Raw genomic sequence first — 112,982 nt, 5'->3', positions numbered from 1 at the left:
CTGGAAGTCTTTCTCGGTCTCGCCGGGGAAGCCGACGATAAAGTCCGAACTGATGCAGATACCCGGCACCGCCGCACGCAATTTGCGCAGTTTGGATTTGTACTCCAGCGCGGTGTGGTTGCGTTTCATCGCCGCGAGAATGCGGTCCGAGCCCGATTGCACCGGCAAATGCAGGTGTTTGACCAGCTCCGGCACTTCGGCGTGGGCCTGGATCAGGCTGTCGGAAAACTCCAGCGGGTGCGAGGTGGTGTAGCGAATGCGCTCGATACCGTCCACGGCGGCGACCACGCGGATCAACTCCGCCAGGTCCGCCAGGCGGCCGTCGTCGGTCAGGCCGCGATAGCCGTTGACGTTCTGGCCGAGCAGGGTCACTTCACGCACGCCGTTTTCGGCGAGGTGGATGATTTCCGACAGCACATCGTCAAACGGCCGGCTGACTTCTTCACCACGGGTGTAAGGCACCACGCAGAAGGTGCAGTACTTGCTGCAACCTTCCATCACCGACACATAGGCGCTCGGCCCGTCGATACGCGGCTCGGGCAAGTGGTCGAATTTTTCGATTTCAGGGAACGACACGTCCACCTGCGGCAGCTTGGTGAAGCGCGCGGCGTCGATCATTTCCGGCAGGCGGTGCAGGGTTTGCGGGCCGAAGACCACATCGACATAGGGCGCGCGATCGCGAATCGCCGCGCCTTCCTGGCTGGCCACGCAACCGCCGACGGCGATCACCATGTCCGGGTTGGCCAGTTTCAATTCGCGCCAGCGGCCCAGCTGGGAGTACACGCGGTCCTGGGCCCGCTCACGGATCGAGCAGGTATTGAGCAGGATCACGTCGGCATCTTCGGCGCGGGCGGTGACTTCCAGGGCCTGGTGTTCGCCCAGCAGATCGACCATGCGCGAGCTGTCGTACTCGTTCATCTGGCAACCGTGGGTTTCGATGTAAAGCTTCTTGGCCATGGGAATCGTCAACTGGTGGTAAAGAACCGCGCATTATAGGGGGCATGCCCATTGGTTCCTAGCGTTGTGCATCGGGTGCCATGCTATAGTTCGCGCCCTCTTTTATATCCCCGATGTGTTGTTCGCCCACCATGACCAAACGTGAAGCTCCAATCTATAAGGTGATTTTCCTCAATCAGGGCCAGGTGTTCGAAATGTACGCCAAGCAGATCTATCAGAGCGATCTGTGGGGATTCCTGGAGGTGGAAGAGTTCGTCTTTGGCGAGCGCACCCAGTTGGTCGTCGATCCGGGCGAAGAGAAGCTCAAGGCGCAATTCGAAGGTGTGGTGCGCAGCTTTGTGCCGATGCATTCGATTGTGCGCATCGATGAAGTCGAGCGTTTGGGTACGCCGAAGATCAGTGAGGCGCGGGGGATGGGCAATGTGATGCCGTTTCCGATGCCGATGCCTGAGAAGTAGGGCGTTAGACCGCGTCGCTCCCTTCGCGAGCAAGCCCGCTCCCACATTCGACCGAGTTCCAAATTTGGAATGCAATTAAATGTGGGAGCGGGCTTGCTCGCGAAGAGGCCTTCAAAAGCACTGAAGATTCAGGGGAGGGGTGAGAAAGGCGAACGCCCGTCTGCACTCTGCAATTCCTGCAGATAATTGCGGAAGATCTGCCCCAGCACCTGGGTCGCCACTTCCAATTCATCACGCTGCATGTGCTCGGCCACTTCGTCGGCCGTGTCCAGCGCATCTTCGGCACCGTTGACCGCGGCCATCTTCAGCACGATATACGCCTGGACGTTGTTGGCCGGTACGCCTTCGCCGTGGAAGAACATGGTGCCCAGCTTGAATTGGGCTTCGGCATGGCCCTGCAACGAGGCTTTCTCGAAGTAGCTCAAGGCTTTGTTGAGGTCGCGGGCGGGGTTCTTGCTGTCATGGTAATACTCGCCCAACTCGTATTGCGCCTGCGCATCCCCGCCGTCGGCCTGTTTCTGACACGCGCTCAGGGCTTCGGCCTGGCTGTCTGGCTGGGTATTGAGGGTGCAACGACCCATCGCTGGGATTAACAACGAGTTGCCGCCTGCTTGTGCATGTGCCAGCAGCGGCTGAAGGAGCAACAGGCAGCCCAGAACCAGGGTGCGGCCGGTGCGTTTCATGGGAATCGACTTACCTCTGACGGGGCACGCGGACCCTCGCGGGATCCAATAAGCGCGCATTATGAAATAAGCAGGCCTCTGCTTACAAAGTCTTTACTCGTTTTTCTGCTGGTTGGGCAAGTTATCTGCCGGATTGCAGGTGATTTCTCGAAAAAACAAGGAAATGTCTGTAAGCAAAGTAGCAAATCTGACGCCACCGGGGGCGGCGTCAGGCGATGCATCGGCTTATTTCAAGGCAGCGAAGGCACGCTCGGCGGCATCCAGGGTCAGTTTCAGCTCGGCTTCGCCATGGGCGATCGAAGTGAAGCCGGCTTCGAATGCACTCGGCGCCAGGTATACGCCGCCTTCCAGCATCAGGTGGAAGAAGCGCTTGAACAGGCCGGCGTCGCTGCCCATCACATCGTCAAAGGTGACGATGTCGTCGGCACCGCTGAAGTACAGGCCGAACATGCCGCCTGCCTGTGTGGTAACGAACGGGATACCGGCAGCGTCGGCGCGTTGTTGCAGGCCGTCGAGCAGGCGGGTGGTGTAGTCGGTCAGCTCGGCGTGGAAGCCCGGGCGGCTGATCAGGCGCAAGGTGGTCAGGCCGGCCGCCATCGCCAGCGGGTTACCGGACAACGTGCCCGCCTGGTACACCGGACCCAGCGGTGCGATGTGCTGCATGATTTCGCGCTTGCCACCGAAGCAGCCGACAGGCATGCCGCCACCAATGATCTTGCCGAAGGTGCTCAGGTCTGGTGTGACGCCGTAGTACGCCTGTGCGCCGCCGAGGGCCACGCGGAAGCCGGTCATCACTTCGTCGAAGATCAGCACGACGCCGTGCTTGTCGCACTGCTCGCGCAGGCCTTCGAGGAAGCCCGGCGCCGGCGGTACGCAGTTCATGTTGCCGGCGACCGGCTCAACGATGATGCACGCCACGTCCTGGCCCACTTCACTGAGCATCTGCTCGACCGCAGCGATGTCGTTGAACGGCAGGGTCAGGGTGTGTTTGGCGAACGCCGCCGGCACGCCGGCCGAGCTTGGCACGCCTTGGGTCAGCAGGCCGGAACCGGCCTTGACCAGCAGGCTGTCGGAGTGGCCGTGGTAGCAGCCTTCGAACTTGATGATGCTGTCGCGGCCGGTGAAACCACGGGCCAGGCGGATTGCGCTCATGGTCGCTTCGGTGCCGGAGCTGACCATACGCACCATTTCCATCGACGGCACGATCGAGCAGACCAGGTCGGCCATCTCGGTTTCCATCGCCGTCGGCGCGCCGTAGGACAGGCCGTGTTGCAGTTGCTGGCGCACTGCGTCGAGCACGTCCGGGTGGCTGTGGCCGAGGATCATCGGCCCCCAGGAACCGACGTAGTCCACATAGCGCTTGTCATCTTCGTCGGTGACGTAGGCGCCTTCGGCATGCTTGAAGAACAACGGCGTGCCGCCCACGCTCTTGAACGCACGCACGGGGGAGTTCACACCGCCGGGGATGTGCTTCTGGGCATTGGCAAACAGCGTTTCGGAACGGGACATGATGGGCTCTCTGAAGTCAGAATTGCTTTCTATTTAAGGCGCAGAAGGGTGTTGAAGGCGCGGGCGCGGCGTGTCACTTCCTGGGTGCTGTCGGCACCGAACAGGCCGTGGACCACCGCCAGCAGGTCGGCACCGTGGGCCACCAGCGGTTCGGCGTTCTCCAGGGTAATGCCGCCGATCACGCAGATCGGCACCTGCAACCGCGCGCGGGCCTGGGCCAGCATTTCAACGGTGGCCGCCGGGGCGCCGGGCTTGGTGTTGGAATTGAAGAAGCGGCCGAAGGCGACATAACTCGCGCCTTCTTTGGCGGCCTGCTCGGCCAGTTCGATCTGGCCGTGGCAGGTGGCGCCGATGATCGCCTTGGAACCGAGCAGCGCACGGGCCGGAGTCAGCGGGCCGTCGGTCTGGCCCAGGTGCACGCCGACGCCCAGGCGCGCGGCCAGTTCGGCGTCGTCGTTGATGATCAACTGGGTCTTGTAGCGCGAGCACAGTTCGCGCAGCTTTTCCGCTTCACGCAGGCGGCGGGCTTCGTCGCTGCTTTTGTCGCGGTACTGCAGCAGGGTCACGCCACCGTCCAACGCCGCTTCGACGTAGGCGAGGAATTTGCCGGCCAACAGTTGGCTGTCGGTAATGGCATAAAGGCCACGTAGTTTCATCGGGCAGGTTCCTTGGTCTTACGAGCAGAAATCCAGCGGCAATCGGCGCGGTACGAACTGGCCCTGGCCGAGTTGTTCGGCGTCACGCAGGGTGCGCCAAGTGTAGTTGAGGGCCGATTGCACGGCGCTGACCAAACCTTCGCCCTGGGCAATCCGCCCACTCAGTGCACTCGCAAGCGTACAGCCCGAACCGTGATAACTGCCCGGCAGACGCTGGCAGGTAAAGGTCTGCTGCGTGCCATCACGGCTATATAGGCGGTTGTGTACTTCATGCTCATCGCCATGGCCGCCGGTGATCAGCAGGTGCTTGATAAACGGCAATAGCTTCGCGGCGCATTCATCCGCCGTACCTTCGGGCAACTCGGCGAGGATGCGGGCTTCAGGCAGGTTCGGCGTGGCGATCAGCGACAGCGGGAACAAACGCTCGCGCATCGCATAACCGACCTCGTCCTTGCCCAGGCTGCCGCCGCCACCGGCGCGCAGCACCGGGTCGCACACCACTGGCAGGTGCGGGTGCGCCTGGAGCAGCTCGACCACGGTGTCGACCATCGCGGTGGAGCCGAGCATGCCCAGCTTGACCGCCGCGACTTCGGAATCGCCAAGCACGGCATTGGCCTGGGCCAACACCCACTCGCGGTCGAGTACGCGGAAATCGCTGACATTGACCGTGTTCTGCACGGTCAAGGCGGTGACGGCCGGAGCCGCATGGCAACCCTGGGCGAGCAGGGCTTCGATATCTGCCTGCAGGCCGGCGCCACCACTGGGGTCATGGCCGGAGAGACAGAGGACAACGGGGCGAGAGCTGTAGATATTCATGGTGCGCGAGCTTACCACCAAACGCTTTTTGCGTGGCTGTCTGGCGATGGCTGAATTTTGCTGCGCTAATGACGCTTTTCTGGCGCTGGCCTTGCCGGATAAAACGCGCCGAAAGGCCCGTGCTAGAGCCTCCGTAAAAATTAATTACATGGTGTCCAATGGCCTTTAGCGGCTATGCTAGAGTGGATCCAAATTACTAACAGTATCGCCGGTATACGTCTTCTCAAAAGGAATGGGGGGCTTTTGACTAACCGGACAGGCCACGCTGGGGCTCTATGCGCTATTTTTTCATTCTACTGTTGTGCGGGCTGCCGCTGTTCGCCAACGCCATCGAGTTCAACCAGGACACGCGAAGCCTGCCCCTGGGCCGAGTGATGCAAGTCCTTGAAGACCCCACCGATGCCCTCACTATCGCCGAGGTCAGCTCCCCCGCCTACGCCGCACAGTTCAAGCCCCATGACAAAGCCACCCTGAATGCCGGTTACTCGCGCTCGGTGTTCTGGCTCAAGGTCGACCTGCATTATCAAGCCAAGGACCCGCGCGCGCCGCGTACGTGGTTTCTGGAGTTGGCCTACCCGCCGCTCAACCACCTGGACCTGTACCAGCGCGACAGCACCGGCGCCTACCGCCTGAGCACCCGCACCGGCAGTGCGCTGCCGTTTTCCAGCCGTGAAGTGCGCCAGAGCAACTACCTGTTCAAGCTCAACTTCGTGCCCGACCAGCAGGAAACCCTCTACCTGCGCCTGCAAAGTGAAGGTTCGATCCAGGCCCCCCTGACCCTCTGGGCCGGCACCGCCTACCTGGAAGAACAACCGCTGCGCCTCTATGTCCTCGGCGCGATCTACGGCGTGCTGCTGGGGATGCTGATCTACAACCTGTTCATCTACCTGAGCGTGCGCGACACCAGCTACCTCTATTACATCCTCTATATCGCCTCGTTCGGCCTGTACCAGTTGTCGGTCAATGGCGTGGCCGTGGAGTACTTCTGGCCGGACAGCCCGTGGTGGACGAATGCCGCGGTGCCGTTTCTGATCGGGTCGGCCGCGCTGTTCGGCAGCTTGTTTGCGCGCAGCTTCCTGCACACCGCCCAGCACAGTCGCTGGCTTGACCGGATCTTGCTGGCGCTGGCCGCCTGTGGCGCGCTGGTGATGGCGCTGGCCCTGCTGACCAGCTACGCCGTGGCCCTGCGCCTGGCCACCGGCTTGGCGCTGGTGTTCACCGTGACCATCTTTATTGCCGCGATCAAGGCCTGGCTGTGTGGCCAACGCATGGCGCGCTATTTCATCATCGCCTGGTCGGCGTTCCTGCTCGGCGGGGTGGTCAACACGATGATGGTGCTGGGTTACCTGCCCAACATCTTCCTGACCATGTACGCCAGCCAGATCGGCTCGGCCATCGAAGTGGCGCTGCTGTCCCTGGCCTTGGCGGATCGCATCAACGGCATGCGTGAGCAGCAAGCGCAGATCCTGTTCGATGCCAGCCAGAAACTCGAAGTGCTCAACCAGCAACTGGCCCGCAGCAACCGGCTCAAGGACGAGTTCCTCGCCACCCTGACCCACGAATTGCGCACCCCCATGAATGGGGTGATCGGCTCCCTCGAACTGATGCAGACCGTGCCCCTGGGCGACGACCTCGCGCATTACCAGCAAACCGCCGCCGGTTCTGCGCGGGACATGATGCGCATGGTCAACGGCATCCTCACCCTCACCGAACTGCAAGCCGGGCGCCTGAGCGCCCAGCCGCAGGTGTTCAGCCTGCGCGGTGTACTCGACACCCTGCGTCAGCAATTCAACGCCAGCGCCCAGGGCAAGGGCCTGGAGTTTTCGATTGATGTGGCCGATGAACTGCCGGACCGAGTGCTCGGCGATGCCGACAAACTGACCCAGTGCCTGGGTTGCCTGCTGGACAACGCCTTCAAGTTCACCCACCAGGGCGCCGTGCGTCTGCGCGTGGTCGGCGTGCCGGATAGCAGCGGCGCGTTGCGCTTGAGCTTTATCGTCACCGACACCGGCATCGGTTTTGCCTTTCTTGACGAGGCCACGCTGTACCAGCGCTTCTTCCAGCTCGACGGTTCGACCACCCGTGAGTACGGCGGCCTGGGCATTGGCCTGGCGATCTGCCGACAGTTGACTGAGTTGCTGGGCGGACGCCTGACCCATCATTCCGAGCCGCGCAAGGGTAGCCGCTTCCAGTTGGAGGTGGAGGTCAGCCCGGTGCCGTCCGAACCGAAAAAAGCGCCCGACCGCCAGCGCTGCCCGCAGGACTGCACGGTACTGCTGGTGGACGACAACAGCGTCGGCCAACTGGCGGTGCGTGGCATGCTGCTCAAGCTCGGCTACCGGGTCAAAACCGTGGACACCGGCGCGGCGGCATTGGCGGCCTTGCAGGCGGACAGCTTCGATGCGGTATTGTTGGATGTGCCTGAAGGCGGTTTCTCGTTGTGCTGTCAGATTCGTGCACTGCCCGGTTGCGGTGAATTGCCGGTGATTGCGCTGAGCACGTCGTTGAATGTGTCGGACCGCGAGCGTTGCCATGGCATCGGCATCACCGACCAGCTGGGCAAGCCGGTGCGTTTCGACGCGTTGCAAGCGGTGCTGGAGCGTCGTGTGCTGTGCCAGGTCGAGGGCGAAAGCGCCGGACATTAGGCGCCTATGCCACTTTTTTAAGCGCAGAGCCGGTGCTTAACTGAAATTCAGGCCGCTGATGACCGTGGCCTTTTTTCCAGGAGGCCCGTCATGAACCTGCATCAATTCGCCGAAACCCACGACGTCACCAACCAGCCGCCCTCCCTGGACGGCACCAACCTGTATCGCATCGACCTGCCCCTGCAAGACTGGTCGCGCCGTTTCGGCGCCGGCTGGGCAGAGACGCGCCTGGATGCCTACGGCGCGCTGGCCGGTGGACCACTGATGGCGGCCGGTTTCCTGGCGAATCAGCACAAGCCGGAGTTCAGCAGCCATGACCGTTATGGCCATCGCATCGACACTGTGGCGTTTCATCCGGCGTACCACGAACTGATGCGCACCGCCGTCGAGCATGGCCTGCCGTCGCTGCCGTGGGCACACCCGCAGCCCGGCGCCCATGTGGCCCGCGCTGGCTTGACCTACCTGCATAGCCAGGCCGAAGCGGGCACCGGTTGCCCGCTGACCATGACCTTCGCCTGTGTCCCGGCCCTGCGCTTGCAGCCGGACTTGGCTGACATCTGGTTACCGAAAATCCTCAACACCGAATACGACCCGCGCAACGTCGGTATCGCCCACAAAGGCGGTGCCACCATCGGCATGGCCATGACCGAGAAACAGGGGGGCACCGATGTGCGCGCCAACACCACCCGCGCCTACCCGTTGGGCGCCGGTGGTCCTGGCCAGGCGTATGAACTGGTGGGTCATAAGTGGTTCTGCTCCGCGCCGATGTGCGATGGGTTCCTGACCTTGGCCCAGACCGACAAGGGGCTTACCTGTTTCCTACTGCCCCGGCACCGTCCGGATGACACGCGCAACGAGTTTTACATCCAACGCCTGAAGAACAAACTTGGCAACTGCTCCAACGCCTCCAGCGAAGTGGAGTTTCGCGGCGCCCTGGCCTGGATGGTCGGCGAAGAAGGTCGTGGCGTACCGACCATCATCGAAATGGTCGCCATGACCCGTTTCGATTGCATGGTCGGTTCCAGCGCGCTGATGCGCCAGGCGCTGACCCAGGCCAGCCATCATTGCGCCCATCGTACGGTGGGTGGCCGCCTGCTCAGCGAGCAACCGCTGATGCAAAACGTGCTCGCCGACCTGGCCCTGGAAAGCGAAGCCGCGCTGGCGTTGAGCATGCGCATGGGCGGCGCGCTGGATCATCTGGATGATGCGCGGGAAGCCAAGTTCGCCCGGCTGGTGACGGCGGTGGGCAAGTATTGGATCTGCAAGCGTGCGCCGGCGATGATCAACGAAGCAGCCGAATGCATGGGCGGTGCCGGGTATGTCGAGGACAGTATCCTGCCGCGTCTGTACCGTGAGGCGCCGGTGAATTCAACGTGGGAAGGTTCCGGCAACGTGCAGTGCCTGGACGTGTTGCGTGCGTTGTCGAAGGAGCCGGGAGTGCTGGAGGCGCTGTTCGTAGAACTGGGGGATGGGCATGGCGATAAATTGCTGGCGCGGCATGTTGAACAATTGAAAGCGGCGTTCATGGACACCCAGGACATTCAGTACCGTGCGCGGCAACTGACCGAGGACATCGCCGTGGCGTTGCAGGCCAAGTTGTTGCTGGAGGCGGGGAATGCGGCGGTCAGTGACGGGTTTATTGCCAGCCGGTTGGGTGAGTCGTCCGGGCGGGTGTATGGCACCTTGCCGCGTGGGGTGGATGTGGCAACCATCGTCGCGAGGTCCACGCCCCAACCTCTCTGACAGCACTCGGTCAAAATTGTGGGAGCGGGCTTGCTCGCGAATGCGGTGTATCAGTCACCTATTCAGTAGCTGATCCACTGCATTCGCGAGCAAGCCCGCTCCCACATTATTAATCACATTCCAATTGCGCTGTTTCAGTAGGGCTGGGATACAGGCAAGATAAAGGCCTGCACGTCAGAACACAGGATGCTTACCGTGACCGAAGCTTTTGTTGTCGTTCAATCCGCCGAAGAAGCCGTGGACCGGCTGGCGGCCCTGCATGAGCGTGCTACCGGCGCACTCAACAGAGCCCTCAAGCAATACCTCAAGGACCGCGTCGAACCCGACGCCGAACAACGCGCGCTGTTTCGCTACCCGGAACTGCGCCTGACCTACCACTGCCACGGCGAAGTCCCACAGACGACCCGGGCGTACGCCAAGGTCCAGTTGCCTGGAACCTACAGCGTCACCGTGACCCATCCCGCCGCGTTCCGTAAGTACCTGCTGGAGCAACTGGTGCCGCTGATGCACGACTTCACCGTGACGGTGGAAGTGGGCGTCAGCGAGCAGAACATCCCGTACCCGTACGTGGTGGAGCAGGGCGACGAATTGGCCGGCTCCGGCGTGACTGCCGCGACCCTGGCCCGCGTGTTCCCGAGCACCGACCTGTCGGCCGCCACCGATGGCATCGCCGATGGCCTCTACGACTGGGAAAACACCGACCCGCTGCCGTTGGCACTGTTCGATGCGGCCCGCGTGGACTTCTCCCTGCGCCGGCTGGTGCACTACACCGGCAGCGACTGGCGCCATGTGCAGCCGTGGATCCTGCTGACCAACTACCACCGCTACGTTGACCAGTTCATCCTGCATGGCCTGGAACAATTGCGCAGCGACCCGCGTTTTATCCGCATGGTACTGCCGGGCAACGTGGTGATCGACAAGGCCATGGACCATGGCGAAGCGTCGGCGATTGCCGCAGGCGTGGTCTGGCACCGCTATCAGATGCCGGCCTATCACCTGCAGGCCAGCGACGGCCACGGGGTGACCCTGGTGAACATCGGCGTCGGCCCGTCCAACGCCAAGAACATCACCGACCACCTTGCCGTGCTGCGTCCGCATTGCTGGCTAATGATCGGCCACTGCGGCGGCCTGCGCCAATCCCAGACCATCGGCGACTACGTATTGGCCCACGCCTATATGCGCCGCGACGGGATTCTCGATCGTGTGGTGCCGCCGAACATTCCGATCCCGGCCCTGGCCGAGGTGCAAATGGCGCTGCAACAAGCGGCGGCCAATGTCACTGGCGAAAAAGGCGAAGAGCTGAAAAAACGCCTGCGCACCGGCACCGTACTGACCTACGACGACCGCAACTGGGAACTGCGCTGGGCCCAGGAACGGCCGCTGATCAACCTGTCCCGCGCCGTTGCCGTGGACATGGAAAGCGGCACCATTGCCGCCCAGGGTTATCGCTTGCGGGTTCCGTACGGCACCCTGCTGTGCGTATCGGACAAACCGCTACACAGCGAAATCAAGCTGCCGGGTTCGGCCAACGCGTTTTATGAGCGTGCAGTCAGCCAGCACTTGAAGATCGGCATCGCCGCGGTGGATTTGCTGCGCACCGAACTCAACTCACTGCACTCGCGCAAACTGCGCAGCTTTGACGAGCCGCCGTTCCGCTAAGCGGTTGGGATGGTCATTTAACGGTCAGGCCACTAGCATTGTCGGTCCTGACCGTTAGATGTTCCTTGCCATGTCCCGTCCCACCCGTCCCGATTCGCGTCGCCCAGGCGTGAAACCCCCGTATTGCGCCGCACGGCGTGTCGCCAAGGCGCCACCGGCCGAGCCGAAGCTGATCCTGTTCAATAAACCCTTCGACGTGCTGACCCAGTTCAGCGACGAAGGCGGGCGCGCGACCCTCAAGGATTTTATCGACATCCCTGGCATTTACCCGGCGGGTCGCCTCGACCGTGACAGTGAAGGTTTGCTGCTGCTGACCAATGACGGCCAGTTGCAGGCGCGCATTGCCGACCCCAAGCACAAACTGGCGAAAACCTATTGGGTGCAAGTGGAAGGCGAGCCGACCACCGAGCAACTGCAACGCTTGCGCGACGGCGTGGAACTCAATGACGGCATGACCTTGCCTGCCCAAGCCCGGCAGTTGGACGAGCCCGAATTATGGCCGCGCAACCCGCCGGTACGCTTTCGCAAAAGCGTGCCCACGACGTGGCTGGAATTGGTGATTCGTGAAGGGAGAAATCGTCAGGTTCGACGTATGACCGCAGCGGTGGGCTTGCCCACGTTGCGTCTGGTGCGTGTACGAATTGGCGATTGGTCGATCGACGGCCTGGATCAAGGCCAATGGAAGGCAGTGCCGGCGCGCCTATAGGGCGCCGGACTCGATCAGGCCTATCACCACGCTCTTGATGACGAACGCGGCCACGCCCAGGCCCAGTACGAAAAACAGGATGAACGAGCCAAAGCGTCCGGCCTTGGATTTCTTCGCCAGGTCCCAGACGATAAAACCCATGAAAATGATCAGGATCGTGACCAGGCCGGTCATCATCCATTCTTCAAACAGGGCGGGGTCGATGTTGTTCATGGGGGCATTTCCGACAAAGGCAGGCGCGGAGTATAAGGCAGGGGCGCAGGCACTACATTGATCTGCGTCGAGCACGGTCAAAATGTGGGAGCTGGCTTGCCTGCGATAGCATCACCTCGGTTTTGCTGACACACCAAGTTGCCTGCATCGCAGGCAAGCCAGCTCCCACATTTGTTTAGTGGTGATCTCAGGTTCTCAGGTGAGTCAGCGGCAACTCAGTGCTATTGAGCACTTGGTTCAGCACAAAGCTGGAACGCACGCTGGTCACGCCGTCGATGCGGGTGAGATGCCCCAGCAGCAGTTTCTGATAGTGATCCATGTCCGGCACCACCACCTTCAACTGATAGTCGGCATCCATCCCGGTGACCAAGCTGCATTCCAGCACCTGGGGCAGGGTGCGGATCGCCGCCTCGAAGTTCTCGAAACGCTCCGGTGTGTGTCGGTCCATGCCGATCAGAACGTAGGCCGTAAGGCTAAGGCCAAGCATCTTGCGGTCGAGCAGGGCGACCTGGCGGGCGATGTAGCCGTCGTCTTCCAACTGCTTGACCCGGCGCGAGCACGGCGAAGGCGACAAGCCGATGCGTTCGGCCAACTCCTGGTTGGAGATCCTCGCGTCGCGCTGCAATTCCGCCAAAATACTCAGGTCGTATCGGTCAAGCTTGCTCATTGGGTTGGCCTTTGTCGTAACTATTGCGGTGAATTATCCATGAAGGGTTAAAAATTGCGCAAGCACTGTTTATTGACGCAATCTTCGCAATCATCTGCCGGGCGCTAGCAGGTATCTTTATCAACAGAATCACCGCCTGGACAACAGTCCAAAGCAGCTCGCCCAATCAGGCCCGCTGCGGCCGCCACCCCAGCAGGGTTGAGTTGGCCTCCAGGCTGCACACTGTCCACAAGACGGCGTGAGGTGAGCCAACGTCAAAAGCGTTGAGCACGGACGAAATTCTCAAGGGGTGGCCGACGGGTCACCCCTTTTCTTTTGCCCACGAAAATAGTTCTCGTGACTGATAACCTGTCTCAGAACCGGGCCGCGCTTTTCCAGTCTCATGGACAGGCCCCAATCCGCAGTGAGGAATAGCATGAAGCGCATCTGGCGTTTGACAGGTGTAGGTTTGCTGATGGTCGCCGTGGGCGCCAACGTGATGGCCGACGAGCGTGATAACACACCGCGCCCTGAAGGCGGTGGCCAGCATGAGCGCGGCCAGGGTGGCGGCCGACAGCCGGGCAATGAACCGCCACGCCCGCAGAACAATGCGCCACGGCCGGAGAATAACCAGCCACGGCCAGAGAACAATCAGCCGCGCCAACAGAATCCGCATTTTGAACAGCACAGTGGCCAGAACGACCACTGGCAAGGTCGTCAGCCGGGCAATGAACCGAGCCGGCCGGTGCAACAGCCGCAGCCACAGCCGTCGAACAACCTGCCGATCCAGAGCCGCCCCGATACCGTGCGCCAGACCCAGGAACCGCGTCAGGGCAATTACCGCGACATCCCTCGCCGCAACGACGGCAACCCACACTGGGAGGCCGGCGGCCCCGGGTCGCGTCCGGGTTACAACGGCGGTGGTTACAACAATAACCGGCCTGGCGATAACCATTGGCCCGGCCGTCCCGATGGCCACGGCAATGGCTGGGGCCCAGGCCCGCAGCATCGCCCGGGGTATGTCATCGACCGCTTTCCCGACCGCCACTACCGCGTGCCTTACCGTGGCCAGGACTATTTCTTCTCCGGGGGTTACTGGTATCGCCCGCAAGGCCCGCGCTACGTGGTGGTGACGCCGCCTTACGGCATCCGCGTGCAATATCTGCCGGACTATGCGCGGGAAGTGTGGGTGGGCAGCGCGTTGTTCTTCCTCGCGGCCGGTGCCTACTACACCTATGAAAGCAGCACCCAGCAGTATGTGGTGGTGCAACCGCCGACCGAAGTCCCGGTCGCCCAGCCGGCGCCCCAGGGCAACGGGTATGACGTGGTGGCGTATCCCGCCAACGGCCAGTCACCGGCCCAGGTGCAGCAGGACGGCTATGACTGTTACCGCTGGGCCGTGCAGCAAAGCGGCTTTGATCCACAGCAAGTCACCTATGCCCCCGACCCGGCGGTGGTGCAAACCTACCGCCAGGCCCAGGGCAACTGCCTGAGCAGTCGCGGCTATCAGGTGCAGTACTAGGCCTTGGTGCCGGTGACCACTTCCCGCGGGTCGGCGTGCACCAGCACTTCGGCACGCGGGTAGGCGTCGTGAATGGCATCGGCGGCCCTGTCGCTGATGGCGTGGGCCACGGACAAGGTCAACTCCCCCGGCAACTCCAGGTGCAACTGCACAAACCAGTGGTTGCCCGAAATGCGCGTGCGCAAGTCATGCGCGCCCAACACCCCCGGCACGCCACGGGCCAGCTCCAGCATGTGCTGGCTGACGTCCGGCGGCAGCTCTTCATCCATCAACACCGCAAAACTTTCCCGGGCGATATGGATGGCGCTCCACAGGATATAAACAGCGATGCCCAAGCCAAACCAGGCATCCACCTGGTGGTAGCCAAACGCCGCGAGCCCCAGGGCCACCAGGATGCTGCCATTGAGCAACAAGTCCGAGCGATAGTGCAGCGAGTCGGCGCGCACCGCGTTGGAGCCGGTTTCGCGCACGACCCGGTGTTGCAGCATCAGCAAGGCCACGGTCAGCAGCAGGGAAAAGATGATCACCCCAATGCTCAACCACGGCGCACCGACCGGTTCCGGGTGCTGCAAGCGTTCGTACGCCTGCAGCGCAATCAACACCGCACTGCCGCCGATAAACAGCGCCTGGGCCATGCCTGCCAGTGATTCGGCCTTGCCATGGCCGTAACGGTGATCGTCATCGGCCGGGCGCAGGGCGTAATGCACCGCGAGCAGGTTCAGCAGTGAGGTCACCCCGTCCAGCAACGAATCGGTCAACCCGGCGAGCATGCTCACCGAGCCGCTGAGCCACCAGGCGATGGCCTTGGTGATAATCAACGCACACGCCACGCCCACCGAGGCGCGGGTAGCCAGGCGCAGAAGCCTGGCGTGTTCGGGACTGCTGGTCATAGGCGGATCGAACCTCAGGCGGCGGGTTTTAGGCCGAGGGAGGCGAGTTGCTGCACGCTACCCTTGAACTGGATCAGGCGCGGGTCGTCCAGCGGCAGGTTGCGGCCGGTTTCTTTCTGGATGATGGATTGCAGCTTGGCGTTGTCGACCTTGCCGTCGGCGCCGATGGCTTCGTGCAGCTTCTCGGGGGCCGCCTGGGCGGTCTTGCCCGGTTCGAAGTAGATCGCGCCGGTGGCGAAGTCCACACCGAAGGCGATCAGGCCGGGGATCACATAGAACAACAGGCCCACGGCATCGAGTACGGCAATCGCCGGGTCGATCTTGCCGTCGATCTGGCCACGGCGGTCCGGGTAGAAGATCGAACCGCAGGCCGTCAATTGGCTCAGCAGGGTGACGGCGAGGACACCGCCGATGACACGGGAAGCGATACGCATGGGGAATCTCCTGAATACGATTGATACGGGACTATAAGCGACGAAGATCCAGTGTGGGAGCGGGCGTGCTCGCGAATGCGGAGTATCAGTCGCATATCCATCAACTGACAGACCGCATTTGCGAGCAAGTCCGCTCCCACATTTAACCGTTTCTGTGACCATCACCGGTACTCGGCAGTTCGCCGTTATACTCGCCGCTCTGCTTTGGAGCCAGTATGAATTCGTTGCCCATCGATGATGTTTTACCCGCCCTGCGTGACGCCTTGGCGAATCGCCATGAAGCCGTGCTGGAAGCACCGCCCGGCGCCGGTAAAACCACCCGTGTGCCCTTGGCCCTGTTGAACGAACCGTGGCTGGCCGGGCAAACCATCCTGATGCTCGAACCACGCCGCCTCGCCGCCCGCGCGGCAGCCGAGCGGCTGGCCAGCGAGTTGGGCGAAAAAGTCGGCGAGACGGTCGGCTATCGCATCCGCCTCGACAGCAAGGTCGGCCCCAACACCCGTATCGAAGTGGTCACCGAAGGCATCCTCACGCGCCGCCTGCAGGACGACCCGGCGCTCGACGGCGTGGGCCTGCTGATCTTCGACGAGTTCCACGAGCGCAGCCTCGACGCCGACCTCGCCCTGGCCCTGAGCCTCAACGGTCGCGAACTGTTTCGCGATGAGCAGCCGCTGAAAATCCTGCTGATGTCCGCCACCCTTGAAGGCGAACGCTTGTCTGTGCTGTTGGACAACGCGCCGATCCTGCGCAGCGAAGGGCGCATGTTCCCGGTACAGATGCGCTGGGGCCGGCCGTATCAGGCCGGGGAGTTCATCGAGCCGCGCGTGGTGCAGACGATCCTTGACGCGCTGCACGATGAAAGCGGCAGTGTGCTGGTGTTCCTGCCCGGTCAGGCGGAGATTCGGCGGGTCAACCAGCAACTGGCTGACGCCCTCGCTGAACGCAGCGATGTGCTGTTATGCCCGCTGCACGGCGAACTCGACCTCAACGCGCAGCGCGCGGCCATCGACCCGGCGCCCGCCGGCAAACGCAAAGTGGTACTGGCCACCAACATCGCCGAGACCAGCCTGACCATCAACGGCGTGCGCGTGGTGATCGACGCCGGGCTGGCGCGGGTGCCACGTTTCGACCCGGGCAGCGGCATGACCCGTCTCGACACCCAGCGCATTTCCCGCGCCAGTGCCACCCAGCGCGCCGGTCGGGCGGGGCGCCTGGAACCGGGGGTGTGTTACCGCTTGTGGTCCGAAGACCAGCACGAGGGCCTCGCCGCCTACGGCAGTGCAGAAATCCTCGCCGCCGACCTCGCCGGCCTCGCCTTGCAACTGGCGCGTTGGGGTGTCACGCCTACGCAACTGGTCTGGCTGGATGTGCCGCCCACCGCTGCGTACGCCCAGGCCCAGGATTTGCTCGAACGTCTCGGCGCCTTGAATGACGACACGCTCACCGCCCACGGCCAGAAAATGGCCGAGCTGCCGGCCCACCCGCGCATCGCCCATTTGCTACTGCGCGGCCAGGACCTGGGGCTGGCGGCGACCGCGTGTGATGTCGCCGCGCTGTTGGGCGAGCGCGACATTTTGCGCGGTGGCGGCGCGGATCTGCACAGCCGCCTGGCGCTGCTGTCCGGTGAAGAACGCGCACGCGGCGGCCAGGGCGGCGTGCAACGGGCCAGGCAACTGGCGCGCCAATACCGTGGCTACCTGAGGGGCCAGGCCACGCAGGCAGTGGCCGACCCCGACCACCCGCGCTGGCTCGGCGCCTTGCTGGCGCTGGCCTACCCGGACCGCGTCGCCCAGCAACGTCGCCCCGGTGGCGCCGAATACCGCCTGGCCAACGGCCGCGCCGCGTTGTTTGCCGAGGCTGACAGCCTGATGAAACAGGCCTGGCTGGTGATCGCTGACCTCGGCAGCCGCCAGGGCCAGCGCGAAGAACGTATCTACCTCGCGGCGGATTTTGATCCGACGCTGTTCGACACGGTGCTCGCCGAGCAAGTGCGCAATGTCGACCAACTCGACTGGGATGAACGCGAAGGCGTGCTGCGCGCCGAGCGCCAGCGCAAAGTCGGCGAACTGGTGCTGAGCCGCGAGCCGCTCACCGGCCTCGACGAATCCGCGCGCAGCCAGGCGCTGGTCAACCTGGTGCGACGCAAAGGCCTTGAGTTGCTGCCGTGGACCCCCGAGCTGCGCCAATGGCAAGCCCGCGTCATGCTGCTGCGCCACCTCGACGCCGGCAAACCCAGCGAATGGCCAGACATCAGCGACAGCGCCTTGCTCGCCAGCCTGGAACACTGGCTGATGCCGTACCTGGGCAAGGTGTCGCGCTTGAGCCACTTCGCCAACCTGGATATTTCCAGCTTCCTGCACAACCTGCTGCCCTGGCCGCTGCCCCAGCGCCTGGACGAATTGGCACCGCAGCATGTGAAAGTGCCGTCGGGCTCGTCGGTGCGTCTGGACTACAGCGAGCAGCCGCCGATTCTGGCGGTGCGCTTGCAGGAACTGTTTGGTCTGGCGGATACGCCGCGCATCGCCGGCGGGCGTCAGGTGGTCAAGCTGCACCTGCTGTCCCCGGCGCGACGGCCGGTGCAGGTGACGCAAGATCTGGCGAACTTCTGGCGCAGTACCTACGCCGAAGTGAAGAAGGATCTGAAGGGCCGCTATCCGAAACACTACTGGCCGGATGACCCGTTGGTAGCCGAAGCCACCGCCCGCATCAAACCGCGCAAATAAAACCTGTAGTGAGCGGGCTTGCCCCGCGCTGGAGTGCGCAGCGCTCCCAAAATCGTGGGGCGGCTTCGCCACCCAGCGCGGGGCAAGCCCGCTCACTACAGGACGGTGTTTGGATCAGTTGAGGTGGGCTTTCAGTTCACCTGCGGCTTGACGCATCGCGGCTTTGACTTGCGGGACAGTGCTCAGTGGGTTGAGCAAGCCGTAGTCATGGATCATCCCGTTGTAGCGCACCGCCGTCACATCCACACCCGCCGCGTCCAGCTTGCGGGCGTAGGCCTCGCCTTCATCGCGCAACACGTCCAGCCCGGCGGTTTGGATCAGCGCCGGTGGCAGGCCCGTCAGCTGTGCCGGGGTGGCGCGCAACGGCGAAGCGTAGATCTCGGCGCGTTGCTTGGCGTCGGTGGTGTAGCTGTCCCAGAACCAATTCATCATGTTCTTGGTGAGGAAGTGGCCTTCGGCGTACTGCTGGTATGACGCTGTGTCGAAGCTGGCGTCGGTCACTGGCCACAGCAGCAGCTGGAAGCGCAGTGTCGGCGAGTGCTGTTCCTTGGCCTTGAGCGCCACCACCGCCGCCATGTTGCCGCCGACGCTGTTGCCGGCCACCGCCAGGCGCGTGCCATCGACGTTGATCTCTTTGCCGTGCTCGGCGACCCAGCGGGTCGCGGCGTAGGCCTGGTTGATCGCGGTCGGGTAGTGCGCTTCCGGCGACGGCGTGTAGTCCACATACACCGCGACGGCGCCGGAGCCCACCACCAGGTCACGAATCAGGCGGGCGTGGGTCGGGTAGTCGCCCAGCACCCAGCCGCCGCCGTGGAAGTACATGAACACCGGCAACTCACCCTTGACGTTGGCAGGGCGCACGATGGTCAGCTTGATGCGCTGGCCGTCGGCCTGGATGGTCTTGTCGCTGACCTGAATGCCCGACATGTCGACCTTCACCGAGTTCTGTGCACCCGTCAGCACGGCCCGTGCATCCTTGGGGCTCAGTTGCTCCAACGGGCGACCGCCGCCGGCGGCGAGGGCGTTGAGGAACGCCTGGGTCTGGTGCTCGGGCACCGCGGTTTCGGCGGCAAAAGCGCTGCCGATGGACAGGGCGAGGAGGGTGGCGGTCAGGGCTTTGTTGAGGGTGTTCATGTCGTTTGGGCTCACTTGAAGTATTGGAATTGGAAGGCCGCTTCAGCGCCTCTGGCTGTCTGCGTGCTGGCTTGGGAGGAAATTTACGGCCTAGTCGAGTGAGAGACAATTAGGCTGATTCGAGATTTATTGTCCCCTTAAAAAGGACAATGTAGTGAGCGGGCTCGCCCCGCGCTGGGTGGCGCAGCCGACTAAATGGTCCGCCGCGGTGTTTCAGGGAGACCGAGGTGCATGGGATTGGGGCGGCTGCGCCACCCGGCGCGGGGCGAGCCCGCTCACTACAAGGCGGGGAGCAGGAAGCGGGCAATCACGGGCAGGTGGTTGGAGATGCGCAGGGTGTCGTCCTGGCGCACCCGGGCTTCTACACGCTTGAGGCGCGGGCTGTAGAACAGGTAGTCGAGGGTGCGATCCGGGCCGTCGAGGCTGGGGTCGTTGGGGAAGTGCGTTAGCCATTTCTCACGGTCGATGCCGCTGGATTGGCTGTTGCTTGGGATCATCGGGTATTTGTCCCACAGCAGGTGCAGCTCACTGTCCGGCGAATACTGCCCGCGTTTGCTGGCGTCCAGGCGTAGGAATTGGCCCAGGGGCAGCAGGTTGAAATCCCCGCCAATCAGCCAGGGCGTGCCACGGCCTTCGAATTTATCCAGCAGTTTGACCGTGGCCTGGACCTGCTCTTGCACCGCACTGCGCCCAGGTGCATCGCCGTCCAGGCGGGTATTGAGCACCGCCAGTTGGCCGCCGTCGCTCAGGGGCAGGTAGGTCAGCAGCAGGGCCGGTTTGGGTTGGAACTGGCGGCTGAAGATATTCGCCTCGGGCGCGGGTAATTGCAGGCGCTCGGCGTGTTCGATCTGGTAGCGGCTCAGGGTCGCCAGCTTGCGGCCGACGCTGCCGAAGATGTGCAGGTCCGGGACAAAATCGGCTTTCCAGTCGAAGGCCTGGGCGCTGCACGGGTAGAGGTCGACCAGACGCTCTTGCAACAGGGCCAGTTGGTCCTGGTAGTGGGAAGGCTTGGCGTTTTCGTCGAGTTCCTGCAACAGCAGCAGGTCGGGCTGCTCGTCGCGGATCACCCGCGCCACTTCGTCCAGGCTGAAGGCCATGTCTTCGACGGTCGGGCGCTCATCGGGGCCGCTGCCGTCGGCGGTGTCGTACCAGAACACGTAGTTCTTGCCGGCCAGGTATTGCACGTTCCAGGTCATGACCTTGAGCGCCTGCCCCGGCAACAGGGTCGGCGCACGCGGCGCCACGCAGCTGACAGGCAGGATTTCCTTGTCGGCGGGGCGCCAGGTCAGGCTGTAGATCAGGGCGGTGAGCAAGCCTGCGAGAATCAGCAGGCCCAGTAAGGTGATGCGCAATAAACGGGTCATCGGCTCGGCTTATGGCGTTTCAGAGGTGCCAGGAGCATATCACCGCGCGTCGGCATCGCCACCGATCAGCATGAATAAACGGAACAGCACCACGCTGGTGAACAGTTGCAGGAAGCTGTGGGCGCTGTCCATCACCAGCCCCAGCAACGGCGCGGGCTCTGGATAGGCCGCGACACTGGCGCCCTTGAGCAGCCACAGCGGCGTCATCACGCACAGCAGGCACACGAGGATGCGCCAGAAGTGCCCGCGGGTCAGGCGAAAACTCTCCTTGATCGCTTCCAGCGCCGTCATGCCGCGCAGCACCAGCAGGTATTCGGCAAAGGCCAGCACCACCATCAGCCACAGGCCCGGCAGGAAGTACAACGACAACCCGAGCAGGATCAGCAAGGTGCTGATGGCCGTCAGCAGCGCGAAACGTGGCCACAGGGTCAGGGCCATGGCCCACACATCCTTGGTGCGCGGCGACTCGCCCCGGGTGCGGGCGTCGAGAAACAGGATCAACGCGCCGGTGTACAGCGGGTACACCAACAACCCCACCACCACGCTGAAACCGGGGAAGGCATCGGGGCCCACCACGTGGTTGAGCACTTGTTGCAGCAAGGCTTCGAGAATCACCAACGGCAGGCACAGCTGGACGATGGCGCCCAGGTTGCGTTGAGTGAAGCGGAGGGAGTCGCGCAATACATCTAACGGATTCATCAAGTTCATCGCAGGCCTGAAAGCAAGGGCAACACTTTAACCGATCGTGACCGGACGTAAGCAAACGTAAACCTTGAGTAAAGACCATTGAAACAACTCGTAACATCCCCATAACTAGCATGTACCTCAGCCTGACTCCAGGCGGGACCACGATTTCTACCGGCAATCTAACGAGGTCGCCATGAACAGCGAAGAGCAAACCCTGATCGATGGACTGTTTTCACGGTTGCAACAAGCCGAAACGGACTCAGCCCCCCGCGACGCCCTGGCCGAAGCGCGGATCAAGGAGCATATGACGCGCCAACCGGCGGCCGGGTACTACATGACCCAGTCGATCCTGGTGCAGGAACACGCGCTCAAGAGCCTCGACGCGCAGAACAAGCAACAGGCGCAACAGATCCAGCAGTTGCAGGAAGAGTTGCAACAAGCCAAATCCCAATCGGCCCAGCCAGCGCCGAGCAGCGGTGGTTTTCTGTCGAGCATCTTTGGCGGTGGCGGTTCCCGTGAGCAGCAACCGGCCCAGAGCGCTCCGGCGTCTACGGGTGGTTGGCGTGAACCGGCGCGGCCGTCGTTCAACCAGGCGCCTGCGCCGCAACAAAGTTATCAACAGCCTCCCGCTGCCGCCGCCCCGATTGGCAGCGGCTTCCTCGGCGGTGCGATGAAAACCGCCGCTGGCGTGGCCGGCGGTGTGTTGCTGGCGGAAGGCATCAGCAGCCTGTTCCATCACAACCAGCAGCCGCAGGTGGTGGAAGAAATCATCGAGCAACCGGCACCGGCCAGCGATCAAGGTGGCTGGGGCAATGACGACCAGAAGTTTGCCGGCAACGACAACTGGGGCAGCAACAACTCGGACAGCTTTGCCGACAGCGATTATTCCGACGATTCCTCCTCCTTCGGCGACGACGATTCCTTCGTCTGATGCTCCCAAGCCCGGTGCGCTTTGTCGCGCCGGGCTGATTTTTCTCGGAAACTTCCCCATGGCTGGCATACTGGCGCCTTTGCGGACGTGCGCGTCCGGCATCCAAGTGGCTGTCATGGGGAAGTGCGGTGAAGAAAATTGCAGTGTTCGCCGATGTACAAAACCTCTACTACACCGTGCGCCAAGCGTATGGCTGCCACTTCAACTACGCCGCCCTGTGGGCTGACATCAGCGCCCGCGGGCAGATCGTCGAGGCGTACGCCTATGCCATCGACCGTGGCGACAGCAAGCAGCAACAGTTCCAGCAGATCCTGCGCAACCTGGGCTTTACGGTAAAACTCAAGCCGTACATCCAGCGCAGCGACGGCTCGGCCAAAGGCGACTGGGACGTGGGCATCACCCTCGACATCATGGACGCCGCGGACCACGTCGACGAAATCGTGCTGGCTTCCGGTGACGGGGACTTCGACATGCTGCTCGAACGCATCATCAACAAGCATGGCGTCGAAGCCGTGGCCTACGGCGTGCCGGGGCTGACCGCCAACTCGTTGATACGTGCGGCCAGCCGCTACGTGCCGATCGAAGGCGCGCTGCTGCTCAAATAAATTGTGGAACGGAGTTGGAACAGGTTTGGAACGTATAGCGGTCATCGACTTTGAAACCACCGGCATCAGCCCGAGCAGCCAGTGCCGCGCCACGGAAATCGCCGTGGTCATCCTTGAGCGTGGTCAGATCGTGGACCGCTACCAGAGCCTGATGAAAACCGGCGTGCACGTGCCCGCGTTCATCGAACAACTCACCGGCATCAGCAACGCCATGCTGCGCGGCGCGCCGCCGGCCGAGCGCGTGATGAACGAGGTCAACGAGTTCGTCGGCACCACCCCGCTGCTGGCGCACAACGCCGCGTTCGACCAGAAGTTCTGGGACTTCGAGCTGGGCCTGATCCGCCGCACCCGCCTGCAGAAGTTTGCCTGCTCGCTGCTGCTGGCGCGGCGCTTGATGCCCTCGGCGCCGAACCACAAACTCGGCACCCTGAATGCGTTCGCCCAGTTGCCCCACACCGGCAAGGCTCACCGGGCGATGGCGGACGCGGAAATGGCGGCCAACCTTACGGCGCACCTGGCGCAGGAACTGCGCGGTACCCATGGTTTGCGCGAACTGTCCCACGACCTGCTGTGCAGCTTGCAGAAAGTCCCGGCGGCAAAAATCACCGAACACCTCAAAAAACATCGCGGCTTCTGAGCCACCACAACCCCAAGAACCCCAAAGATCAAAAATGTGGGAGCGGGCTTGTGTGGGAGCGGGCTTGCTCGCGAAAGCGGTGGATCAGTCGCCGGAAATATTGACTGACACACCGCCTTCGCGGGCAAGCCCGCTCCCACAGGGGTTATGTGTCGTTCATCGAGACTGTGTGCAGTTCAGCGTCTGATCCACGACCACCTTCGCCATCTCCACCAGATGCATCACTGCCCGCTGCTGCACATTCATTGATTCTGCCGATGAGTGTGCTGTCTCTACCGCGCAATGCAGCAAATCCGCCGCATGGGCGAGGGCGTCTTCGAAACTCAGGTTGTCGTTCAGAATGAAATTGGGCGCATCCGGGGCGGACGCTTTGAGGTAGTAGTCGATGGCTCGGCGGTGGAGTAGGGCGTCTTCGCTGAGAAAGCTGGGTGGGTCGGGGGTTACTTTGACCATGGTGAAACTCCTTTTGTGTTGTAAGGAGCTGCATCATTCGCTTGCACGCAAATGAGGGTGGCAGCAGTACGCGGGTGTGCAAGACCGGGACAAAAGGTAAACCCAGCAGATCCGAGGATCTCCCGCGCACGGCTGCCATAAAAATATCGATGCTGCGTATCAAAAACTGAGCAACGAAGAAGTAAGGCATCTGAGCGGCTTTTGTTTGGTCGGACTTGCACGTCCCATCATCAAGTGTTCGATGACTGAGCGAGACTAGCTACCTGATCCGACGGAAACAAGGCCGTGGAATTCTCTAGGAAACATCCCTCAAATGAAAGAGATCGGTCTTGCTGGCCATTGAAATTGAACAGCGCTCAAGTCCTCTGTGAGGCAACTGACGTCATCGCAGGCAAGCCAGCTCCCACAGTTGAATGCATTCCAACTGTGGGAGCTGGCCTGTTCATCGTTCCCACGCAGAGCGTGGGAACGATCGGAGTCAGCCACCATTTTTCCCATTGCTCTCCAACTGCGCCAACGGCACCCGCCGCTCTATCGCGCTGGACAAAATAATCGACGTCTTGCTGAACCCGAACTTCGCGACCCGGTTGATCAGGTTCTCCAACTCCGGCATCGAGCCCACCGCCGCCTGCATGATCACGCACGGATCACCTGTCACCCGGTGGCATTCGGTCAGCTCGGGAATTTCCGCCAGGGCGTCGTAAACCTTCTGGCTGCCGTGGTTGGTCAAGCGCAACTCAATGACGCACTGGATCGGCAAGCCGACTTTGGACAGGTCGACCTTGGCCTGATAACCCGTGATCACCCCGCTGGCCTCCAGCTTGGCCACGCGTTCGGCCACGGCCGGGGCCGAGAGGTTTACTGTGCGCGCCAGTTGCGCGTAGGACGCACGGCCGTCGGCGAGCAGGGCGCTGAGGAGCATGCGGTCGTATTTGTCCATGATAAGGCTCCAATGCTGGGTGGCTTTCGAAAGCGTGGGTTATAGCCCTCACAACCATGCTTTGAAAAGTGTATGGGCGGTTTAAACAGGTTTTGTAACTTAAGTTTAAAGGCCTGCCTTTTTAGAATAAGCATCCCATCTCCTGCCATAGAGCCACCCAATGCCTGGCCCACGTCGCTTTCCCTTACCGTTGATCGCCGCCTTTTTTGCCTTGTATGTGATTTGGGGGTCCACCTACCTGGTGATCCGCATCGGCGTGGAGTACTGGCCGCCACTGATGCTCGGCGGGATTCGCTTTTTGGCGGCGGGGGCGGTGATGTATGGCTTCCTGCGCTGGCGCGGGGTGCCGGCGCCGACGTGGGAGCAGTGGAAGGCGTGCGCGAAGATCGGCATTTTGCTGCTGACCTTCGGCAACGGCGCGGTGACGCTGGCCGAGCACTCCGGGGTGTCGTCCGGGGTGGCCGCGCTGGCGGTGGCGACGGTGCCGTTGTTCACGTTGTTGTGTGGCTATTTCTGGGGCGCACGTAATACCCGTCTGGAATGGGCAGGTGTGATCCTGGGGATCGCTGGCATCGCCATGCTCAACATGGGCAGCACCTTGCAATCGAGCCCGATGGGCGCCGCGTTGCTGCTGTTTGCGGCCGCTTCGTGGGCGTTCGGTTCGGTGTGGAGCCGACGTCTGCCGTTGCCCCAGGGGGCGATGGCCAGTGCCGCGGAGATGCTGGTGGCGGGCGTAACGCTGCTGATCGGCAGCGCACTCACCGGCGAACGCCTGCACGGCATGCCTCCCGTCGAAGGCTGGCTGGCCCTGGCGTACCTGGCCGTGTTCGGTTCGATCATCGCCTTCAACGCCTATATGTACCTGCTCAAGCACGTGCGCCCGGCGGCGGCGACCAGCTATGCCTACGTCAACCCGGCGGTGGCGGTGTTGCTCGGGATTGTGTTTGTCGGTGAGACCATCGGCATGGAAGAGGCCCTGGCGATGTTGGTGATCATCAGCGCGGTCCTGCTGATCAGCCTGCCCCAGTGGCGCAAGCCCAAGCCGGAAATAAGGTAAACTGCGGCGCATTGCGTGCTTGCGCTGAATTTTCCTACGGTAACTACATGACTTTCGCCTCCCTTGGCCTGATCGAACCCTTGCTGCGCGCCCTTGACACGCTTGGCTACCAGACCCCGACGCCGGTGCAGGCGCAAGCCATTCCAGCGGTGCTGGCCGGTCGCGACTTGATGGCTGCGGCCCAGACCGGCACCGGCAAGACCGCCGGTTTTGCTCTGCCATTGCTGCAACTGCTGACCATGGAAGGGCCGAAAGTTGCCGCCAACTCGGCGCGTGCACTGATCCTGTGCCCGACCCGTGAGCTGGCCGAGCAGGTGCACGCCAGCGTCGCCGAATACGCGCAAAACCTGCCGCTGACCACTTACGCGGTATACGGTGGCGTAAGCATCAACCCGCAGATGATGAAGCTGCGCAAGGGCGTCGACATTCTGGTCGCCACCCCTGGCCGCCTGATCGACCTGTTCCGCCAGAACGCGCTGAAACTCAATCAGCTGCAAACCCTGGTGCTGGACGAGGCCGACCGCATGCTCGACCTGGGCTTCTCGGAAGAGCTGGCGAACATCTACCGCATGCTGCCGAAAAAGCGCCAGACGCTGCTGTTCTCCGCGACGTTCTCCGATGACATCCGCCTGCTCGCCGGGCAGATGCTCAACGACCCGCTGAGCATCGAAGTCAGCCCGCGCAACGTTGCCGCCAACACCGTGAAGCAGTGGGTTGTGCCGGTGGACAAGAAGCGCAAGCCGGAGTTGTTTGTGCACTTGATGCGCAAGGGGCGCTGGAAACAGGTGCTGGTGTTCGCCAAGACCCGTAACGGCGTGGACGCGCTGGTGGACAAATTGCAGGGCCTGGGCATCAACGCCGATGGCATCCACGGCGACAAGCCGCAGGCGACCCGCCAGCGTGCGCTGGACCGCTTCAAGGCCAGCGAAGTGCAGATCCTGGTGGCCACCGACGTGGCAGCCCGTGGCCTGGACATCGAAGACCTGCCGCTGGTGGTCAATTTCGACCTGCCGATCGTGGCCGAGGACTACATCCACCGCATCGGCCGCACCGGGCGTGCGGGCAACACCGGCGAGGCGATTTCCCTGGTGTGTGCCGATGAAGTGAACATGCTGTCGGCCATCGAGATGCTCACGCGTCAGACGTTGACCCGCAAGATGGAGCCGGACTTTGAACCGGAGCACCGTGTGCCGGACACCGATGCCAGCGGCCAGGTGGTGAAGAAACCGAAAAAGCCGAAGAAACCTAAAACTTCCGGTGGTGGCGGCAAGCGCAACCTGGGCAAGTGGGTGGACAGTGGTGACGCGGCGCCGGCCGAGCCTTCGATCAAGCCGGTGCGCAAGGTGCCGGTGTTTAATACCGGGCCGCGTAAGAAGAAGTGATTTTGCGCTGTGGCTGATGGCCCCTTCGCGAGCAAGCCCGCTCCCACACTCGACCGAGTTTCGACATGAAAATGCGGTCAAAATGTGGGAGCGGGCTTGCTCGCGAAGGGGGCTTTGAATCCAAACCTCAGCGTTTAAGCCACTCCACCATCCCCCGCCCAGCCGCTCGCCCGCTGGCAAAACACCCCGTCAGCAAATACCCGCCCGTCGGCGCTTCCCAGTCCAGCATCTCTCCGGCACAAAATACGCCTGGCAATTGCTTGAGCATCAAGCGCTCATCCAGCGCTTCGAACGGCACGCCGCCGGCGGTGCTGATCGCTTCGTCCATCGGCCGGGTTTTCACCAGGGTCAGCGGCAGGGCCTTGATGGCGGCGGCCAGCTGCGCCGGATCGTTGAAGTGTTCGGCGGGCGCCAACTCGCGTAATAACGCCGCTTTCACGCCATCCAGCCCCAACTGGCTGTGCAAATGTTTGCTCATCGAGCGCGAACCACGGGGCTTGGTCAATGCAGCTTGAACCTTATCCACAGGCTTGCTCGGCAACAGGTCGATATTCACGGTGGCCGAACCGGTTGTGTTGATCGCCTCGCGAATCGGCGCCGACAACGCGTAGATCAAACTGCCTTCGATACCGGCGGCGGTGATCACACATTCCCCCAGCCGGGGTTTGTCGTCGCCCAAGCCGATGGCGACGTTTTTCAACGGCGCACCGGCGAATTTGCTGACCATCAACTCGCTCCAGGCCGACACCTCGAAGCCGCAGTTGCTCGCTTGCAGCGGGGCACAGGGCACGCCTTTGCCTTCCAGCAGCTTGAGCCACGTACCGTCGGAACCCAGGCGCGACCAACTGCCACCGCCGAGGGCCAACAGTACCGCATCGCCGCGCACGGTTTTTTCGCCGTCGGGACTGTGGATAAGTAAATCGCCGTGGGCATTCCAGCCGGTCCAACGGTGCCGGGTGTGGATAACCACGCCCTGGTCGCGCAGGCGCTTGAGCCAGGCGCGCAGTAGTGGGGCGGCTTTCATGTCGGTAGGAAACACCCGGCCGGAGGTGCCGACAAAGGTTTCGATACCCAACCCATGTATCCATTCGCACAATGCTTCGGCGCCAAACCCACGCAGCAGCGGGGCGATGTACGGCGCTCGTTCGGCGTAGCGCGACAGAAACGTCGGGTAGGCTTCGGAGTGGGTGATGTTCATGCCGCCAACACCGGCCAGCAGGAATTTGCGCCCCACCGACGGCATCCCGTCGTACAGGTCCACGTGCAGCCCCGCCTGGCTCAAGACTTCGGCGGCCATCAGCCCGGCGGGGCCGCCGCCGATGATGGTGACGTGTTGGGGTGCGGTCTGGGGCATGGCGAGGGCTACGGTCGGATAAACAGGCCGAGCATTCTACCCGAGGACAGCGCAAACGCCTGATCAAAAAATGTACAGCTTCCTACAGGCCTTACAGATATTGACTCTTAGGTGCTTACGCTCAAGTTATCCACAGGCCGTTCCACAGGCATTGTGGGTAACGCGCATAACTCAATGACAACCTGATGACGTCCACACCCGTTGTGCGCTGTGGTGCAGGATGCCGTGGCGGCGGGCCAGGGCAGGGCGGTCCTTGCTGTAGCCGCCGCCGATCACGCCCATCACCGGGATGTCGCGGCCCAGGCAGTGGCGCATCACGCTTTCATCGCGGGCGGCGACGCCTTGGTCTGTCAGCTTGAGGTAGCCGAGGGCGTCGTCCTTGTGCACGTCGACGCCGGCGTCGTACAGCACCAGGTCCGGCTGGTAGAGCGGCAGCAGGTAATTGAGCGCGTCGTCCACCACCTTGAGGTAGTCGCCGTCGCCCATGCCCATGGGCAGCGGGATGTCCCAGTCGCTCTGGGCTTTGCGTGCGGGGAAGTTCTTTTCGCAGTGCAGCGACACGGTGATGGCCTCCGGTGTGTCATGGAGGATGCGTGCGGTGCCGTCGCCCTGGTGCACGTCGCAGTCGAAGATCAGCACGCGATTGACCCGGCCGCTGGCGAGCAGGTAATGGCTGATCACCGCCAGGTCGTTGAAGATGCAAAAGCCCGCCGGGTAATCGTAGTGGGCGTGGTGCGTGCCGCCCGCCAGGTGGCAGGCGAGGCCGTGTTCCAGCGCCTGTTCGGCAGCGAGGATCGAGCCGCCCACCGCCCGCACGGTACGCCGCGCCAGGGCTTCGTTCCACGGCAGGCCGAGGCGGCGCTGGTCTTCGCGGGACAGTTCACCGCCCATGTAGCGTTCGATGTAGCCGGGGTCATGGGCCAGCGCCAGGATCTCGGGTGGGCACAGTTGCGGGCGCAGCAGTTGGCGGTCCTCGGTCAACCCGTTGGACACCAAGTGGTCACGCAACAGGCGGAACTTGTCCATGGGGAAGCGGTGCTCCGCCGGGAACGCGGGGCTGTAATCATCGTGGTAGATCAGTGGTAAAGGCATGGGATTATCTGACGGGAACCTGCGACGGATCTTACCCGCGTTGTACACTCACGCACATGGCAAGGGAGGGGACCCATGGAGCCGATACTCGAACTGGAAAGTGCGCGCCTGGTGCTGCGCCAATGGCGCGACAGCGACCTGCCGGAGTTTGCGCGCATGTGCGCCGACCCACAGGTGATGCGCTATTTCCCGGCCAGGCTGAGCCACCTGGAAAGCGCCGCATTGATCGGCCGCATTCGTGGCCACTTCGCCGAATATGGCTTCGGCCTGTGGGCCTTGCAGCGCAAGGACAGCGGCGAGTTCATCGGCTTGACCGGCTTGCAGCATGTCAGCTTTGACGCCGCCTTCACCCCGGCGGTGGAAATCGGCTGGCGCCTGGCCCGCGAACATTGGGGCCTGGGCTACGCCAGCGAAGCGGCGTGGACGGCGTTGCGCTGCGGCTTCGATCGCTTGCAGCTGGATGAAGTCGTCGCCTTTACCACCGAAGCCAACATGCCATCACAAAAAGTCATGCAGGCCATCGGTATGCATTACGATCCCCTGGCAGATTTTGCACACCCCAAGGTCGCAGCCGATGACCCGCTGCGCCATCATGTGTTGTACCGCATCACCCGCGCCCAATGGTTGGACACGCTGCACGGATAAGCAGACCGGAATGCCCCATAGATTGTAGGAGTTGCTCTATGAGCCAAGTATTGGAAGATCTGGTGGACTTGCTGACCCTGGAGCCGATCGAGGAAAACCTCTTTCGCGGCCGCAGCCAGGACCTGGGTTTTCGTCAACTGTTCGGCGGCCAGGTGCTCGGCCAGTCGCTGTCGGCGGCCAGCCAGACCGTAGAAGAAGCGCGGCATGTGCACTCATTGCACGGCTATTTCCTGCGTCCCGGTGATGCGGCATTGCCGGTTGTGTATTCGGTCGACCGTGTGCGCGATGGCGGCAGTTTCAGCACGCGCCGGGTCACCGCGATCCAGAAGGGCAACCCGATCTTCACCTGCAGCGCTTCGTTCCAGTACGACGAAGAGGGCTTCGCACACCAGAGCACCATGCCCGTGGTGGTCGGCCCGGAAAACCTGCCGTCGGAGCTGGAGTTGACCCAGCAACGCGCGCACCTGATCCCCGAGCATATGCGCGACAAGCTGCTGTGCCCCAAGCCGATCGAAGTGCGCCCGGTCACCGAAAAAGACCCGTTCAACCCGCAGCCGTCCGACCCGGTCAAGTACGTGTGGTTTCGTGCCGACGGCGCGTTGGCCGACACGCCTGCGCTGCACAAATACCTGCTGGCCTACGCCTCGGACTTCGGCTTGCTGACCACCTCGTTGCTGCCCCATGGCAAGACCGTGTGGCAGAAAGATATGCAGGTCGCCAGCCTCGACCACGCGCTGTGGTTCCACGCCGACCTGCGCGCCGATGACTGGTTGCTCTACGCCATGGACAGCCCGTGGGCCGGCAATTCCCGTGGGTTCTCCCGTGGCAGCGTGTACAACCGCGCGGGGCAATTGGTGGCTTCGGTAACGCAGGAAGGCTTGATCCGCCATCGCAAGGATTGGACGTGAGCCTGTCGCACATCAAGCACTGGGTGTTCGACATGGACGGCACCCTGACGGTGGCCGTGCATGACTTTGCGGCGATCCGCCAGGCGCTGGAGATTCCTGCGCAGGACGACATCCTCACGCACCTGGCCGCCCTGCCCCAGGACCTCGCAGCGGCCAAGCATGGGTGGTTGCTGGAACATGAGCGCGAGCTGGCCCTGGGCTCGGTCGCGGCCGAGGGCGCAGTGGAACTGGTGCGTGAACTGGCCGGGCGCGGTTATCGCCTGGGCATCCTGACCCGCAATGCGCGGGAACTGGCGCACATCACCCTGGAGGCAATTGGTTTGGCAGACTGCTTTGCCGTCGAGGACGTGTTGGGGCGTGATGATGCGCAGCCCAAGCCGGACCCGGATGGCTTGTTGAAACTGGCGGCGGCGTGGGATGTGGCGCCGAGCACAATGGTGATGGTCGGGGATTATCGCTTTGACCTGGAGTGCGGTCGGGCGGCGGGGGCGCGGACGGTGTTGGTCAACCTGGCGCAGAACCCGTGGCCGGAACTTGCCGATTGGCATGCCGAGGACTGCGCGGCCTTGCGCCGGATGATCTAACACTGATAATGAAGATCAACTGTGGGAACTGGCTTGTGTGGGAGCGGGCTTGCTCGCGAATGCGGTGTGTCAGCTATACATCGATCGACTGACCCACCGCTTTCGCGGGCAAGCCCGCTCCCACAGTTTTATTGCGTGAACAACACCTTCTGCCCCTGCGGCGACGTAAACATCCCATCGCCGTTATGCCCGACACCGGGCACTTCCACCAGCGTATGACGCAACTGCGGATGCCGCTGCTTGAGGTAGTCGAAATAATTGTGCCCACGAATCAACCGATACGCGCCCTGGGTTTGTGCCTCGCAGCCTATATCCAGCGCGTGATGCTTCGGGTCGATGTCCTGCTGGCCCAGCAGGTACGTGATGTCACGTGACACGTAAGCCTGCTCCAGTTGTTCGACGCTGCGGCCTTTGGCATAGGCCGGCAGGTTCTGCATGCCGTATTTCCAGTCGTTGAAGCCTGGGCAACTGGCGGCATCGAACGGCACCGGCCGCTGTGGGCTGAAGTAGGCGTAGGACGAAGGATTCGCCACCACATACCGCAGGCCGATGCCTTCGCTTTGCAGCTTGGGATGATCGTGGCTGGTGAGGGCAAAACGCTGTATCACCTGGCCACCGCCGGAGTGCCCGGCCACCACGATTTCCTTGAGCGCCGGGAACAGCTTGCGGTTGCCCAGGTGCTTGATGATCTGGTCGAGGGCGCCATAGGAACTGATCGGGCCCGGGCCGGTGGACGCTTCGCCGGCCATCCAGCCGTTGTCGGTCCAGCGCAGTATCCGCTTGTCCAGATGCTCGTGCCGCGCATCCGCCTCCGTCAGAAAGCGCGGTGCAATCACCAGGGTGTGGGTGGCTTGCCCGGCATTCTCGGCGGCCTGTTCGCCACTTTGCAGATAGGCCGCGGCATCGCGCAGGCGGCCATGCACGATGATCAGCGCGCGGGTGACGTCTGGCAGCGGCTGGCGCCAGTCCTGGCTCAAGCCCAGGCTGAGATCCCCGGCCTTGAGTGGGAAACGATCGAGGTCGCTGTCCTTGATGTCGTGCCCAGCGGCGAACGTAGAACAGCTGACGAACAGACCCAGCAGCAATGCCAGTCGTTTATTCATTTAGAGACTCTTGGCGGAAAAGGTATCGCACTGAGTGATCTGGCCCTGGGCGAAGCCGGTCTTGAACCAGCGTACGCGTTGCGCCGAGGTGCCGTGGGTGAACGAGTCCGGCACCACGCGGCCTTGGCCCTGTTGCTGCAAACGGTCGTCGCCGATGGCGTTGGCGGCGTTCAGGGCTTCGTCGATGTCGCCGGGCTCCAGCCAGTTCAAGCGTTTTTGCGCATGGTTGGCCCACACGCCGGCGAAGCAGTCGGCTTGCAGTTCCTGGCGCACCAGCAGGCCGCCGTCGCCCTGCATCTGCCGGCCTTGTTGGCGGGCCGTCTGGAGCTTGGCCGAGATGCCGAGCAACGTCTGCACGTGGTGCCCGACTTCGTGGGCGATCACGTAGGCCTGGGCGAAGTCGCCGGCGGCCTGGAAGCGTTGCGACATTTCGCGGAAGAAATCCAGGTCCAGGTAGACCTGCTGGTCGGCCGGGCAATAGAACGGGCCGCTGGCCGAGGTGGCGCCACCGCAGGCCGAATTCACCCGGCCACGGAACAGGATCAGTTTCGGGTTCTTGTAGGTCAGGCCGTTTTCCTGGAACACCTGGGCCCAGGTGTCTTCGGTATCGCCGAGCACGGCGCGGACAAAGTCGGCCTGTTCGTCATTGGCCGCTGGCGCCTGGCGCGTCTGGGTGCTGACCGACGGCGCCTGCTCCATCTGCCCGGTGAGTTGGCCGAGGATCTGCAACGGGTCCTGGCCGGTCAGCCAGCCGATGCCGACGATCAGCACAATCGCGGTCAGGCTCAGGCCCTTGCCGCCACCAAAGCGCATGCCGCCACCGCCGCCGCCACTGTCATCGCGGGCGTCCACCACGTTGTCGCTGCGTCGGCCTTTTTTCCATAGCATGGGGGCAATCCTCTCGATAAGCCTTTTATAAGTTGAAACTTAACTGTGGCAAGTTCGTTGGAGTATGGACGTTATTGGCGGCAGTAGCCTTCGCCACTCGCCACGACCAGGCAGTCCTTTTTATCTGCCAGCCACTTGAGGCCAGTGGCGGCACCGTCGCCGGCGCGTAGCAATTGCGGGCCGTCCGGGCGGGTGAAGGCGATGCCGTCTTCGGCGGCTTCACCTTTGAAGGTGCCGGAGTCGCCGGCGTCGAGGCCGTATTGCATGGTGATGATGTAATGCCCGCGGCCGACGCTGTCGTCCTTGGCGATGGTCAGGTACAGGCCTTCGACGCCGACCCACTTGCCGACCCACTGGTCGGTGGGCGGGGTGGCCGGCACCAGGGTCGCTTGCACGGAGGCGGGCGCCGGTTTGGGCGCGTCCTTGGCTTCCTGGCCGCAAGCGGCGAGCAGGGCGATGGCAGAGAGAACAAACAGGGCTTTTTTCATAGTGGCAGGCCTTGGATAAAAAGTGTGCAATGCGTGGGCGATCGTGCGAGGTTGGACTCGAATCCCATGATTTAGTGCGCTGTTCGCACAGTGTTTGGTTATGCTCTTGGGGCAGACGCAAGCCCGGCTGCTAGATTACCGGGTTGAGCAGCCCGCGTTCAGCCCGTCATGCAAGAGAACTCAATGACCGTCAGCACTCCCCTCTCCGGCGTCAACCATCCTTTCAAAGGCATCTTGCTGATTGTGGTGGCGACTTTCCTGTTTTCCAGCCACGACGCCTTGTCCAAATACCTGGCCGGGTTCTACCCGATCGTGATGGTGGTCTGGGCGCGCTATCTGGTGCATACCCTGTTGATGGCCGGGATTTTCCTGCCGCAATCGGGCTTGCGCGTACTGCGCAGCAAACGGCCGGGAATGCAGGTGGTGCGGGCGTTGTGCCTGCTGGGTACCAGCCTGTTCTTTACCACGGCGCTGCATTACATCCCCCTGGCGGAAGCCACGGCAGTGAACTTCCTTGCACCGATCCTGGTGACAGCGCTGTCGGTGCCGCTGCTCGGTGAGCACGTTACGCGCGGCCAGTGGCTGGCGGTGATCTGCGGGTTTGTCGGCGTGCTGATCATCATCCACCCCGGTGGCGAACTGTTCACCCCGGCGGTGCTGCTGCCGCTGTGTTCGGCGTTGTTCTTCTGCTTCTACCAACTGCTCACGCGCATCCTGAGCCAATACGACAGCCCGACCACCAGCAACTTCTTCGCCGGCCTGTGCAACACCCTGGTGATGAGCGCGATGGTGCCGTTCTTCTGGCAGGTCCCGACGCTGTGGCATGGCGTGTTGATGCTGGCGCTGGGCACCTGCGGGATGACTGCGCACTTGATGTTGACCCAGGCGTTCCGCTTCGCGGCACCGGCGTTGCTGGCACCGTTCGGCTATTGCCAGATCGTGTTTGCGGGGTTGTTGGGCTGGCTGGTATTCAACCATACCCCCGACTTGACCACGGTGGTCGGCATCGGGGTGATCTGCATGAGCGGGTTGGCCGCTGCCTGGCAGCAGCGGCGCAGGTAGATCAGACGTCTACGGTAGGGATCTTGCGCGGCGCCATGAAGTACATCCAGGTCAGCGCAATGAAGTACATCGCCGGGATCAGGGTGAACAACACGGTGTAGTTGTTGTTGGTCACGGTGAGGATATGGCCGACGATCTGGGTCATGAACATGCCGCCGATGGCCGCACACATCCCGCCGAAGCCGAACACCGTGCTCATCATGTGCTTGGGCGTGTAGTCCATCACCAGGCTCCAGATGTTGGCGGTCCAGGCCTGGTGCGCACCGATGGCCAGGGAGATGGCAAACACTGCGACCCACAGCTGGCTGGAACCGGCCGCCATGATCACGCCGACGATGCAGCAGGCGAATAGCAACATCGACAGCAAGCGCGCCTTGATCGAGTTCATGCCACGGCCGATCAGGAACGACGACAGAATCCCCCCACCCACACTGCCGAAGTCGGCTGTCAGGTAGATGATGATCAGCGGGATACCCATCTGGGTCACGTTGATGCCCAGGTTGTATTGCTGGTTCAGGAACGGCGGCAACCAATACAGGTAGAACCAGAACACCGGCGCGGTCAGCGCGTAGGCAATGGCGAAGGCCCAGGTGCCGCGCATGCGCAGAATGCGGCTGAACGGCACACCCGGTTGTTCGGGTTCGACTTCCCGTTGCACGTAGTCCAGTTCGGATTGTTTGACGCTCGGATGGTCTTCCGGGTTGTAGTACTTCAAGCCCCAGAACACCAGCCAGATCGCGCCGAGCGAGGCCATGCACAGGAATGCCGCCTGCCAGCCCCACACGTGCAGGATCAGCGGCAGCAGCATCGGCGTCATCATCGCACCGACGTTGGTGCCGGCGTTGAAGATGCCGGTGGCCACCGCACGTTCGCCGGCGGGGAACCACAAGCGTGTGGTCTTGACGCAGGCCGGGTAGTTGGCGGCTTCGGTCAGCCCGAGGATAAAGCGGCAGACCATGAAACCCACCGCCGAGGTGGCCAGGCCGTGGGCACCAGTCGCCAGGCTCCACAGCAGCACGGCGAAGAAGAACACGCGTTTCACACCGACGCGGTCGATCAGGCGGCCTTGCAGCACAAAGCCGACGGCGTAGCCAACCTGGAACCAGAAGTTGATGTTGGCGTAGTCCATCGCCGTCCAGCTCATTTCCTTGGCGAGGATCGGTTGCATCACGCCCAGGGCGGCGCGGTCGATGTAGTTTAGGGTGGTGGCAAAGAACACCAGGGCCAACATGCCCCAGCGAGTTTTACCCACGGCCAGGGCGCCGCGGATCTTGTCGCCGATGCCGGCGTGCGGGGTGCCGGAGCGCGAGGCCAGGGCGGAGTTTTGCAGAGGCATGAGGTCGTACCCGTTTTTTGAAATTTTTATGGTGTGTTCTGGGTCAGGTTGCGTCGTTGATGGTGCGCAGCGGCTAAAAAATCGTCAATTCGGTAAACGGGCATAGTGTTCGATAATCGCACCAAAAACTAACTGGTTCGTACATTTTAATTGCTGTGGGTAGACTGGGGGCGAATAATTTGGCGCAAACAATAATTGCCGGGAGTCGCCCCATGCAACGTTCCATTGCCACCGTTTCCTTGAGCGGCACCCTGCCGGAAAAACTCGAAGCGATTGCCGCCGCCGGGTTTGATGGCGTCGAGATCTTCGAAAACGACTTGTTGTATTACGACGGCAGCCCCCGCGAAGTCAGGCAGATGTGTGCCGACCTCGGTATCGCCATCACCCTGTTCCAGCCGTTCCGCGACTTTGAGGGCTGCCGCCGCGACCGTCTGGCCCGCAACCTGGAGCGTGCCGAGCGCAAGTTCGACCTGATGCAGGAACTGGGCACTGACCTGGTGCTGGTGTGCAGCAACGCCTCCGCCGATTGCGTCGGCGATGAACGCATTTTGCTCGACGATCTGCACCTGTTGGCCGAACATGCCGGCCGCCGTGGCTTGCGCATCGGTTATGAAGCGCTGGCCTGGGGCAAGCATGTGAACACCTGGCAGCAGGTGTGGAACCTGGTGCGCCAGGTCGATCACCCGGCCCTCGGCGTGCTGCTCGACAGCTTCCACACCCTGTCACTCAAGGGCGACCCGAGCGCCATCGCGCAGATCCCCGGCGACAAGATCTTCTTCGTGCAAATGGCCGACGCGCCGATCCTGGCCATGGACGTGCTGGAGTGGAGCCGGCATTTCCGCTGCTTCCCGGGGCAAGGCGAATTTGACCTGGCGGGCTTTCTTGCGCCGATCATCAAGAGTGGCTACACCGGGCCGCTGTCCCTGGAAATTTTCAACGACGGTTTCCGCGCCGCGCCGACCCGCGCCAATGCAGCGGATGGCCTGCGCTCCTTGCTGTACCTGGAGGAGAAAACCCGCGAGCGCCTGAAGCAGCAAGCACCGGCGCAACCCGTGCAGATTCTGTTCGATACCCCGGCTGCCAGCGAGTACGACGGCATCGAATTCCTCGAATTTGCCGTGGATGAAAGCCTTGGCGCCAAGCTGACTCACTGGCTGGAGCGCCTCGGCTTCGTCAAGGCCGGCCAGCACCGCTCCAAGAGCGTGAGCCTGTTGCGCCAGGGCGACATCAACCTGATCCTCAACTGCGAACCCTACTCCTTCGCCCACAACTTTTTCGAGGCCCATGGCCCGTCGTTGTGCGCCACCGCGCTGCGGGTCAAGGACAGCGCCAAGGCCCTGGAGCGGGCGGTGGCCTACAAGGGCCAGCCCTATCGCGGGCTGGTCGGGCCCAACGAGCTTGAGCTGGCCGCCGTGCGTGCGCCGGATGGCAGCCTGATCTACCTGGTGGACCCCAGCGAAGGCACGCTGTACGACACCGATTTCAACCTGCAAGCCGCGCCGGCTGCCAGTGGTGGCCTGTTGCGTATCGACCATATGGCCATGGCGCTGCCGGCCGACAGCCTCGACAGTTGGGTGCTGTTCTACAAGAGCCTGCTGGATTTCGAGGCCGACGACGAAGTGGTGCTGCCCGACCCCTATGGCCTGGTGAAGAGCCGCGCCCTGCGCAGCCGCTGCAGTTCGATTCGTTTGCCGCTGAACATTTCCGAGAACCGCAATACCGCAATTTCCCACGCGCTATCGAGCTATCGCGGCTCGGGTGTGCACCACATTGCCTTCGACTGCGCGGACATTTTCGCCGAGGTGCGCCGGGCCAAAGACGCGGGCGTGCCGCTGCTGGACATCCCGCTCAACTATTACGACGACCTCGCGGCACGGTTTGATTTTGACGATGAGTTCCTCAGCGAGCTGGCGTACTACAACGTGTTGTACGACCGCGACGCCAACGGCGGTGAGCTGTTTCACGTGTACACCGAACCGTTCGAAGGGCGGTTTTTCTTCGAGATCATCCAGCGCAAGAACGGCTATGCCGGTTACGGCGCGGCCAACGTGGCGGTGCGTCTGGCGGCCATGGCCAAGTCCCGCAGCGGTGCGGTACGCCAAGCACGGTTGTGAGCGGTGGTGCGGTGCTTCCTTCGGGGAGCGCCGCAGCCCATAATCGGCGCCTGCACAATAAAAACGGCCGTGAGCGCACCATGACCCTGACTCCCGACCTCTCCGCTGCGTCCGAAGCGCCGCGCAAGAGTCGTAAGAACAACCCGGAAAAGACCCGCGAAAACATCCTGCAGGAAGCGATCGTCGAGTTTGTCCAGCAAGGCCTGTCCGGCGCGCGCGTGGACGCCATCGCCGAGCGCATCCACACCTCCAAGCGCATGATCTATTACTACTTCGGCAGCAAGGAGCAGCTGTACGTCGAGGTACTGGAGAAGCTCTACGGCGACATCCGCAACACCGAAACCCGCATGAACCTCACCGCCCTGGAACCGCGCGAAGCGATCCGCCGGCTGGTGGAATTCACCTTTGATCACCACGATCAGAACGTGGATTTCGTGCGCATCGTCAGCATCGAAAATATCCACAATGCCGAATACGTGAAGCGCTCGGAGTCGATCAAGGCGATGAACAGCAACATCCTCGAAGCGCTGGGCACGACCTTGCGCCGGGGCGCGGAGCTGGGTTTGTTTCGTGAGGGGCTGGAGCCGTTGGATGTGCATCTGCTGATCAACTCATTCAGCTTTTACCGGGTGTCCAACCGCCATACATTCAGTGAGATTTTTCAAATTGAGCTGTCGGATGAGGCCATCAAGCAGCGACATCGGGAGATGATCTGTGAGTCGGTGATGCGCTACCTGCAAGCCTGACGCTTACGCGACTCTTCGAGTGGAATGCAACCTGAATGTGGGAGCGAGCAAGCCCGCTCCCACAAAAGCTGCTCCCATATTTGAATTTGTTTCGCCTGTTAGATATTCATGGCCTGAAAGTGCGCCAGCATCCGCTGCGCATCCGGCACTTCGCCACTGAACAACTCAAACGCCTTCACCGCCTGGAACACCGCCATATTGCCGCCATCCAGCGTGCGGCAACCCAAGGCGCGGGCGTCGCGCAGCAGTTCGGTTTCCAGCGGGAAATACACAATCTCGGCCACCCACAGTTCGGCCCGCAGCAGGGCCGCCGGAACCGGAGTGCCAGGCAGCTTGGCCATGCCCATCGGCGTGGTGTTCACCACCCCATCCGCCTCGGCCATGGCGCTTTCCAGGTGGCTGCCGACCTGGGCGCGACCGCTGCCGAAACGCAGGGCGAGGTTGTCCACCAAGTCCTGGGCGCGGCTGCTGTCCAGGTCAAAGATGCTCAGGCGTTCAACGCCTTCGGCCAATAGCGCGTGGGCCACTGCCGCGCCTGCGCCGCCTGCGCCCATTTGTACGACGCGCTGGCGCAGCACATCACTCAGGTTGCGTCGAAATCCTTCGGCGAAGCCCAGGCAGTCGGTGTTATGGCCGATACGTTTGCCGTCCTTGAACACCACGGTATTGACCGCGCCAATCCCCCGGGCCTCGTCGGACAAATCATCGAGCAGCGGCAGGATCGCCTGCTTGCACGGGTAAGTAATGTTCAGGCCGGTGAACTGCATCAACTCGGCAGCGTCGAGCAGGTCGGGCAGGGCATCGACGGTCAATCGCAGCGGGTCCAGGTCGATCAAGCGATACAGGTAGCGCAGGCCTCTGGCGTCGCCTTCCTGTTCATGCAAAGCCGGGGTGCGGGAAGCCTGGATGCCGGAGCCGATCAGGCCGGCGAGGATGCGCGGTTTCATCGGGCTGATCCTTTCAAGATCTGGCTGAAGTGTTCCAGGGCCAGGTGGTAGCCATGGCTGCCAAATCCTGCGAGCACGGCCTTGGCGATGGGCGACACAAAGGAGTGATGACGAAACGCCTCGCGTGCATGCACGTTGGATAAATGCACTTCGATCACCGGCACTTCACTGGCCACCAGCGCGTCACGGATGGCGACGGAGGTGTGGGTCCACGCGGCCGGATTGATCACGATACCGGCGCAACGGGCGCGGGCGCCGTGGATCCAGTCGAGCAGTTCGCCTTCGTGGTTGGTCTGGCGAAATTCGATTTTCAGCCCGAGCTTGTCAGCGCTGCGACCGCACAAAGCGGCCACGTCAGCCAGGGTTTCATGCCCGTAGGTCGCCGGCTCGCGGGTGCCGAGCAGGTTGAGGTTGGGGCCGTTGAGCACCAGCACGATAGGCGGCATGGGAGGGTCTCCACAATTATTGTTAGTTGTGGCGGTAAAATGTACTGAATGGTTAATTTGGTCAATCGACGGCGAAGGATATGTTCGATTACCGAACGGTTATGCGCGGTAACAACACGGCATTCGACGCTTCGTTGCCGGTCACTAGTCTGAGAAACAGCTCCAGGATTTTGGAGCCGGTTGTCGGGTGGCACGGGGTGAAATTGTTACCGGACGGAAAATAACCTAACGGATGGGTTACGATGCGAATAGGCACTTACAAGGGATGTGTAATTTCAGTGCTTCTCAGGGATGAGCACTGCCCGCCGCATGTGCATGTAAGGGGCACGGGCTGGGATGCGCGTTTTCGTTTCAGCTTTCTGGATGACGGCGTGGAGTTGTGGGATGTGGACCCTGAACGACGTCGGCCGCCCGGTGCCGTTCTGTTGGGGATTTGCCAGGCGCTGAGGCAGCGGCATTATCTGGCGCGGGCGCGAAGGATTTGGTGGGAGAAAATTCAAACGGTCTGCCTGGAGAACCATTCCTGGGACCTGGGGGCGGATGAGGTGGTACCTGGATTGGTCATCCGGCCGGGTGTTCATGTAATCGCAAGCGCTTGGCACGATGTTGTCGAGCAACAGACAATTTTGAGTCTAGTGAGGGTCCCGGTATGGGTGAAGATAACTCTGTGAAGGTCGTAAAAGCCAAAGTCCGGCCCTACGTGCCGCTTACCGAGGCTGACATCGATAAAGCGATAGCCCGTGGGCGCAAGACAAGGCATTTGTATGCCCGAGCCAGCTCGGTGCGCTATGAAGACAAGAGTATTTCCATCGGCTTCAGCGACGGCAGCCGGATCTCGCTGCCCGTTGCGGGCCTTCCCGAGTTCGAGGGGTTTTCGCTGGAAGACTTCCAGCGGTTGGAGGTCGGTTTCGGTGGCAAGGCGCTGTGCTGTGAACCCCGGGACCTGGACGTGTCCATCACCGGCCTGATCGCCACGAGCCAGCCCCTGATGGACCTGGCCGCCAGCCTGGTGGCTTCGCGCAACGGTCGCAAGAGCAGCGCCGCCAAAGCCGCCGCTGCCCGCGCCAATGGCAAGAAGGGCGGGCGGCCGCGCAAGGATACGACGAAGCCCGACGATTCAACTGACGCATGAAAAGCCGTGTTGGGAGTCGGCTTATGTGGGAGCGGGCTTGCTCGCGAATGCGGTGTGTCAGCGTAAGCCGCTGTGACTGACACTCTGCCATCGCGGGCAAGCCCGCTCCCACACAAGCCCGTTCCCACAGGGGGATTGCGAGTGGCTGTAAGTTTCAGCGACGCGTCAGCAGGACGCCCGACTCCATATGATGCGTCCACGGAAACTGATCAAACATCGCACACTGGGTGATGCGGTGCGTGTCATGCAGTTGCGCGATGTTCGCCGCCAATGTCTGCGGGTTGCACGAGATGTACAGGATATTGTCGAAGCGTCGAGTCAGCTCGCAGGTGTCCGGGTCCATGCCCGCGCGAGGCGGGTCGACGAACACGCTACCGAACTCATAGCTCTTGAGGTCGATGCCGTGCAGGCGACGGAACGGGCGCACTTCGTTGAGCGCTTCGGTGAGTTCTTCGGCGGACAGGCGCACCAGGGTGACGTTGTCCACCGCGTTTTCAGCGAGGTTGCTCAGCGCGGCGTTGACCGAGGTCTTGCTGATCTCGGTGGCCAGCACTTTGCGTACGCGGGTCGCCAGCGGCAGGGTGAAGTTGCCGTTGCCGCAGTACAGCTCCAGCAGATCATCCGGGCGGTCGCCCAGGGCTGAGTACGCCCAGTTGAGCATCTTCTGGTTCACCGTGCCGTTGGGCTGGGTGAAGGCGCCTTCGGGTTGGCGATAGCTGAAGGTGCGACCACCGACTTCGAGTTGTTCCACCACATAGTCGTGGCCGATCACATCGCGCTTGCCCTTGGAGCGGCCGATGATGCTCACGTTCAAGTCAGCCGCGAGCTGGTTGGCAGCGGTGTGCCAATGCTCGTCCAGCGGGCGGTGATAGCACAGCGTGATCATCGCATCGCCGGCCAGGGTGGTGAGGAACTCCACCTGGAACAGCTTGTGGCTCAGGGCGGCGCTGGCTTGCCAGGCGGCCTTGAGTTGCGGCATCAACTGGTTGATGCGCAGGCTGGCGATGGGAAACGCTTCGATCAGGATCGGCGTGCGCTTGTCGTCCTGGGAAAACATCGCGTAGTGGCGCTCACCGCCTTCGCGCCACAGGCGGAACTCCGCGCGCAGGCGGAAGTTCTGCAGCGGCGAGTCGAAGACCTGCGGCTCGGGTGCATCGAACGGGGCCAACAGGTCACGCAAGCGCGTGACCTTGTCTTGCAGTTGAGCGGTGTAGCTTGCGGCGTCAAAAGTCATGCGTTGAACCAGCCCAGCTTGATCACGAACAGGATCGACAGGATCACCAGCGCCGGGTTCAGCTCACGGTAGCGGCCCGAAAGCAGCTTGATGGCGGTCCACGCGATGAAGCCGAAGGCGATGCCGTTGGCGATGGAGTAAGTAAACGGCATCGCCAGGGCGGTGATCACCACCGGCGCTGCAACAGTGATGTCATCCCAGTCGATTTCCGCCAGGCCCTGGGTCATCAGCACGGCCACGAACAGCAGCGCGGGGGCGGTGGCAAACGCCGGGACGCTTTGCGCCAGTGGCGAGAAGAACAAGGCCAGCAGGAACAGGATCGCGACAACGATGGCGGTCAAGCCGGTGCGGCCGCCGGCGCTCACGCCCGCGGCGGATTCGATGTAGCTGGTGGTGGTCGATGTACCCAGCAGCGAACCGGCCATGGCAGCGGTGCTGTCGGCGATCAGCGCACGGCCCATCTTCGGCATGTGGCCGTCCTTGCTCATCAGGCCGGCGCGCTTGGCGACGCCGATCAGGGTGCCGGAGTTGTCGAACAGGTCCACGAACAGGAACGCAAAGATCACGCTGACCAGGCCGATGTCCAGCGCGCCCTTGATGTCCAGTTGCAGGAAGGTCGGGGCCAGGGACGGTGGCATCGACACCACGCCGTTGAACGGGGTCACGCCCAGGGCGATGGACGCAATGGTCACCGCGAGGATGCCGATCAGCACCGCGCCGCGTACGGCCAGGGCTTCCAGCGCGACGATCAGCACGAAACCGAGGGTGGCCAGGATCGGCGCGGCCTTGGTCAGGTCACCGAGGCCGACCATGGTGGCTGGGTTGCTGACGACAATGTCGGCGTTGTGCAGGGCGATCAACGCCAGGAACAGGCCGATACCGGCAGCAATCGCCGAACGCAGGGGCAGCGGGATGGCGTTGATGATCCATTCACGGATACGGAAGATCGACAGCAGGAAGAACAACACCGCCGAAATAAACACCGCACCCAGCGCTACCTGCCAGGTATGGCCCATGTGCAGGACCACGGTGTAGGTAAAGAAGGCGTTGAGGCCCATGCCCGGCGCCAGCGCAATCGGGTAGTTGGCGATCAGGCCCATCACGGTCGAACCGATGGCCGCCGCCAGGCAGGTCGCGACAAACACCGCGCCCTTGTCCATGCCGGCCTGACTGAGGATGCTCGGGTTGACGAACAAGATGTAGGCCATCGCCAGGAATGTGGTGATACCCGCGAGAATCTCGGTGCGCACATTGGTGTTGTGGGCTTTGAGTTGAAACAGCTTTTCCAGCATGCCGGCTCCCTGTGACGCTATTTTGCGTCGTGATTTGTTGACCTCTAAGTCAAAGCACAAACTGCGCCAAGCGCCTGTGGTTTCAGAGAGGATCGGAAAAAGCGGCGCATCATACCAGCAGCCGAGGCCGTGTGGTGTGCGGGCTGGCCGTTGTGAGCAATCGCCCTTGATCATGACCTTGAGGCATACTGCGCCGACGTTTAATCCGGGGTCATTCACAGCATGAAAAAAGCCAACGCGTGGAGTCTAGCTCTGATCCCCTGTATCGGCCTGTGGCTCGGCGCAGCACCGGCGTGGGGCGCGACTGCACCGCCGTTGAGCGAGGTGCGGGTGTTCCAGGTTCAATCGGCCGGTTGCACCGAAACCATCCCGGAGCGCGCGCAAGGCACCCAGATGTGTACGCACCGCGGGCCCACCAAGGTTTCGGTGATGGAAGTCGGCCTGGGCAACAACCCCGTGGGCCGCTTCAACGGCGCCGAATTGAACGGGCAGCGCACGCCGGTGTGCCAGGTCGGCAACGTCAGCCAGGTGTGCAGTGGCGCGGGCACGGTGATGGGTTACATCTACGTGTTCGACCTGAATGTCGAGGACCAGGGCTGGTTCGAATACAGCAATTCGTCGATCAACGGCCCGCAGAACACCCTCAAGACCCTGCTCAATATCCGCTGATCAATCATCTTGAACGCTCAAAACCCCGGGAAGTCGTACCCCTGAGACGGCGAATTTCCTGAACGCCGCGGATGTACACCAACCCGTGAGGTGTTTATGAGCGCAACTTCCCATGGCGCGACGGCTCAGCCGTTCGTCAGCCACTCGATCCGCCTGCGCCTCAATGGCCAGGAACGCCAGTTGGACGTGCTGCCCTGGACCACCCTGCTGGACTTGTTGCGCGAGCAGCTTGACCTGATCGGTAGCAAAAAAGGCTGCGACCACGGCCAATGCGGCGCCTGCACGGTGTTGCGTGACGGCAAGCGCGTGAATGCCTGCCTGACCCTGGCGGTGATGTGCGATGGCGCCGAGTTGACCACCGTCGAAGGCCTGGCCGACGGTGACACTCTGCACCCGATGCAGCAGGCGTTTATCCAGCGCGACGCCTTCCAGTGCGGTTACTGCACGCCGGGCCAGATTTGCTCCGCAGTGGGCCTGATGAATGAAGGCCGTGCCCATGACGCCGCGCAGATCCAGGAACTGATGAGTGGCAACCTGTGCCGCTGCGGGGCATACAGCAACATTCGCGAGGCTATTGAAGACGTCGTGGGAGGTGAGCGATGAACCCCTTCCACTACAGCAAACCCGTGGATGTGCGTGAAGCGGTGCACCTGAGCAGTGCCACCTCGCGTTTTATTGCCGGTGGCACCAACTTGCTGGACCTGATGAAAGAAAACATCAGCCGTCCCCAGCACCTCATCGACATCACGGGCTTGCCGCTGCATGACATCAAGGCAAGCGCTGATGGCGGCCTGTTGATCGGCGCGATGGTGAGCAACGCCGACCTGGCCTGGCATCCGCTGATCGAGCAACGCTACCCGCTGCTGTCCCAGGCGATCCTGGCCGGCGCCTCGCCGCAACTGCGCAATATGGCCAGTACCGGCGGCAACCTGTTGCAGCGCACCCGCTGTTACTACTTTTATGACACCGGCGTGCCGTGCAATAAGCGCGAGCCCGGCAGTGGCTGCCCGGCGCTGACCGGCCTGAACCGCATCCACGCGATCCTCGGTGCCAGCGACCAGTGTGTCGCCACCCATCCTTCCGACATGTGCGTGGCCCTGGCGGCACTCGAGGCACGGGTCCATGTGGAGGGGCGCGGCGGTGTGCGGATCATTGAGTTTGCCGACTTCCACCGCCTGCCCGGCGACACGCCGCAGCGGGACAACCTGTTGGCCGACGATGAACTGATCACAGCCGTTGAGTTGCCGGCTGATCAACTGGCAAACCACAGTCATTATCTGAAGGTACGCGACCGTGCGTCGTACGCCTTTGCGCTGGTGTCCGTCGCCGCGGCGTTGGAGCTGGACGGCGACCAGATCATCGATGCGCGCCTGGCCCTTGGCGGCGTTGCCCACAAACCCTGGCGTGACCGCGCCGTGGAAGCGTTGCTGATCGGCCAGACGGTCAGTCGCGAAACCTTCAGTGCCGCGGCTGACGCGCTGCTGCAAGACGCCGTGCCGCTGGCGCACAACGGCTTCAAACTCAAACTGGCGCGCCGCGCGATCATCCGTGCCTTGAGCGACGCCGCTGTCGCGGGAGAACAACCATGAGCGCTATCGGCAAACCCTTGGACCGTGTCGACGGCCTGCTCAAGGTCACCGGCCAGGCGCGTTATGCGGGTGAGTTTCCCGAAGACGGTCTGCTCCACGGCAGCGTCGTGTCCAGCTCTGTCGCCAAGGGCCGAGTCATCAAGGTCGATGCCTCCAAAGCCCTGGCGTTGCCGGGCGTGATCATGGTGCTCGACCACCTCAACCGGCCAAAGATCGCCAGTTATGACGAGGCTTTCGCCGACGCCGATGCGGCGGACGGCTCGCCGTTCCGCCCGCTGTACAACGACCGGGTGCTGTACAGCGGTCAGCCACTGGCCCTGGTCATCGCCGATAACCTGGAACTGGCGCGCCATGCCGGTTCGCTGGTGGAGATCGAGTATGCGAGCGAAGCCTTTGACACTGACTTGATCGCCCAGCAGCAACACGCCTACCCATCGCCCCAGACCCCGCCGAAGCCGCGCGGCAACTTCCAGGCGCAATGGCGCGCCGCCGCCGTCAGCCTGGACCTGAACTACAGCACCCCCATCGAACATCACAACCCCATGGAGCCCCATGCCAGCACGGTGCTGTACCAGAGCGATGGCACGCTGCACATCCATGACAAAACCCAGGGCCCGCAGAACTGTCAGGCCTATGTGCAGAAAGTGTTTGGCCTGGATAAAAGCCAGGTGCGGATCTTTGCCGCGTTTGTGGGCGGCGCGTTCGGTTCCGGCCTGCGCCCGCAGTACCAGTTGCCACTGGCGGTGATGGCGTCGCTGGCGCTCAAACGCTCGGTTCGCGTGACCCTGACGCGCCAGCAGATGTTCACCTTCGGCTACCGGCCGCGCACCTTGCAGCGTCTGCAAGTGGGCGCCGCCGCCGATGGCAAGCTGGTCGCACTCGGCCACACCGCCACCGGCCAGACCTCACGCTTCGAGGACTTCAGCGAGCATGTGGTTGAGTGGAGCGGCATGCTCTACCACTGCGACAACGTGCAATTGACCTACAACCTGGTGCCGCTGGATGTGTTTACCCCGCTGGACATGCGCGCCCCGGGTGCTGCACTGGGGGTGATCGGTCTGGAGTGTGCAATGGACGAACTGGCCTGCGCGCTGGGGGTCGACCCGGTGCAACTGCGCCTGACCAATTACGCCGAGCGCAACCAGAACGAAGACAAGCCCTGGTCCAGCAAGGCGTTGCGTGAATGCTACAGCGAAGGCGCCAAGCGTTTCGGCTGGCAGCGGCGTAACCCGGAACCGCGCAGCATGCGCGAGGGGCGCCAACTGATCGGTTGGGGCATGGCCGGGGGGGTGTGGGAGGCGATGCAGATGAAAGCCAGTGCCAAGGCGCGGATCGACGCCGAGGGCAAGCTCACCGTCAGCAGCGCCACCACCGATATCGGCACCGGCACCTATACGGTCATGACCCAGATTGCAGCCCAGGCCAGCGGCGTGGCGCTGGAAAATGTCGAGTTTCTGCTCGGCGATTCCTCATTGCCCACGGCCCCGCTGCAGGGCGGCTCGTTTACCGTGTCTTCGGTGGGCACCGCCGTTCAGCAAGCCTGCGAAGCATTGGCGGCCAAACTGCTGGAGATTGCGCGACAGACGTATCCGGTGTTCAAGGACGCCGAGTCGGTGCGCTTTGACGACGGCCACCTGCACACCGGTGATGTGAGTGTATCGCTGGCCCAACTGGTCAAGGACAGTGGTGAAGACGCGTTGCAGGTGCAGGTCGACAGCGAGCCGGACGAGAAACGCGGGGGCTATGCCAGCGCCACGCATTCTGCGGTGTTTGTGGAAGTACGGGTGGATGAAGACTTGGGCACCATCCAGGTCAGCCGGGTGGTCAGCGCGATTGCGGCCGGGCGCGTGGTGAATCCGAAAATGGCGCGCAGCCAGATTCTCGGCGGGGTGGTGTGGGGCATCGGTATGGCCCTGCATGAAGAAACCCAGACCGACCACCACTTGGGGCGCATCATGAACCACAGCCTGGCCGAGTATCACATTCCGGTGAATGCGGACATCGGTGAGATTGACGTGGTATTCGTCGAGGAACACGACGAGATCGTCAATGCGCTGGGCTCCAAGGGGGTGGGTGAGATCGGTATTGTCGGGGTGGCGGCGGCGGTGGCGAATGCGGTGTATCACGCCACGGGCAAGCGGGTCAGGGACTTTCCGATCACCCTCGATAAAGTGCTTTGACAGCACTTTACCGGCCCTGCCCAGCACCCGTGTGGGAACCGGGCCTTATGCTTTTGTTTCTTCAACCGGCACGTGCATGCGGTCGCGGTTGGCCAGGGTCGGGAACAGTTTGATCCACACCCCGGTCACCACCAGCGTGCCGATCCCGCCCATGACCACCGCCGGCACGGTGCCGAACCAGTGGGCGGTAATCCCCGATTCAAACTCGCCCAACTGATTCGACGCGCCGATAAACAGGCCGTTGACCGCGCTGACGCGGCCGCGCATTTCATCCGGCGTCTCCAGCTGCACGAACGATGCACGGATCACCATGCTGATCATGTCTGCCGCGCCCAGCACCACCAGCACCGCCAACGAAAACCAGAACGAAGTGGACAGGCCGAACGCAATGGTCGCCACACCGAACACCCCGACGGCGGTGAACATCACGCGGCCGACGTGGCGGTCCACCGAGAAGCGCGCCAGCCACAACGACATCAACAACGCGCCCACCGCCGGTGCCGAACGCAACAGGCCCAGGCCCCAGGCGCCGGTCAGCAGGATGTCCTTGGCGAACACCGGCAGCAATGCGGTGGCGCCGCCCAACAATACGGCGAACAGGTCCAGGGAAATGGCGCCGAGGATGTCCGGGCGGCTGCGGATAAAACGGATGCCGGCCAGCAACGAATCCAGGGTGGCCTTGCCTTTGTTCAGCGGGGTCTGGCGTGCGGGCAGGTTGAGGGTCAGTACGCAGGCAATCAAGTACAGCACCACAGTGGGGCCGTAGACCCACACGCTGCCAAAGGCGTAGAGCAAACCGCCCAGCGCCGGGGCGACGATGGTTGCCAGTTGCTGGGCCGACTGCGACGAGGCCACGGCACGCGGGAACAGCGCGCTGGGCACGATGCTCGGTAGCAGTGCCTGGGTGGTCGGCATTTCGAAGGAGCGTGCGGCGCCCAGCACGAAGGCGAGGATAAAGATCATCTCGCGGGTCACGCTGCCGGTCAGGCCGCCGATGGCCAGGGATAATGCGATCAACGCCTGTACGGTCTGACAGATCGCGGCGACCTTGCGTCGCTCATAGCGGTCGGCCACATGTCCGGTGTGCAGCATGAACAGTACGCGTGGCACGAACTCCACCAGGCCGACCAAACCCAGGTCCAGCACGTTGCCGGTCAGTTGGTAGAGGTTCCAGCCGATGGCCACGGTGAGCATCTGGAAGCCGCTGGCGGTGAAGATGCGCGCCAGCCAGAACGCGATGAAAGGGCGGTGGTGGCGTAACAGCAACGCGGGTTCACTGGGCATCGGGAATTCAGGTCAAGGCCGAAGGGAGCGCCGAGATTAGCATCAAGCTGTAACAGATAGTTGCAAGAACTGAGCTGAGACAGTCTGTCACGCGGCAAAAGACCACGCCGTCCTGCGGCGAAATTGGGGCTACTCTTTCACCAATGCTTGATCCAGATCAAAACCCGTCATGGGGATTGTCCTGGCGGCCGAGAGGCCAGATTCCCTACGTGGTTGGTTAAAAAAAGAACGAATTGAAATTCGACACACTCCATATCCGTGGGGGCAGTGGGTGCAGGCTCCCGCCAGCAGCCGGTATTACCTGACAGAGGAAGACTTATGTTCGGTTTGGAGGCGCTAGATCTCGCCCGAATTCAATTCGCGTTCACCATCTCGTTCCACATCCTGTTCCCGGCGATCACCATCGGCCTGGCCAGTTACCTTGCGGTGCTGGAAGGCTTGTGGCTCAAGACCCGCAACGACACCTACCGTGACCTCTACCATTTCTGGTCGAAGATCTTTGCCGTCAACTTCGGCATGGGCGTGGTTTCCGGTTTGGTCATGGCTTACCAGTTTGGCACCAACTGGAGCCGCTTCTCGGACTTCGCCGGTGCCGTTACCGGGCCGCTGCTTACGTACGAAGTGCTTACGGCCTTCTTCCTTGAGGCCGGTTTCCTTGGGGTGATGCTGTTTGGCTGGAACAAGGTCGGGCGCAACCTGCACTTCTTCTCCACCGTGATGGTGGCCATCGGTACGTTGATCTCCACCTTCTGGATCCTCTCGTCCAACAGCTGGATGCAGACGCCCCAGGGCTTTGAGATCATCGACGGCCGAGTGATTCCGACCGATTGGTTCGCCGTGGTGTTCAACCCGTCGTTCCCGTATCGCCTGGCGCACATGGCCACGGCGGCTTTCGTGGCGACCGCGTTCTTCGTCGGCTCCTCGGCGGCCTGGCACTTGCTGCGGGGCAAGGACAACCCGGCGATCCGCAAAATGCTCTCGATGGCAATGTGGATGGCCCTGATCGTCGCGCCTATCCAGGCGGTGATCGGCGACTTCCACGGCCTCAACACCTTGAAGCACCAGCCGGCGAAAATCGCCGCGATTGAAGGCCACTGGGAGAACATCGGCAACGAGCCGACCCCGCTGATCCTGTTCGGCTGGCCGGATATGAAGGCCGAGAAAACCAAATACGCCGTGGAAATCCCGTACCTGGGCAGCCTGATCCTGACCCACTCCCTGGACAAGCAGGTGCCGGCCCTCAAGGAGTTCCCGCCGCAAGACCGCCCCAACTCGACCATCGTGTTCTGGTCGTTCCGGGTCATGGTCGGCCTGGGCTTCCTGATGATCTTCACCGGCCTGTTCAGCCTCTGGCTGCGCCGGGGCGGCAAGATGTACACGTCCAGGCCGTTCCTGTACCTGGCGTTGTGGATGGGGCCGTCCGGGTTGATCGCGATTCTCGCCGGCTGGTTCACCACCGAAATCGGCCGTCAGCCGTGGGTGGTCTACGGGTTGATGCGCACGGCGGATGCGTCCTCCGGGCATAGCCTGGCGCAGATGACCATCACCCTGGTGCTGTTCGTGGTGGTGTACTTCGCGCTGTTCGGCGCCGGCCTGGGCTACATGATGCGCCTGGTGCGCAAAGGTCCGGTGGCCCACGAAAGTACCGAACCGACTCACGGTGGCCCTGGCCAGAAACGTACACCGGCGCGTCCATTGTCGGCGGCCGATGATGGCTCCGACGACGACCACGTCGACATCCAGCACAAGGGGCATTGAGATGGGTATTGATCTTCCGCTGATCTGGGCCGTGATCATCATCTTCGGCATCATGATGTACGTGGTCATGGACGGCTTCGACCTGGGTATCGGCATCCTCTTTCCGTTTATCCCCGGCAAGACCGACCGTGACGTGATGATGAACACCGTCGCCCCGGTGTGGGACGGCAACGAAACCTGGCTGGTACTGGGCGGCGCGGCGTTGTTCGGCGCCTTCCCGCTGGCCTATTCGGTGGTGTTGTCGGCGTTGTACCTGCCGCTGATCCTGATGCTGATCGGGCTGATCTTCCGCGGCGTGGCCTTCGAGTTCCGCTTCAAGGCCAAGGACGCCAAGCGTCACCTGTGGGACAAGGCGTTCATCGGCGGCTCGTTGACGGCCACCTTCTTCCAGGGTGTGGCGCTGGGGGCGTTTATCGACGGCATTCCGGTGGTAGACCGCCAGTTTGCCGGCGGTTCGTTGGATTGGCTGACGCCGTTCACGATGTTCTGCGGTGTGGCGTTGATCGTCGCCTATGCATTGCTGGGCTGCACCTGGCTGATCATGAAGACCGAAGGCCCCTTGCAGGAAAAGATGCACAACCTGGGGCGGCCGTTGGCCTTCGGGCTGTTGGCGGTGATTGGCATCGTCAGTATCTGGACGCCGCTGGCGCACCCGGAAATCGCCTCGCGCTGGTTTACCCTGCCGAACCTGTTCTGGTTCATGCCGGTGCCGATCCTGGTGCTGGTGACCTTGTACGGGCTGATCCGTGCGGTGGCGCGCAACGCGCATTACACGCCGTTCCTGCTGACGCTGGTGCTGATCTTCCTCGGCTACAGCGGCCTGGGAATCAGCTTGTGGCCGAACATCATTCCGCCCTCCGTGTCGATCTGGGACGCCGCCGCGCCGCCGCAAAGCCAGGGCTTCATGCTGGTGGGCACGCTGTTCATCATCCCGTTCATCCTGGGCTACACCTTCTGGAGCTACTACGTGTTCCGCGGCAAGGTCACCCACGAAGACGGTTATCACTAGGAGGCTCGTTTCATGTCCGGCAAACCTTCGTTGCACGAGATTGAGCAGGCCGAGAAGCAGCCGTTGTGGCGGCGCCTGGGGTGGTTGGCGATGATCTGGACCGGCAGCGTGCTGGCCCTGTTTGTCGTGGCCAGCCTGATGCGCATGTTCATGAATGCGGCCGGCCTGACCACCCACTGACATCCCAACCGGGCTTGACCGCCCGGCTTTTCAACCCTGTTTTTCGCGAGAGAAGCAGGGTTTTTTTATTTGCGCGCTTTGAGGATGACGAATTTCGGCGTGGCGGCCACTTGTTCGACACCACGGAACAGCCGTGCCAATTTGCTGTGATAACCCAAATGACGGTTGCCGACTATATAGAGGGCGCCACCGACCACCAGCGCTTCGCGCGCCTGCAGGAACATGCGCCAGGCGAGGAAGTCGCCGACCACCTGCTGCTGGTGGAAGGGCGGGTTGCACAGCACCACGTCCAGCGAATCAGGCTCCTGGCCGGCCAGGCCATCGGCGGCGCGCACGTTCACGTCGCGTTGGCCGAGGGCGGCGTGCCAGTTTTCCTGCGCCGATTGCACGGCCATGTAGGACTCATCCAGCAGGGTGTACTGCGCCTCGGGGTTTTGCAGGGCGCTGGCAATCGCCAGCACGCCATTGCCGCAGCCGAGGTCGGCCACGCGGGCGTTGCCGAGGTTTTTCGGTAGGTGCGGGAGGAAGGCGCGGGTGCCGATGTCCAGGCCTTCGCGGCAGAACACGTTGGCGTGGTTGAGCAGTTCGATAGCCGGGTTGTCCAGCGTGTAGCGGGTTGGGTAGGGCGAGACTGCGGCGGGGCGCTCTTCAACGGTGGCGATCAACAGGCGAGCCTTTTTGACCGCGAGCGAGGCGTGCATCGGGCCGATGTAGCGCTCCAGCAACTCCCCGGCCGCCCGCGGCAGGTGCTTGATCATGGCTCCGGCGATCACTTCGGCGCCCGGTGCGAGCTGGCCTTGCAGGCGGATCAGTTGTTCTTCCAGCAGCGCCAGGGTCTTGGGCACGCGGATCAGTACGCGGTCGAAAGGCCCGCCTGGCGTTTGGCTGGCCGGAATGAATGTCACCGCATCGAAGGCCTGGCCGTTGCGCACCAGGTTTTTCTCAAGGCCCTGGGCCGCGAGAAACGAGTCGCCGCTGGACGTCACTTGCACCTGGCCAACAAGGCTGGCGGCCAGGGCGCCGAAGCTGTCGTTGAGTACCAATACGCGGGTGGCCGTGTCTGGTTGTTGCTGCGCCAGATGGCTGAGCAGGTACTCGTCGGCGGCGTCGAAGGCTTGCAGCGGATCGTTGTGTTGCTCTGGCTGGCGGATCAGATCGAGCTGGGCGAAGGGGCTTTCGAGCAGGGGCATGGCGGGGGAGGCTCTGGGTCATCGATGGGTGTTCGGCGGGCATCGGCCAAACCGTCTGAGTGAACGACGAAGCCACACCCGGGGGCTGCTTCATCACTCAGAATTGGCCGTAAATGTTACGTTTTTTTCGCTGCGATTACATGCGGTGTTTCTACGTCAGCTAGAAAAGCCCTGCCCTGGACGCACAAAGAACGGCGGCGATCTTGTTGGTAACGCCAAGCTTCTTGAGTGCGCTGCTGATGTGAAAGCCCACCGTACGCGGCGAAATCGAGATAATGCTGGCGATTTCTTCCGCGGTCTTGCCCATCCCTGACCATTTGAGAATCTCCGTTTCTCGCGACGTCAGTGTGGTGGGAGCGTTGATGCCGGACCTGTCTGCGTATTGCTGTGCGACGACCGCGTGCATCGCATGGCACAGCCACAAAACGTTGCCGGCCTTTTCATACAACTCTTGCGGGCTGACCTCGCCGCTGCTGCGCCCCAACGTCAACATGCTGTAGATGCCCTGGAAGTCGTGCACGGGTTGGGTCCATGCTTGATGCACGCCGAGGGATTGGGCCAGCGACCATAAGCCGGGTGTCGCGTTGAAGGCCTTCTCCTCCCAGACAATGGGAAGTACACAGCGTTTGCAGTGCGCAACTATCGGGTCTACTTCGAAGAAGTGCGCTTGTTGATAAAGTGCGCTCCATTCATTTGGATAGTTGTTGATGTGAATCGGTTTGGTGTCGTTGCTGGGTAGTTGAGAACTCATCGTAAAGGAACAGTATTGGAAGCCGAGTTCATGGATATGGTGGGTGACCATGTCAAAGACAGTTTCGATCTCGCTTTTATCTTCCAGTTTGGGGAGCCGAGTATTTCGCCAGTTCACCATTGGTAAATCTCCATGGGGTTCTACGTGGCCTGGGTACGTCCTCATCCCATCGCTGCACGAAAATTAGTGTAGGACATGACTTACGTAATAAAGCAAAAAAAACGTTATATGAATCGCATTTTTACGCCATGTTGGCCTGTACGCTGCCTGGGATTTTGTATAAGTAATTTGGTTTGTCTGGGCATCTTTAGTGTATTTAAGGGTTTGACGGTAGTGTCAATTTGATAGCTGCTTAGAGGGGTAGTTTGATCTGGTGTGTTGGCGGGCTAGTGTTAATAGCCAAATAGTTAGTCCCAACTAGTGGGTGTGATTTCCCCCCGGTTGTATCGCCAAATTAACAGTCTGATCCTGTTTTTTAGTCGCAGCCGCTTTGGAGCGCGGTAATGCCAGTACAAAACAACGGTGTTTGCGCGCCTGGCTTTGAGGGACACTAGGGGCCTGTGCAAAACGGAGTTCCCCATGACGGCCAGTGCTGAGAAATTTACCCGGCAGACGTTGCTCGACGTGCAATCGCTGACCCCCAGCCTCTTCACCCTGCGCACCACGCGTGACCCAGGCTTTCGTTTTACCGCCGGCCAGTTCGTGCGCCTGGGCGTGACCAAGGCCGATGGCAGCACCGTGTGGCGCGCTTATTCCATCGTGTCATCGCCGTTTGACGAGCATCTGGATTTTTTTTCCATCGTGGTGCCCGGCGGTGAGTTCACCAGCGAGCTGAGCCGCTTGCAGGTCGGCGACACCTTGATGGTGGAGCGCCAGGCCACGGGGTTCCTGACCCTCAACCGTTTTGTCGACGGGCGTGACCTGTGGCTGCTGGGCACCGGCACCGGGGTGGCGCCGTTTCTGTCGATCCTGCAGGACTTTGAGGTCTGGGAGAAATTTGAACGCATCGTCCTGGTCTACAGCGCTCGCGAAGCCCGGGAGCTGGCCTACCAGTCGCTGATCAAGGACTTGGGTGAGCGTGAATACCTGGCCGAGTACGCGCACAAACTCACCTACATCCCTATCGTCACCCGCGAGCAGCATCCGGGGGCGTTGAACGGGCGCATCACCACATTGATCGAGAATGGCGAGTTGGAGCGTGCCGCGGGTGTCGAACTCACGGCGGAGCACTCCCGCGTGCTGATTTGCGGCAACCCGCAGATGGTCGATGACACCCGTCAGTTGCTTAAACAGCGTGACATGCAACTGAGCCTGAGCCGACGCCCAGGCCAGGTGGCGGTGGAAAACTACTGGTAATAAAAAAGGCGCCTCAAGCAGGCGCCTTTTTCATGCCGGCTTTTTGTTAAAGCGGCTTGTCGTTCTGTGCCTTGAGCAGGTCACGGATCTCACCCAGCAACACTTCCTCCTTGGTCGGCGTCGGCGGCAGGCTTGGGGCCACGGCTTCTTCGCGCTTGAGGCGGTTGATGGCCTTTACGCCCATGAAGATCGCGAACGCGACGATCACGAAGTCGATCACGCTCTGGATGAACTTGCCGTACGCCAACACCACGGCTGGTACATCGCCTTGTGCGGCCTTGAGCGTTATCGCCAAGTCACCGAAGTCCACGCCGCCGATCAACAGACCGATGGGAGGCATCACCACGTCGCCTACAAACGAGGAAACAATTTTGCCGAAGGCAGCGCCGATGATAATACCGACGGCCATGTCGACCACATTACCTTTGACCGCGAAGGCCTTGAACTCACTGATCACGCCCATAGGTTATTCCTTGTTACAGATGAGGAGGGTGGAGGTCAGTGTAAGTCAGTCGTAGAGGGCTTGCCTGAAACAACCGTTAACACTGTTGGTTTTTATCGACACATTAAAACGCAAATAGTTTGCAAAGTGCCACCAATCGCGCGCGAAATACGCGCCAAATCAGTGGCTTACCAGATTATTTTATCAATCGGGTTGTTACGGCTTTTCTATTTATCTTCTGACTCGCGGGTCACTAGCCTCTGGCAAGCACAACTGAATGTGCACTAAAAAAACCAGAGGAAACCTCGATGAAGAACCCAATGAACCGCGGGCCTGTTGCAGCGCGATCCGCGCTGGTACTGGTGACCGCCAGCTTGCTTTCCCTGTCTGTACACGCCGCCAACCTGACCCGCGACAACGGTGCTGCCGTGGGCGATAACCAGAACTCGCAAACCGCCGGCGCCAATGGCCCGGTGCTGCTTCAGGACGTGCAACTGATTCAAAAACTGCAGCGCTTCGACCGCGAACGTATCCCCGAGCGCGTCGTACACGCGCGTGGCACTGGCGCCCACGGCACCTTTACCGTCACTGACAGCCTCAGCGACCTGACCAAGGCCAAGGTGTTCGCCGCCGGCGAAGCCACCCCGGTGTTCGTGCGCTTCTCCGCCGTGGTCCACGGCAACCACTCCCCGGAAACCCTGCGTGACCCACGCGGCTTTGCCACCAAGTTCTACACCGCTGACGGCAACTGGGACCTGGTAGGCAACAACTTCCCGACGTTCTTCATTCGCGACGCCATCAAATTCCCGGACATGGTTCACGCCTTCAAGCCGGACCCGCGTACCAACCTGGATGACGATTCGCGTCGCTTTGACTTCTTCTCCCATGTGCCGGAGGCGACTCGTACGCTGACCGAGCTGTATTCCGACTCCGGTACGCCAGCCAGCTACCGCGAAATGGACGGCAACGGTGTGCACGCCTACAAGCTGATCAACGCCAAGGGTGAAGTGCACTACGTCAAGTTCCACTGGAAGAGCCTGCAAGGCATCAAGAACCTCGATCCCAAGCAGGTCAGCGAAGTGCAGGGCCGTGACTACAGCCACATGACCAACGACCTGGTCACCCACATCAACAAGGGCGATTTCCCCAAGTGGGACCTGTACGTGCAGGTGCTCAAGCCTGAAGACCTGGCCAAGTTCGACTTCGACCCGCTGGATGCCACCAAGATCTGGCCGAATGTGCCGCAACGCAAAGTCGGGCAGATGGTGCTGAACCGCAACCCGGCCAACGTCTTCCAGGAGACCGAGCAAGTGGCCATGGCCCCGGCCAACCTGGTGCCTGGCATCGAACCGTCGGAAGACCGCCTGCTGCAAGGCCGGGTGTTCTCCTACGCCGACACCCAAATGTACCGCCTGGGCGCCAATGCCCTGCAACTGCCGATCAACGCGCCACGGGTGGCCGTCAACAACGGTAACCAGGACGGGGCGATGAACCTTGGCAAGACCAGCAGCGGCGTGAACTATCAGCCAAGCCGCCTCGAGCCGCGGCAAGAGCCGCAAACCGCGCGCTACAGCCAGTCGGCGCTGGTGGGCAGCACCCAGCAGGCGAAGATCCAGCGTGAGCAGAACTTCAAGCAGGCCGGCGATTTGTACCGTTCCTACAGCAAGAAAGAGCGTCAGGACTTGATCGACAACTTCGGCGGCTCCCTGGCCACCACCGATGACGAGAGCAAGCACATCATCCTGTCGTTCCTCTACAAGGCTGATCCGGAGTACGGCACCGGCGTGGCCAAGGTCGCCAAGGGTGACTTGGCGCGCGTGAAGGCGCTGGCAGAAAAACTGACTGACTGATCCGTTGGTTCTGGTCGGCGGCCGTGAGCGGGCGTCGACCTTTGGCAGGAGAACACCCATGCGTATTTCTATCGGCCTGCTGATGGCCATGCTGGCCTTTGTCGCCCAGGCCGAGACTCCCGACCCGATGGCGCTCAAGGCGCAGTTGCAGGACTACTATTTCGACGCCGCCCGCCGTGGCGACCTCGACATGCTCAACACGTTTATCGACTCCGGCTACAGCCTCAACACCCGGGACGACAAGGGCTACACCGCGCTGATCCTCGCCGCCTATCACGGCCAGGCACCGTTTGTGGAGCGCCTGCTCGAGGCCGGCGCCGACGCCTGCGTGCAGGACAACCGCGGCAACACCGCGCTGATGGGCGCGATCTTCAAGGGCGAGCTGAAAATCGCCCAGCGTCTGCTGGCCACCGACTGCAACCCCGACCAACGCAACGGCGCCGGGCAGACGGCGGCGATGTACGCCGGGCTGTTCAAGCGCATCGAGTTGCTGGACGCGCTCAAAGCCAAGGGCGCCGACCTCAACGCTGAAGACCCGGTCGGCAACAGTGCTTCACGATTGGCCGACGGTGAAATCCGGACCCCGACGCCGCGCTGAGCTATCATCGCGGTTTTTCGGTTGGAGGTTCTCATATGGCAAAGGCCAAGCGCATGTACGGCTGCACGGAGTGCGGCGCGACCTTTCCCAAATGGGCCGGCCAGTGCGGTGAATGCGGTGCGTGGAACACCCTCACCGAAACCATGATCGAAAGCGGCGGCGCGGCAGCCCCCACCGGTCGTGCGGGCTGGACCGGGCAACAGGCGCAGATCAAGACCATGGCCGAAGTCAGCGTTGAAGAGATCCCGCGTTTTTCCACCGCGTCCGGCGAACTGGACCGCGTGCTCGGCGGCGGCCTGGTGGACGGCTCGGTCGTGTTGATCGGCGGCGATCCCGGCATCGGCAAGTCGACCATCCTGCTGCAAACCCTGTGCAGCATCGCCAGCCGCATGCCGGCGCTGTATGTCACCGGCGAAGAATCCCAGCAACAAGTGGCCATGCGCGCCCGTCGCCTGGGTTTGCCCCAGGACCAGCTGCGGGTGATGACCGAAACCTGCATCGAAAGCATCATCGCCACGGCGCGTATCGAAAAGCCCAAGGTCATGGTGATCGACTCGATCCAGACCATTTTCACCGAGCAACTGCAATCGGCACCGGGCGGCGTGTCCCAGGTGCGCGAGAGTGCGGCGCTGCTGGTGCGTTATGCCAAGCAGAGCGGCACGGCGATCTTCCTGGTGGGCCACGTGACCAAGGAAGGCGCACTGGCCGGGCCACGGGTGTTGGAGCATATGGTCGATACCGTGTTGTATTTCGAGGGGGAATCCGACGGCCGCCTGCGTTTGCTGCGGGCGGTGAAGAACCGCTTCGGTGCGGTAAACGAGTTGGGTGTATTTGCCATGACCGACCGGGGGCTGAAAGAAGTCTCCAACCCCTCCGCGATTTTTCTGACCCGTGCCCAGGAAGAAGTCCCGGGCAGTGTGGTGATGGCAACGTGGGAAGGCACCCGGCCGATGTTGGTGGAGGTGCAGGCGCTGGTGGATGACAGTCATCTGGCCAACCCCCGGCGTGTCACGCTGGGCCTGGATCAGAACCGCTTGGCCATGCTGCTGGCGGTATTGCACCGGCATGGCGGCATTCCGACCCACGACCAGGACGTGTTCCTCAACGTGGTGGGCGGGGTCAAGGTGCTGGAGACCGCGTCTGACCTGGCGTTGATGGCGGCGGTGATGTCCAGTTTGCGTAACCGGCCGTTGCCTCACGACCTGTTGGTGTTTGGTGAGGTGGGCTTGTCTGGCGAAGTGCGGCCCGTCCCAAGTGGCCAGGAGCGCTTGAAGGAAGCCGCCAAGCACGGCTTCAAGCGTGCCATCGTACCCAAGGGCAACGCGCCGAAGGAGTCGCCGCCGGGGATACAGATTATTGGGGTGACCCGCCTGGAACAGGCATTGGATGCACTTTTTGAATAACTCAGGGATAGGCGTCATGCAACGAATGAATCGCTGGGGCGCGCTTGCCCTATTCATGACCTTGGTCGGATTGCCCGCCATGGCGCGGGCCGACGTGCCAGCGGGGTATCGGCTGGCACAAACGCTGGTCACCCAAGAGGGCAGCAGCTTGCAGGTGCTGGAAGACCAGCGCATCAGCGCCCAATTGCACAAGGACAGCTGGGGCAGCGGGCTGGATGAAGACTCGTTCGACGAGCCCGGTGATCTGGTTGAAAACCCGTTGCGAGAGGCCCAGGTGCGTTTGGTGTCGGCCTCCGGCGCGGTGATAGCGCACAAGGACCTCGGCTACCCGCTGGCCAAGGTCAAGAAGGCCGCGCTCAACGGGCAGCCGGAGCCTGTGTATTTTTTGACCATCGACCAGACCGCCCCAATGGGCAGCTACAGCGGCCCGGCCACGCAATTGTTGCTGCCTGCCAAGCAGCAACTGGAGCCGGTGGGCTACCAGGACGCGGATGGCAAACTCAAGCCACTTATCCTGGCCAGCACCGGCAAGGCGGCCTGGAAGGTTTCGACGCCTGCTGGCGGCGGTGCGGATGAACTCTTGCAAGTCTCGTCATTCATGGACGGCGACGGTGACGATGATTTTGCCACGCGCTACCAGACCTACCGTTGGGTAGGGGGGCAGTGGCATGGGGCATCCACGCAGAAAGCCGGTTACTGGGACACGGAAAGCGACTTCCCGGCACGTACGGCATTTCCCTGAGCCCTCACACCTCCAGCAGCGCCCCCAGCTCCCGCTCCAACTCTTCCTGGTCGCCCAGATTCAACTCGATCAGCCGCCGCAGGTGGCTGATCGACTCCAGGTCGATGTCTTTGCACACAAAGCCCAACTGGCCGCGATCATCATGGGCCAGTCGTACCTGCATCTTGATATGGGCCTTGGGGTCCAGGCGTATGTCGACGTCGAACGGCAATGCTTTGTTGCCCTTCCAGTCCTCGGGCCGTTGCACCAACAGACCCTTTAGCGACAGATCCACCAATTGCACTGGCCATTCCCGGCCGTTCTGCCGCAGTTCAGTCTTGGCGTCAAAGGCGATCCTGCGGAAACGGCGGCGGTCAGACGGTTGCTCGGTCATGGTGAAGCCCTCTGGAGATAGAAGGATTGTAGCCCTGCGCCATTATTGGGCTGGTATTTCTGCTTTTTTTGCCCGCTGAAGGCTCTAGACCAACGTAGGGGGGTGGTCTTTAAAGCCAACAGCGCTAAACTCGGAGCGGCTGTCCTTTCTGTCCACCCTGGCTGGAATATAAAAATGAAAAATAATAATAGCCTGCTACGCCACCTACCCTGGCTGGTGCTGGCAATCGTAGGAGCGTGCGCCCTTGGCGTAGTGGCCTTGCGCCGCGGCGAGGCGATCAACGCCTTGTGGATTGTGGTCGCTGCTGTGGCCATCTACCTGGTTGCATACCGCTACTACAGCTTGTTCATCGCGAATAACGTGATGCAACTCGATCCACGGCGGGCCACCCCCGCAGTGATCAACAACGACGGTCTGGACTATGTGCCGACCAACAAACATATCCTTTTCGGTCACCACTTTGCGGCGATTGCCGGTGCAGGCCCCTTGGTCGGCCCGGTGCTGGCGGCGCAAATGGGCTACCTGCCCGGCACGCTCTGGCTGATTGCCGGTGTGGTACTGGCCGGCGCGGTGCAGGACTTCATGGTCCTGTTCCTGTCCACCCGGCGCAACGGCCGTTCCCTGGGGGATATGGTCCGCGAAGAGATGGGCCGCATTCCGGGGACTATCGCGCTGTTCGGCTGCTTCCTGATCATGATCATCATCCTTGCGGTGCTGGCGCTGATCGTGGTCAAGGCCCTGGCCGAGAGCCCGTGGGGCATCTTCACGGTGATGGCGACCATCCCGATTGCGATGTTCATGGGCGTGTACATGCGTTACATCCGCCCGGGCCGCATTGGTGAAATCTCGGTCATCGGCGTGCTGTTGCTGCTGGGTTCGATCTGGCTGGGCGGGCAGATTGCCGCTGACCCGGTGTGGGCCAAGGCCTTCACCTTCACCGGCATTCAAATCACCTGGATGCTGATCGGCTACGGTTTCGTCGCGGCGGTACTGCCGGTATGGCTGATCCTGGCGCCGCGTGACTACCTGTCGACCTTCCTGAAAATCGGCACCATCATCGCCCTGGCCATCGGCATCCTGGTCACCATGCCAGAGCTGAAAATGCCCGCGCTGACCCAGTTCATCGACGGCACCGGCCCGGTGTGGAAGGGCGGCCTGTTCCCGTTCCTGTTCATCACCATTGCCTGTGGCGCGGTCTCGGGTTTCCACGCGCTGATCTCCTCGGGCACCACGCCCAAGCTGCTGGATAACGAAACCAACGCCCGCTACATCGGTTACGGCGGCATGTTGATGGAGTCGTTCGTGGCCATCATGGCGATGGTTGCTGCTTCGGTGATCGAGCCTGGCGTGTACTTCGCCATGAACAGCCCGGCCGCCGTGGTCGGTGCCGATGTCGTTGCCGTTGCGCAAACCGTCAGCAGCTGGGGTTTTGCGATTACCCCGGAGGCGCTGCAAGCCGTCGCCCATGACATCGGTGAAACCACCATCCTGGCTCGAGCCGGTGGTGCGCCGACCCTGGCCGTGGGTATCGCGCAGATCCTGCACAGTGTGCTGCCGGGTGAAAACACCATGGCGTTCTGGTATCACTTCGCGATCCTGTTCGAAGCTCTGTTCATCCTGACGGCGGTTGACGCCGGTACCCGCGCCGGTCGCTTCATGTTGCAGGACCTGCTCGGCTCCTTCGTGCCTTCGCTCAAACGCACCGAATCATGGACCGCCAACCTGATCGCGACTGCCGGTTGCGTGGCTATGTGGGGTTACCTGCTGTACCAAGGCGTGATCGACCCACTGGGCGGCATCAACACCTTGTGGCCGCTGTTTGGTATCTCCAACCAGATGCTCGCGGGTATCGCGCTGATGCTGGCGACCGTCGTGCTGATCAAAATGAAACGCCAACGCTACATCTGGGTGACCATGCTGCCGGCAGTATGGCTGCTGATCTGCACCACTACCGCAGGCTTCATCAAGCTGTTCGACGCCAACCCGGCGATCGGCTTCCTGTCGCTGGCGAAGAAGTACAGCGATGCATTGGCCAATGGCCAGATCCTCGCCCCGGCGAAGAACATCGACCAGATGCAGCACGTGATCTACAACGCGTACACCAACGCAACGCTGACGGCGATGTTCCTGTTCGTGGTGTTCAGCATCCTGTTCTATGCGCTCAAGGTCGGCGTAGCCGCCTGGGGCAACAAAGAGCGTACGGATAAAGAAGCCCCGTTCCAGGCCCTGCCGGACGCGTGATAGAGGATTGCAGCCATGTTCAATGACATCAGTCGCCTCGGTAAATACCTCGGTCAGGCCGCGCGCCTGATGGTCGGCATGCCCGACTACGACACGTACGTCGAGCATATGCAAACCAAGCACCCGGACAAACCGGTGATGGACTACAAGGCGTTCTTCCGGGAACGCCAGGAGGCCCGTTACGGTGGCAAGGGTGGGCCCAAGTGCTGTTGACCCGGTAGCCCGGGCTGGCGGTGATCCCATGTGGGAGCGGGCTTGCTCGCGAAAGCGGTTTGTCAGTTGATGTATGTGCTGGCTGACACATTGCTTTCGCGAGCAAGCCCGCTCCCACATTTGTTTTGTGTTCCTTCAGTTATAAGGAGAACTGTCTTTGTCCTCTCCCATCCCCGTTACCATCCTCAGTGGCTTCCTCGGCGCCGGCAAGACCACCTTGCTGCGTCACCTGCTCAAAGCCGAGCACGGCCTGAAAGTCGCCGTGATCGAAAACGAATTCAGTGATGCCGGTATCGACACCCAACTGTTGGGCGATGAGCCGGTGCAAGTCATGACCCTGTCCAACGGCTGCGTGTGCTGCACTATCCACACCGACCTGACCAAGGCCCTGTACCTGCTGCTCGAACGCCTGGACAGCGGCGAAATTGCCTTCGACCGCCTGGTGATCGAGACCACCGGCCTGGCCGACCCGGCGCCGGTGGCACAGACCTTTTTCATCGACGAGGAACTGCGTGAGCGCTACATCCTCGACGGCATCATCACCCTGGTGGACGCGGCCCACGCCGAGCACCACCTGACCCAGACCATCGCCCAGGCCCAGATCGGCTTTGCCGACCGCCTGCTGGTGAGCAAGCGCGATCTGGTGGATGACGCCACCTTTGATGCCCTCAGCGAGCGCCTGACCCGCATCAACCGTCGGGCGCCGATTCGGGTGGTCGATCACGGCACCATCGACCTGGCCGAATTGCTCGATGTGCGCGGCTTCAACCTCAACGCCGGCATGAGCCTGCGCCCGGTCAGCAAGGCGCCGTCCATCGACCGTATCTCCAGCCTGGTACTGCGCACCGAGCAGCCGCTGGATATTGACCGTCTCAGCGAGTTCATGAACGCGCTGCTGGAAGATCACGGCAAGCAACTGCTGCGCTACAAGGGCGTGCTGAACATCGCCGGGGAGGATCGCAGGATGGTGTTCCAGGGCGTGCTCAAGCTCTACGGGTTCGACTGGGATACCGAATGGGAGGAGGGCGAGGCGCGGGAGAGTGTGATTGTGTTTATTGCCGATGAATTGCCGGAAGACAAGATTCGCGAGGGCTTCCAGCGCGTCTACCAACCTTGACTTGCAATGCATTCAAACTGTGGGAGCTGGCTTGCCTGCGATAGCGGTACATCAGGCACTGATGGGCTAACTGACAGCCCGCTATCGCAGGCAAGCCAGCTCCCACAGGTGACCGTATTTCAATTTTCGATTGCATAAAAAAGCCCGGCTCAAGAGCCGGGCTTTTCATTCAAGCAACTGCAATCAAGCGCCGTACACCGGCAGCTTCTTGCAGATGGCCTTGACCTTCTCACGTACTGCGTCGATCACGGCTTCGTTGGAAAGATCTGCCAGGATGTCGCAGATCCAGCCGGCCAGTTCCTTGCACTCTGCTTCCTTGAAGCCACGAGTGGTCACAGCCGGGGTGCCGAAGCGCAGGCCGGAAGTGACGAACGGCGAACGTGGGTCGTTCGGCACGGAGTTTTTGTTCACGGTGATGAAGGCTTTGCCCAGGGCAGCGTCAGCATCTTTACCGGAGATTTCCTGCTTGATCAGCGACAGCAGGAACAGGTGGTTTTCAGTACCGCCGGAAACCACGTCAAAACCGCGCTCGATGAACACGCTGGCCATGGCCTTGGCGTTCTTGACCACTTGTTGCTGGTAGACCTTGAACTCAGGCTGCAAGGCTTCCTTGAAGCAGATCGCCTTGGCCGCGATCACGTGCTCCAGCGGGCCGCCCTGGGCGCCCGGGAATACGGCGGAGTTCAGCTTCTTCTCGATGTCGGCGTTGGCGCGAGCCAGGATCAGGCCGCCACGTGGACCGCGCAGGGTCTTGTGGGTAGTGGTGGTGACCACGTCAGCGAAAGGTACCGGGTTCGGGTAGACGCCAGCGGCGACCAGACCGGCCACGTGGGCCATGTCGACGAACAGGTAGGCGCCAACCTTGTCGGCGATAGCGCGGAAGCGTGGGAAGTCCAGGATTTGCGAGTAGGCAGAGAAACCGGCCACGATCATTTTTGGCTTGTGTTCAACAGCCAGGCGCTCGACTTCGTCGTAGTCGATCAGGCCGTTGCCATCGATACCGTATTGAACGGCGTTGTACAGCTTGCCGGAGGAAGAAACAGTGGCGCCGTGGGTCAGGTGACCGCCGTGGGCCAGGCTCATGCCCAGGATGGTGTCGCCCGCTTGCAGCAGGGCCAGGTACACGGCGCTGTTGGCTTGGGAACCGGCATGCGGCTGGACGTTGGCGTAATCGGCACCGAACAGTTCTTTTGCACGGTCGATGGCCAGTTGCTCAACCACGTCGACGTACTCGCAACCGCCGTAGTAGCGCTTGCCTGGGTAGCCTTCGGCGTACTTGTTGGTCAGAACCGAACCCTGAGCCTCCATGACCGCTGGGCTGGTGTAGTTTTCCGAAGCGATCAGCTCGATGTGCTCTTCCTGGCGCACGGCTTCTTGCTCCATGGCGGCGAAGAGATCGGCGTCGTACTTGGCAATAGTCAAATCACGGCTGAACATGGCGGTCCTCAAGGATCGGGGGCAGAAAAGGAGGGCATTCTAACCCAAGCGCTAATTAGAAGGGATATGAAACATAGTCATGGGGATGAGGTGCCAGTTTCAAGTTGCAAGCTACAAGCTTCAAGTAAGGGCAGTTCCGCTCTCGCTTGCCCCTTGTAGCTTCAAGCTTGCAGCTGCTCTCATTCAATCAAACATGAACAGCGCATCATTGCTGAACTGCGCTTCAAACCGGCTTGCCGGCATCGGCCGTCCAAACAGGTAGCCCTGCACTTCATCGCAACCATGCTCACGCAGGAAGTCGAGTTGCTCATGGGTTTCCACGCCTTCGGCGATCACCGCCAGGTTCAGGCTGTGGGCCATGGCGATGATGGCGCGGGCGATCTGGGCGTCCTGCTCGCCAGACGGCAGGCCGTCGACAAAGGTGCGGTCGATCTTCAGCACGTCGATGGGGAATTGCTTGAGGTAGTTGAGCGACGAGTAACCCGTGCCGAAGTCGTCGACCGCAATGCTCAGGCCCAGGTTTTTCAGGCCGTCGAGGATGTGCAGGGCTTCGTTGACTTCGCGCATCAGGATGCTTTCGGTCAGCTCCAGTTCCAGGCACGCCGGAGGCAGGCCGGTGTCTTCCAGGATGCTGGCGATGCGTTCGCCCAACTGGCCGTCGGAGAACTGCCGCGCCGAGATGTTCACCGAGACTTTCGGCACGCGCACCTTGTTCTGGTGCCAGGTCTTGAGCTGGCGGCACGCCTCGCTGATCACCCAGTCGCCCACATCCACCACCAGGCCCAACTCCTCCAGCACCGGGATGAAGTCCCCCGGCGGCACCAGCCCGCGACGCGGATGACGCCAGCGCAGCAAGGCTTCGGCGCCGGTCAGGCGCTTGCCGTCGCCGCTGAACTGCGGCTGGTAATAGAGCACGAATTCGTTCTGGTCCAGGGCATGGCGCAGGTCGCTTTCCAGCTCCAGGCGCTCCAGGGCGCTGGCGTTCATGTCGGCCTGGTAGAACTGGAAGTTGTTCTTGCCGCGTTCCTTGGCGTGATACATCGCCGTGTCGGCGTTTTTCATCAGCTGGCTCAGCTCGTTGCCGTCCTGCGGGCTGAGGGCAATGCCGATACTGGCGGTGACGAAGAATTCGCGGCCTTCGAGCACAAACGGCTTCACCAGGCTGGCGAGGATCTGTTCGGCCACGTGGATCGCGCGGTTCAGTGCCATTTCGCGGCTGATGCGCGGTTGCAGCAGCAAGGTGAACTCGTCGCCACCCATGCGCGCCACGGTGTCGTCTTCGGCGACGCAGCCGAGCAGGCGCGTGGCCATTTCCTTGAGCATGCGGTCGCCGGCGGCGTGGCCCAGGGAATCGTTGATCGGCTTGAAGCGGTCGAGGTCGAGGAACATCAGCACGACCCACGACTTCTGCCGTTCGGCCGATTGCAACGCGGTGTGCAGGCGGTCCTGGAACAGCGTGCGGTTGGGCAGGTGGGTCAGGGCGTCGTAGTACGCCAGGCGGTGGATACGCTGCTCACTGGCCTTGCGCTCGCTGATGTCGCTGAAGAAGCACACGTAGCTGGCCAGGTCGCCTTCATCGTCGAACACGGCGGTAATGCCGACCCAGGCCGGGTAATGCTCGCCGTTGCGGCGCTTGAGCCACACTTCGCCTTCCCAGGTGCTGTGCTGGTGCAACTGCTTGAGCACGTAGCGCAGATGGGCTTCTTGCTGTTCGTCGACGGTGAGCATGTTCGGCAACTGGTCGAGCACGTCGGCCACGCTGTAGCCGCTGACGCGGGTGAATGCGTCGTTGGCCTGGACGATATAGCCGGCCGGGTCGGTGATCAGGATCGCCGAGGTGGAGTGTTCGAATACCGTGGCCGCCATGCGCAGGTCTTTCTCGGCGCGGCGTTGCTGGCTGATGTCGCGGCCGACGCCAAGGATGCCTTCGAACGTGCCGTGTTCATCCCACACCAGCACCAGGCGCAATTCGATCGGCACTTTGCGCCCGTCGGCGCGCAGGCAATCGAACAGGAACAGCTGGGTCCGCGCTTCGTCGCGCAGCCTGGCCAGTGCGTCGGTATCACCGAGGGCGCGGCTGACCTGTTCCACCAGGCTGTAGATGCCGGTCAGTTGCTGCGGGTTGGCGATGATCGACTGCCAGCCGTTCTTGAACACCCAGTCCACGTCGTAGCCCAGCACCGCGTTGACCGACGGGCTGATGTAGTTGAGGGCCAGTTGGCTGTCGGTGGAACAGATCACGTCGCTGATGCTTTCGGCGAGCATGCGGTAGCGCTGCTCGCTGTCGCGCAGGGATTCACTGGCTTCGATCTGGTCGGTGATGTCCTTGGCCACGCCGATGATGCGCGTGACCTGCGCCGCCTTGTCCCGCGCCAGGGCCTGCTCGCGAATTTCGAAGCGGCGCCACTGGTTGTTGCGGTGGCGGAAGCGCAACTGGCATTGCAACTGGGTCGAATAACCGGCCTGGCGCTGTTGTTGGCGCAAGTCGTGGTAGCGCTCGGCGTCTTCGGGGTGCAGCAGGATTTCCCAGAAATACTCGCCCATTTGCAGCAGTTCGGCTTTGTTGTAGCCGAGGGTGTGGCCCAGGTGATGGTTGCTGAAAATCATGCGCTGGCTGATCACGTCCTGCACATACAGGTGGTCGGGCACGGTGCGGACCACGTCCGACCAGAAACTCTCGCGTTCCACCAGTGACAGCTCGATCAGCTTGCGGCTGGTGATGTCGCTGATGCTCAGGATCACCGCCTTGAAGTCGTCCTGCTGCTCCGGCAGGCGCATCACCAGCCACAGGTATTGGTCATTGCCGGCGACATCGTTGAGGTGGATTTCCAGCTCCAACTGCTTCTGCTGGGTCAGCACCGCTTCCAGCACCTGGTAGCCGATGGCCGTGGCGTTGTGCGGGCAGTCATCGATCAGGCGCTCCCAGGCTTCCTCGCACGAGCCGACGTTGAGCAGGCGCACTGCGACCTGGTTGACCTCGGTGATGCGCAGTTCCCTGAGCAGTTGCTGGCGCTGTTCGCGGTTGCCTTGCAGCCAGTCGTGCAATTGTTCGCGGGTTTGCAGTCTGGCCTTGTCAAAGAACGTGTTCAGCCCCGACAGGTCCAGCACGCACAGGGCCACGCCGGTGCCCTCGAAAATATCCTGGTAGCGCCGCCGACCTTCATGCACCTGGCGCTGGCGGCGGCGCATGTTGACCAGCACGAATACCGGGATCAGCGAGAACGCGAGGCCGAGCAGGCACTTGCCGATGAAGGCGGGCAGCAGTTCTTCCAGCACGGCATTGCGGTCGAACAGGCCGCGCAATTGCCAGTCGCTTTTGCTCAGGGGGGTGATGAGTACACTTTTATTCAATTCGTCCGGGGTCAGCGCCACGGCCCATTGCGCCGGCATGCCGCTGTCGCGGCCGACCACGCGGTGATTGATGCGGTTCTCGATGGCCCACATCGGTCGCTGGCCCTGGCCATCCTGGCGAGTCAGGTTGACCAGGTAGGCGGGCGCCAGGCGCAACACCCAATACACCCGCGAGCCGCCAGTTGGCTGGTGCAGCAACAGATAGATGATCGTGCCGTCGTTGCTGTTGCTCAGGTAGTAAGGCTGGGAATGGCTGCGTTGCACCAGCTCTTCGAGCCAGGCCGCGTCCTGGCTGTCACTGGCGCTGTCGCTGATCATTGCGCCGCTGGGGGCCAGCAAGGCGATGCTGCGCAACTCCGGCAGGGAGCGCTGCAACGTATGCACCAGGGCCTGCTGCTGTTCGCTGTTGCGCGGCGGCTCGACCATCGGCAGCAGGTTCAGGGCGATTTTTGCGCTCAGGGCCATGTTCAGGCTGATCTGCTCAGCCAGGTCGGCGCTGTAGTCGATGGTGTATTGCTGCTGGTTTTTCTGGTTTTGCTGCAACTGGTCCAGCAGTTGCCAGAACAAAAGCGCGAGCAACAAAAGGACGAGCGTCGCCAACGCGCCTTTCAAGGTGCCATGCAGGGGCGCTCCCGGCGCTATATGAGCGGCGCGTAGGGGAGTAGGCGGCGTGACTTTGGACAAGCTGTGATCCTGCGGGTTGGCTGGACTGGCGTGCGACACGCACTATAAGCCGGACGCCGAAGGGCGGCTAGCATGCCTTGAGTTGTGGCAAAGTGCCAGCCCCGCTTGGCTGGACTGGCCAGGCGCATTCAGGTAGCTTTGCCGGTTACGCGGGGGCGTTCCAGCCCCAGACATTCAGGCTCTTTCCGCACGCAGGCATTGATTACCGTCAACGGCCCGCGCGGCGCATGGCCTGGCACGGGCTTCGCCCGCATTAATTCATCAGTCACTGACGCTAGGTTCACCATGGCTCAATACGTCTTCACCATGCATCGGCTGGGAAAAGTTGTTCCGCCGAAGCGGGAAATCCTGAAAAACATTTCGCTGTCCTTCTTCCCCGGCGCCAAGATCGGCGTGCTCGGCCTCAACGGTTCGGGTAAGTCCACACTGCTGAAAATCATGGCCGGCGTCGACACCGAGTTCGAAGGCGAAGCCCGCCCGATGCCCGACCTGAACATCGGTTACCTGCCACAAGAGCCGATCCTGGACCCGACCAAGACCGTGCGTGAAGTGGTTGAAGAAGCCGTCGCCGTGATCAAGAACGCCCAGGCGCGCCTGGACGAGGTCTACGCCGCCTACGCCGAACCGGATGCCGACTTCGACAAGCTCGCCGCCGAACAGGCCAAGCTCGAGGCCATCCTGCAGGCTTGCGACGGTCACAACCTTGAGCGCCAGCTGGAAGTCGCCGCCGACGCGCTGCGCCTGCCGGCATGGGACGCCAAGGTCGAACACCTGTCCGGTGGCGAGAAGCGCCGCGTGGCCCTGTGCCGCCTGCTGCTGTCGGCCCCCGACATGCTGCTGCTCGACGAACCGACCAACCACCTGGACGCCGATTCCGTCGCCTGGCTGGAACATTTCCTTCACGACTTCCCAGGCACCGTGGTTGCGATCACGCACGACCGTTACTTCCTGGACAACGTTGCCGGCTGGATCCTCGAGCTCGACCGTGGCGCCGGTATCCCTTACGAGGGCAACTACTCCGGTTGGCTGGAAGCCAAGTCCGACCGTCTGGCCGCCGAATCCAAGCAGCAATCGGCCCACGAAAAAGCCATGAAGGAAGAACTGGAGTGGGTGCGCAAAGGCGCCAAAGCCCGCCAGTCCAAATCCAAGGCGCGTCTGCAACGCTTTGAAGAAATGCAATCGCAGGAATTCCAGAAGCGCTCGGAAACCAACGAGATCTACATCCCGGCCGGTCCGCGCCTGGGTGACAAGGTCATCGAGTTCAAGAACGTTTCCAAAGGCTATGGCGACCGCGTGTTGATCGATAACCTGTCGTTCTCCATGCCAAAAGGCGCGATCGTCGGCGTTATCGGTGGTAACGGTGCGGGTAAATCCACACTGTTCCGCATGCTGATGGGCAAGGAAACCCCGGACTCCGGCAGCATCGAGATCGGCGAAACCGTACAACTGGCCTGTGTGGACCAGAGCCGTGAAGACCTCGACGGCAGCAAGACGGTGTTCCAGCAGATTTCCGACGGTTCCGACCAGATCCGTATCGGCAACTATGAAATCCCGTCGCGCACCTACGTCGGCCGTTTCAACTTCAAGGGCGGCGACCAGCAGAAGTTCGTCAAGGATCTGTCCGGTGGTGAGCGCGGTCGCTTGCACCTGGCCCTGACCCTCAAAGAGGGCGGCAACGTCCTGCTGCTCGACGAACCGTCCAACGACCTTGACGTTGAAACCCTGCGTTCCCTGGAAGAAGCCCTGCTGGACTTCCCGGGCGCCGCCATTGTGATCTCTCACGATCGGTGGTTCCTTGACCGCGTCGCGACGCACATCCTGGCGTACGAAGACGACTCCCAGGCGGTGTTCTTCGAAGGCAACTACACCGAGTACGAAGCCGACCGTAAGAAGCGCTTGGGCGAAGCCGCTGCCCAGCCGCACCGCGTGCGTCACAAAAAACTGGCCTGATTCGGGTTGGTGGTGTGAAAGAGCGGAGCCTTCGGGCTCCGTTTTTTTTTGTGTTTTTCTGTAGGACCGAGGTGCATTCATCGCAGGCAAGCCAGCTCCCACATTCGACCGCGTCGCTGCGGATGTACTCGGTCAAATGTGGGAGCTGGCTTGCCTGCGAAGGCGGTTTATCTGTTGGTGCATTCCCTGGGCTGACAATCCCTTTTAAGGTGCAAAAAAAACCTGTTTTTCAGGTTTATTTATATCCAATGCACCATTTAAATTCACAAAAGCGACATTTTGCCCTGTCGCAGTGCGACATGAATTGATAAAGTCCGGCCCAATCTCATTTAAAAACAATCAATTTGCCGAGACTTTTCATGATCGAATCCGTCGAATCCTTCCTTGCCCGACTCAAGAAACGCGACCCGGACCAGCCAGAATTCCACCAGGCTGTAGAAGAAGTCCTACGCAGCCTGTGGCCGTTTCTCGAAGCCAATCCCCACTACCTGACCTCGGGCATTCTGGAACGCATCTGCGAGCCCGAACGCGCAATCACCTTCCGGGTGTCGTGGGTCGATGATCATGGCAAGGTCCAGGTCAATCGCGGTTTCCGCATCCAGATGAACAGCGCCATCGGCCCGTACAAGGGCGGCCTGCGCTTCCACCCGTCGGTGAACCTGGGCGTGCTGAAATTCCTCGCCTTCGAACAGACCTTCAAGAACTCCCTGACCTCGTTGCCCATGGGCGGCGGTAAAGGCGGTTCGGACTTCGACCCCAAGGGCAAGAGCGACGCCGAAGTCATGCGTTTCTGCCAGTCGTTCATGAGCGAGCTGTACCGTCACATCGGCGCCGACGTCGACGTGCCGGCCGGCGATATTGGCGTGGGCGCCCGCGAGATCGGTTTCCTGTTTGGGCAGTACAAGCGCCTGAGCAACCAGTTCACCTCCGTGCTGACCGGCAAGGGCATGACCTATGGCGGCAGCCTGATCCGTCCGGAAGCCACTGGTTTCGGTTGCGTGTACTTCGCCGAAGAGATGCTCAAGCGCGACGGCCTGCGGGTTGAAGGCAAGCGCGTGGCGGTGTCCGGTTCCGGCAACGTGGCGCAATACGCGGCGCGCAAGGTCATGGACCTGGGTGGCAAAGTGATTTCCCTGTCCGACTCCGAAGGCACGCTGTATGCCGAAAGCGGCTTGACCGAAGAACAGTGGTCGGCGCTGCTGGAACTGAAAAACGTGCAACGCGGGCGCATCAGTGAGCTGGCCGAGCGTTTCGGCCTGGAATTCCGCAAGGGCCAGACGCCGTGGGAACTGGCCTGCGATATTGCACTGCCCTGCGCGACCCAGAACGAACTCGACGCCGATGCGGCGCGCACCCTGTTGCGCAATGGCTGCATCTGCGTAGCCGAAGGCGCCAACATGCCGACGACGCTGGCGGCCGTGGATCTGTTCATCGAGGCGGGCATTCTGTTCGCGCCGGGCAAAGCCTCCAATGCCGGTGGCGTGGCCGTCAGCGGCCTGGAAATGTCGCAGAACGCCATGCGCCTGCTGTGGACGGCCGGTGAAGTGGACAGCAAGCTGCACAACATCATGCAGTCGATCCACCATGCCTGCGTGCACTACGGCGAAGAAAACGGCCGGATCAACTACGTCAAAGGCGCGAACATCGCCGGTTTCGTCAAAGTCGCCGACGCGATGCTGGCCCAAGGCATCGTCTAAACCTCGGGGTCGATGCGCAACACTTCGATCAACTGATCGCCGACGGGGCGCTTCCACAGCACCTCGTCCCCCACCTGGGCCCCGAGCAATGCGCGGCCCAGGGGCGAACCCCAGTTGATCAGGCCTGCCGCAGCGTCGGCCTGGTCTTCACCGACCAACTGAATGCGCTGCTGCACGTCCTGCTCATTGGCGAAGGTCACCCAACTGCCGATCTGCACCTTTTCGGTGGAAGTGGCCGGCGCTACGACTTGGGCGCTCTGCACCCGCTGGTTGAAGTAACGCAGGTCCCGCTCAAGGTCGGCCTGGCGCTGTTTATCGTCTTTGGCGGATTCGACACTGTAGTCGTGCTGCAACTGCGCGACTTTGGCCTGCAACTGCGCCAACCCCTGCGCAGTGACGCGGTTGGGCTGATCACTGACGTGACGCTCCACCGGCTGGTCAGCCTGGGCGGCGGCGTTGTCCTCATTTACAAAAGCTCGGCTCATGACAGTCTCCCTCAATGGAGTTTCGGCCATGTTCGCCGCGCTTTAGTTTCAGTGGATGTCTGAAAGCGACCTATTGCGAACGATAGGCCTTGGCGGCGTCGCGGTCCTTCTCATGCTGCCAGGCGCGCTCACGGTCGTCCCAGTGATTGTCCTTGTAGTCGCGCAACTCTTCGTTCTCACGCATGGCCTTGCACTGGCGGAAGCCGTCCTCCCAGCCTTCGGCGTACTCGCGATCCTTCAGATAACGCGGGACGTTCTTGCGAAACTCCCCGCTGATCACCCCGGCCGCTTGCCGCCCGCTGCTGCAGCCGTCGTCAAAGCCATCGGCAAAGGCTGGGGGGTAGCCCTTGGCCAATAACTCCTGATGGGTCGACTGGCAACCCGACAACCACACCACCGCGCACAGCAATACCGCATACCGCCACATGACGAACTCCCTGGCCGGTTACCGGCTGATGGGGATAAGTCTAGATAGGGAATTGTCGGGGGGGTGTGAAAGGGAGGTGAGAAAGCTGTTGGGCGCGGGGTAAATGTATGAGGGGACTTGTCCCCTCATACATTTTGGCCTTTGTTGGGTTTAAGAGCGGGGTCAGTCGTAGTAACCCACTGTTTTTTTCAGTTGATCCGCGTACTCGTAAATCTCATCGATGGACGAGATTGCGTGGCGGGTCTCGTTTTTTTCTTCGTCGAAAACACCGAGGTATTTCTGACTGCGATTGAAGTGCAGGCGGCAAATCGGCTTGCGATTGTTATCGTCCAGCAATATCCCAAAATAGCTTTGGGTATCTCGCTGGACAATCCGTTTGGCGTCGACCACCGAGCGCACGACAGCCCGAACGATGTGATAACCCTCTAGCTCTTCCAGGGTTGTCAGGATTTTTTCTTCAGACTCGTCTCTATTTTGCACCTCTGGGGGTGTGCCGTTCGAAATGGGGGCTGATGCCAGTGTCGGTTGTATCACGCCACTCATTGCCGACTTGAGGCGATCATTGATTTGGTCATTTAAAAATTGGGCCAACGCTTTTCGTGTCAGCTCGAAAAATTGCTCGCGCACTTTCTGCGTGATGACACCCTCGTAAACACGGGATGCGAAGAATTTCACAAAGTCGTCTTCTGGTTTGCTGACCTGGCTGCCAATGAGCTTTTTGAGTTGGCTGACGTATTTCAGCTCTCCGGCGGCATTGATAATGGAATCAACATCAAATGCCGACTTGGTGAGTTTGATCAACTCCGGAACGGAGTATTCATCAATGTCCAGCAGGTCCAATTCCAGAAACGGCTTTTCGTCCATTTTGTTAGGGGCGTCCAAGTCTGTAAAAAAGCGGTAGACCTGGCCGTTAGTGAGAATCGAGATTCTTGCGCTGGTGACATGAAAATAACGAAAGAGCTGTGATGCGTGATTGATGCTCAATGATTCGCCAATTTTTTTGCATTCGATGAGTATCTGGACCTCACCGTCTTTCATGATCGCGTAGTCGATTTTTTCGCCTTTCTTCGTACCCACATCACAGACGAATTCGGGCATCACTTCTTGTGGATCAAACACGTCGTAACCCAGCACCGTGTTGATAAAAGGCATTACGAAAGCATTTTTTGTCGCTTCTTCGGTTTGAATGGCGGGGCCTTGTAACCGAACCTTTGCTGCCAGACTGGTGAGCTTTTCAAAAAATTCCATACTTAGCCTCTACCTATTCGGATCCGTGTATAGATGTGGTGGCAATTTGATTGCTACCCGAGACTAGACTCAAATCCGTATAAAGCGAGGCTTAAAAGCAACAAGTTTGATGCTCGCCGAAAAAGCTAAAAAACCCTTAGGAATTTCTTGCTTGCTAATCAGTGAGTTGAATGTGGCATGTGGGTTTTCTATGCAGGCCAACAAATTTGCTAATTTCTAGCTGACCTCTCCGAGCTTCGCATGCTCAGCCAGCTCCTGCTGGATAAACGCCGCAATCATGGCGCGATAGACCTGTTCGGTAACGTCCGGGTTTGCGCCGAGCGTGTGGGACAAGTCCCGCACCTTGGCGATGACCTGTTCAACCCGTTGGGGCGCCTTGACGCTATCGGTGTCTTTTTTGAAGCGCGCGGCCTGGGAGACATAGTTGCCGCGCTCTGCCAGCAGGGTGACGATTTGCTGGTCGAGGCGGTCGATGTTGCTGCGCACGTGTTCGAGGGTGGTGCAGGTAACGGCCATGTTGGTTGAGCTCCTTTAGGTGTATCTGAATGGATGCGGGCCCGATGTGGGAGCGGGCTTGCCCGCGAATGCGGTGGGGCAGTCGATACACAAGTGGCTGACACTCTGCATTCGCGAGCAAGCCCGCTCCCACATTTTTGATCTGTGTCGGGCTTCGGGGCGGGGTCAGTAGTGGTACCACTTCACTTCGAGCATCACCTCGTTGATGGGGGTCGACAGGTGGCTGTACTCACGCTGCGCACTTAGGCGCAGGCCCAGGTTGCGCGACAATTCCCACTGCTGGTTCAGGCTGAGACTACGGCGTACTTCGCCATTGGTAAAGAAATCCCCCCTGGCTTCCAGGCTCAGGTTGCCCAGCGGGTTTTTCCACAGCACGCCGGTGTTGAACCCTGCTGCCGGGGAGATAGCCTCGTTGAAGTCGTTGTTGTGTTCCACGCGCACGGTGCCGAGGGCGAAGCCGAGCATGTCGTCGCGCAGTTGCCAGGTGCCGCCGGCGCCGCCGTTGACGTGGGCGACAAGGGTTTCGTCGTCGTGTTTGCCCGGTACGCGCTCCAGGCCGCCGGTGACTTGCCAGGACAGCGGTTGCAGCAAGGCGTTGCGCGGGGTCAGGGAGCGGATGGTGGCCAGGTCCAGTTGCTGCAATTGCCAGTGGTTGCCTTCGTACTGGCGCAGTTTCATTTGCAGGATTTCGATCTGCGCGCCGAGGGGGAAGCCTTCGGCGTTGTCGTTGAGGTCGTGGTAGGCCATGCGCAGGCCGTATTCGCCAAAGGCCTTGTCACCCCGGGTGCCGATGCCGGCTTGCCAGGTGCGTGACTCATGGCCGTTTTCCGGCAGGCCTGGCGGCTGGATCTTCAGGTCCGGTGCAGGGTTCTGGTTGATTGCGCGCAGCAGTTCGAAGCTGCGCTGGGAGCGGGCCGGGTCACGCTCCAGGCCGTTGGCGCGGTAGCGGCCCAGGCGGTAGGCGGCGTCGATGATCAGGGCTTGGCGGTCTTTGGCGAGCGCCTTGAACGCGGGGTCCTGCAAGTGTTTCTGCTCTTCGCTGACCTTCAGCACCCATTGCTGCTCATCGCTGTCCAGGGGCTTGGCGCGTTCCAGCAGCTCGCGTTCGCGCGATGGGCGGTAGTCGATCTTCTCGACAAGGCCGGCGTCCTTGACGGCCTTGACCGTGTCGGTGGGGATCGCGGTCAGTGGGAACTGTTCTGTCAGGCGCAGGCCGGGGCGGGCGACTTGCAGCAATTCCAGCAGGCGATAGGAGCAGTTTTCGTCGAAGAAGAAGTAGTCGAACTTGATCTGCTTGAGCTCCCACACGTGCTCGACCATGCGCTCGGTCTCGACCTGGGTCAGGTTGAGGCGGTATTCCCACAGGTCGCGGTTTTCGAGGCTACGGTACTCGGAGAGCTTTTCCTGGTAGGGGACCAGTGCAAACAGGCCGGGATAGCCGCCCATCAGGCCTTTCCAGGCGTAGAGGATGCTGTTGTCCGAGCCTTCGATATACGCGCCGAAGTTGATCGCGTAGCTGAGCAGCGCGGTGTTGTCTCGTTGCACGTCGGCCTGGTCGATGCGCAGCAGGGTGTGACCGAACATCGACGACGGGCTGTTGAGGTAGGCCGCCGGGAAGATCATCACCGCGCTGTGGGGCGCGACGTCCTTGAACCATTGCTTGAATTCGCTGCAGTCCACGGCGGGCAGGCCGGTCAGGTGCAATTGATCCTTGAGCCAGCGGGTACGTGCGGGGTAGACGCATTGGGCGTGTTTTTCACCCAGGCTTGCGGGCGCATACAGCGCGTCGACGCTCGCCTTGAGTTCGGCATCCGGGTGGTGCGCGCCGTCGGCGGCGAGGAAGAATTTCTGGTCGCTGACATAGCTGCGCCAGCCACTGATTTTACCGGCTTCGTAATGGCCCAGAGACAGCCAGAACGGGTCGTTGGCCAGTTGCTGCAAACGTTGATCATCAAGATGCGGGGCCGCGTACAGCGGGGCGCAGGCGAAGAGTGCCATCCAGGCAAGGCGTTTGAGCATAAGGGCAACTTAAGTCGGAAAAAGTGAGACCCAAAAGGGGAGCGGGTCCAAACGTAAAACCCGCGCCTGGGGAGGCGCGGGCTGGTCGAGCTTAAGCTTGGGTTGCGTATTTCGCCAAGCGTGCATCACTTTTCAGGACAGCGAGGGTGTTGTTGTGCACGTCGTCAGCGGTCACGTCAGCCTTGCTGAAGATCTGCTGGAAGTGTTCGTGGGTCACGGCCGCGAAGTGCTCGCGATCTTCTGGCGCCACACCCAGTACCACCGCGTAGGTGGTCAGTGCTTCGCCATTGCCCTTGGCCATGTCTTCGGACAGCTCGTTCATCATGCCGTTCATGGCAATCCAGGACTTGCCGCCGTAGGTCAGGGCGCTGTTGGTGCTGCAACCGTTGGTGCCCGAAGTCATGCCGAAAGTGGCGTTACCGGACGTGCCGTTGGTGGTGGAGGCGAGGAAGTGTGCCGGCGTACCGCGTTGGCCTTCGAACAGCATGTTGCCCCAACCGCAGTTCGGGCCGCCTGGGGATTCTGCCATTGCATTGAGGGAGACAACGGTGAAGAGAGTACCGAGAAGGATCCGTTTCATAGCTATTTTCTCTTTGTGTGCAAACCAATGGACAAGGGTCAGGCGCGTCGCAGCGCCTCAGGGGCCAGTTATTATTTGTCCGACCCGCGCAGTTTGGAGTTTAGGCAGGTTCCAGGGGTTCCGTGATTTTTTACTAACAATCAGAGTTTTCGCGATTTTTATGTAGGACCTGTTACGTATCCGAGCTTTCCCAACGTCGCGCCTTGCCAGAGCGCGCAAGCGAGAGCCAGAATGCCGTCATCTGCCCCGCCTGATGTAAGGAAGCCCGATGCCTGATCCTGTTGCTGCCAGCTTGCGTCTAGCGCCCGAAGCGCTGACTCGCCCTTTCTCCGCTGAACAGTTCAGCTTCTCGACCACCAATGATTTGGAGCCCTTTCGCGGTGTGCTTGGCCAGGAACGTGCGGTTGAAGCCTTGCAGTTCGGTGTGGCCATGCCACGCCCCGGTTACAACGTGTTTGTCATGGGCGAGCCGGGGACCGGTCGCTTTTCGTTCGTCAAACGCTACCTGAAGGCCGAAGGTAAACGCCTGCAGACCCCATCGGACTGGGTCTACGTCAATAATTTCGATGAGCCTCGCGAGCCGCGTGCCCTGGAATTGCCAGGCGGTGCGGCGGCAGCGTTCATTGCCGACATCAACGGCCTGGTCGACAACTTGGTGGCGACCTTCCCGGCCGTTTTCGAGCACCCGACCTACCAGCAGCGCAAAAGTGCGATCGACCGCGCCTTCAACCAGCGCTATGACAAGGCCCTGGACGTGATCGAGCGCCTGGCCCTGGAAAAGGACGTGGCGCTGTACCGCGACAGCTCCAACATCGCCTTCACCCCGATGCTCGATGGCAAGGCGCTGGACGAGGCGGAGTTTTCGCAGTTGCCGGAAGCCGACCGCGAGCGCTTCCACACCGATATTTCCGAGCTGGAAGAGCGCCTCAACGAAGAGTTGGCGAGCCTGCCGCAATGGAAGCGTGAGTCGAACAACCAACTGCGCCAGTTCAACGAAGAAACCATCACCCTGGCCCTGCAGCCTCTGCTTGCGCCGCTGTCGGAAAAATACGCGGAAAATGCTGGCGTCTGCGGTTACCTGCAAGCCATGCAGGTGTACCTGCTCAAGACCGTGGTCGAGCAACTGGTCGATGACGCCAAGACCGACGCCCAGGCGCGCAAGCTGCTCGAAGAGCAGTACTGCCCGAGCCTGGTGGTGGGCCATCCGGTCAACGGCGGCGCGCCGGTGGTGTTTGAACCGCATCCGACCTACGACAACCTGTTCGGTCGGATCGAATACAGCACCGATCAGGGCGCGCTCTACACCACTTATCGCCAACTGCGTCCCGGCGCATTGCACCGTGCCAACGGTGGTTTCCTGATCCTTGAGGCCGAGAAAATGCTCGGCGAACCGTTTGTGTGGGACGCCCTCAAGCGTTCCCTGCAATCGCGCAAACTCAAGATGGAGTCGCCGTTGGGCGAACTGGGCCGCCTGGCCACCGTGACCCTCAACCCGCAGATGATCCCGTTGCAGGTCAAGGTGATCATCATCGGTTCGCGCCAGCTGTATTACGCGTTGCAGGACGCCGATCCGGACTTCCAGGAGATGTTCCGCGTGCTGGTGGACTTCGACGAGGACATCCCGATGGTCGACGAGAGCCTGGAGCAGTTCGCCCAGTTGCTCAAGACCCGCACCTCGGAAGAAGGCATGGCACCGCTGACCTCGGACGCGGTGGCGCGGTTGGCCACGTACAGCGCGCGGTTGGCGGAACACCAGGGGCGCTTGTCGGCGCGGATTGGGGATTTGTTCCAACTGGTCAGCGAGGCGGATTTCATTCGTCACCTGGCCAGCGATGAAATGACCGACGCCGGGCATATCGAGCGCGCGCTCAAGGCCAAGGCCACCCGTACCGGGCGTGTGTCGGCGCGGATTCTCGACGACATGCTCGCCGGCGTCATCCTGATCGACACCGACGGCGCGGCCGTGGGCAAGTGCAACGGGCTCACGGTGCTGGAAGTCGGCGATTCGGCCTTCGGCGTGCCGGCGCGGATTTCCGCCACGGTGTACCCGGGCGGCAGCGGTATTGTCGACATCGAGCGTGAGGTCAACCTTGGCCAGCCGATTCACTCCAAGGGCGTGATGATCCTCACGGGTTACCTGGGGAGCCGTTATGCCCAGGAGTTCCCGCTGGCGATTTCGGCGAGTATTGCGCTGGAACAGTCCTACGGTTACGTGGACGGTGACAGCGCGTCCCTGGGCGAGGCGTGCACCCTGATCTCGGCCCTGTCGAAGACGCCGCTCAAGCAGTGCTTTGCCATCACCGGCTCGATCAACCAGTTCGGCGAAGTGCAGGCGGTGGGTGGGGTCAACGAAAAGATCGAAGGCTTCTTCCGTCTTTGCGAAGCCCGCGGCTTGACCGGCGAGCAGGGGGCGATCATTCCCCAGGCCAACGTCGCCACGCTGATGCTCGATGAGAAGGTGTTGCAGGCCGTGCGTGCCGGCCAGTTCCATATCTATGCGGTACGTCAGGCGGACGAAGCCTTGAGCCTGCTGGTGGGCGAGCCGGCCGGTGCGCCGGATGAAGAAGGGCAGTTCCCGGAAGGCTCCGTCAATGCGCGGGTGGTTGAGCGTTTGCGCGTGATCGCAGAGATGATCAGCGAGGAAGACCTGAAGGACGCGGAGAAGGAGCTGGCGCAGGAGGCGCTGGCCGAAACCAAGCCGACCTGACGTTGTAGTGAGCGGGCAAGCCCGCTCACTACAGTCATAAAATTGGCGGTGGAGGGGGGGTGATGGCCGTTGGTCTCTACGGTCTTGGTTTGTAGCGATTTTATTCTATTCTCTGCTCAAGGGATTTCTACAGGAGTCGCAGGATAGAAACAGCCTCGCCGTGTGTGATCGAGGCTGAACGCCGATCTAACGAGGGTCGCCGCCATGTCGCGCAACCTTTGCCTTACCCGCCAGTGTTTTGGCCTGGTCACCCGTATCGAATGCTCCATTCGCCCTCTCGCGGGGGATAACGGCCTGTGGACCTTGTTGTTTGCTGCCGGAATGACCGGTGAGCAGCCGTCCACCATCAAGTCCCAAGGCCCGTTCCATGGGCCTTTTGTGGCAGAAAGCATGCTGGAATCAATCGTCGACAGCCTCACTTCCCATGGCTATGAGAGGGCGGGCGACCCGCAGATCTGGAGCCTGCACATGCAGGCCCATCTGCGACAGCTCAATGGCGACACCCAGCACTGAGCGCTATTTGCTCTCGGGCTTGTCCAGCTTGACCTCGAAACCGTATTGCACGGTGCTCAGGTCAGTGCGCTGGTAGCTTTCCAGCGTGGTTGGCTGGCCGTAGAAATAGTGCACGTCAAACATCGCCGTGCCGAATTCCTCGGCGCGGTGGCTCACACCGAGAATTTCCTTGAGGTAGTTGCCACTGGCGTCCTTGGCATAGAAGCGCCAGCTGTCGGCGGGGAATTCCTTCTGGTCGACAATCAGCGCGTTGTCCTTGAGCGACAGGCCCTTGGGTAGCTTGGCGACATCGATCGTGGCTTTGTCGATGGTGGCGAGGAACAGCGGCACCGAGCCCACCACAAACGCCGGGTTTTCCGGGAACAGGTTGAGGTCGTAGGTCAGCGTGCCGCGTGCCGGGTTCAGCTCGAAGGCTTCGGTCGGCAACTCGATCGGCTCACCGCGCTCGCCCTTGTCATCGGCGGTGAAGAAGGTAATCGGCGATTCGCTGCTGTTGCGCTCGGCGCCGACCAGGTCGTCATTGAAGGTGAACGGGTGGTCGAACACGATATGGGCGGCACTCGCGTCTTCGGTCGACTGGCTGATGGTGACGCTGTTTTTCAGCTGGTCTTCGGTCATGCTCGCGTCTTTGAGCCAACCGGCGGCGCCGTCGTCATACACCGTGACCGGCATCGGCAAGGCTTGCACGGTTTTCTGCAGGCTGTTCTTGTCGAAGCGCAGCACTGGTAGATCAAGGTCTTTGCGGGTGAGCGTGGCGGTGGAGAAATCCAGCACGTTGACGTGTAGCTTGTCGATCACGCCATTGAAATAGACTTTGGCGTAGTGGCTGGTTTGTTTGTGTTCGAAGGCTTTCTGCTCATCGACGAGTTTTTTCTCGAACGCCTCCGACCAGGCCGTCTGCTTTTGCATCTCGGCCAGTTGTTTTTCGTAGAACGCCACCTGCGCTGCGCTTTCGTTGATCGAACCCGAACGCGTGAGGAATTGCCCGGTGCTGTCTTGCGCCTGTACCAGCAATGGGTTGGGCGATTCGTCGCCCACTTCTGCGGCGAGTGGCGCGTTGTTGGTCATCTCGATTTCGGCGTAGTTCTTTTCCAGTAACAACAGCTTGAGGCTCACAGTGCCGTCGGTGCGTGTGCGGCCAACGTCCTGTTTCGACAGCTCGAAGTTCAGCAGCTTGCCCGGCGCGATCACTTCTACCGTGCCCTTGAGGCTGACGGGCTGTGGCTGGCTTTTGTTTTCCGTCTCGACGCCTTCGATGAACGGGTAGGTCACTGTCAGGTCATCGGGGTTGGTCAGGTTGGAACTGCTGGGGCTCAACTGGATGCCAGGGTCGGTTTCCGACCATTCCGGCTGGAATGGGATGACTTTGTTGTTGCTCAGCGTGACCGACTGCCATTCCAGCCCATGGGGGAAGGGGAATTGGTCCGGGGCGTTGAAGCTGAACGGGAAGACCGGCTGCAGATCCGTCAGGTAGTCGGAATGCGAGGCTTTGCGCAGTACGAAAAGGCCGTTGATATAGGTGTCCACCAGCGCCTGGGGCGTGGGGTAATGCGTTAGCAGGGCGAGGGAGTTTTCACCGTATTCGGCTTCGACGGGTTTGTCGGCGAGTTTGACCCGCGCCCGTTCCAGCAACAGCAGCGAGCCGCCAAGGTCGGCGATGGCGTCGCGCAGTTTGGGGTCCTGGATGCTGTCGAGGGATTGCTCGAACTTAGCGGTTTTCTCTTCGAGGGTGGCCTGCTTCTGCTCATCTTTGGGGGAGCAGCCGCTGGCCATCAGCAACGCCGCACACAGGCCGATGTTGGCCAAAGGGGATCGCACATCCATCATCTGAGTCTTCCTGTCCGACATCATCGAGCCGATTTAATGGCCTCGACACTAGCAGAAAAATTCTCTTACAAGTGCCGGCCAGGTCAGTTTTCTCGCGGTTACAGGTGTTTGACAGCGGCTGGTATACTCGCCGCCATTTTTAGCCACGCTGTGTGAGATCCCATGGAACGCTTTATCGAAAATACTATGTACGCCTCACGCTGGCTGCTGGCGCCGATTTACCTGGGGTTGTCCCTGGGCTTGCTGATCCTGGCGCTGAAGTTCTTCCAGGAAATCATCCACGTGCTGCCCAACGTGTTCACCATGTTGGAAGCGGACGTCATCCTGCTGCTGCTGTCGTTGATCGACATGGCGCTGGTCGGTGGTTTGCTGGTGATGGTGATGATCTCCGGCTACGAGAACTTCGTCTCGCAACTGGACATCGATGACAACAAGGAAAAGCTCAACTGGCTGGGCACCATGGACTCCTCCTCGCTGAAGATGAAAGTGGCGGCGTCCATCGTGGCGATTTCCTCCATCCACTTGCTGCGCATCTTCATGGACGCCAAGAACGTCGATCCACAACACCTGATGTGGTACGTGATCATTCACATGACCTTCGTCGTCTCGGCGTTTGCCATGGGGTACCTGGACAAGCTGACCAAGCACTGATCCCCCACGCAGGCCTTACTGCTCTATGAAGTAGTAAGGCTTGCGACTGATCGCCATCTCCTTGATGACCTTCACCTGTTCCTTCAGCACACTGGTTTGATCCGTCAACGCAACGTTGCCGGGTTTGGCGCTGAGGAATGCCTGCAACTCGGCCTCGGTTTGCAGGAGCGGCACGTAGCCCTGCATATAGAACACCCCCGCGCCGGCAATCCGCTCGTTGGGCTGAAACATCGCCACTTCTCGACCTTCTGCTTGCAGCGCCTGGAGCTGGCTGATCACCGGCACGAATGACTCGCGCTTGTCGGCCTTGGGCGCGAACACGAATGCAGCGCTCATATAGCTGGCAATCAGTACGGCGAACACGCCGCCGATCACCTGCCGATGGTAACGGTAGAGTGCGGGCCTGCGGTCTTTCAGGCGGTCCAGCAGCACCCGCGCATATTCTGCCGCGAGCACCGCGGCGGCTGGCGTGAGCGACATCAGGTACACGGTGCGCTTGCTCGAAGCCAGCGTCAGCAGGGTGAATTGCGCCACCAGCCAGATGCAGAAAAACAGCAAGTAGCGATTGCGTGCCAGGCTCTTACGCAAGTGCCACAGGCCCAGGTACACCAGGATATTCCACGGCAGAAAGGCTTCGGGCAGCTTGGCAAGGTAGTAGTAGAACGGTTCGTAGTGCCCAGCCTCGACGAACGAACCGCTGAAGCGCCCGACGCTGTTTGTCCACAGCACTTCGCCGACGGCCTGCATACCGCCGCGTTGAAACAGGAAACCCAGCCAGATCAGCAGTGGCACCAACGCCAGCAAGGTGAACAGCCCGGGCTTGAGCCAGTCGCCGATGCGCAGGCGTTTGTCGATCACGCTTGTAACGACCAGATACACGAAGATCACGATGCCCGGCATCGCCAGGCCCAGCACGCCTTTACTCAGGGTGGCGATCACCATGCCGAGGGTAAACAGCGCCCAGGCGCCGGACTTGGAGCCTTGGTTCTCAGGACGCATCGCCTGGTAGAACCCCAGCAGCGCGGTGGTGACGCCGAGGCTGAGCAGCGAGTCCTCACCCACGCCGCGTACGTTGCTCCAGTAACTGGCCATGGTCGCAAGGATCAGCGCGGCGCTGAACGCCAGGGTCTGCGGGCGGCCGAACTTGCGCAGCATCCCGTAGAACAGCATCACGCTGAACAAACCGGCAAATGCCGAAGCCAGGCGTACCGCCCAGGTGGTGCCGCCGAACAGGCGAATCGCCCCGGCGTCGAGCCACAGGCTCAGGGGCGGTTTTTCCAGGAAGGGTTCGCGAAATAGTTGCGGCACGACCCAGTTGTTGTCCAGGTGCATGGCCATTGCGATCCCGGCGACGCGGGCTTCGGTAGAACCTTGCAGTTCGTGGCTGCCAAGGGCAAAGAAGAACAACAGGGCAACAAGCAGGAGCAACAGAGGAACAGGACGCGTCATGGATTCTGGCTACCAGGGCGGGGGAGCGCTCGGGGGGAGCGGTCATTGCAATGGGCTAGTATCGGTCGGTGATTCTGAATATTTCGTGAATGAGCGCGGGATTTTTCTACGCCCAGGTCTCTTACGGTGCCTGCAAGCTCGGTAGTGCCGCTTTACCTTGTGCCGTCAGGACCGGCGCCAGTTGCTCCCAGGTGAAGCTCAACTCGTTGTCACAACCGTCGCCTTGGGCGGGGGTGGAGAGTTGCAGGCCCTCGGTGTTGAAGCTCAAGTCGAAGGTGGAGTAACTGGTGACCGCCGGGCAGCCTTCGTCGACGCTGGTTTGTTTGGCCAGCCAGGCGCTGAACGTGGCCGGCAGCTGGACTTGGCCGGAGTAGGGGCTGTCCCACTGCGCCTGGCCTCCGAGCCATGTCCACGGGTCGACGCTCTCGCCGGTGTGCAGGTTCCAGCTGTGCAGGCCCCAACTGATGCCGCCACGGCCGTAGCCTGCCGCCCAGTGGTAGAACCGCACGGTGATCCACTGCGAGGACCAGTAGAACGGCTCCACCGTGATCTCACTGGTATAGGTGCCGCCGCTCTGGTCCAGGGCGTTGCGGCGCTCTCGGTAGAACTGCGCCTGGCCTTCGGGGCTGATGGCCATGCGCGCGAGGTCTGCGTTGATCTTGCTGATGGCCGGGCCGTCGCCGTCGAGACTCAGGGTGACTTGCCCGCCCTGGGTTTTGACCTGATAGGCGTGTTCGTTGAAGGTCTTCTTTTCCACCGTTACCGGCGGCGGCGACGCTTCGAGCGGGTTGTTGTAACTGTCGCTGGCGCAACCCTCCGCGTCCGCACGTTTTAGGCGCAATGCCAGGCCTTTGCCGCCTACGGCCTTGCTCCAGGTGCCGGTGAGTGTGTCGCCTTGAGGGTCGTCCAACTGCCAGAACCCGGTTTGCCCGTCTTCTACCCAGGGCTCGCTCGCGTTGGCCTGGGTCAACTGAATCGGGCTGAGGATGCGTTGGTAGTAGTAGCTGCCATTGGCGCCGTGGGCGCCGTTGAAACACGCGGTGATCGCGGACTTGCCCAGGGTGCCGGTCCACACGCCGGCCAGGTCGGCGGCAGTGGCGAGCAAAGGGGTGCAGACGAGGGTCAGGACGACAAGGGGCTTGAACACGGGTATCGGACTTCCGGTTGTCTGATAGAGGGCGCTAGGGTAATGGGAAGTGCGTGCGGAACCAACCTAAACCGAAGTTCGTGCCCCATCGCGATTGAGTTTCACGACCTGCTCTTTTTGTTTACCTGTATGAACGCACAACGTGGACGCGACCTGCTGTTTTACTTAGGGTGTGGCGATTCAATATCAGCCATAAGGCAGTCTGCATGAAGCGTGAACAGTTCCTGACACAACCTGAAGTTGCGTCGTTTGTTGAATGGTTGCAGGCCAATTTGCCGACGCTGACCTTCAACCTGAACTTCAAGGCCAGCAAGTTTGTGCCCGGTGGCTTGATTGCTCAGGTGCAGGGCTTCGAGCAGGTGATCGGGCACTACCGCTGGAAGGCCAGCTGGCAGGATGCCCACCAGCAGAGCGTCAATTCGCAGAGCTGGGTGCAGACCCGGCAGTCGCTTGGACAGTTGGGCGCTTGGCTTAAACGCGCAGTCGACGCGGGTGACGAGCCGCAAGCGCTGCAAGCGTGCTTGCAGGTGCTGCGTTGGGGCGGGGTACGCGGCGCCATTCCGTTTTTGCAGCGATTGGCGGCCAACGGGGAATTGTCGGCGTATTTGCGCAAGATGGCCGGGCTGATAGCGCTCGACGGTGAGCAGGACCTGGATGATCTCAACGCCAGCAGCGTCCAGCGTTTTGATGCGGGCCTGACCAAAATCCATGCTTTGCTGGATGCATCGGGATCGCCGATCTATGACAGCCGCGTCGGTGCGGCGATGGGCATGTTGTATTCGTTGTTTCGCCAGCAGTGGAGCGGCGGTGGCAAGCCTTTGCTGGCGTTCCCCTCCGGCAGTGCCCGTGGCAGCCAGTTGCGCGATCCGGGTGCGTTTGTGAACGGCTTGGCAGCGCGCCAGTTTTCGTCGATCAGCTATGAAACCTGGGCCCGCTCGCAGGTGCGCCTGGGGTGGATCATCCGTGAACTGCTGGGGCGTACGAACTGGTTCGCCGACCAAGGGGCGCTGCCCGCGCGCTGCCATGCGTTTGAGGCCAGCCTGTTTGTGTTGGGGTATGACTTGCGGTGTTTTGGGGGCGTGCCGGTGGCCGTAGTGCCGGTAGTTGGCAAGAACAAACGCAAGCGCCAAGGTACGGGCTGGGTGCCGACAGGCCATCCCTTCCGCCAGGTGATCCAGGACTATCTGGTCTACCGCCGCAGCGGTGGGCAGGACAATAAAGAGTCCTTCGTCAACTGGCTGCCGACGCGTCCCAGCGAGAAAGAGCCGATCTCCCATGAAACCGCCAACGGCTACTGTTTTGCGTTTTCCATTTTTGAGTTCGACCTCTTTGAGCGACCGCTTGACGTGCTTGAACGCATCGTCGCCGGCGGCGAGGACGGCCTGCGCGCGGTACTGGCGAGCGAGGTGCTGGAGCCCTTCAGCCTGAGTGATGAACGGGTCAACGTCTGCCTGGTGGACGTCTTGATCACGGGCACGGCGTATCAACGGGCGCAGACCGCTGACGCGCGCGCCGCCTACATCCTCAACGCCGGTTATGCCGGCACCGAGAATGCCGCAAATACGTTGCTGTCGCTGGGCCGCAACGTCGGCCAGCACTTTGGCCTGCTCAACGCGCAATACCTGCCCACGCCGCTGTTCGAGCGGTTCTTCGGTGATTGCGAGCTCGACGTCTGAGGCGTTCTAGCGCCTCGATCTTTGCGCGCTGGCCGTCAGTTGCCAGCGCGCAGCCCTCAATCGAACGAAAGCCACGGCCGCAATTCTTTCAAATTGCTGACCACAATCTGCTGCGCCTCTGGCGTGGTGGCCAGGTTTCGCGGGTCGATCTGATAGCGACGCAACACGTACCGCACCAACGCCTTGCGGCTGGCGACCACCAGTTGCCCATCGGTCATGCCGAAGTCGGTTTCGATGATCGCCTGCTGCGCGGTGTTCAAGCGGCTGTCGGGGGCGAAGATGATCGGCACTTCGGTGTTCCAGTCGTCATCTTGCTCGCGTGTGTACGCTGACGCGTCGAGCAGCTCCGGCTCGCCGCGCAGGCGGCTCAGCACGAAGTCACGGTACTGGCGGTTCTTCTCGCAATAGGCGCGCACGTGCCAGCGCATGCCGGTGTACACCAGGGTGTGCGGGGCGATCAGGCGGATTTCCACGTTTGGCGTGTTGAACGAAACGTACTCGGTCTCCAGGCGCAAACCGTCGCGACAGGCCTTGAGCAACGGCCGCAGGATTTCCGGACGGATTGGCCGGTCGGGCACTTCCAGCACCTTGGTGTGGGCGTAGGCCAGGGCCAGCCCATCGATGTGCGGCGCCCGTTCATTGTTCTGGTACAGCAGGTGCAAATAGGCACTGGCGCTGTCCTCGATGAACCGCGGCTTGAAGTGTTTGCTCGGTACGTAGCCCTTCAGCTGCTTGTCATATGTCAAGTTTCGGGGCGCATGTTCATTGATGTAGGTGTTGATGTCCTTGGAGGCCTGCTGGCGGCTGATACCAAAGCTCTGCATCAAGTGCCCCGTGGTCAGCCGGCCTTCCCACCAGGCGACGGTCTCGATGAGGCGATAGCGAAGTGCCAGGTCCCAGCGCACTTGCTCGATGGATTGCTTGCGTTTCATGGCTGCTCCATGTGTGTGAATACTTTACCTGTATAAGTCTACATTCTAGACCTGTCGTGAATCACTACATATCGTGTTGCTGTCTTCGAAATACCTCGAAGGCTTGAAAGGACGTGAACATGAGTATGTCGGAAGTGGTTTCGACGGGGGCATTGGTGGTGATGGGGATCATCCTGCTGGTGCTGATCCAGCATTGCCTGAAACTGAGCGAACTGTGGAAGATGGTTGCGCACTACCAGAAAGACCTGCGCTGGGCGCAGATCTGGGAAGTGGAGAACCGGGAGCTGCGCTCGGCATTACGTGCCGAGCGTGAACACGTTGCGCAGTTGCAGCGCAAGTTGGAGTTGTTGCAGGCAATGATTCCGGTGGAAGGCTAGCTCAGCGGTGTCAGGTTGCGGGCTGTTTGCAACTCAGATTTCAATCGCATCCGCGAACTCATCCTGCATGCGGCGACGGACCAGGAACACCGGTTTTTCTTCGTCTTGAGTACGCGGTTTTTCCAGTTCAAGTTCTTTGCTTTTGAACTTGGCTTCGACGATTTTTTGCGGGGTTGGGAAGTCGCCTTTTTCTAGCAGATACTGCTGGTAAATAGGCTTCAGCGGCCGCAGCAGGCTGGAGAGTTCGATAAAGTTGCTGCCCTCCAAAACGTCCAGGCGTGTCTTGATCTCGGCTTCCACCGCCTGGGTATAACGCGCTTTCAGATCCTCCTTCAGCGCACGCAGGTCGAGGCCTTCTTGGGCGATCAATTCCATCGTGGCCTTGAGGTCATCAGGGTTGTGTTCCTTGATGAGCCGCAGGGCTTGGAGGAAGTCTTGACGCTGCAAGGCGGCGGGGATTTTTTTCAGCAGTTCGCGGTTCTTCACGCCGTCGCGGTAGGCCTTGATGATCAGGTAAGGGATGCTGATAGGCAGGGTCACAATGCCCAGCGCGCAGATCGATACCCACTTGGTGACGGACCAGGCGTGTTTGAGGATGATCCCCGCGAAGCCGATCGCCAGCAGCAATAAAAACCCGTAGACAATAATGATCATGGTGACTCTGCTATCCGACAAATAGAACAGTGGAGAGCGTGCACCGGCACGCTCCGCTTAAGGCATCAGGCCGTTGGTTTGTCGTACGTGTAGGCGATTTTTTTCTCGGCGCGGATACGCGCCTGGTCCTCTTTCAAGAAGTAGAGGTCCAAGGGTTTCGGCGTATCGATGTGGGCGCTTTTAACCCATTGTTTATTGGCGTCCGTGAAGTAAAGGTCTACGCCAAAGACGAACTTATCCTCGTCCTGCAGCGCAATGAAAACCTCACCTGAAACGAAGTCCAACTGTTTGGCTGTTTGCTCGTGAAGAATGTAGGGGTCGAGGCCAGTGGTTTTTTGAGCCAGGTAGTCATCGACTGAGACTTGGCCTTCCTTGATCAGTTTTTCGCCCTCTTTGAGCAACTCTCTCAAGCCCAGCTTGACCGCCTTCTTGAAGTCTTCCAGCAGGGCGCCACCCAATGTCTTGTCGTCGTGATTCATGAGTTACAGCTCCAGCTTGAGTTCTTTGGCAATGTCTTCTGAAATGTCCACCGGCGCTTGGGTGCTTTCCAGCTTGCGGCGAATATGCTCGGGCACATCTGATGCGGGAATGGTCCGCGTGGTGACGGTTTCTTCCCACTGCTGATCTTCATTTTTCGAGTAGAACTTGTTCAGCGCCTGTAAGCCTGCGGCAATCCCGGCAACCACATTCTGGGTTTTGATGTAGGCGGTCAGGCCGACGATGGTTGCTTTGACGATTTGGCGTACGTGTTTGACGGAGGCTTCCAGAAAGTTCTTTATCTTGTCCCAAAATGCAGAGACCACCACGGCGCCGGCGAACAGTGCCGCGCCCAACAAAATAAATGGAATCATTCCAGCACCATCCCTGTTTGCTTTTCGACGTAGTCCTTGGAGACCACTTTGGTTGTAGTTGTGTATTCGCTTTTTGCGTTTGCCTGTTTGCTGGCAAGGGTGTTGTTTATTTCCTTCAAAATGTCCTCTTCGCAAAGGCAGGTCGACTGCTTGTAAGCGGCCTTGAAGGCGGCCATCAGTGTGATGTTCTCGATGTCCGCTGCACTCAATCCCTGCGCCGCCTGTGCATAGGTTTCCAACGCCAGGCCGGCTTGCAGCGGTTGCGGGATGTAGCGTTGGAACAGCGCGACGCGGTTGTCATGGTCCGGTAGCTTGAAGTGGATGTGCTTGGCGATCCGGCGCATGAAGGCGGGGTCGTAGTTGGAGATGAAGTTCGTGGCGAAAATCAGGATGCCGCTGAAGTCATTCAAGATATTCAGAAGTACCGAGCGGGTCTGGTTGACACTTGTATCGGTGGCGCTGGTCATGTTGGTGACCCGTCGACTCAAGATGGCATCGGCCTCGTCGAAGAAAATCACACAGTCCATTTCCTTGGCGAAATCAAACACCTTCTTCAGGTTTTTCGGCGTGTCGCCCACATACTTCGATTCAATCTGTGAGTAGTCGACGACCAGCAGATCCTTGCCAAACGCTTGGGCAACCGCGTGCGCCGTGATGGTTTTACCGGTGCCGGGCTCGCCATAAAAATTCAGTACGAATTTGTCTGACATCTTGTGGGTGCTGGCGAAGCCGAGGGTGTTGTAGACGAATTCACTGTCTTTGCGCAGGGCAATCGCAGAGAGAATTTCGTCTTTGGTGTGGCTGTTGACCACGACGTCATCCAGGTTGTATCTGGGAACAATGACTTCAAAGTCATACGCCGGTGCTGCGGGCGCTTGCTCCTTGCTGTGTGGCTCGGCCTTGGCCAGCGGTCTTCCGATGGGCATATCTACTCCAGGCTTGGAAAATCAAACGCGTACATAGGAGGGGTCATGGGTGCTTGAACCCACGCTCGTTACCCCAATGCACACGTGCAAAAAACACCACGGCGACCACCGGCACCAGTGCCGAATAACCGGGCTTCAAGGCGGTCTTCAAATTGGTCATCCAGCGCCCCACCGGGGTCATGTCCAGCAGGCTCGGGAGCGCCGAAACCACATTCCAGGTGGCGAGGCCGCTCAGGTTGATCTCGCCACGGGTAACCGCCAACTCGCCTGACGGCTCAGCCTGCGGTGGGGTTGACGGGCTCTTGAGGTAAGAGGCCAGGGTCAGCCGTTCCGCCAACGCGTCCACATGTTTGAAGTAGGTGTCGGCGGGCATGGCCTTGACCACGGCAATCGTTGAACGACTGAACGCATGGCCATCTGGAAACGCGTTATCGAACACTTGTCGAATCAGCAGGGCTTCGAGCTCTACTACGGAGCTACAGGTTTGCCGGCCATTGCCCAAGTCGAAATGACTGACTAACCCATCGAGCACGTTGGCATAGGCAAGGCCGCGCCCGCGGGTCAAATTGGCCAGGCAATGCCCGCCCAGCAGTTGCAGTTCCTGGATGAAGGAATACAGCGGCTTCTGCTCGTCGAAGGACACCCAACTGCTGCTTTTAAGGTGCTTGATGCCTTGCTCCAGCACGGCTGCTGGCGCGCTTTGCATCAGACCGTAGAGCAGCGCGTCAGTGTGGATTGGGTCCTGCGACATCACCGCGCCGAGCCGCTGGCCGCTAAAACCCGCGAACCGCGTGCGCAGCAAGACGTCATGCAGCTTGGGCCAATAGTCCAAGTGGCCGAAGTCGGTCATTTCGACATTTTTAAAGTGCGGTACCTCGTGTCGACCCACGCAGGTCTCATCCACATTCATCAACAAGATGGCATCGGATTTTGAATAGGCGTTAATCACCCGCCCCGCCGCGCAGTTGTTCAATGCCTGGGCCTCGTCTGCCGAAACCTCGACCGCCGCAGCCATCAACAGCACATCGCCGATGATCAGCTCACAAGACTCGGGATGGCTGGCCAGCTTGCGCAACGCACTGACCACCACCCGCCCGCCCAGGGAATGGCCGACCAGATTGACGTGGGTGACATACGGATAGTGCTCCAGCAGATGGGCCTCCAGCTCCTCAAGCAGCGCTTCGCCAATGCGGTTCGCCCGCTTGCGAACCACCGCGAAATGCACCGACCGATCCAGAGCAAATGCAGCAATACCCGCACCGGGATGCAATCGCGAAGCGCCCATGATGACGTTGCGTGACATCGAACTGATTGAGGAATAGTGGCTGGAGCGCCAGAACGCCAGGAGGTTGATGTCACCATCCAGCGCTTGCGGGATCTGGCTGGACAGAAGAGTACGATCGCCCAAGTTATGGCCCGCCGAGTAGCCGTGGATAAACACGTTGGCGATGGTGCTGGCGCTGAAGGACTGGGTGGTGAAGCTGAAGTGTTTTGTTTCCAACGCTGAGATTCCGTTCAGTCGCGTGGTTTGGGGAGCGTTAGGTTATCGGCTGGGAGGGGGGGAACTTTAGGGCAGAAGGCCATCATTCTTGTTGGGGGAGGGGGGAATTGCAGGCATAAAAAAAGACGTCCGTAGACGTCTTTAGATGTTGAAGTGCCGGGGGGATTTGAAACAGCTCTGTAGCCATCTGTTTTTATTGGCTAATAATTGATCAGATAAACTCCTTGGAATACCAGCTGGAATGCTGCGTGGCCTGGCTTCCGATGGACGGTCATTGTTGAGTTCGGCCCCCTGCAGGACTTCGAGGTTAAAGCTCCATGCGAATGGGCGTGACGGCTTTAGCCGTATGGACCGGACATGCTGAGACACACCGAGCTTGCACATATCTCAGCCCAGCATGCCCCTCATGCTCTGCTGCAACGAAGACTTGAGCGCTTCATCACTGGCTACCAGCCGGTAAAGCTCTAGGTCCTGGCGGCGGCGTATCAGCATGACTTCCTCGAAAATCTTCTCGAACGCCAGTGCACGGTGGTCTTCGTCCTGGCTCTTTTGGTACTTTGGCTCAAAGTCCGGATGCTCCTGAATGCCCTTTAGAATGCTCAGGAACTTCACGCGCTTTTCTTCCGTGGTCACCCCCCAGCCCTGGAACCAACGCTCGTTGAAGCTCTGGATGATTTGGTCCAGCAGGTCTTTTTCCTGCTCACCAGTATGTACCCCGCGCGGATTTGGGTTGGCTGGGTCCAGCTCGGTTTCCGCGTCATCCAACGCAATGCTGTGGTTCAACTTGACGCGTTCCAGCCCATAGGACGCGAGGTCGACCGAGTTGAGCAGAGCGTCGATTTCGTCGGCGTCTTTGTCCTGCACTTTGAGTTTCGGGATCAGGAACTTGAGGAACCAGAAAAGCTTTTCCCAGGCCACAATCTCATACGGCATGATCGAGGCCATCTGGCCGTAGATCTTCACAAACTGCTTGGCCTTGATTTTGAAATCGACCTTTGCCTCATCCTCCAACTCTAGTTCCACGTCGAAACGCTCGGCGGCGATATCGATAAGCACAGCGAGCTTTTCGGCATCGACGTTGTCGAAATACTGCGTGGCGAATGCCTCTACTTCCGGCCACTCGTAGACACCGACCTCGTCCAACTGGTCCTTGAGTTCGTGCAGCACATTGATATCCGTTGCTCCGGACAGGCTGGTGGCCGTGTAAAACGGGTCGAAGGAGGCTTTTATGTCCTCCACCTGGTTGAAGAAATCCAGAACGAACAGGTCTTCAGTCTTCTTGGCCCACTTCGGCGCGGCACGATTAAGGCGCGACAGCGCTTGCACAGCGAGTACGTACTGCAGCTTCTTGTCCACGTACATGGCACACAGCTTAGGCTGATCGAAGCCTGTCAGGTACTTGTTGGCCACTACCAGCAATCGGTATTCGTCGGTGTCGAACTTGTCTCGCGTATCCGCTTCGGCGAAGCCGTTGATACCGGCTTCGGTGTACTCGATACCATCAACCAATTTTTCGCCGGAGAAGGCAATTAGCGCCTTGAACGGGTTGCCGCGCGCTGCCAGCAAGCGGCTGATGGCCTTGTGATAACGGATGGCGGCTTCGATGTTTTGGGTTATGACCATGCCCTTGGCCTGGCCCTTAAGCTTTTTCGGCGTGACCACCTGCTCAATAAAATGCTCCAGCATCACCTCAGCCTTAACGTCGATGGTCTGCTGGTCGCGTTCGACATAGGCGCGTAGCTTCTTCTGTGCTTTCAGCGTGTCAAACAGCGGATTGTCCTCGATGGACTTCTGAATTTCGTAGTAGCTGCGGTACGTGGTGTAGTTGGCCAGCACATCGAGGATAAAGCCCTCTTCAATGGCCTGCTTCATCGAGTACAGGTGGAAGGGCGCGAAGCGGCCATCGGCCTGCTGCTCGCCGAACTTCTCCAGCGTGCTGTTCTTCGGCGTGGCGGTGAAGGCAAAGTACGAGGCATTTCCGCGCATCTTGCTGTTCTTGATGGCGCTGAGGATCTTCTCCTGAGTGTCGTCTTGCTCGTCGCCGCCCATCACCTTGTTCATCGTGCCGTGGCTGCTACCGTCCTGCGAGCTGTGCGCCTCGTCGATGATCACGGCAAAGCGTTTGCCGGCCATGTCGTCGATGCCATCCACGATCACCGGGAATTTCTGGATGGTGGTAATGATGATTTTTTTTCCCTGCTCCAGCGCCCGCTGGAGGTCAGAGGACTTCAGCGCCGGAGCGATGATGTTTTTCACCTCGGAGAACTCGCGTAGGTTCTCGCGCAATTGCTTGTCCAGCAGGCGGCGGTCAGTCACCACAATCACCGAGTCGAACAGCGGCACATCTAGAGCGCGCGCGCCGACAACCTCCAGCGAAGCCGGATAGGTTTCTATCAACTGATAGGCCGCCCAGGTGATGGAGTTCGATTTGCCCGAGCCGGCCGAGTGCTGGATCAGGTAGCGCTGACCCACACCATGCTGGCTGGCATGCGTCACTAGGCGGCGCACCACATCCAGTTGGTGGTAGCGCGGGAAGAACAGCGTACGCTTGGCCAGTGGCATCTTGCTGCTGCCGTCCAGGCGCACAAAGTGCTGGATGATGTTGGCCACACTTTCGCGGCTGAAAACCTCCTGCCACAGGTAGGAGCTCTTGTGCCCGGCGGGGTTGGGCGGGTTGCCAGCCCCGTGGTTATGGCCCTTGTTGAATGGCAGGAAGAAGGTCGCGACACCGGCCAACTTGGTGGTCATGTAGACCTCGTCGGTGTCTACCGTCATGTGCACTAGGCAGCGGCCGAATTGCAGCAGCGGCTGGCCCGTGTCGCGGTCCTGCTTGTACTGCTTTTGCCCGTGATAACGGGCGTTCTGGCCCGTCCAGGGGTTCTTCAGCTCCAGCGTGGCGAAGGGCAAGCCATTGATGAACAGTACCAGGTCGATCTCTTCCAGCGGATTACTCAGGGAGTAACGCACCTGGCGGGTGCTGCTAAAGATATTCGCCGCAAACTGCTGTTTGACCCGCTCCGAACTGCTGGCAAGCGGCGCGGGGTACATCAGGTTGAAGTGCATATCGTCGATGGCCAGGCCGCGCTTGAGCAGGTGCAGCGCACCGTACTTCTTCGCCAGCCGGTCGAAGCGTTCGAAGATGCGCAAATCCCAATCATCGTAGCGCTGCTTGAGGCGTTCCAAATCATCGCCCTGGCTGGCCTCAAGAAATTGCCACAAGCAGCGGCTATCCACGGCATAGCGGGCATTGAAATCCTGAGCGCGGCCCAGTTGATACCCGTGGTTGAGGCCCGCCGGCACGGTCACCGCGCTGTCCCGGACCACCGTCTGCTCTTCTAGGCAAGTGCCGGTCAGGTATTTCTCGATGCTAGCTTCCAGCGCCTGTTCGTTGGTCTTGCTTACCATGCCGGCTTCCTTGTGCCTGTTCTTTCTTATCTCTGCCAGGCGAGCCAGGCGCGGGGTGCAAATGTCTAAAACTATACAGCTAACGGGACCAGACATTCGCCGCTACCCACCTGACTTACTACAAACCCATTGATTCACCTGACAGCATAACCATTAACAGAGCTGGCCGGCAGCCTGCTGAATGTCTAACAGCTCGGCTTATTCGTTTAGCGCAATCTGCTCAGTCAAATGAGTTCACACCGTGTTACTGGGCATTATTTGTCTGCGCCAAACCCGCCCACGGGGCCGAAAAATGTCTAGCAATCAGCCTTTAGACATTTGCCAAAGCTTGCCCTTAGGTTCGATGACTCCTTGTTTTTTCAAGGCTTGCAGCAGATTTTTGATCTTATGGGCTTGGCCTCGTTGCTCGGGGCTCAGAAGTATTTACCGAGTTTGGTGAAGTCATAGCCGTTCTTGGCCTCCTTAAACTCCACCACCTCGCTTTCACCGCTGCCCTCAAGCAAACGCTGCAGGTGCTGCTGGGCACACATCAAGCCAACTCCCTATCTTGAGTATCCGGCTCCACCACGCCCGGCACCTTGATCTTGCCGGTGACGGCGCTATAGATCAAAGTGGCTTTGTATTCTATGAGTTTGGTGATTTGTTGTTCCAGCAGCGTGACGGTAGCGTTTTGCTTGAGCATGGCCTGCTCGATAAACTCGACGATGGCACGCTGTTCCTCAACCGGAGGAACAAGGGTTATCAGTTGCTTGAAACCGTCCCAGTAGAGCCGTTTGCGAAAATCCGTAATGCCCTTGGAGTAACGGTCCATCTGCTGGATAAAACCGGGAGTGCGGTACTGGTACTCGAAGTACCGGGCATCAAGGCTAGGACGGGGCACTGCAATGGTATACGCGGGGCTGACCATTCCATCCACACGTACCGCACCAATCGCTCCTTGCCAGGCGCGCATCATATTGAAGGCAATATCGCCTGGGCGCACACAGATGTACTTGGATTTATCTTCAATCTTTACACGACCACGAATGTTCTCTTCTTCGGAGATTTCTTCTTCGGATACACCGGAATGGATGGAAACCGACAACAAAGGCAAATCCTCTCGCCCGGGCTCCACCCGCTCGCGGAACAATGCACGGTTAGCCATCATTCTCCAATGCGCCGGAATTTCGCCAATCCATTCGAGGCCGGTATCCCGCATGGGGACATGCGAATCAAGACCACGGGTTACGGCCTGCTGGATCAGTATCTGCTTGCGCTCTTTAAGTCGCTCGATCTGACGCTCCTTGATATGGATTGCCTGCTCAATCTGGGTAGATTTTTGATCGATAAACTCTGCAATCGCCTTTTTTTCTGCCGCTGGTGGGTGCGGGAATTGTTGGTTTTCTACCACTGCTACAGAGATACCAGGCTGTGCAGTAGATTGGGATAGCCTATTGAAGTTGGCGGCTCGAATTGTTTCGCCGAGCCATGTAACGCTGCACTCTGACCTTGGATACACCACCACAGCGTGCTCAGAGGCAAAGAAGTATCCTGACGAATAGTTGACGTTACCGCACAAAGCGCCCTGTCTTCCTATCAGCGGGAATTTGCCGATATTATTAAACGACCTCGTGTACCCCCGAAAACCGTTCCCTCCAAAAACAGGGTATCCATCCTCAGTGAACTGCTCTGGCCGAATAGTGTCGCCACTCTGTAGTTTGGCAATATACTTGAGCGCTTTCGTTTCCCAGTGAAATGGGATTTGATTTGCCCAATCGACTTTGGAGTTTTTATAGCGCTTATATGGCGGCAAATTGATCTCCATTTTGGTCACACCATAACCCCCGAGACATCCTTCACTTCCAACCCCAAAATTTCTGCAATCAGCCCCTCTGCCTGCTGCTCCAGCGACACGATTTCCCGCGCCACCTCTTCCATGCTGCGTAGCGTTTGATGCTTGTAGAAGTATTTATTGAAGCTGATCTCGTAGCCGATCTTCACCGACTCCAGATTGATCCAGGCCTCCGCTACATGGGGCTGCACTTCGGCCTTGAAGAAGTGGTGGATAGCATCCTCCAGCGGGATGCTTTCGCTGTCGCGCAGATCGCTGCTGGACTCGTAGGTGATGAACTCGCCGGCCTTCCCGTTGGGGTAATAACCGAAGTCGGGCAGCTCGAGCTCGCTACAACCCAGGCGATCAAGCAGCGCAACCAACTGGGCACAGTCGAACTTCTCTACCTTGCGGATGACCTTGGCGGCGTTTTCGTCGTACCAGCTCACTGCATTGAGCAACTGGTTGCGCTCGCTGGCGACGAGCTTGATGCCGGCCTCCTTGCCCAGTTGTTTGAGCACTTTGTCCACCAGCTTGGCAAACAGGTTAAAGTCGTCGTATTCGTCGCTGCCGATAGCCTGCTTCAGGTAATTGGCCACGGTGACCAGCAGCGACTGCTTAGCCCAGGTTTCCAGACTCAGCAGTTTTTTACGCTGCTTGGCGTTGAGCTCCAGACCTTGGTCTTCACACCAGGCGAGGATGGCTTTTTCATGGGTGGCCAAGGTGGCGTCCTGGTACACCGCCTCGCCCCACTCTTGGTAAATCCACTGCATCGGTTCGCGCAGGGCCTTGTCGAAACGCAGGGTTTCGATGCGCTCGGCGCTGAACTGCGCCTTGCGCCGGTCTGGCCGTTCGATGCTGACCTTGTGGTACCCGAAGTCGCGGTTATCAAACACCTGCGCGGCAATGCCGTCGCCACCGGCCGGGCGGTCGAGGCTGGCCAGGTCGAGGTAGGTTTGGGTGATCCGCTCGATATGCTCGGAAGCAAATTCACAGTTTTTGTTGCCGAGGTTTTTACGCAGTTTGCGATACAGCAGACTGGCGTCGATCAGTTGCACCTTGCCTCGGCGCTGCGCCGGCTTGTTGCTGGAGAGCAGCCAGATATAGGTAGTGATGCCGGTGTTGTAGAACAGGTTGTTGGGCAACTGGATGATGGCATCGAGCAGGTCGTTTTCGATCAGGTGGCGGCGGATATTGCTCTCGCCGCCGCCTGCGTCGCCGGTGAATAGGCTGGAGCCATTGTGCACTGAGGCGATGCGCGAACCGAGACTGCTTTCGCCCGGCGTCTTCATCTTGTTGACCATTTCCATCAGAAACAGCAGTTGGCCGTCGCTTGAGCGCGGGGTGGCGTCCTGCATTTCGGCGTTGCCCCAATAGTCCGCGAGGCTGACCTTGAAGCGCGGGTCGATGACATCGCCGCCGTCTTTGATGAACTTCTGCTCACTCGCCCAGCTTTTACCGTAGGGCGGGTTGGACAGCATAAAGTCGAAGCGGCTGCCGGCGAATTCGTCCACCGAGAGGGTGGAGCCGGGGCGGATGTGGGCAGGGTTGTTACCTTTGATCATCATGTCCGACTTGCAGATGGCATAGGTCTCGTCGTTGATCTCCTTGCCGTAGAGGTGGATGTCGCGCTGAATGGTCGAGTCCGGGTATTTTTCTTCGATAAAATTCTGCGACTCGGTGAGCATGCCGCCACTGCCGCAGGCCGGGTCGTAGATGGTCATCACAGAGGGCAGGCGATTTTTGATCGGGTCGAAGACCAGGTGGGTCATCAGCTCGATCACTTCGCGCGGGGTGAAGTGCTCACCGGCTTCCTCGTTGTTCTCTTCGTTGAACTTGCGGATAAGCTCTTCGAACACATAGCCCATGCCCAGGTTGCTCAGGGCTGGCAGGCGGTTGCCTTGTGGGTCTTCGCTGTCGTGAGGGGTGAGGTTGATGGTGGGCGAGGTGAATTTTTCCAGTACGTCAAGCAGCACGTCTTTGCTGGCCATGTGGCGCATCTGCGACTTGAGATTGAAGCGCCGGATGATGTCTTTGACGTTGTCGCTAAAGCCGTCGAGGTATTCCTCAACGTTGCTCAGGAGGATCTGCTGGTTGTTGGTGGCAGTCTTCTGCAGTTGGCTTAGCGTCCATTTGCTGGTGTTGTAGAACACATAACCGGAAGCGGCACGCAGGGCGCTGTCGTCCAGTTCGGTCTGGCTCATTTCATGTTGCTGAAAGGCCAGCTCTTCCATTACCTTGACCTTGCTCGCCTCCAGCAGGGCATCGAGTCGGCGCAGCACCACCATGGGCAGGATGACGTCACGGTATTTTCCGCGCACATACACGTCGCGCAGGCAGTCGTCGGCAATCGACCAGATAAATGAAACCAGTTTGTTGTGGACCGCGTGGTTCAACTGCAGATACTCCAAATCAAAGCGCTGAATAGCAGCGCTGGTAGGGCGGCTGTACCGCACCCCTGTGCAAGCTAAGGAGCGCATCTTAACCAATGCAGCCGCGTTTTTGGCAGCGGAGATGCAAGCGGGGGCAGCCTGGCAGGTGACAGTGGAGACGATGTTCGTGATAAGGTTTTGGAGAGCCTAGAGGAGCGATTTCGCGATCAACTACCCTGCGCTCTCGTGCAGCGGCTGATTGTAAGCGTCCGCACAATTCACCTGCGCGAGTCACATCGGCATCCACTCATGCGGTAGCAATTACACGATCACGTTGGCCCGCAGCGTCGTCAGCCGGTCAGCACATCCTCGAGATTGGCATGCTGACGGTGTTCATTCTTGCTCGTCGACTGGATCAAGCTCATGATTGCTGCCGACCGTTTACCGCGGCATAGCGATCTGGTAAAGGATCAGTAGGAACGTCCCAGTGCCCATGGCCGTCCCAGGTCCTCAACCGGGTTGTTGTCGACTGGCACAGTCCTATCACTGAGGAAGCATGTCACAGCACCCAGCGTATCTGGCTGAACCGAGGGCTTTGGCCGTGGCTGATCCGTTAGACATCAGGTCGCGTTGGGCTACGCATCTTGTCTTTAATCGACTGTACCTACTTACGCGAGCAAGAACCTAGGGCTAAAGAATGGTGTTGCGTAGATCATTAGCTGGATGGGACTAGAACTTGACAGCTTTTCGGTCACCGCCAGAGAGCTTCATACGTGCACCACGCATTGGAAATGGCTGCCGCAGGCGTTCTCGGTAAAATATTACGGTGACCTCTCCGTAAACTGCACGCATCAATTACGCAGCTAATTGCTACGCCCTTTTTTGCAAGATAGAGGTCTTGGGTTAGTTGACTGAAGAGAGGCAGCTCGACAGGTAGCCTGCTGTTTTTTAACTCAAGCTAATGGCGGAAGCCCCAGGTCTCTAAGGAAAGCATTATGTTTGTCTCGGGCCGATTTAATGGTTTTTTCCAGGGTTGCTAGTTCACGATTTACGGTCTGTAAGTCAACCTCAGCTTCGATGCTGGACGTGCTTATATAGCGAGAAATATTAAGGTTATAGCCATTCTCCTTGATTTCCTCCATCGTAACCCTGCGGGCGTAGCGGGATTCTTCCCTACGGAACCGATAAGTGTCAATGATCTTGGTTATTTGCTCGTGGGATAAATGGTTCTGTCGCTTGCCTTTAACGAAGCTCTCTGTTGCATCGATAATAAGTACATCTTCCGGTCGAGTACATTTCTTAAGGACCAAAATGCAAACTGGGATGCCTGAGGAATAAAGGAGGTTTGAGGGTAGCCCAATTACCGTATCAATGTGGCCATCCTTCAGCAGTTTAGTCCGAATTCGCTCCTCGGCACCGCTACGGAAGAGGACGCCATGGGGCTGAACGATGGCCATCACACCTTCATTTTTTAGATAATGAAGTCCATGTAGCAGAAAGGCAAAATCTGCGGAAGATTTAGGAGCCACTCCATAGTTTTTGAAGCGTACATCTTCGGTTAGAGAGTCGGTTGGCTCCCACCGGCAGCTCAAAGGCGGATTAGCAACTACGATATCAAAAGCTAGTTTCTTTGCAGGGTTCATCTCGCGTAGTATGGCCCAGTCATTCGCCAATGTATCGCCATGGTGAATTTGAAAATCAGTATCTTTTAATCCGTGCATCAGCATGTTCATGCGCGCTAAATTATACGTAGTAAAGTTCTTTTCCTGTCCGTATATAATCCCGGTATGCCGCGATTTGACGCGTTTCCGTACGTTAAGCAGCAGCGAACCGGAACCGCAGGCAAAGTCCATCACACTTCCCAAGCTCTGTATTGAGCCGCTCTGGGGATCCTGGCTATCGAGTGTAACAATAGAGGAAAGGATGTCGGAAATTTGCTGTGGCGTGTAGAACTCACCCGACTTCTTGCCTGAACCTGCGGCAAACTGTTCGATCAAGTACTCATAAACATCACCAAATGCATCCATGTCAGTGGGGAATTCAGCTAAGCCTTCGGAGATTTTCTGAATGAGGACAGATAGCTTAATATTGCGTTCGGCGTAAGTGCGGCCTAGTTTTTCAGAGTCAAGGTTGATTGCGCTAAATAGACCTTGGAATGTGTGCTCAAAAGATTCAAGCTCGATGTGTTTGAAGGCCCCCTGCAGTGTGCTGAGTAGTTCGCTTTTTTGAGATCGAGCCATGTTCGCGATGCTGCTCCATATATACTGAGGGTGCAGTACATAATGGATCTTCTTGCGCATATGTTTTTCGAATTTGGTGATCTCTTCCGGGTTGTTGGCGTACCAAAGGGTAAGGGGTACGCAATAGTCTTTATCTTTGACTTTAGGGTAGTCATCGCCAAGTTCTGTCTTCGCTGCATTTTCATAATTGTCTGATAAATATCGCAGGAGAAAGAATGAAAGTATGTAATCGCGGAAGTCGTCTGCATTCATTAGTCCGCGCAGTTGGTCGGCGACACTCCAGAGGGCCTTGCCAAGCATTATTTTATTTGATTCTGTCATTTTTCACCTCCGGGCAGTGTAGAGTATCAAGGTTTCTCGATGAAGGGGGAGCGAAATACGTAAGAGTTTCTGAGTCCTGGAAAATGCTGAGGTCCAGGACAAAAATAGTAATTTGGTAGACATTCGAGACGATCATGGTGCGGGCGCTGCTGCGAGTGACTTCGGAAATAGTGTTGTGTTGAACGGGTGAAGATTAATAAATGTGCTAAGAATGTCACGAAACATTTTTTTCTCAGATCGACTCAGGGGGTCGGGTTCAAAGACAGAATACTTTGAATGGCTGCGGATATTTAAAAAGCGGACATATAGATTTTTATTGGGATTGCCATCAAAGCAAGTAGATATATGCTGTCGGCCAAAAAATATTGCCGTTTTCTCTAAAATGCTTCGAAGAGAGTTGAAATGGTGTTGCGAAATGTTGCCTGACCTCGCTGCAGCCTGTAATTCTAGTAATGATGCTACATGATTCAAGAATGGAGACTCTCCTGTGTCTTGGAGTGTGTAGCTTGGGGACTTATTTGGACGGCTCAGGATATAAGACTTTTTTCTGATTTCCTCTTTTTTCGCAGATTGTTCATTTTTTCCTTTGAGTTCATTGAAAAGAACATTAAAGAACAATCCGTGGTGTGTGGATATGATGATTTTTATATTGTTTCTGGAGTCTTTTAAAAGCGCAGAAAGTCCGGAGGCGACAGCGATTGTGTTGTGTTCATCAAGGGACGAAATCGGGTCGTCAATGTAAACAAATTTTACCCAATAATATGGGTCACCTGGTTCTGCTAAGCTGGCCAATTCGAGTATGGCAAGAAAAAAACACCAAATAAAAATATTCTCTTCCCCGCGTGATATTTTTATATCCTCCAGGGTCTCAATTTTACCTGCGACGATTTCCTCACGAAAAAAGCTAATTTCTGCATCGTCGTAGTTTATTGTGAAATTAAAGTCAGCGTGGCGATGTAAGTGGGGGCGAATGCGACTTTCAATGCCAATGCCATCAAGCCCATTAAAAAACTGAGAGTGGGATTTGAATTTTATTCTTCTTTCTCTATCCTCGTCGAAATCGTTATCCCAGTCAAAAAGGTCTTCAGTGAAAGCGTTGAAGTATAGAGTGTCTCTCTTGTCCTGTTTTTTTCCAAGATCTTTAAACTCCATGGATAAACGAGTTTTGCCTACCCCGTTGTGAGCAAAAAGCAAAACAAAGTCGTTCCCTTTTATTGGTGCGATCGCTTTTCGTGCGCCAAGTTTTTTTCTTCCTCGAACTCCTGTCATATCCTTGCGCAACTTTTTGGCTAGCGACTTTAAAGATCTGAAATTCGATTGTACTAACGGTTTGTTCATTAAATATCCTTGTCCGACCGCGGGAAAAGCTTTTGCAAAAGCGCCGTCTTGTGTTTTTTTATGGATTCAAGCTTCTGTATGTGCGAAGTAATTAAGCTGTCAAGTGAGCTAAGACAGCCTGCAATACATATTTGCTCAGGCAGCGACGGGAGTGTAATACTCTGTTTGTTCAATTCCTTTAGCGATATCCTTGTCTGTCCGAGGCCGGTAGAGTTGCTTTGTGCGTAGTCTGATAAGAAATGTCGACAAAAATGAAATGCGAAATCTGCGCAAAGTAAATCGGTAATGATTTCCAACTTGGCTAGCTGATGGCTGAAAATCGATTTTTCATTATTTTTACTAATTTTGGTGATCTTTATTTCTTCATTGCGCATTGGTCGATAGAGCGCAAAGACAATGTTATTAGTTTGTAATAATAATTCAGGGTGCTTGTCTGCATAGGTTGTAGGGAGGTGAGGTGAGTCATCGCTCCATATTAATGAGCCATATTCAATATTTTTCGATTGTATTAATCGAATCCCCTCGCCCGAGTACTCCGATGGCTTAAATTCCTTCCCTGAAGTTACTTTTATAGCGTTTGTAAATAGGACTTTTTTCCATTCCTCAGCGTTCTGGAAATCAGGGAAACGTAACCGAGGCTTGAATTCACCTTTACGTGGAAATAGTTGCAGTGTCAGACCGATCTTATGAGTGCTGAGCGTTTTTATTTTCTGAGATTGGGCCGCAATCAGGCTCTCCAATGACTCCAGACAGTCGGCGATTTTTTTTTGTTCCGATTCGCACGGGCGCCATACGTTTATGGCGAGAAATTTATTGACTGGAGTGTTAAATCGTCCCTGGGTTGCACCCTCATTTATAACTTTACTGAGCTGATTGTTGTGCGCTCCTGATTCGAAATATCCTTCCCAAAAGCCTGGGTGTTCATTGGCATGAAAGCGGAAGCACTTGTAAACTGAGGGGACCACTCCATTGGAGTAATTGGATAATCGCTTTATAGTGCCTGAGGCCGGATTTTTTGTGCTTTTGTCAATGTAAATAAAGTCATCGCGAATAATCCTAAGATAGCGTTCAGAGTATTTATTTATCTCATTGCCTTCCAATATGTCACTCTGAAGCACTATGGTGTTTTCAGTTGAGAGACTCAGGGCATTATTCTTCTCACCAGAACTAGCTTTGTCTAAGACAGGGTCGGCAATCATCCTGAGCTCTGTCTTTTCCCACTCTTTCGAATCCCTAAACTCAGGAAAGCGTAATTTGGGCGTACGTATAGTTTTGGCGTTTTCGTTGCCGTTCGTTGTTTTCGTTTTACTCATACGCGCTGAGTCCTGAAATTTCGCGACCTTGTGCGACCTGCGTGAGACGAGGTGGCGATTCGTTCAACTGGGTGCCTATTGCCTGAGTCGGTTCAAACGAGACCTGTAGTAAAACATGACTCCGGGAAATCTCCTCGTACCTATTGAAAGGAACGCTGCCGATTAGGCCTGCTGCGCAAAAAAATCATTTTAAACTAACCGCTTAGGGTGGCCCACTACGTTCTTGCTTCCTTTACGCGGAACTCAAAGCATCCTAGATGCATTCGTGACCTAAGGGTGGTCATTTTAGCCACTGGCCAATCTGCTCGTTCTTGGAGCTCTGCAACCAGAGCATGGATGTTTGGATCCGTCATTGAACGCGGCGTCAATGTGCCTAGGATGAAGGGGGACGTGTGCAGGTGGGCATTGTGCTCAAGCAATCGTCTGCATTGCCGGTTCTTCCTTCCATGGCTGAGTGGAATGGGTCGATCGCTTGACGTTTAGGGCTAGCAAAAGCCTTATCCACGCGAAAGGTTGAATGCCCATGTCTTTTTCAAGCGGCGAGCGAGCAGACGCGCGCTCAGCAAAAAGTAATACCGCGTCGCTTCACTGCGTTGATCTAAGCGATGCTCGAGAAACCAAGCCACGTGCTTTCTCTGCCAAGCCCAAGGTGTCTCTCGTTGCCAGCGCTTCGCGATTTCAGCCTGCATGATCTTTGCCTGGCGCACATGGCGTTGTTGGGTTGCCTGCGACCCCGTCAGCACTCCAGCCAAGAACAGTTCCATGTCGAATTGCTTACTCATGTCCGCCCTCCAATGTAGGCAGCGACCACGTCGATCCGACAGTGCCCCAGCTCATAGCTGATTTGCCTTCGGGCTTCACGATCAAGGTTCCTATCTGTCAGGCAGCATTGGCCACCGTTGATAGGAGCGCGGTGTTGGGTGATTTGCTCATAGCGCTCACATGCGTATGCCGCTCGTAACTCATGGAAGCCTTTGAGGTTCTGCGAATGCAGGATGTCCCGCGCAGGGCGGATGATTTGTTGCAGAAGACTCAGGCAGCTTTCGTGTGGCGCAATCAGGTTGCGGCTACCCGCAGGCGAAATCTGCCGTGCAAACCTAAGCGCATCTCGAACATGGCAGTCAACCGCAATCCAACGCGGCGCCGAGGCACCGGCGCGGCCGCCTTTGGTGCCATCCTGAATGTTAATTTTGCCTAGGTCGTTTGCCTCACGGCTTAGCCGAGGCAGATCAGCCAAGATGGCCTCACGCAAGCGCATGCCTGTGGCTCGCGCCAACAGAACGATCGCGGCGGCGCGTAGCTGATAATGGCGGCAAAGCGTATCGACGATCTGCCTCACCTGTTCACGGTCCTGGCCCTGAGGCACCGACTGGCGAATCCCAGTGCGCTGCATACCCAGCGCCTTGCTCGGGCTTGGCATCTTTACGTACTGATCACCGCGAAGCGCCGCCATGGTCCTGTTAACGCTGGATAGTCGGTTTTGTGCGGTGCTGATGGCTAGGTCACCGCGTCCAACAACGTCGCGCAGATAAGCTGCATAGTCGGCCAACACCCTGCGATCAATCTGCCGCGCATCATTGATACCGGGCCCCTGTTCGGAACGGCACCACTTTACGAATGCCTGCCACCGATCACAGTGCGCCTTGACCGTGCCGTAGTGACCGCCGCCGAACATGTCTTTCAGCGCTTGCGGCCCCGCGTAGCTCAACTGCCTACCGTAGCCGAAATTACGACCATCGCGTCTACCCACCAATGCCATATCGATCACCTCATCCTCCGTTCTCCGATCCTCGCCCCACGTCATCCCGCCAAGAATGCTGAGTGTTATCAGGGATCAAGGCCCCTGCGACCTGTGGGGATGTCCTCTACGCGGGACTGACGGCTCCTTACGACCGGGAGCAAGGGCATCTCATGATCTGGCCTCCTGAGCACCGTTACCGGTGGGCGGGTGGAGGCTGCACTGGCTGACGAGACCAGTGCCGCGAGATCCTGAGCCGGGTGAACGCAGCGGTGCGATGACCGGGGCATGCCTGACTGTCAGTCAGGTGCAGTCCATTCCCTGGTCTGCGGCACCGTCATCTGCATGGCTGTTGCTGGTGACATCGGCGTTTGTCACGCCGATTGTCACGAGGGGGAATGCCGCAAAGCCATGTGCGATCAGGGCTGCAGCAGTGCTAGAAGTGCCCGTCTCTTTCCAGAAGAAAGAGACGGGCACAGGTTGGCGCAAGATTCGGCCAAGCGGATAGGTTGCTGCAGGGCAGCGAAGTAGGAGGTGTTGTCTGGCGCACGAGGGCCATGATCTGAAGTAGGCATCCATCACCGGGGAGGTGACCGGGCGAACTGCCGGATGCGAATCGCCATTTGGGGGAGAACCACCACGAGAGCGGCGTGACCTTCAAGGTTCGGGCCACCTGGGTTGCTGTCATCGACAGCGCTTGCACGGCCAGTTTTACTCTTGTGGATAAAACCGGTCAAGGTTCAAAATTCAGCGCTACTTTGGACTTGAAGAACGGTTATCCACTGGTGGAATTCCGTGGTAAATCCTGGAAAACGTGGTCGCTTTTAGCTCTTCAAAGTAAGGTCCATCCAAACAGGGCGGCTTTGCAGCCCTGTTTGGATGGACCCGCGCTGAGAAGCGGATAAGCGAGGCTGCTCGCCCTGAATCTTGAACGCTCAGTTGTTGCTGCCGTTATTGCGCCTGCATAGCGCTAGCGTATCGGCACCACGTTCTTGTCTCTGACTTGGCCGTATGCTGAGGCGAGCAGGCTACCGGTGGCGGCTTTCTGAATGTACTCACTCCACCACGCCATCATCGGGCGTCGGCGCTCGATGTAGTCGGCTCGGTTGTAGGCGCTGCGCACCTCATCCTTGTCGACATGCGCCAATGCGACCTCAATGAGTTCCGGGTCCCACCCATGTTCATTCAAGATGGTGCTGGCCATAGAGCGCATGCCGTGGCTGACCAAGCGGTCCTGGAAGCCCATGCGTTTCAACGCCATGTTGGCCGTTTGGCTATTGGCGTGGGTGCGCGGATTTCTGTCTGCCGGGAAGACGTATTCGCGATGGCCGCTGTGAGTCTTCAGTGACTCCAACAGTGCGACAGCGTGATCACTCAACGGGATGCTGTGTGGGCGGCGCTTCTTCATCAGCTCCGGCGGGATGGTCCAGACACGCCTTTCAAAGTCGATGTCTGCCCAGCGAGTAGTTGCCGCCTCGGCGGGGCGAGTCATAGTGTGCAACTGCCATTCGATCAGGCAACGGGTAGTGCGTTTGATACTGGCGTTCGCGATCTCCAGCATGAGCTCGGGGAGCTCCTCGGGTGGAAGCGCAGCCATATTCTCTTTCTTGGGCTTCTTGAAAACCGCCCTGATACCGCTGAGCGGGTTGGCGAAGATCAGGCCAGAGTTCACGCCGTAGGTCATGATCTCGTTAAGCCGCTGACTAAGGCGCTTGACCGTCTCCAGGCTGCCTTTAGCTTCGATTGGACGAAGTAACCCGATCACCATCGGCGCGGTGATTTTCGCGAGTGGCGTCGTCCTCAAGTCAGGGAGCACATGCAGCGTGAGCGACCGCCAAATGTCCTCGGCGTAGGCCGGGGTGACCGAGTCTTTCTTGAGCTCGAACCAGGCGGTGGCCACGTTCTCGAAGGTGTGTTCGGTTTCCGCGCGCTTGGCTTCATTCAACGTATTGCGCTGCACCTTCGGATCGATGCCCTGGGCGAGCAGCTCGCGTGCTTCGACTGCCATCTTTCGTGCGTTCGCCAGCGACAGCTCGGGGTAGGTCCCGAAGCCGATGTTGATGCGCTTCTTGGTCACCGGTTCGCGGTAGTTGAAATTCCACAGTAACGAGCCGTTGCTGCGTACGCGGAGCTGCAAACCGTCACCGTCGGTGAGGACGTAATCCTTGGACGCGGGTTTGACTCCCTTGAGCTGTCGATCGGAGAGGCGGAGGGTTTTAGCAGGCATGAGATTGTCCTCAGGCACTGATTCGGTATTCCAAAGATTAGCACCGGATGGGCTGGAATACCGTCTGGAATACCCGAACGGCCGGAACTCAAAAAATCTCAGAAGACCGAAAAAGCGCTGGAGGCCGCGTATTTACTGGATTTAAGGCACAAAAAAAGACGCCCGTGGACGTCTTTAGATGATCAAATGGTGGAGCCGGGGGGATTTGAACCCCCGTCCGCCAGTACTCCGCTGTCGGTACTACATGCGTAGCCGTTTCTATTAAGTTAACCCTCAGCGACCCGAAGGGCAGGGTGCTTTGGGCGAGTTGTGTAAGTTTTAGCCGCTTCGTCCACAACGTACTGCACGGCGATTCTGTTCTATATGACAATCACTTTGGGTTTACAGACATCCCCTGGTGATTGCTGGACCCGAAGGTACCAGAAGCTCAGGGCTAAGGCTGCTTACGCAGCGAGAGCGAATTCCTGGCCGTAGTTTTCGTCATTGGCAACTATAAGAAGTTGCAACAGTGGATTTACGAGTTCTGTTACCAACTCGGCATGCACCTAAAGTTTCGCGACCGGCGTCGAATCCTAAACGGCCCCGTGCTTGTAACTCGTTGTTTCATAGTGAGTGACAAGCCTGTGCAGTGTACGCCAAACAGCGCGGGAAGGCCAACCCGAAGGTTGGCCTCACGGCTGTGGGATTATTTACCGCCTTTGTCGAGGTCTTGCAGGTCTTGCAGCGCCTTGGTGGTGATCTCGATGCAATTTTTCTCATCGCCGGCAGCGTGGGCGGCTTTGGCCTGGGCGACGGCGGTGTCGATTTCGCCGCTTTTACCGCTGGAGTCGGTGGCCAGCAGCGCCTT

The 112,982-nt window shown here is 60.0% G+C and carries 99 protein-coding genes, 1 other RNA gene and 1 pseudogene (2 of these 101 cut by a window edge); 43 read left to right on the top strand and 58 right to left on the bottom strand.

The window, feature by feature from the left end:
- Positions 1-957 carry the 5' portion of a tRNA (N6-isopentenyl adenosine(37)-C2)-methylthiotransferase MiaB gene (gene miaB / locus AC3ISR_RS24705; protein WP_192299021.1) on the bottom strand. The gene continues 372 nt to the left of window position 1, outside the view, so only the first 957 of its 1,329 coding nucleotides appear in the window; it begins with the start codon at positions 955-957; its stop codon lies beyond the left edge, outside the window.
- Between the two features lie 131 nt (positions 958-1,088).
- Between miaB and AC3ISR_RS24700 the strand changes: the two genes are divergently transcribed.
- A complete protein-coding gene (locus tag AC3ISR_RS24700; RefSeq protein ID WP_017735645.1) occupies positions 1,089-1,415 on the top strand; it encodes a DUF1820 family protein in 327 nt (108 codons plus the stop codon).
- A 128-nt stretch (positions 1,416-1,543) separates the two neighbouring features.
- Here the strand turns inward: AC3ISR_RS24700 and AC3ISR_RS24695 are convergent, their stop codons facing one another.
- The 4 genes from AC3ISR_RS24695 to AC3ISR_RS24680 form a co-directional block, all read right to left on the bottom strand.
- Complete coding sequence (locus AC3ISR_RS24695) at positions 1,544-2,098, bottom strand: tetratricopeptide repeat protein (protein ID WP_192299020.1); 555 nt, start codon at positions 2,096-2,098, stop codon at positions 1,544-1,546.
- 225 nt (positions 2,099-2,323) lie between these two features.
- Positions 2,324-3,607, bottom strand: a complete 1,284-nt coding sequence (hemL, locus tag AC3ISR_RS24690; RefSeq protein ID WP_192299019.1) for a glutamate-1-semialdehyde 2,1-aminomutase — start codon at positions 3,605-3,607, stop codon at positions 2,324-2,326.
- Between the two features lie 29 nt (positions 3,608-3,636).
- Positions 3,637-4,263: a thiamine phosphate synthase gene (thiE, locus tag AC3ISR_RS24685; protein ID WP_192299018.1), complete on the bottom strand. Its 627-nt coding sequence runs from the start codon at positions 4,261-4,263 to the stop codon at positions 3,637-3,639.
- An 18-nt stretch (positions 4,264-4,281) separates the two neighbouring features.
- Positions 4,282-5,079: a hydroxymethylpyrimidine/phosphomethylpyrimidine kinase gene (locus AC3ISR_RS24680; protein ID WP_192299017.1), complete on the bottom strand. Its 798-nt coding sequence runs from the start codon at positions 5,077-5,079 to the stop codon at positions 4,282-4,284.
- 275 nt (positions 5,080-5,354) lie between these two features.
- On the opposite strand from AC3ISR_RS24680, the gene AC3ISR_RS24675 reads away from it, so the two are divergent.
- The 4 genes from AC3ISR_RS24675 (at position 5,355) to AC3ISR_RS24660 (ending at position 11,832) form a co-directional block, all read left to right on the top strand.
- Positions 5,355-7,724 carry a hybrid sensor histidine kinase/response regulator gene (locus tag AC3ISR_RS24675; protein WP_463983895.1) on the top strand — a complete coding sequence of 790 codons (2,370 nt, stop codon included), beginning with the start codon at positions 5,355-5,357 and terminating at the stop codon, positions 7,722-7,724.
- Positions 7,725-7,814: 90 nt separating this feature from the next.
- Entirely contained in the window at positions 7,815-9,467 is a 1,653-nt protein-coding gene (locus AC3ISR_RS24670) for an acyl-CoA dehydrogenase family protein (RefSeq protein WP_463983894.1), read from the top strand.
- Positions 9,468-9,653: 186 nt separating this feature from the next.
- A complete protein-coding gene (gene amn / locus AC3ISR_RS24665) occupies positions 9,654-11,126 on the top strand; it encodes an AMP nucleosidase (RefSeq protein ID WP_192299014.1) in 1,473 nt (490 codons plus the stop codon).
- A gap of 70 nt (positions 11,127-11,196) precedes the next feature.
- The gene (locus AC3ISR_RS24660) at positions 11,197-11,832 is read left to right on the top strand and encodes a pseudouridine synthase (RefSeq protein WP_225595493.1); all 636 of its coding nucleotides are present in this window, start codon (positions 11,197-11,199) and stop codon (positions 11,830-11,832) included.
- Here AC3ISR_RS24660 and AC3ISR_RS24655 read toward each other — a convergent pair.
- Positions 11,827-12,036 carry a DUF2788 domain-containing protein gene (locus AC3ISR_RS24655; protein WP_026140189.1) on the bottom strand — a complete coding sequence of 70 codons (210 nt, stop codon included), beginning with the start codon at positions 12,034-12,036 and terminating at the stop codon, positions 11,827-11,829. The two genes, AC3ISR_RS24660 and AC3ISR_RS24655, sit on opposite strands and share 6 nt — an antisense overlap.
- 196 nt (positions 12,037-12,232) lie before the next feature.
- The gene (locus tag AC3ISR_RS24650) at positions 12,233-12,712 is read right to left on the bottom strand and encodes an Lrp/AsnC family transcriptional regulator (RefSeq protein WP_017735654.1); all 480 of its coding nucleotides are present in this window, start codon (positions 12,710-12,712) and stop codon (positions 12,233-12,235) included.
- A gap of 415 nt (positions 12,713-13,127) precedes the next feature.
- Here AC3ISR_RS24650 and AC3ISR_RS24645 point away from each other — a divergent pair, with 415 nt between their 5' ends.
- A complete protein-coding gene (locus AC3ISR_RS24645) occupies positions 13,128-14,213 on the top strand; it encodes a DUF6515 family protein (RefSeq protein ID WP_192299013.1) in 1,086 nt (361 codons plus the stop codon).
- On the opposite strand, the gene AC3ISR_RS24640 is transcribed toward AC3ISR_RS24645, so the two are convergent.
- Both AC3ISR_RS24640 and AC3ISR_RS24635 read right to left on the bottom strand, forming a co-directional pair.
- Complete coding sequence (locus AC3ISR_RS24640) at positions 14,210-15,103, bottom strand: cation diffusion facilitator family transporter (protein ID WP_192299012.1); 894 nt, start codon at positions 15,101-15,103, stop codon at positions 14,210-14,212. The two genes, AC3ISR_RS24645 and AC3ISR_RS24640, sit on opposite strands and share 4 nt — an antisense overlap.
- A gap of 14 nt (positions 15,104-15,117) precedes the next feature.
- Positions 15,118-15,537, bottom strand: a complete 420-nt coding sequence (locus tag AC3ISR_RS24635) for a polyribonucleotide nucleotidyltransferase (RefSeq protein ID WP_489324500.1) — start codon at positions 15,535-15,537, stop codon at positions 15,118-15,120.
- Between the two features lie 215 nt (positions 15,538-15,752).
- On the opposite strand from AC3ISR_RS24635, the gene hrpB reads away from it, so the two are divergent.
- Complete coding sequence (gene hrpB / locus AC3ISR_RS24630; RefSeq protein ID WP_192299010.1) at positions 15,753-18,260, top strand: ATP-dependent helicase HrpB; 2,508 nt, start codon at positions 15,753-15,755, stop codon at positions 18,258-18,260.
- Between the two features lie 114 nt (positions 18,261-18,374).
- Here the strand turns inward: hrpB and AC3ISR_RS24625 are convergent, their stop codons facing one another.
- The 3 genes from AC3ISR_RS24625 to AC3ISR_RS24615 form a co-directional block, all read right to left on the bottom strand.
- A complete protein-coding gene (locus tag AC3ISR_RS24625) occupies positions 18,375-19,394 on the bottom strand; it encodes an alpha/beta hydrolase (protein ID WP_226455792.1) in 1,020 nt (339 codons plus the stop codon).
- Between the two features lie 278 nt (positions 19,395-19,672).
- Positions 19,673-20,758 carry an endonuclease/exonuclease/phosphatase family protein gene (locus AC3ISR_RS24620; RefSeq protein ID WP_489324499.1) on the bottom strand — a complete coding sequence of 362 codons (1,086 nt, stop codon included), beginning with the start codon at positions 20,756-20,758 and terminating at the stop codon, positions 19,673-19,675.
- A 39-nt stretch (positions 20,759-20,797) separates the two neighbouring features.
- Positions 20,798-21,457 carry a YciC family protein gene (locus tag AC3ISR_RS24615; RefSeq protein ID WP_192299007.1) on the bottom strand — a complete coding sequence of 220 codons (660 nt, stop codon included), beginning with the start codon at positions 21,455-21,457 and terminating at the stop codon, positions 20,798-20,800.
- A gap of 181 nt (positions 21,458-21,638) precedes the next feature.
- Here AC3ISR_RS24615 and AC3ISR_RS24610 point away from each other — a divergent pair, with 181 nt between their 5' ends.
- The 3 genes from AC3ISR_RS24610 to AC3ISR_RS24600 all read left to right on the top strand — a co-directional run bounded on the left by AC3ISR_RS24610 (position 21,639) and on the right by AC3ISR_RS24600 (position 23,618).
- Positions 21,639-22,376 carry a DUF2076 domain-containing protein gene (locus tag AC3ISR_RS24610; protein WP_226455790.1) on the top strand — a complete coding sequence of 246 codons (738 nt, stop codon included), beginning with the start codon at positions 21,639-21,641 and terminating at the stop codon, positions 22,374-22,376.
- A gap of 128 nt (positions 22,377-22,504) precedes the next feature.
- Positions 22,505-22,981, top strand: a complete 477-nt coding sequence (locus AC3ISR_RS24605; protein ID WP_192299005.1) for a LabA-like NYN domain-containing protein — start codon at positions 22,505-22,507, stop codon at positions 22,979-22,981.
- 25 nt (positions 22,982-23,006) lie between these two features.
- Positions 23,007-23,618 (top strand): 3'-5' exonuclease, encoded by a 612-nt coding sequence (locus tag AC3ISR_RS24600; RefSeq protein ID WP_192299004.1) that lies wholly within the window; start codon positions 23,007-23,009, stop codon positions 23,616-23,618.
- A 156-nt stretch (positions 23,619-23,774) separates the two neighbouring features.
- Here the strand turns inward: AC3ISR_RS24600 and AC3ISR_RS24595 are convergent, their stop codons facing one another.
- Both AC3ISR_RS24595 and AC3ISR_RS24590 read right to left on the bottom strand, forming a co-directional pair.
- Positions 23,775-24,071 carry a DUF6124 family protein gene (locus AC3ISR_RS24595; protein WP_192299003.1) on the bottom strand — a complete coding sequence of 99 codons (297 nt, stop codon included), beginning with the start codon at positions 24,069-24,071 and terminating at the stop codon, positions 23,775-23,777.
- Positions 24,072-24,549: 478 nt separating this feature from the next.
- Positions 24,550-25,011, bottom strand: a complete 462-nt coding sequence (locus AC3ISR_RS24590; RefSeq protein WP_192299002.1) for an Lrp/AsnC family transcriptional regulator — start codon at positions 25,009-25,011, stop codon at positions 24,550-24,552.
- Positions 25,012-25,171: 160 nt separating this feature from the next.
- Here AC3ISR_RS24590 and yedA point away from each other — a divergent pair, with 160 nt between their 5' ends.
- Positions 25,172-26,068: a drug/metabolite exporter YedA gene (yedA, locus tag AC3ISR_RS24585; RefSeq protein ID WP_489324498.1), complete on the top strand. Its 897-nt coding sequence runs from the start codon at positions 25,172-25,174 to the stop codon at positions 26,066-26,068.
- A 47-nt stretch (positions 26,069-26,115) separates the two neighbouring features.
- A complete protein-coding gene (gene rhlE1, locus AC3ISR_RS24580) occupies positions 26,116-27,450 on the top strand; it encodes an RNA helicase RhlE1 (RefSeq protein ID WP_192299000.1) in 1,335 nt (444 codons plus the stop codon).
- 127 nt (positions 27,451-27,577) lie between these two features.
- Here the strand turns inward: rhlE1 and AC3ISR_RS24575 are convergent, their stop codons facing one another.
- The gene (locus tag AC3ISR_RS24575) at positions 27,578-28,804 is read right to left on the bottom strand and encodes a TIGR03862 family flavoprotein (RefSeq protein WP_463983890.1); all 1,227 of its coding nucleotides are present in this window, start codon (positions 28,802-28,804) and stop codon (positions 27,578-27,580) included.
- A 171-nt stretch (positions 28,805-28,975) separates the two neighbouring features.
- Positions 28,976-29,896 (bottom strand): histone deacetylase family protein, encoded by a 921-nt coding sequence (locus AC3ISR_RS24570; protein WP_192298998.1) that lies wholly within the window; start codon positions 29,894-29,896, stop codon positions 28,976-28,978.
- A gap of 75 nt (positions 29,897-29,971) precedes the next feature.
- Between AC3ISR_RS24570 and AC3ISR_RS24565 the strand changes: the two genes are divergently transcribed.
- The 3 genes from AC3ISR_RS24565 to AC3ISR_RS24555 are packed head-to-tail and all read left to right on the top strand — an operon-like array spanning position 29,972 to position 32,033.
- Entirely contained in the window at positions 29,972-30,541 is a 570-nt protein-coding gene (locus AC3ISR_RS24565; protein WP_192298997.1) for a GNAT family N-acetyltransferase, read from the top strand.
- 38 nt (positions 30,542-30,579) lie between these two features.
- A complete protein-coding gene (gene tesB, locus AC3ISR_RS24560) occupies positions 30,580-31,449 on the top strand; it encodes an acyl-CoA thioesterase II (RefSeq protein ID WP_192298996.1) in 870 nt (289 codons plus the stop codon).
- The gene (locus AC3ISR_RS24555; protein WP_192298995.1) at positions 31,446-32,033 is read left to right on the top strand and encodes an HAD family hydrolase; all 588 of its coding nucleotides are present in this window, start codon (positions 31,446-31,448) and stop codon (positions 32,031-32,033) included. Before tesB ends, AC3ISR_RS24555 begins: the two co-directional genes overlap by 4 nt.
- Positions 32,034-32,161: 128 nt before the next feature.
- Here the strand turns inward: AC3ISR_RS24555 and AC3ISR_RS24550 are convergent, their stop codons facing one another.
- The 3 genes from AC3ISR_RS24550 to AC3ISR_RS24540 form a co-directional block, all read right to left on the bottom strand.
- Positions 32,162-33,136 (bottom strand): alpha/beta hydrolase, encoded by a 975-nt coding sequence (locus AC3ISR_RS24550; protein ID WP_192298994.1) that lies wholly within the window; start codon positions 33,134-33,136, stop codon positions 32,162-32,164.
- Positions 33,137-34,024 (bottom strand): KPN_02809 family neutral zinc metallopeptidase, encoded by an 888-nt coding sequence (gene ypfJ / locus AC3ISR_RS24545; RefSeq protein WP_192298993.1) that lies wholly within the window; start codon positions 34,022-34,024, stop codon positions 33,137-33,139.
- Positions 34,025-34,095: 71 nt separating this feature from the next.
- Positions 34,096-34,512: a hypothetical protein gene (locus AC3ISR_RS24540; protein ID WP_192298992.1), complete on the bottom strand. Its 417-nt coding sequence runs from the start codon at positions 34,510-34,512 to the stop codon at positions 34,096-34,098.
- A gap of 183 nt (positions 34,513-34,695) precedes the next feature.
- On the opposite strand from AC3ISR_RS24540, the gene AC3ISR_RS24535 reads away from it, so the two are divergent.
- On the top strand, positions 34,696-35,574 hold the full coding sequence (locus tag AC3ISR_RS24535) for a DMT family transporter (protein WP_192298991.1): 879 nt from the start codon (positions 34,696-34,698) through the stop codon (positions 35,572-35,574).
- Between the two features lies 1 nt (position 35,575).
- Here AC3ISR_RS24535 and AC3ISR_RS24530 read toward each other — a convergent pair whose 3' ends face one another.
- Positions 35,576-36,910 (bottom strand): MFS transporter, encoded by a 1,335-nt coding sequence (locus AC3ISR_RS24530; protein WP_192298990.1) that lies wholly within the window; start codon positions 36,908-36,910, stop codon positions 35,576-35,578.
- 212 nt (positions 36,911-37,122) lie between these two features.
- Here AC3ISR_RS24530 and quiC point away from each other — a divergent pair, with 212 nt between their 5' ends.
- Both quiC and AC3ISR_RS24520 read left to right on the top strand, forming a co-directional pair.
- Positions 37,123-39,024 (top strand): 3-dehydroshikimate dehydratase QuiC, encoded by a 1,902-nt coding sequence (gene quiC, locus AC3ISR_RS24525; protein WP_192298989.1) that lies wholly within the window; start codon positions 37,123-37,125, stop codon positions 39,022-39,024.
- Between the two features lie 80 nt (positions 39,025-39,104).
- Positions 39,105-39,770 carry a TetR/AcrR family transcriptional regulator gene (locus tag AC3ISR_RS24520; protein ID WP_226455776.1) on the top strand — a complete coding sequence of 222 codons (666 nt, stop codon included), beginning with the start codon at positions 39,105-39,107 and terminating at the stop codon, positions 39,768-39,770.
- Positions 39,771-39,868: 98 nt separating this feature from the next.
- Here AC3ISR_RS24520 and AC3ISR_RS24515 read toward each other — a convergent pair whose 3' ends face one another.
- Positions 39,869-40,717 carry a shikimate dehydrogenase gene (locus tag AC3ISR_RS24515; protein WP_192298987.1) on the bottom strand — a complete coding sequence of 283 codons (849 nt, stop codon included), beginning with the start codon at positions 40,715-40,717 and terminating at the stop codon, positions 39,869-39,871.
- A complete protein-coding gene (aroQ, locus tag AC3ISR_RS24510) occupies positions 40,714-41,163 on the bottom strand; it encodes a type II 3-dehydroquinate dehydratase (RefSeq protein WP_192298986.1) in 450 nt (149 codons plus the stop codon). Before aroQ ends, AC3ISR_RS24515 begins: the two co-directional genes overlap by 4 nt.
- Positions 41,164-41,405: 242 nt before the next feature.
- On the opposite strand from aroQ, the gene AC3ISR_RS24505 reads away from it, so the two are divergent.
- Complete coding sequence (locus AC3ISR_RS24505) at positions 41,406-41,834, top strand: DUF4160 domain-containing protein (protein WP_225595492.1); 429 nt, start codon at positions 41,406-41,408, stop codon at positions 41,832-41,834.
- Entirely contained in the window at positions 41,831-42,295 is a 465-nt protein-coding gene (locus tag AC3ISR_RS24500) for a DUF2442 domain-containing protein (protein WP_192298985.1), read from the top strand. Before AC3ISR_RS24505 ends, AC3ISR_RS24500 begins: the two co-directional genes overlap by 4 nt.
- 154 nt (positions 42,296-42,449) lie before the next feature.
- Here the strand turns inward: AC3ISR_RS24500 and trmA are convergent, their stop codons facing one another.
- Both trmA and AC3ISR_RS24490 read right to left on the bottom strand, forming a co-directional pair.
- Positions 42,450-43,529 (bottom strand): tRNA (uridine(54)-C5)-methyltransferase TrmA, encoded by a 1,080-nt coding sequence (trmA, locus tag AC3ISR_RS24495; protein ID WP_463983888.1) that lies wholly within the window; start codon positions 43,527-43,529, stop codon positions 42,450-42,452.
- Entirely contained in the window at positions 43,526-44,821 is a 1,296-nt protein-coding gene (locus AC3ISR_RS24490) for an NCS2 family permease (RefSeq protein ID WP_192298983.1), read from the bottom strand. Before AC3ISR_RS24490 ends, trmA begins: the two co-directional genes overlap by 4 nt.
- A gap of 222 nt (positions 44,822-45,043) precedes the next feature.
- Between AC3ISR_RS24490 and AC3ISR_RS24485 the strand changes: the two genes are divergently transcribed.
- The 4 genes from AC3ISR_RS24485 (at position 45,044) to AC3ISR_RS24470 (ending at position 49,259) form a co-directional block, all read left to right on the top strand.
- Entirely contained in the window at positions 45,044-45,490 is a 447-nt protein-coding gene (locus AC3ISR_RS24485; RefSeq protein WP_192298982.1) for a DUF4879 domain-containing protein, read from the top strand.
- Between the two features lie 96 nt (positions 45,491-45,586).
- On the top strand, positions 45,587-46,093 hold the full coding sequence (locus tag AC3ISR_RS24480; RefSeq protein WP_226455774.1) for a (2Fe-2S)-binding protein: 507 nt from the start codon (positions 45,587-45,589) through the stop codon (positions 46,091-46,093).
- The gene (locus AC3ISR_RS24475) at positions 46,090-47,079 is read left to right on the top strand and encodes an FAD binding domain-containing protein (RefSeq protein ID WP_463983887.1); all 990 of its coding nucleotides are present in this window, start codon (positions 46,090-46,092) and stop codon (positions 47,077-47,079) included. Before AC3ISR_RS24480 ends, AC3ISR_RS24475 begins: the two co-directional genes overlap by 4 nt.
- On the top strand, positions 47,076-49,259 hold the full coding sequence (locus tag AC3ISR_RS24470) for a xanthine dehydrogenase family protein molybdopterin-binding subunit (RefSeq protein ID WP_463983886.1): 2,184 nt from the start codon (positions 47,076-47,078) through the stop codon (positions 49,257-49,259). The genes AC3ISR_RS24475 and AC3ISR_RS24470 overlap by 4 nt, the downstream gene beginning before the upstream one ends.
- 45 nt (positions 49,260-49,304) lie before the next feature.
- Here the strand turns inward: AC3ISR_RS24470 and AC3ISR_RS24465 are convergent, their stop codons facing one another.
- Positions 49,305-50,543, bottom strand: a complete 1,239-nt coding sequence (locus tag AC3ISR_RS24465; protein WP_463983885.1) for an MFS transporter — start codon at positions 50,541-50,543, stop codon at positions 49,305-49,307.
- A 318-nt stretch (positions 50,544-50,861) separates the two neighbouring features.
- On the opposite strand from AC3ISR_RS24465, the gene AC3ISR_RS24460 reads away from it, so the two are divergent.
- Genes AC3ISR_RS24460 through AC3ISR_RS24450 form a run of 3 tightly spaced genes read left to right on the top strand, consistent with a single transcriptional unit; the run spans position 50,862 to position 53,490 of the window.
- Positions 50,862-52,301: a cytochrome ubiquinol oxidase subunit I gene (locus tag AC3ISR_RS24460; protein WP_192298978.1), complete on the top strand. Its 1,440-nt coding sequence runs from the start codon at positions 50,862-50,864 to the stop codon at positions 52,299-52,301.
- Position 52,302: 1 nt separating this feature from the next.
- The gene (gene cydB, locus AC3ISR_RS24455) at positions 52,303-53,310 is read left to right on the top strand and encodes a cytochrome d ubiquinol oxidase subunit II (RefSeq protein ID WP_463983884.1); all 1,008 of its coding nucleotides are present in this window, start codon (positions 52,303-52,305) and stop codon (positions 53,308-53,310) included.
- 12 nt (positions 53,311-53,322) lie between these two features.
- The gene (locus tag AC3ISR_RS24450) at positions 53,323-53,490 is read left to right on the top strand and encodes a DUF2474 domain-containing protein (RefSeq protein WP_010206690.1); all 168 of its coding nucleotides are present in this window, start codon (positions 53,323-53,325) and stop codon (positions 53,488-53,490) included.
- 65 nt (positions 53,491-53,555) lie between these two features.
- Here AC3ISR_RS24450 and AC3ISR_RS24445 read toward each other — a convergent pair whose 3' ends face one another.
- Together AC3ISR_RS24445 and AC3ISR_RS24440 are read right to left on the bottom strand one after the other, a co-directional pair.
- Positions 53,556-54,680: a methyltransferase gene (locus AC3ISR_RS24445; RefSeq protein ID WP_463983883.1), complete on the bottom strand. Its 1,125-nt coding sequence runs from the start codon at positions 54,678-54,680 to the stop codon at positions 53,556-53,558.
- Between the two features lie 160 nt (positions 54,681-54,840).
- Positions 54,841-55,551 (bottom strand): helix-turn-helix transcriptional regulator, encoded by a 711-nt coding sequence (locus AC3ISR_RS24440; RefSeq protein ID WP_192298975.1) that lies wholly within the window; start codon positions 55,549-55,551, stop codon positions 54,841-54,843.
- Positions 55,552-56,010: 459 nt separating this feature from the next.
- Between AC3ISR_RS24440 and AC3ISR_RS24435 the strand changes: the two genes are divergently transcribed.
- Positions 56,011-56,787, top strand: a complete 777-nt coding sequence (locus AC3ISR_RS24435; RefSeq protein ID WP_463983882.1) for a ferredoxin--NADP reductase — start codon at positions 56,011-56,013, stop codon at positions 56,785-56,787.
- Positions 56,788-56,833: 46 nt separating this feature from the next.
- On the opposite strand, the gene mscL is transcribed toward AC3ISR_RS24435, so the two are convergent.
- A complete protein-coding gene (mscL, locus tag AC3ISR_RS24430) occupies positions 56,834-57,250 on the bottom strand; it encodes a large-conductance mechanosensitive channel protein MscL (RefSeq protein ID WP_017737414.1) in 417 nt (138 codons plus the stop codon).
- A gap of 287 nt (positions 57,251-57,537) precedes the next feature.
- Here mscL and katB point away from each other — a divergent pair, with 287 nt between their 5' ends.
- Genes katB through AC3ISR_RS24410 form a run of 4 tightly spaced genes read left to right on the top strand, consistent with a single transcriptional unit; the run spans position 57,538 to position 61,822 of the window.
- On the top strand, positions 57,538-59,079 hold the full coding sequence (katB, locus tag AC3ISR_RS24425; RefSeq protein WP_463983881.1) for a catalase KatB: 1,542 nt from the start codon (positions 57,538-57,540) through the stop codon (positions 59,077-59,079).
- A gap of 58 nt (positions 59,080-59,137) precedes the next feature.
- Positions 59,138-59,677 (top strand): ankyrin repeat domain-containing protein, encoded by a 540-nt coding sequence (locus tag AC3ISR_RS24420; RefSeq protein ID WP_192298972.1) that lies wholly within the window; start codon positions 59,138-59,140, stop codon positions 59,675-59,677.
- A 35-nt stretch (positions 59,678-59,712) separates the two neighbouring features.
- Complete coding sequence (gene radA, locus AC3ISR_RS24415; RefSeq protein ID WP_489324497.1) at positions 59,713-61,080, top strand: DNA repair protein RadA; 1,368 nt, start codon at positions 59,713-59,715, stop codon at positions 61,078-61,080.
- Positions 61,081-61,096: 16 nt separating this feature from the next.
- Positions 61,097-61,822: a hypothetical protein gene (locus AC3ISR_RS24410; RefSeq protein WP_463983880.1), complete on the top strand. Its 726-nt coding sequence runs from the start codon at positions 61,097-61,099 to the stop codon at positions 61,820-61,822.
- A 4-nt stretch (positions 61,823-61,826) separates the two neighbouring features.
- On the opposite strand, the gene AC3ISR_RS24405 is transcribed toward AC3ISR_RS24410, so the two are convergent.
- Positions 61,827-62,195 (bottom strand): PilZ domain-containing protein, encoded by a 369-nt coding sequence (locus AC3ISR_RS24405; RefSeq protein WP_226455766.1) that lies wholly within the window; start codon positions 62,193-62,195, stop codon positions 61,827-61,829.
- 174 nt (positions 62,196-62,369) lie between these two features.
- Between AC3ISR_RS24405 and AC3ISR_RS24400 the strand changes: the two genes are divergently transcribed.
- From AC3ISR_RS24400 to yjiA, 3 genes are all read left to right on the top strand, one after another.
- On the top strand, positions 62,370-64,436 hold the full coding sequence (locus AC3ISR_RS24400; protein WP_192298969.1) for a carbon starvation CstA family protein: 2,067 nt from the start codon (positions 62,370-62,372) through the stop codon (positions 64,434-64,436).
- Between the two features lie 15 nt (positions 64,437-64,451).
- Positions 64,452-64,649 (top strand): YbdD/YjiX family protein, encoded by a 198-nt coding sequence (locus AC3ISR_RS24395; RefSeq protein ID WP_003194308.1) that lies wholly within the window; start codon positions 64,452-64,454, stop codon positions 64,647-64,649.
- A gap of 157 nt (positions 64,650-64,806) precedes the next feature.
- Positions 64,807-65,766 carry a GTPase gene (gene yjiA, locus AC3ISR_RS24390; RefSeq protein ID WP_463983879.1) on the top strand — a complete coding sequence of 320 codons (960 nt, stop codon included), beginning with the start codon at positions 64,807-64,809 and terminating at the stop codon, positions 65,764-65,766.
- Positions 65,767-65,949: 183 nt separating this feature from the next.
- Here yjiA and glyA read toward each other — a convergent pair whose 3' ends face one another.
- Both glyA and AC3ISR_RS24380 read right to left on the bottom strand, forming a co-directional pair.
- A complete protein-coding gene (gene glyA / locus AC3ISR_RS24385; RefSeq protein ID WP_463983878.1) occupies positions 65,950-67,203 on the bottom strand; it encodes a serine hydroxymethyltransferase in 1,254 nt (417 codons plus the stop codon).
- 183 nt (positions 67,204-67,386) lie between these two features.
- Positions 67,387-71,238 (bottom strand): sensor domain-containing protein, encoded by a 3,852-nt coding sequence (locus AC3ISR_RS24380; protein WP_463983877.1) that lies wholly within the window; start codon positions 71,236-71,238, stop codon positions 67,387-67,389.
- A gap of 285 nt (positions 71,239-71,523) precedes the next feature.
- On the opposite strand from AC3ISR_RS24380, the gene ettA reads away from it, so the two are divergent.
- Positions 71,524-73,188 carry an energy-dependent translational throttle protein EttA gene (gene ettA, locus AC3ISR_RS24375; RefSeq protein WP_463983876.1) on the top strand — a complete coding sequence of 555 codons (1,665 nt, stop codon included), beginning with the start codon at positions 71,524-71,526 and terminating at the stop codon, positions 73,186-73,188.
- A gap of 359 nt (positions 73,189-73,547) precedes the next feature.
- Positions 73,548-74,885 carry an NADP-specific glutamate dehydrogenase gene (gene gdhA, locus AC3ISR_RS24370; RefSeq protein ID WP_226455761.1) on the top strand — a complete coding sequence of 446 codons (1,338 nt, stop codon included), beginning with the start codon at positions 73,548-73,550 and terminating at the stop codon, positions 74,883-74,885.
- On the opposite strand, the gene AC3ISR_RS24365 is transcribed toward gdhA, so the two are convergent.
- The 6 genes from AC3ISR_RS24365 to AC3ISR_RS24340 form a co-directional block, all read right to left on the bottom strand.
- Positions 74,882-75,370 carry a GreA/GreB family elongation factor gene (locus tag AC3ISR_RS24365; RefSeq protein ID WP_192298963.1) on the bottom strand — a complete coding sequence of 163 codons (489 nt, stop codon included), beginning with the start codon at positions 75,368-75,370 and terminating at the stop codon, positions 74,882-74,884. The genes gdhA and AC3ISR_RS24365 overlap by 4 nt on opposite strands.
- A 70-nt stretch (positions 75,371-75,440) precedes the next feature.
- The gene (locus AC3ISR_RS24360) at positions 75,441-75,797 is read right to left on the bottom strand and encodes a hypothetical protein (protein ID WP_226455759.1); all 357 of its coding nucleotides are present in this window, start codon (positions 75,795-75,797) and stop codon (positions 75,441-75,443) included.
- A gap of 162 nt (positions 75,798-75,959) precedes the next feature.
- Complete coding sequence (locus tag AC3ISR_RS24355; RefSeq protein WP_192298961.1) at positions 75,960-77,045, bottom strand: type I restriction endonuclease; 1,086 nt, start codon at positions 77,043-77,045, stop codon at positions 75,960-75,962.
- 216 nt (positions 77,046-77,261) lie between these two features.
- The gene (locus AC3ISR_RS24350) at positions 77,262-77,561 is read right to left on the bottom strand and encodes a chorismate mutase (protein ID WP_192298960.1); all 300 of its coding nucleotides are present in this window, start codon (positions 77,559-77,561) and stop codon (positions 77,262-77,264) included.
- 165 nt (positions 77,562-77,726) lie between these two features.
- A complete protein-coding gene (locus tag AC3ISR_RS24345) occupies positions 77,727-79,580 on the bottom strand; it encodes an Lnb N-terminal periplasmic domain-containing protein (RefSeq protein WP_192298959.1) in 1,854 nt (617 codons plus the stop codon).
- 91 nt (positions 79,581-79,671) lie between these two features.
- Positions 79,672-80,160 carry a DUF3015 domain-containing protein gene (locus AC3ISR_RS24340; RefSeq protein WP_046381990.1) on the bottom strand — a complete coding sequence of 163 codons (489 nt, stop codon included), beginning with the start codon at positions 80,158-80,160 and terminating at the stop codon, positions 79,672-79,674.
- A 268-nt stretch (positions 80,161-80,428) separates the two neighbouring features.
- Between AC3ISR_RS24340 and AC3ISR_RS24335 the strand changes: the two genes are divergently transcribed.
- Both AC3ISR_RS24335 and AC3ISR_RS24330 read left to right on the top strand, forming a co-directional pair.
- Positions 80,429-82,867, top strand: coding sequence for a Lon protease family protein (locus tag AC3ISR_RS24335; protein WP_192298958.1), 2,439 nt, complete (start codon positions 80,429-80,431; stop codon positions 82,865-82,867).
- Positions 82,868-83,071: 204 nt separating this feature from the next.
- Positions 83,072-83,380 carry a PA4575 family protein gene (locus AC3ISR_RS24330; RefSeq protein ID WP_192298957.1) on the top strand — a complete coding sequence of 103 codons (309 nt, stop codon included), beginning with the start codon at positions 83,072-83,074 and terminating at the stop codon, positions 83,378-83,380.
- A 3-nt stretch (positions 83,381-83,383) separates the two neighbouring features.
- Here the strand turns inward: AC3ISR_RS24330 and AC3ISR_RS24325 are convergent, their stop codons facing one another.
- A complete protein-coding gene (locus AC3ISR_RS24325; protein WP_463983875.1) occupies positions 83,384-85,207 on the bottom strand; it encodes a hypothetical protein in 1,824 nt (607 codons plus the stop codon).
- A gap of 162 nt (positions 85,208-85,369) precedes the next feature.
- Between AC3ISR_RS24325 and AC3ISR_RS24320 the strand changes: the two genes are divergently transcribed.
- Positions 85,370-85,858 (top strand): TIGR00645 family protein, encoded by a 489-nt coding sequence (locus tag AC3ISR_RS24320; protein ID WP_017739158.1) that lies wholly within the window; start codon positions 85,370-85,372, stop codon positions 85,856-85,858.
- Positions 85,859-85,873: 15 nt separating this feature from the next.
- On the opposite strand, the gene AC3ISR_RS24315 is transcribed toward AC3ISR_RS24320, so the two are convergent.
- Positions 85,874-87,307 carry an ArnT family glycosyltransferase gene (locus AC3ISR_RS24315; RefSeq protein ID WP_463983874.1) on the bottom strand — a complete coding sequence of 478 codons (1,434 nt, stop codon included), beginning with the start codon at positions 87,305-87,307 and terminating at the stop codon, positions 85,874-85,876.
- Between the two features lie 121 nt (positions 87,308-87,428).
- Entirely contained in the window at positions 87,429-88,454 is a 1,026-nt protein-coding gene (locus AC3ISR_RS24310; RefSeq protein ID WP_463983873.1) for a hypothetical protein, read from the bottom strand.
- A gap of 206 nt (positions 88,455-88,660) precedes the next feature.
- Between AC3ISR_RS24310 and AC3ISR_RS24305 the strand changes: the two genes are divergently transcribed.
- The gene (locus AC3ISR_RS24305; protein WP_463983872.1) at positions 88,661-90,130 is read left to right on the top strand and encodes a hypothetical protein; all 1,470 of its coding nucleotides are present in this window, start codon (positions 88,661-88,663) and stop codon (positions 90,128-90,130) included.
- 56 nt (positions 90,131-90,186) lie between these two features.
- On the opposite strand, the gene AC3ISR_RS24300 is transcribed toward AC3ISR_RS24305, so the two are convergent.
- Positions 90,187-91,062, bottom strand: a complete 876-nt coding sequence (locus AC3ISR_RS24300) for a helix-turn-helix transcriptional regulator (RefSeq protein ID WP_463983871.1) — start codon at positions 91,060-91,062, stop codon at positions 90,187-90,189.
- A 119-nt stretch (positions 91,063-91,181) separates the two neighbouring features.
- On the opposite strand from AC3ISR_RS24300, the gene AC3ISR_RS24295 reads away from it, so the two are divergent.
- On the top strand, positions 91,182-91,439 hold the full coding sequence (locus AC3ISR_RS24295) for a hypothetical protein (RefSeq protein ID WP_226455750.1): 258 nt from the start codon (positions 91,182-91,184) through the stop codon (positions 91,437-91,439).
- A 33-nt stretch (positions 91,440-91,472) separates the two neighbouring features.
- On the opposite strand, the gene AC3ISR_RS24290 is transcribed toward AC3ISR_RS24295, so the two are convergent.
- The 14 genes and pseudogenes from AC3ISR_RS24290 to AC3ISR_RS24225 form a co-directional block, all read right to left on the bottom strand.
- Positions 91,473-92,093: a hypothetical protein gene (locus tag AC3ISR_RS24290; protein WP_226455749.1), complete on the bottom strand. Its 621-nt coding sequence runs from the start codon at positions 92,091-92,093 to the stop codon at positions 91,473-91,475.
- 65 nt (positions 92,094-92,158) lie between these two features.
- Positions 92,159-92,572: a hypothetical protein gene (locus AC3ISR_RS24285; RefSeq protein WP_226455748.1), complete on the bottom strand. Its 414-nt coding sequence runs from the start codon at positions 92,570-92,572 to the stop codon at positions 92,159-92,161.
- A gap of 3 nt (positions 92,573-92,575) precedes the next feature.
- Positions 92,576-92,944 carry a hypothetical protein gene (locus AC3ISR_RS24280; protein WP_305391552.1) on the bottom strand — a complete coding sequence of 123 codons (369 nt, stop codon included), beginning with the start codon at positions 92,942-92,944 and terminating at the stop codon, positions 92,576-92,578.
- Positions 92,941-93,756, bottom strand: a complete 816-nt coding sequence (locus tag AC3ISR_RS24275) for an ATP-binding protein (protein ID WP_463983870.1) — start codon at positions 93,754-93,756, stop codon at positions 92,941-92,943. The genes AC3ISR_RS24280 and AC3ISR_RS24275 overlap by 4 nt, the downstream gene beginning before the upstream one ends.
- Positions 93,757-93,913: 157 nt before the next feature.
- Positions 93,914-95,371 (bottom strand): DUF726 domain-containing protein, encoded by a 1,458-nt coding sequence (locus AC3ISR_RS24270; protein WP_226455745.1) that lies wholly within the window; start codon positions 95,369-95,371, stop codon positions 93,914-93,916.
- A gap of 387 nt (positions 95,372-95,758) precedes the next feature.
- A complete protein-coding gene (locus AC3ISR_RS24265; RefSeq protein WP_192002490.1) occupies positions 95,759-98,776 on the bottom strand; it encodes a type I restriction endonuclease subunit R in 3,018 nt (1,005 codons plus the stop codon).
- 529 nt (positions 98,777-99,305) lie between these two features.
- Positions 99,306-100,580, bottom strand: coding sequence for a restriction endonuclease subunit S (locus AC3ISR_RS24260; RefSeq protein ID WP_463983869.1), 1,275 nt, complete (start codon positions 100,578-100,580; stop codon positions 99,306-99,308).
- A gap of 5 nt (positions 100,581-100,585) precedes the next feature.
- On the bottom strand, positions 100,586-102,982 hold the full coding sequence (locus tag AC3ISR_RS24255) for a type I restriction-modification system subunit M (protein WP_192002488.1): 2,397 nt from the start codon (positions 102,980-102,982) through the stop codon (positions 100,586-100,588).
- Positions 102,983-103,279: 297 nt separating this feature from the next.
- Positions 103,280-103,597: pseudogene (locus AC3ISR_RS24250) on the bottom strand (IS66 family transposase); the annotation flags it as partial.
- A 314-nt stretch (positions 103,598-103,911) separates the two neighbouring features.
- Complete coding sequence (locus AC3ISR_RS24245) at positions 103,912-105,519, bottom strand: type I restriction-modification system subunit M (RefSeq protein ID WP_463984674.1); 1,608 nt, start codon at positions 105,517-105,519, stop codon at positions 103,912-103,914.
- A gap of 132 nt (positions 105,520-105,651) precedes the next feature.
- Positions 105,652-106,857 (bottom strand): AAA family ATPase, encoded by a 1,206-nt coding sequence (locus AC3ISR_RS24240; RefSeq protein ID WP_489324496.1) that lies wholly within the window; start codon positions 106,855-106,857, stop codon positions 105,652-105,654.
- A complete protein-coding gene (locus tag AC3ISR_RS24235) occupies positions 106,857-108,170 on the bottom strand; it encodes a restriction endonuclease subunit S (protein WP_489324495.1) in 1,314 nt (437 codons plus the stop codon). The genes AC3ISR_RS24240 and AC3ISR_RS24235 overlap by 1 nt, the downstream gene beginning before the upstream one ends.
- Before the next feature lie 497 nt (positions 108,171-108,667).
- The gene (locus tag AC3ISR_RS24230) at positions 108,668-108,952 is read right to left on the bottom strand and encodes a hypothetical protein (RefSeq protein WP_192002484.1); all 285 of its coding nucleotides are present in this window, start codon (positions 108,950-108,952) and stop codon (positions 108,668-108,670) included.
- Positions 108,949-109,929 carry an integrase domain-containing protein gene (locus AC3ISR_RS24225; protein ID WP_463984675.1) on the bottom strand — a complete coding sequence of 327 codons (981 nt, stop codon included), beginning with the start codon at positions 109,927-109,929 and terminating at the stop codon, positions 108,949-108,951. Before AC3ISR_RS24225 ends, AC3ISR_RS24230 begins: the two co-directional genes overlap by 4 nt.
- A gap of 629 nt (positions 109,930-110,558) precedes the next feature.
- Here AC3ISR_RS24225 and AC3ISR_RS24220 point away from each other — a divergent pair.
- Positions 110,559-110,813: a hypothetical protein gene (locus tag AC3ISR_RS24220; RefSeq protein ID WP_192002483.1), complete on the top strand. Its 255-nt coding sequence runs from the start codon at positions 110,559-110,561 to the stop codon at positions 110,811-110,813.
- A gap of 65 nt (positions 110,814-110,878) precedes the next feature.
- On the opposite strand, the gene AC3ISR_RS24215 is transcribed toward AC3ISR_RS24220, so the two are convergent.
- From AC3ISR_RS24215 to AC3ISR_RS24205, 3 genes are all read right to left on the bottom strand, one after another.
- Complete coding sequence (locus AC3ISR_RS24215; protein ID WP_463984672.1) at positions 110,879-112,135, bottom strand: integrase domain-containing protein; 1,257 nt, start codon at positions 112,133-112,135, stop codon at positions 110,879-110,881.
- 187 nt (positions 112,136-112,322) lie between these two features.
- Positions 112,323-112,719, bottom strand: a transfer-messenger RNA (tmRNA) gene (gene ssrA / locus AC3ISR_RS24210).
- A gap of 101 nt (positions 112,720-112,820) precedes the next feature.
- Positions 112,821-112,982: the 3' portion of a hypothetical protein gene (locus AC3ISR_RS24205; RefSeq protein ID WP_463984671.1), read on the bottom strand. 117 nt of this gene lie beyond the right edge of the window; 162 of the gene's 279 nt are visible here — the last part of the coding sequence; the start codon falls outside the window, past its right edge — the gene reads right to left on this strand; its stop codon occupies positions 112,821-112,823.

Source organism: Pseudomonas sp. GL_117, assembly GCF_057835125.1.
This window is presented reverse-complemented; position numbering and strand designations above follow the sequence as displayed.

What these genes read in the sequence shown, in the direction of transcription:
- AC3ISR_RS24700 (WP_017735645.1), top strand. Translation starts at nt 1,089, where the DNA reads ATGACCAAACGTGAAGCTCCAATCTATAAGGTGATTTTCCTCAATCAG.
- AC3ISR_RS24695 (WP_192299020.1), bottom strand. Translation starts at nt 2,098, where the DNA reads ATGAAACGCACCGGCCGCACCCTGGTTCTGGGCTGCCTGTTGCTCCTT.
- hemL (WP_192299019.1), bottom strand. Translation starts at nt 3,607, where the DNA reads ATGTCCCGTTCCGAAACGCTGTTTGCCAATGCCCAGAAGCACATCCCC.
- thiE (WP_192299018.1), bottom strand. Translation starts at nt 4,263, where the DNA reads ATGAAACTACGTGGCCTTTATGCCATTACCGACAGCCAACTGTTGGCC.
- AC3ISR_RS24680 (WP_192299017.1), bottom strand. Translation starts at nt 5,079, where the DNA reads ATGAATATCTACAGCTCTCGCCCCGTTGTCCTCTGTCTCTCCGGCCAT.
- AC3ISR_RS24675 (WP_463983895.1), top strand. Translation starts at nt 5,355, where the DNA reads ATGCGCTATTTTTTCATTCTACTGTTGTGCGGGCTGCCGCTGTTCGCC.
- AC3ISR_RS24670 (WP_463983894.1), top strand. Translation starts at nt 7,815, where the DNA reads ATGAACCTGCATCAATTCGCCGAAACCCACGACGTCACCAACCAGCCG.
- amn (WP_192299014.1), top strand. Translation starts at nt 9,654, where the DNA reads ATGCTTACCGTGACCGAAGCTTTTGTTGTCGTTCAATCCGCCGAAGAA.
- AC3ISR_RS24660 (WP_225595493.1), top strand. Translation starts at nt 11,197, where the DNA reads ATGTCCCGTCCCACCCGTCCCGATTCGCGTCGCCCAGGCGTGAAACCC.
- AC3ISR_RS24650 (WP_017735654.1), bottom strand. Translation starts at nt 12,712, where the DNA reads ATGAGCAAGCTTGACCGATACGACCTGAGTATTTTGGCGGAATTGCAG.
- AC3ISR_RS24645 (WP_192299013.1), top strand. Translation starts at nt 13,128, where the DNA reads ATGAAGCGCATCTGGCGTTTGACAGGTGTAGGTTTGCTGATGGTCGCC.
- AC3ISR_RS24640 (WP_192299012.1), bottom strand. Translation starts at nt 15,103, where the DNA reads ATGACCAGCAGTCCCGAACACGCCAGGCTTCTGCGCCTGGCTACCCGC.
- AC3ISR_RS24635 (WP_489324500.1), bottom strand. Translation starts at nt 15,537, where the DNA reads ATGCGTATCGCTTCCCGTGTCATCGGCGGTGTCCTCGCCGTCACCCTG.
- hrpB (WP_192299010.1), top strand. Translation starts at nt 15,753, where the DNA reads ATGAATTCGTTGCCCATCGATGATGTTTTACCCGCCCTGCGTGACGCC.
- AC3ISR_RS24625 (WP_226455792.1), bottom strand. Translation starts at nt 19,394, where the DNA reads ATGAACACCCTCAACAAAGCCCTGACCGCCACCCTCCTCGCCCTGTCC.
- AC3ISR_RS24620 (WP_489324499.1), bottom strand. Translation starts at nt 20,758, where the DNA reads ATGACCCGTTTATTGCGCATCACCTTACTGGGCCTGCTGATTCTCGCA.
- AC3ISR_RS24615 (WP_192299007.1), bottom strand. Translation starts at nt 21,457, where the DNA reads ATGAATCCGTTAGATGTATTGCGCGACTCCCTCCGCTTCACTCAACGC.
- AC3ISR_RS24610 (WP_226455790.1), top strand. Translation starts at nt 21,639, where the DNA reads ATGAACAGCGAAGAGCAAACCCTGATCGATGGACTGTTTTCACGGTTG.
- AC3ISR_RS24595 (WP_192299003.1), bottom strand. Translation starts at nt 24,071, where the DNA reads ATGGTCAAAGTAACCCCCGACCCACCCAGCTTTCTCAGCGAAGACGCC.
- AC3ISR_RS24590 (WP_192299002.1), bottom strand. Translation starts at nt 25,011, where the DNA reads ATGGACAAATACGACCGCATGCTCCTCAGCGCCCTGCTCGCCGACGGC.
- yedA (WP_489324498.1), top strand. Translation starts at nt 25,172, where the DNA reads ATGCCTGGCCCACGTCGCTTTCCCTTACCGTTGATCGCCGCCTTTTTT.
- rhlE1 (WP_192299000.1), top strand. Translation starts at nt 26,116, where the DNA reads ATGACTTTCGCCTCCCTTGGCCTGATCGAACCCTTGCTGCGCGCCCTT.
- AC3ISR_RS24575 (WP_463983890.1), bottom strand. Translation starts at nt 28,804, where the DNA reads ATGCCCCAGACCGCACCCCAACACGTCACCATCATCGGCGGCGGCCCC.
- AC3ISR_RS24570 (WP_192298998.1), bottom strand. Translation starts at nt 29,896, where the DNA reads ATGCCTTTACCACTGATCTACCACGATGATTACAGCCCCGCGTTCCCG.
- AC3ISR_RS24565 (WP_192298997.1), top strand. Translation starts at nt 29,972, where the DNA reads ATGGAGCCGATACTCGAACTGGAAAGTGCGCGCCTGGTGCTGCGCCAA.
- tesB (WP_192298996.1), top strand. Translation starts at nt 30,580, where the DNA reads ATGAGCCAAGTATTGGAAGATCTGGTGGACTTGCTGACCCTGGAGCCG.
- AC3ISR_RS24550 (WP_192298994.1), bottom strand. Translation starts at nt 33,136, where the DNA reads ATGAATAAACGACTGGCATTGCTGCTGGGTCTGTTCGTCAGCTGTTCT.
- ypfJ (WP_192298993.1), bottom strand. Translation starts at nt 34,024, where the DNA reads ATGCTATGGAAAAAAGGCCGACGCAGCGACAACGTGGTGGACGCCCGC.
- AC3ISR_RS24540 (WP_192298992.1), bottom strand. Translation starts at nt 34,512, where the DNA reads ATGAAAAAAGCCCTGTTTGTTCTCTCTGCCATCGCCCTGCTCGCCGCT.
- AC3ISR_RS24535 (WP_192298991.1), top strand. Translation starts at nt 34,696, where the DNA reads ATGACCGTCAGCACTCCCCTCTCCGGCGTCAACCATCCTTTCAAAGGC.
- AC3ISR_RS24530 (WP_192298990.1), bottom strand. Translation starts at nt 36,910, where the DNA reads ATGCCTCTGCAAAACTCCGCCCTGGCCTCGCGCTCCGGCACCCCGCAC.
- quiC (WP_192298989.1), top strand. Translation starts at nt 37,123, where the DNA reads ATGCAACGTTCCATTGCCACCGTTTCCTTGAGCGGCACCCTGCCGGAA.
- AC3ISR_RS24520 (WP_226455776.1), top strand. Translation starts at nt 39,105, where the DNA reads ATGACCCTGACTCCCGACCTCTCCGCTGCGTCCGAAGCGCCGCGCAAG.
- AC3ISR_RS24515 (WP_192298987.1), bottom strand. Translation starts at nt 40,717, where the DNA reads ATGAAACCGCGCATCCTCGCCGGCCTGATCGGCTCCGGCATCCAGGCT.
- aroQ (WP_192298986.1), bottom strand. Translation starts at nt 41,163, where the DNA reads ATGCCGCCTATCGTGCTGGTGCTCAACGGCCCCAACCTCAACCTGCTC.
- AC3ISR_RS24505 (WP_225595492.1), top strand. Translation starts at nt 41,406, where the DNA reads ATGCGAATAGGCACTTACAAGGGATGTGTAATTTCAGTGCTTCTCAGG.
- trmA (WP_463983888.1), bottom strand. Translation starts at nt 43,529, where the DNA reads ATGACTTTTGACGCCGCAAGCTACACCGCTCAACTGCAAGACAAGGTC.
- AC3ISR_RS24490 (WP_192298983.1), bottom strand. Translation starts at nt 44,821, where the DNA reads ATGCTGGAAAAGCTGTTTCAACTCAAAGCCCACAACACCAATGTGCGC.
- AC3ISR_RS24485 (WP_192298982.1), top strand. Translation starts at nt 45,044, where the DNA reads ATGAAAAAAGCCAACGCGTGGAGTCTAGCTCTGATCCCCTGTATCGGC.
- AC3ISR_RS24480 (WP_226455774.1), top strand. Translation starts at nt 45,587, where the DNA reads ATGAGCGCAACTTCCCATGGCGCGACGGCTCAGCCGTTCGTCAGCCAC.
- AC3ISR_RS24475 (WP_463983887.1), top strand. Translation starts at nt 46,090, where the DNA reads ATGAACCCCTTCCACTACAGCAAACCCGTGGATGTGCGTGAAGCGGTG.
- AC3ISR_RS24470 (WP_463983886.1), top strand. Translation starts at nt 47,076, where the DNA reads ATGAGCGCTATCGGCAAACCCTTGGACCGTGTCGACGGCCTGCTCAAG.
- AC3ISR_RS24465 (WP_463983885.1), bottom strand. Translation starts at nt 50,543, where the DNA reads ATGCCCAGTGAACCCGCGTTGCTGTTACGCCACCACCGCCCTTTCATC.
- AC3ISR_RS24460 (WP_192298978.1), top strand. Translation starts at nt 50,862, where the DNA reads ATGTTCGGTTTGGAGGCGCTAGATCTCGCCCGAATTCAATTCGCGTTC.
- cydB (WP_463983884.1), top strand. Translation starts at nt 52,303, where the DNA reads ATGGGTATTGATCTTCCGCTGATCTGGGCCGTGATCATCATCTTCGGC.
- AC3ISR_RS24450 (WP_010206690.1), top strand. Translation starts at nt 53,323, where the DNA reads ATGTCCGGCAAACCTTCGTTGCACGAGATTGAGCAGGCCGAGAAGCAG.
- AC3ISR_RS24445 (WP_463983883.1), bottom strand. Translation starts at nt 54,680, where the DNA reads ATGCCCCTGCTCGAAAGCCCCTTCGCCCAGCTCGATCTGATCCGCCAG.
- AC3ISR_RS24440 (WP_192298975.1), bottom strand. Translation starts at nt 55,551, where the DNA reads ATGGTGAACTGGCGAAATACTCGGCTCCCCAAACTGGAAGATAAAAGC.
- AC3ISR_RS24435 (WP_463983882.1), top strand. Translation starts at nt 56,011, where the DNA reads ATGACGGCCAGTGCTGAGAAATTTACCCGGCAGACGTTGCTCGACGTG.
- mscL (WP_017737414.1), bottom strand. Translation starts at nt 57,250, where the DNA reads ATGGGCGTGATCAGTGAGTTCAAGGCCTTCGCGGTCAAAGGTAATGTG.
- katB (WP_463983881.1), top strand. Translation starts at nt 57,538, where the DNA reads ATGAAGAACCCAATGAACCGCGGGCCTGTTGCAGCGCGATCCGCGCTG.
- AC3ISR_RS24420 (WP_192298972.1), top strand. Translation starts at nt 59,138, where the DNA reads ATGCGTATTTCTATCGGCCTGCTGATGGCCATGCTGGCCTTTGTCGCC.
- radA (WP_489324497.1), top strand. Translation starts at nt 59,713, where the DNA reads ATGGCAAAGGCCAAGCGCATGTACGGCTGCACGGAGTGCGGCGCGACC.
- AC3ISR_RS24410 (WP_463983880.1), top strand. Translation starts at nt 61,097, where the DNA reads ATGCAACGAATGAATCGCTGGGGCGCGCTTGCCCTATTCATGACCTTG.
- AC3ISR_RS24405 (WP_226455766.1), bottom strand. Translation starts at nt 62,195, where the DNA reads ATGACCGAGCAACCGTCTGACCGCCGCCGTTTCCGCAGGATCGCCTTT.
- AC3ISR_RS24400 (WP_192298969.1), top strand. Translation starts at nt 62,370, where the DNA reads ATGAAAAATAATAATAGCCTGCTACGCCACCTACCCTGGCTGGTGCTG.
- AC3ISR_RS24395 (WP_003194308.1), top strand. Translation starts at nt 64,452, where the DNA reads ATGTTCAATGACATCAGTCGCCTCGGTAAATACCTCGGTCAGGCCGCG.
- glyA (WP_463983878.1), bottom strand. Translation starts at nt 67,203, where the DNA reads ATGTTCAGCCGTGATTTGACTATTGCCAAGTACGACGCCGATCTCTTC.
- ettA (WP_463983876.1), top strand. Translation starts at nt 71,524, where the DNA reads ATGGCTCAATACGTCTTCACCATGCATCGGCTGGGAAAAGTTGTTCCG.
- gdhA (WP_226455761.1), top strand. Translation starts at nt 73,548, where the DNA reads ATGATCGAATCCGTCGAATCCTTCCTTGCCCGACTCAAGAAACGCGAC.
- AC3ISR_RS24365 (WP_192298963.1), bottom strand. Translation starts at nt 75,370, where the DNA reads ATGAGCCGAGCTTTTGTAAATGAGGACAACGCCGCCGCCCAGGCTGAC.
- AC3ISR_RS24360 (WP_226455759.1), bottom strand. Translation starts at nt 75,797, where the DNA reads ATGTGGCGGTATGCGGTATTGCTGTGCGCGGTGGTGTGGTTGTCGGGT.
- AC3ISR_RS24355 (WP_192298961.1), bottom strand. Translation starts at nt 77,045, where the DNA reads ATGGAATTTTTTGAAAAGCTCACCAGTCTGGCAGCAAAGGTTCGGTTA.
- AC3ISR_RS24350 (WP_192298960.1), bottom strand. Translation starts at nt 77,561, where the DNA reads ATGGCCGTTACCTGCACCACCCTCGAACACGTGCGCAGCAACATCGAC.
- AC3ISR_RS24345 (WP_192298959.1), bottom strand. Translation starts at nt 79,580, where the DNA reads ATGCTCAAACGCCTTGCCTGGATGGCACTCTTCGCCTGCGCCCCGCTG.
- AC3ISR_RS24340 (WP_046381990.1), bottom strand. Translation starts at nt 80,160, where the DNA reads ATGAAACGGATCCTTCTCGGTACTCTCTTCACCGTTGTCTCCCTCAAT.
- AC3ISR_RS24335 (WP_192298958.1), top strand. Translation starts at nt 80,429, where the DNA reads ATGCCTGATCCTGTTGCTGCCAGCTTGCGTCTAGCGCCCGAAGCGCTG.
- AC3ISR_RS24330 (WP_192298957.1), top strand. Translation starts at nt 83,072, where the DNA reads ATGTCGCGCAACCTTTGCCTTACCCGCCAGTGTTTTGGCCTGGTCACC.
- AC3ISR_RS24325 (WP_463983875.1), bottom strand. Translation starts at nt 85,207, where the DNA reads ATGATGGATGTGCGATCCCCTTTGGCCAACATCGGCCTGTGTGCGGCG.
- AC3ISR_RS24320 (WP_017739158.1), top strand. Translation starts at nt 85,370, where the DNA reads ATGGAACGCTTTATCGAAAATACTATGTACGCCTCACGCTGGCTGCTG.
- AC3ISR_RS24315 (WP_463983874.1), bottom strand. Translation starts at nt 87,307, where the DNA reads ATGACGCGTCCTGTTCCTCTGTTGCTCCTGCTTGTTGCCCTGTTGTTC.
- AC3ISR_RS24305 (WP_463983872.1), top strand. Translation starts at nt 88,661, where the DNA reads ATGAAGCGTGAACAGTTCCTGACACAACCTGAAGTTGCGTCGTTTGTT.
- AC3ISR_RS24300 (WP_463983871.1), bottom strand. Translation starts at nt 91,062, where the DNA reads ATGAAACGCAAGCAATCCATCGAGCAAGTGCGCTGGGACCTGGCACTT.
- AC3ISR_RS24295 (WP_226455750.1), top strand. Translation starts at nt 91,182, where the DNA reads ATGAGTATGTCGGAAGTGGTTTCGACGGGGGCATTGGTGGTGATGGGG.
- AC3ISR_RS24290 (WP_226455749.1), bottom strand. Translation starts at nt 92,093, where the DNA reads ATGATCATTATTGTCTACGGGTTTTTATTGCTGCTGGCGATCGGCTTC.
- AC3ISR_RS24285 (WP_226455748.1), bottom strand. Translation starts at nt 92,572, where the DNA reads ATGAATCACGACGACAAGACATTGGGTGGCGCCCTGCTGGAAGACTTC.
- AC3ISR_RS24280 (WP_305391552.1), bottom strand. Translation starts at nt 92,944, where the DNA reads ATGATTCCATTTATTTTGTTGGGCGCGGCACTGTTCGCCGGCGCCGTG.
- AC3ISR_RS24265 (WP_192002490.1), bottom strand. Translation starts at nt 98,776, where the DNA reads ATGGTAAGCAAGACCAACGAACAGGCGCTGGAAGCTAGCATCGAGAAA.
- AC3ISR_RS24260 (WP_463983869.1), bottom strand. Translation starts at nt 100,580, where the DNA reads ATGGAGATCAATTTGCCGCCATATAAGCGCTATAAAAACTCCAAAGTC.
- AC3ISR_RS24245 (WP_463984674.1), bottom strand. Translation starts at nt 105,519, where the DNA reads ATGACAGAATCAAATAAAATAATGCTTGGCAAGGCCCTCTGGAGTGTC.
- AC3ISR_RS24240 (WP_489324496.1), bottom strand. Translation starts at nt 106,857, where the DNA reads ATGAACAAACCGTTAGTACAATCGAATTTCAGATCTTTAAAGTCGCTA.
- AC3ISR_RS24235 (WP_489324495.1), bottom strand. Translation starts at nt 108,170, where the DNA reads ATGAGTAAAACGAAAACAACGAACGGCAACGAAAACGCCAAAACTATA.
- AC3ISR_RS24230 (WP_192002484.1), bottom strand. Translation starts at nt 108,952, where the DNA reads ATGAGTAAGCAATTCGACATGGAACTGTTCTTGGCTGGAGTGCTGACG.
- AC3ISR_RS24225 (WP_463984675.1), bottom strand. Translation starts at nt 109,929, where the DNA reads ATGGCATTGGTGGGTAGACGCGATGGTCGTAATTTCGGCTACGGTAGG.
- AC3ISR_RS24215 (WP_463984672.1), bottom strand. Translation starts at nt 112,135, where the DNA reads ATGCCTGCTAAAACCCTCCGCCTCTCCGATCGACAGCTCAAGGGAGTC.